General features: G+C 55.6%; 98 protein-coding genes, 8 tRNA genes, 3 rRNA genes and 1 riboswitch (2 of these 110 only partly in view). Of the genes, 79 read left to right on the top strand and 30 right to left on the bottom strand.

Annotated elements, in window-relative coordinates:
- Both ppc and argE read right to left on the bottom strand, forming a co-directional pair.
- Positions 1-1,963: the 5' portion of a phosphoenolpyruvate carboxylase gene (gene ppc, locus ABTW00_RS22815; protein WP_064540318.1), read on the bottom strand. Its footprint begins 689 nt before the window's first position; 1,963 of the gene's 2,652 nt are visible here — the first part of the coding sequence; the start codon lies at positions 1,961-1,963; its stop codon lies off the left edge, out of view.
- 312 nt (positions 1,964-2,275) lie between these two features.
- The gene (gene argE / locus ABTW00_RS22810) at positions 2,276-3,427 is read right to left on the bottom strand and encodes an acetylornithine deacetylase (RefSeq protein ID WP_064540316.1); all 1,152 of its coding nucleotides are present in this window, start codon (positions 3,425-3,427) and stop codon (positions 2,276-2,278) included.
- Between the two features lie 153 nt (positions 3,428-3,580).
- On the opposite strand from argE, the gene argC reads away from it, so the two are divergent.
- From argC to oxyR, 4 genes are all read left to right on the top strand, one after another.
- Entirely contained in the window at positions 3,581-4,585 is a 1,005-nt protein-coding gene (gene argC, locus ABTW00_RS22805; RefSeq protein ID WP_065357269.1) for an N-acetyl-gamma-glutamyl-phosphate reductase, read from the top strand.
- 12 nt (positions 4,586-4,597) lie between these two features.
- Positions 4,598-5,371 carry an acetylglutamate kinase gene (argB, locus tag ABTW00_RS22800; protein WP_035896656.1) on the top strand — a complete coding sequence of 258 codons (774 nt, stop codon included), beginning with the start codon at positions 4,598-4,600 and terminating at the stop codon, positions 5,369-5,371.
- A 117-nt stretch (positions 5,372-5,488) separates the two neighbouring features.
- On the top strand, positions 5,489-6,862 hold the full coding sequence (gene argH / locus ABTW00_RS22795) for an argininosuccinate lyase (RefSeq protein WP_433637789.1): 1,374 nt from the start codon (positions 5,489-5,491) through the stop codon (positions 6,860-6,862).
- A gap of 362 nt (positions 6,863-7,224) precedes the next feature.
- The gene (gene oxyR / locus ABTW00_RS22790) at positions 7,225-8,142 is read left to right on the top strand and encodes a DNA-binding transcriptional regulator OxyR (RefSeq protein ID WP_065357267.1); all 918 of its coding nucleotides are present in this window, start codon (positions 7,225-7,227) and stop codon (positions 8,140-8,142) included.
- Here oxyR and sthA read toward each other — a convergent pair.
- On the bottom strand, positions 8,125-9,525 hold the full coding sequence (sthA, locus tag ABTW00_RS22785; RefSeq protein WP_064540302.1) for a Si-specific NAD(P)(+) transhydrogenase: 1,401 nt from the start codon (positions 9,523-9,525) through the stop codon (positions 8,125-8,127). The genes oxyR and sthA overlap by 18 nt on opposite strands.
- A gap of 197 nt (positions 9,526-9,722) precedes the next feature.
- On the opposite strand from sthA, the gene fabR reads away from it, so the two are divergent.
- A complete protein-coding gene (fabR, locus tag ABTW00_RS22780) occupies positions 9,723-10,358 on the top strand; it encodes an HTH-type transcriptional repressor FabR (protein ID WP_064540299.1) in 636 nt (211 codons plus the stop codon).
- 15 nt (positions 10,359-10,373) lie between these two features.
- Positions 10,374-10,727, top strand: a complete 354-nt coding sequence (locus ABTW00_RS22775) for a YijD family membrane protein (RefSeq protein ID WP_064540296.1) — start codon at positions 10,374-10,376, stop codon at positions 10,725-10,727.
- 93 nt (positions 10,728-10,820) lie between these two features.
- Here ABTW00_RS22775 and trmA read toward each other — a convergent pair whose 3' ends face one another.
- Positions 10,821-11,921: a tRNA (uridine(54)-C5)-methyltransferase TrmA gene (gene trmA, locus ABTW00_RS22770; RefSeq protein ID WP_433637786.1), complete on the bottom strand. Its 1,101-nt coding sequence runs from the start codon at positions 11,919-11,921 to the stop codon at positions 10,821-10,823.
- Between the two features lie 114 nt (positions 11,922-12,035).
- Positions 12,036-12,222, top strand: a riboswitch (cobalamin riboswitch).
- Between the two features lie 66 nt (positions 12,223-12,288).
- Between trmA and btuB the strand changes: the two genes are divergently transcribed.
- The 9 genes from btuB to ABTW00_RS22725 all read left to right on the top strand — a co-directional run bounded on the left by btuB (position 12,289) and on the right by ABTW00_RS22725 (position 20,789).
- A complete protein-coding gene (btuB, locus tag ABTW00_RS22765) occupies positions 12,289-14,172 on the top strand; it encodes a TonB-dependent vitamin B12 receptor BtuB (protein ID WP_065357265.1) in 1,884 nt (627 codons plus the stop codon).
- Entirely contained in the window at positions 14,117-14,974 is an 858-nt protein-coding gene (gene murI / locus ABTW00_RS22760) for a glutamate racemase (RefSeq protein ID WP_065357264.1), read from the top strand. Before btuB ends, murI begins: the two co-directional genes overlap by 56 nt.
- A 370-nt stretch (positions 14,975-15,344) precedes the next feature.
- Positions 15,345-16,884, top strand: a 16S ribosomal RNA gene (locus tag ABTW00_RS22755).
- 70 nt (positions 16,885-16,954) lie between these two features.
- Positions 16,955-17,031: transfer RNA gene (locus tag ABTW00_RS22750), tRNA-Ile, on the top strand.
- A gap of 110 nt (positions 17,032-17,141) precedes the next feature.
- Positions 17,142-17,217 (top strand) — tRNA-Ala (locus tag ABTW00_RS22745).
- 198 nt (positions 17,218-17,415) lie between these two features.
- A 23S ribosomal RNA gene (locus ABTW00_RS22740) occupies positions 17,416-20,323 on the top strand.
- A 90-nt stretch (positions 20,324-20,413) separates the two neighbouring features.
- Positions 20,414-20,529, top strand: a 5S ribosomal RNA gene (rrf, locus tag ABTW00_RS22735).
- Together the 16S, 23S and 5S rRNA genes with 4 tRNA genes alongside form the textbook arrangement of a ribosomal RNA operon.
- Before the next feature lie 55 nt (positions 20,530-20,584).
- Positions 20,585-20,661: transfer RNA gene (locus tag ABTW00_RS22730), tRNA-Asp, on the top strand.
- 52 nt (positions 20,662-20,713) lie between these two features.
- Positions 20,714-20,789, top strand: a tRNA-Trp gene (locus tag ABTW00_RS22725).
- Positions 20,790-20,888: 99 nt separating this feature from the next.
- Here the strand turns inward: ABTW00_RS22725 and hdfR are convergent.
- Positions 20,889-21,737 (bottom strand): HTH-type transcriptional regulator HdfR, encoded by an 849-nt coding sequence (gene hdfR, locus ABTW00_RS22720; protein WP_416374503.1) that lies wholly within the window; start codon positions 21,735-21,737, stop codon positions 20,889-20,891.
- 88 nt (positions 21,738-21,825) lie between these two features.
- On the opposite strand from hdfR, the gene ABTW00_RS22715 reads away from it, so the two are divergent.
- Positions 21,826-22,164, top strand: coding sequence for a DUF413 domain-containing protein (locus tag ABTW00_RS22715; RefSeq protein WP_064549235.1), 339 nt, complete (start codon positions 21,826-21,828; stop codon positions 22,162-22,164).
- A gap of 25 nt (positions 22,165-22,189) precedes the next feature.
- Here ABTW00_RS22715 and ABTW00_RS22710 read toward each other — a convergent pair whose 3' ends face one another.
- Positions 22,190-23,710, bottom strand: coding sequence for a YifB family Mg chelatase-like AAA ATPase (locus tag ABTW00_RS22710; protein ID WP_433637782.1), 1,521 nt, complete (start codon positions 23,708-23,710; stop codon positions 22,190-22,192).
- Positions 23,711-24,064: 354 nt separating this feature from the next.
- On the opposite strand from ABTW00_RS22710, the gene ilvL reads away from it, so the two are divergent.
- The 14 genes from ilvL (at position 24,065) to ABTW00_RS22640 (ending at position 38,000) form a co-directional block, all read left to right on the top strand.
- The gene (gene ilvL, locus ABTW00_RS22705; RefSeq protein WP_001311244.1) at positions 24,065-24,163 is read left to right on the top strand and encodes an ilv operon leader peptide; all 99 of its coding nucleotides are present in this window, start codon (positions 24,065-24,067) and stop codon (positions 24,161-24,163) included.
- A gap of 139 nt (positions 24,164-24,302) precedes the next feature.
- Positions 24,303-25,949, top strand: coding sequence for an acetolactate synthase 2 catalytic subunit (gene ilvG, locus ABTW00_RS22700; RefSeq protein WP_433637779.1), 1,647 nt, complete (start codon positions 24,303-24,305; stop codon positions 25,947-25,949).
- A complete protein-coding gene (ilvM, locus tag ABTW00_RS22695; RefSeq protein WP_040118523.1) occupies positions 25,946-26,212 on the top strand; it encodes an acetolactate synthase 2 small subunit in 267 nt (88 codons plus the stop codon). The genes ilvG and ilvM overlap by 4 nt, the downstream gene beginning before the upstream one ends.
- A gap of 17 nt (positions 26,213-26,229) precedes the next feature.
- On the top strand, positions 26,230-27,159 hold the full coding sequence (locus ABTW00_RS22690) for a branched-chain amino acid transaminase (RefSeq protein ID WP_064546358.1): 930 nt from the start codon (positions 26,230-26,232) through the stop codon (positions 27,157-27,159).
- A gap of 63 nt (positions 27,160-27,222) precedes the next feature.
- Positions 27,223-29,073, top strand: coding sequence for a dihydroxy-acid dehydratase (gene ilvD / locus ABTW00_RS22685; RefSeq protein ID WP_433637775.1), 1,851 nt, complete (start codon positions 27,223-27,225; stop codon positions 29,071-29,073).
- A gap of 2 nt (positions 29,074-29,075) precedes the next feature.
- A complete protein-coding gene (gene ilvA, locus ABTW00_RS22680) occupies positions 29,076-30,620 on the top strand; it encodes a threonine ammonia-lyase, biosynthetic (protein ID WP_064546361.1) in 1,545 nt (514 codons plus the stop codon).
- A gap of 245 nt (positions 30,621-30,865) precedes the next feature.
- Positions 30,866-31,381 (top strand): PTS sugar transporter subunit IIA, encoded by a 516-nt coding sequence (locus tag ABTW00_RS22675; RefSeq protein ID WP_064546363.1) that lies wholly within the window; start codon positions 30,866-30,868, stop codon positions 31,379-31,381.
- Position 31,382: 1 nt separating this feature from the next.
- Positions 31,383-31,661, top strand: coding sequence for a PTS sugar transporter subunit IIB (locus ABTW00_RS22670; RefSeq protein ID WP_064546365.1), 279 nt, complete (start codon positions 31,383-31,385; stop codon positions 31,659-31,661).
- 45 nt (positions 31,662-31,706) lie between these two features.
- Positions 31,707-33,110 carry a PTS galactitol transporter subunit IIC gene (locus ABTW00_RS22665; RefSeq protein ID WP_064546367.1) on the top strand — a complete coding sequence of 468 codons (1,404 nt, stop codon included), beginning with the start codon at positions 31,707-31,709 and terminating at the stop codon, positions 33,108-33,110.
- Positions 33,111-33,178: 68 nt separating this feature from the next.
- The gene (locus ABTW00_RS22660) at positions 33,179-35,242 is read left to right on the top strand and encodes a BglG family transcription antiterminator (protein ID WP_433637770.1); all 2,064 of its coding nucleotides are present in this window, start codon (positions 33,179-33,181) and stop codon (positions 35,240-35,242) included.
- Between the two features lie 102 nt (positions 35,243-35,344).
- Positions 35,345-36,007, top strand: coding sequence for a class II aldolase/adducin family protein (locus ABTW00_RS22655; RefSeq protein WP_064546373.1), 663 nt, complete (start codon positions 35,345-35,347; stop codon positions 36,005-36,007).
- Between the two features lie 46 nt (positions 36,008-36,053).
- Positions 36,054-37,067: a dihydroxyacetone kinase subunit DhaK gene (locus ABTW00_RS22650; protein ID WP_433637768.1), complete on the top strand. Its 1,014-nt coding sequence runs from the start codon at positions 36,054-36,056 to the stop codon at positions 37,065-37,067.
- A gap of 9 nt (positions 37,068-37,076) precedes the next feature.
- The gene (locus tag ABTW00_RS22645) at positions 37,077-37,718 is read left to right on the top strand and encodes a DAK2 domain-containing protein (protein WP_271447561.1); all 642 of its coding nucleotides are present in this window, start codon (positions 37,077-37,079) and stop codon (positions 37,716-37,718) included.
- Between the two features lie 15 nt (positions 37,719-37,733).
- Positions 37,734-38,000, top strand: coding sequence for an HPr family phosphocarrier protein (locus ABTW00_RS22640; RefSeq protein ID WP_064546377.1), 267 nt, complete (start codon positions 37,734-37,736; stop codon positions 37,998-38,000).
- A 132-nt stretch (positions 38,001-38,132) separates the two neighbouring features.
- On the opposite strand, the gene fabV is transcribed toward ABTW00_RS22640, so the two are convergent.
- The 4 genes from fabV to ilvY all read right to left on the bottom strand — a co-directional run bounded on the left by fabV (position 38,133) and on the right by ilvY (position 42,213).
- Positions 38,133-39,326: an enoyl-ACP reductase FabV gene (gene fabV, locus ABTW00_RS22635; RefSeq protein ID WP_064546379.1), complete on the bottom strand. Its 1,194-nt coding sequence runs from the start codon at positions 39,324-39,326 to the stop codon at positions 38,133-38,135.
- A 217-nt stretch (positions 39,327-39,543) separates the two neighbouring features.
- Positions 39,544-40,173: a dihydroxyacetone kinase subunit DhaL gene (gene dhaL, locus ABTW00_RS22630; RefSeq protein ID WP_064546381.1), complete on the bottom strand. Its 630-nt coding sequence runs from the start codon at positions 40,171-40,173 to the stop codon at positions 39,544-39,546.
- A 1-nt stretch (position 40,174) separates the two neighbouring features.
- Positions 40,175-41,179: a dihydroxyacetone kinase subunit DhaK gene (locus tag ABTW00_RS22625; RefSeq protein WP_433637761.1), complete on the bottom strand. Its 1,005-nt coding sequence runs from the start codon at positions 41,177-41,179 to the stop codon at positions 40,175-40,177.
- A 131-nt stretch (positions 41,180-41,310) separates the two neighbouring features.
- The gene (gene ilvY / locus ABTW00_RS22620; RefSeq protein ID WP_064546385.1) at positions 41,311-42,213 is read right to left on the bottom strand and encodes an HTH-type transcriptional activator IlvY; all 903 of its coding nucleotides are present in this window, start codon (positions 42,211-42,213) and stop codon (positions 41,311-41,313) included.
- A 151-nt stretch (positions 42,214-42,364) separates the two neighbouring features.
- Between ilvY and ilvC the strand changes: the two genes are divergently transcribed.
- Complete coding sequence (gene ilvC, locus ABTW00_RS22615; protein ID WP_001726996.1) at positions 42,365-43,840, top strand: ketol-acid reductoisomerase; 1,476 nt, start codon at positions 42,365-42,367, stop codon at positions 43,838-43,840.
- Positions 43,841-43,975: 135 nt separating this feature from the next.
- Here ilvC and ppiC read toward each other — a convergent pair whose 3' ends face one another.
- From ppiC to ABTW00_RS22600, 3 genes are read right to left on the bottom strand one after another with little or no spacing between them, the layout of a single operon-like run.
- On the bottom strand, positions 43,976-44,257 hold the full coding sequence (gene ppiC, locus ABTW00_RS22610; RefSeq protein ID WP_001140251.1) for a peptidylprolyl isomerase PpiC: 282 nt from the start codon (positions 44,255-44,257) through the stop codon (positions 43,976-43,978).
- 57 nt (positions 44,258-44,314) lie between these two features.
- Complete coding sequence (locus ABTW00_RS22605) at positions 44,315-45,808, bottom strand: alpha-N-arabinofuranosidase (RefSeq protein WP_064546386.1); 1,494 nt, start codon at positions 45,806-45,808, stop codon at positions 44,315-44,317.
- Positions 45,809-45,819: 11 nt separating this feature from the next.
- Positions 45,820-47,214, bottom strand: a complete 1,395-nt coding sequence (locus tag ABTW00_RS22600) for a glycoside-pentoside-hexuronide (GPH):cation symporter (protein ID WP_064546387.1) — start codon at positions 47,212-47,214, stop codon at positions 45,820-45,822.
- A 429-nt stretch (positions 47,215-47,643) separates the two neighbouring features.
- Between ABTW00_RS22600 and rep the strand changes: the two genes are divergently transcribed.
- A complete protein-coding gene (rep, locus tag ABTW00_RS22595) occupies positions 47,644-49,665 on the top strand; it encodes a DNA helicase Rep (RefSeq protein WP_065357494.1) in 2,022 nt (673 codons plus the stop codon).
- A 130-nt stretch (positions 49,666-49,795) separates the two neighbouring features.
- Here the strand turns inward: rep and ABTW00_RS22590 are convergent, their stop codons facing one another.
- From ABTW00_RS22590 to rhlB, 4 genes are all read right to left on the bottom strand, one after another.
- On the bottom strand, positions 49,796-50,794 hold the full coding sequence (locus ABTW00_RS22590; protein WP_433637744.1) for an amidohydrolase family protein: 999 nt from the start codon (positions 50,792-50,794) through the stop codon (positions 49,796-49,798).
- 118 nt (positions 50,795-50,912) lie between these two features.
- Positions 50,913-51,821, bottom strand: a complete 909-nt coding sequence (locus ABTW00_RS22585; RefSeq protein ID WP_433637742.1) for a LysR family transcriptional regulator — start codon at positions 51,819-51,821, stop codon at positions 50,913-50,915.
- 22 nt (positions 51,822-51,843) lie between these two features.
- Entirely contained in the window at positions 51,844-53,340 is a 1,497-nt protein-coding gene (gene gppA, locus ABTW00_RS22580) for a guanosine-5'-triphosphate,3'-diphosphate diphosphatase (protein ID WP_065357491.1), read from the bottom strand.
- Positions 53,341-53,346: 6 nt separating this feature from the next.
- Entirely contained in the window at positions 53,347-54,612 is a 1,266-nt protein-coding gene (gene rhlB, locus ABTW00_RS22575; RefSeq protein ID WP_064546396.1) for an ATP-dependent RNA helicase RhlB, read from the bottom strand.
- Positions 54,613-54,755: 143 nt separating this feature from the next.
- On the opposite strand from rhlB, the gene trxA reads away from it, so the two are divergent.
- From trxA to ABTW00_RS22470, 21 genes are all read left to right on the top strand, one after another.
- The gene (trxA, locus tag ABTW00_RS22570) at positions 54,756-55,085 is read left to right on the top strand and encodes a thioredoxin TrxA (RefSeq protein WP_004386384.1); all 330 of its coding nucleotides are present in this window, start codon (positions 54,756-54,758) and stop codon (positions 55,083-55,085) included.
- 161 nt (positions 55,086-55,246) lie between these two features.
- Positions 55,247-55,330: a rho operon leader peptide gene (locus tag ABTW00_RS22565; protein WP_122983157.1), complete on the top strand. Its 84-nt coding sequence runs from the start codon at positions 55,247-55,249 to the stop codon at positions 55,328-55,330.
- An 86-nt stretch (positions 55,331-55,416) separates the two neighbouring features.
- On the top strand, positions 55,417-56,676 hold the full coding sequence (gene rho / locus ABTW00_RS22560; RefSeq protein WP_035895778.1) for a transcription termination factor Rho: 1,260 nt from the start codon (positions 55,417-55,419) through the stop codon (positions 56,674-56,676).
- Positions 56,677-56,916: 240 nt separating this feature from the next.
- Positions 56,917-58,020: a UDP-N-acetylglucosamine--undecaprenyl-phosphate N-acetylglucosaminephosphotransferase gene (wecA, locus tag ABTW00_RS22555; protein WP_064546398.1), complete on the top strand. Its 1,104-nt coding sequence runs from the start codon at positions 56,917-56,919 to the stop codon at positions 58,018-58,020.
- Between the two features lie 13 nt (positions 58,021-58,033).
- A complete protein-coding gene (gene wzzE / locus ABTW00_RS22550; protein WP_065357490.1) occupies positions 58,034-59,080 on the top strand; it encodes an ECA polysaccharide chain length modulation protein in 1,047 nt (348 codons plus the stop codon).
- 56 nt (positions 59,081-59,136) lie between these two features.
- Positions 59,137-60,267, top strand: coding sequence for a non-hydrolyzing UDP-N-acetylglucosamine 2-epimerase (wecB, locus tag ABTW00_RS22545; RefSeq protein WP_074416839.1), 1,131 nt, complete (start codon positions 59,137-59,139; stop codon positions 60,265-60,267).
- Positions 60,264-61,526 (top strand): UDP-N-acetyl-D-mannosamine dehydrogenase, encoded by a 1,263-nt coding sequence (wecC, locus tag ABTW00_RS22540; protein WP_433637736.1) that lies wholly within the window; start codon positions 60,264-60,266, stop codon positions 61,524-61,526. Before wecB ends, wecC begins: the two co-directional genes overlap by 4 nt.
- Complete coding sequence (gene rffG, locus ABTW00_RS22535; protein ID WP_064546406.1) at positions 61,523-62,590, top strand: dTDP-glucose 4,6-dehydratase; 1,068 nt, start codon at positions 61,523-61,525, stop codon at positions 62,588-62,590. The genes wecC and rffG overlap by 4 nt, the downstream gene beginning before the upstream one ends.
- Before the next feature lie 22 nt (positions 62,591-62,612).
- Positions 62,613-63,494: a glucose-1-phosphate thymidylyltransferase RfbA gene (rfbA, locus tag ABTW00_RS22530; protein ID WP_064546408.1), complete on the top strand. Its 882-nt coding sequence runs from the start codon at positions 62,613-62,615 to the stop codon at positions 63,492-63,494.
- Entirely contained in the window at positions 63,472-64,146 is a 675-nt protein-coding gene (rffC, locus tag ABTW00_RS22525) for a dTDP-4-amino-4,6-dideoxy-D-galactose acyltransferase (RefSeq protein WP_433637734.1), read from the top strand. The genes rfbA and rffC overlap by 23 nt, the downstream gene beginning before the upstream one ends.
- Positions 64,147-64,150: 4 nt before the next feature.
- Positions 64,151-65,281, top strand: coding sequence for a dTDP-4-amino-4,6-dideoxygalactose transaminase (gene rffA, locus ABTW00_RS22520; RefSeq protein ID WP_065357486.1), 1,131 nt, complete (start codon positions 64,151-64,153; stop codon positions 65,279-65,281).
- Position 65,282: 1 nt separating this feature from the next.
- Entirely contained in the window at positions 65,283-66,533 is a 1,251-nt protein-coding gene (gene wzxE / locus ABTW00_RS22515; protein ID WP_433637731.1) for a lipid III flippase WzxE, read from the top strand.
- Positions 66,530-67,609 (top strand): TDP-N-acetylfucosamine:lipid II N-acetylfucosaminyltransferase, encoded by a 1,080-nt coding sequence (locus ABTW00_RS22510; RefSeq protein WP_433637729.1) that lies wholly within the window; start codon positions 66,530-66,532, stop codon positions 67,607-67,609. Before wzxE ends, ABTW00_RS22510 begins: the two co-directional genes overlap by 4 nt.
- A complete protein-coding gene (gene wzyE, locus ABTW00_RS22505) occupies positions 67,606-68,955 on the top strand; it encodes an ECA oligosaccharide polymerase (RefSeq protein WP_433637727.1) in 1,350 nt (449 codons plus the stop codon). Before ABTW00_RS22510 ends, wzyE begins: the two co-directional genes overlap by 4 nt.
- A 1-nt stretch (position 68,956) precedes the next feature.
- Positions 68,957-69,697, top strand: a complete 741-nt coding sequence (wecG, locus tag ABTW00_RS22500; RefSeq protein ID WP_064546421.1) for a lipopolysaccharide N-acetylmannosaminouronosyltransferase — start codon at positions 68,957-68,959, stop codon at positions 69,695-69,697.
- 232 nt (positions 69,698-69,929) lie between these two features.
- Positions 69,930-71,315 (top strand): bifunctional threonine/serine APC transporter ThrP, encoded by a 1,386-nt coding sequence (thrP, locus tag ABTW00_RS22495; RefSeq protein WP_064546423.1) that lies wholly within the window; start codon positions 69,930-69,932, stop codon positions 71,313-71,315.
- Positions 71,316-71,417: 102 nt separating this feature from the next.
- A tRNA-Arg gene (locus ABTW00_RS22490) sits at positions 71,418-71,494 on the top strand.
- Positions 71,495-71,552: 58 nt separating this feature from the next.
- Positions 71,553-71,628: transfer RNA gene (locus ABTW00_RS22485), tRNA-His, on the top strand.
- 23 nt (positions 71,629-71,651) lie between these two features.
- Positions 71,652-71,737: transfer RNA gene (locus ABTW00_RS22480), tRNA-Leu, on the top strand.
- A gap of 42 nt (positions 71,738-71,779) precedes the next feature.
- A tRNA-Pro gene (locus ABTW00_RS22475) sits at positions 71,780-71,856 on the top strand.
- 145 nt (positions 71,857-72,001) lie between these two features.
- A complete protein-coding gene (locus ABTW00_RS22470; RefSeq protein ID WP_433637725.1) occupies positions 72,002-73,237 on the top strand; it encodes an anaerobic sulfatase maturase in 1,236 nt (411 codons plus the stop codon).
- 45 nt (positions 73,238-73,282) lie between these two features.
- On the opposite strand, the gene ABTW00_RS22465 is transcribed toward ABTW00_RS22470, so the two are convergent.
- The 5 genes from ABTW00_RS22465 to hemC all read right to left on the bottom strand — a co-directional run bounded on the left by ABTW00_RS22465 (position 73,283) and on the right by hemC (position 79,718).
- Positions 73,283-74,935: an arylsulfatase gene (locus ABTW00_RS22465; RefSeq protein ID WP_064546427.1), complete on the bottom strand. Its 1,653-nt coding sequence runs from the start codon at positions 74,933-74,935 to the stop codon at positions 73,283-73,285.
- A gap of 683 nt (positions 74,936-75,618) precedes the next feature.
- Positions 75,619-76,815, bottom strand: coding sequence for a protoheme IX biogenesis protein HemY (gene hemY / locus ABTW00_RS22460; protein WP_433637723.1), 1,197 nt, complete (start codon positions 76,813-76,815; stop codon positions 75,619-75,621).
- 3 nt (positions 76,816-76,818) lie between these two features.
- The gene (gene hemX / locus ABTW00_RS22455) at positions 76,819-78,018 is read right to left on the bottom strand and encodes a uroporphyrinogen-III C-methyltransferase (protein ID WP_433637721.1); all 1,200 of its coding nucleotides are present in this window, start codon (positions 78,016-78,018) and stop codon (positions 76,819-76,821) included.
- A gap of 21 nt (positions 78,019-78,039) precedes the next feature.
- The gene (gene hemD / locus ABTW00_RS22450; protein WP_433637719.1) at positions 78,040-78,780 is read right to left on the bottom strand and encodes a uroporphyrinogen-III synthase; all 741 of its coding nucleotides are present in this window, start codon (positions 78,778-78,780) and stop codon (positions 78,040-78,042) included.
- Positions 78,777-79,718: a hydroxymethylbilane synthase gene (gene hemC, locus ABTW00_RS22445; protein WP_065357477.1), complete on the bottom strand. Its 942-nt coding sequence runs from the start codon at positions 79,716-79,718 to the stop codon at positions 78,777-78,779. The genes hemD and hemC overlap by 4 nt, the downstream gene beginning before the upstream one ends.
- A gap of 407 nt (positions 79,719-80,125) precedes the next feature.
- Between hemC and cyaA the strand changes: the two genes are divergently transcribed.
- On the top strand, positions 80,126-82,672 hold the full coding sequence (gene cyaA, locus ABTW00_RS22440; RefSeq protein WP_064546437.1) for a class I adenylate cyclase: 2,547 nt from the start codon (positions 80,126-80,128) through the stop codon (positions 82,670-82,672).
- A gap of 98 nt (positions 82,673-82,770) precedes the next feature.
- On the opposite strand, the gene cyaY is transcribed toward cyaA, so the two are convergent.
- Positions 82,771-83,091 (bottom strand): iron donor protein CyaY, encoded by a 321-nt coding sequence (cyaY, locus tag ABTW00_RS22435; RefSeq protein ID WP_064546439.1) that lies wholly within the window; start codon positions 83,089-83,091, stop codon positions 82,771-82,773.
- Positions 83,092-83,230: 139 nt separating this feature from the next.
- On the opposite strand from cyaY, the gene lptM reads away from it, so the two are divergent.
- From lptM to corA, 8 genes are all read left to right on the top strand, one after another.
- Positions 83,231-83,434 carry an LPS translocon maturation chaperone LptM gene (lptM, locus tag ABTW00_RS22430; protein WP_064546440.1) on the top strand — a complete coding sequence of 68 codons (204 nt, stop codon included), beginning with the start codon at positions 83,231-83,233 and terminating at the stop codon, positions 83,432-83,434.
- Between the two features lie 32 nt (positions 83,435-83,466).
- A complete protein-coding gene (dapF, locus tag ABTW00_RS22425; RefSeq protein WP_064546442.1) occupies positions 83,467-84,291 on the top strand; it encodes a diaminopimelate epimerase in 825 nt (274 codons plus the stop codon).
- Complete coding sequence (locus tag ABTW00_RS22420) at positions 84,288-84,995, top strand: DUF484 domain-containing protein (protein WP_064546444.1); 708 nt, start codon at positions 84,288-84,290, stop codon at positions 84,993-84,995. The genes dapF and ABTW00_RS22420 overlap by 4 nt, the downstream gene beginning before the upstream one ends.
- On the top strand, positions 84,992-85,897 hold the full coding sequence (gene xerC, locus ABTW00_RS22415) for a tyrosine recombinase XerC (protein WP_064546446.1): 906 nt from the start codon (positions 84,992-84,994) through the stop codon (positions 85,895-85,897). Before ABTW00_RS22420 ends, xerC begins: the two co-directional genes overlap by 4 nt.
- Positions 85,897-86,613, top strand: coding sequence for a 5-amino-6-(5-phospho-D-ribitylamino)uracil phosphatase YigB (gene yigB, locus ABTW00_RS22410; protein WP_433637714.1), 717 nt, complete (start codon positions 85,897-85,899; stop codon positions 86,611-86,613). The genes xerC and yigB overlap by 1 nt, the downstream gene beginning before the upstream one ends.
- A 99-nt stretch (positions 86,614-86,712) precedes the next feature.
- Complete coding sequence (gene uvrD / locus ABTW00_RS22405; protein WP_271447635.1) at positions 86,713-88,875, top strand: DNA helicase II; 2,163 nt, start codon at positions 86,713-86,715, stop codon at positions 88,873-88,875.
- A 147-nt stretch (positions 88,876-89,022) separates the two neighbouring features.
- Positions 89,023-89,079, top strand: coding sequence for a YsgD/CorL family protein (gene ysgD, locus ABTW00_RS22400; RefSeq protein ID WP_368301982.1), 57 nt, complete (start codon positions 89,023-89,025; stop codon positions 89,077-89,079).
- A gap of 152 nt (positions 89,080-89,231) precedes the next feature.
- Positions 89,232-90,182 (top strand): magnesium/cobalt transporter CorA, encoded by a 951-nt coding sequence (gene corA / locus ABTW00_RS22395; protein WP_433637711.1) that lies wholly within the window; start codon positions 89,232-89,234, stop codon positions 90,180-90,182.
- A gap of 78 nt (positions 90,183-90,260) precedes the next feature.
- On the opposite strand, the gene rarD is transcribed toward corA, so the two are convergent.
- Together rarD and yigI are read right to left on the bottom strand one after the other, a co-directional pair.
- Positions 90,261-91,154, bottom strand: coding sequence for an EamA family transporter RarD (gene rarD, locus ABTW00_RS22390; protein WP_433637709.1), 894 nt, complete (start codon positions 91,152-91,154; stop codon positions 90,261-90,263).
- 50 nt (positions 91,155-91,204) lie between these two features.
- Positions 91,205-91,672: an acyl-CoA thioesterase YigI gene (yigI, locus tag ABTW00_RS22385; protein WP_271447634.1), complete on the bottom strand. Its 468-nt coding sequence runs from the start codon at positions 91,670-91,672 to the stop codon at positions 91,205-91,207.
- Between the two features lie 161 nt (positions 91,673-91,833).
- Between yigI and pldA the strand changes: the two genes are divergently transcribed.
- The 3 genes from pldA (at position 91,834) to rhtC (ending at position 95,353) form a co-directional block, all read left to right on the top strand.
- Complete coding sequence (gene pldA, locus ABTW00_RS22380; protein ID WP_064546457.1) at positions 91,834-92,700, top strand: phospholipase A; 867 nt, start codon at positions 91,834-91,836, stop codon at positions 92,698-92,700.
- 118 nt (positions 92,701-92,818) lie between these two features.
- On the top strand, positions 92,819-94,648 hold the full coding sequence (recQ, locus tag ABTW00_RS22375) for an ATP-dependent DNA helicase RecQ (protein ID WP_163448178.1): 1,830 nt from the start codon (positions 92,819-92,821) through the stop codon (positions 94,646-94,648).
- Positions 94,649-94,729: 81 nt separating this feature from the next.
- Complete coding sequence (rhtC, locus tag ABTW00_RS22370; protein ID WP_433637705.1) at positions 94,730-95,353, top strand: threonine export protein RhtC; 624 nt, start codon at positions 94,730-94,732, stop codon at positions 95,351-95,353.
- Positions 95,354-95,404: 51 nt separating this feature from the next.
- On the opposite strand, the gene rhtB is transcribed toward rhtC, so the two are convergent.
- Complete coding sequence (gene rhtB, locus ABTW00_RS22365; RefSeq protein WP_433637702.1) at positions 95,405-96,025, bottom strand: homoserine/homoserine lactone efflux protein; 621 nt, start codon at positions 96,023-96,025, stop codon at positions 95,405-95,407.
- A 109-nt stretch (positions 96,026-96,134) separates the two neighbouring features.
- Between rhtB and pldB the strand changes: the two genes are divergently transcribed.
- The 3 genes from pldB (at position 96,135) to ABTW00_RS22350 (ending at position 98,955) form a co-directional block, all read left to right on the top strand.
- Positions 96,135-97,127, top strand: coding sequence for a lysophospholipase L2 (gene pldB, locus ABTW00_RS22360; protein ID WP_065357469.1), 993 nt, complete (start codon positions 96,135-96,137; stop codon positions 97,125-97,127).
- 41 nt (positions 97,128-97,168) lie between these two features.
- Positions 97,169-97,969 (top strand): sugar/pyridoxal phosphate phosphatase YigL, encoded by an 801-nt coding sequence (yigL, locus tag ABTW00_RS22355; protein ID WP_064546464.1) that lies wholly within the window; start codon positions 97,169-97,171, stop codon positions 97,967-97,969.
- Positions 97,970-98,055: 86 nt separating this feature from the next.
- Positions 98,056-98,955: a carboxylate/amino acid/amine transporter gene (locus ABTW00_RS22350; protein WP_065357468.1), complete on the top strand. Its 900-nt coding sequence runs from the start codon at positions 98,056-98,058 to the stop codon at positions 98,953-98,955.
- On the opposite strand, the gene metR is transcribed toward ABTW00_RS22350, so the two are convergent.
- Positions 98,843-99,796 carry an HTH-type transcriptional regulator MetR gene (gene metR, locus ABTW00_RS22345; RefSeq protein ID WP_433637698.1) on the bottom strand — a complete coding sequence of 318 codons (954 nt, stop codon included), beginning with the start codon at positions 99,794-99,796 and terminating at the stop codon, positions 98,843-98,845. The two genes, ABTW00_RS22350 and metR, sit on opposite strands and share 113 nt — an antisense overlap.
- Before the next feature lie 117 nt (positions 99,797-99,913).
- On the opposite strand from metR, the gene metE reads away from it, so the two are divergent.
- Entirely contained in the window at positions 99,914-102,175 is a 2,262-nt protein-coding gene (gene metE / locus ABTW00_RS22340; protein WP_433641114.1) for a 5-methyltetrahydropteroyltriglutamate--homocysteine S-methyltransferase, read from the top strand.
- Between the two features lie 117 nt (positions 102,176-102,292).
- On the opposite strand, the gene ABTW00_RS22335 is transcribed toward metE, so the two are convergent.
- Both ABTW00_RS22335 and ABTW00_RS22330 read right to left on the bottom strand, forming a co-directional pair.
- The gene (locus tag ABTW00_RS22335) at positions 102,293-103,756 is read right to left on the bottom strand and encodes a glycoside hydrolase family 1 protein (RefSeq protein WP_433637696.1); all 1,464 of its coding nucleotides are present in this window, start codon (positions 103,754-103,756) and stop codon (positions 102,293-102,295) included.
- A 435-nt stretch (positions 103,757-104,191) separates the two neighbouring features.
- On the bottom strand, positions 104,192-105,004 hold the full coding sequence (locus ABTW00_RS22330; RefSeq protein WP_433637694.1) for a dienelactone hydrolase family protein: 813 nt from the start codon (positions 105,002-105,004) through the stop codon (positions 104,192-104,194).
- Positions 105,005-105,241: 237 nt separating this feature from the next.
- Here ABTW00_RS22330 and udp point away from each other — a divergent pair, with 237 nt between their 5' ends.
- From udp to tatD, 9 genes are all read left to right on the top strand, one after another.
- Complete coding sequence (udp, locus tag ABTW00_RS22325; RefSeq protein ID WP_064546475.1) at positions 105,242-106,003, top strand: uridine phosphorylase; 762 nt, start codon at positions 105,242-105,244, stop codon at positions 106,001-106,003.
- Between the two features lie 139 nt (positions 106,004-106,142).
- A complete protein-coding gene (gene rmuC / locus ABTW00_RS22320; protein ID WP_433637692.1) occupies positions 106,143-107,552 on the top strand; it encodes a DNA recombination protein RmuC in 1,410 nt (469 codons plus the stop codon).
- A gap of 100 nt (positions 107,553-107,652) precedes the next feature.
- Entirely contained in the window at positions 107,653-108,408 is a 756-nt protein-coding gene (ubiE, locus tag ABTW00_RS22315) for a bifunctional demethylmenaquinone methyltransferase/2-methoxy-6-polyprenyl-1,4-benzoquinol methylase UbiE (RefSeq protein ID WP_064546477.1), read from the top strand.
- 16 nt (positions 108,409-108,424) lie between these two features.
- Entirely contained in the window at positions 108,425-109,030 is a 606-nt protein-coding gene (ubiJ, locus tag ABTW00_RS22310) for a ubiquinone biosynthesis protein UbiJ (protein ID WP_433637689.1), read from the top strand.
- On the top strand, positions 109,027-110,667 hold the full coding sequence (ubiB, locus tag ABTW00_RS22305; protein ID WP_433637686.1) for a ubiquinone biosynthesis regulatory protein kinase UbiB: 1,641 nt from the start codon (positions 109,027-109,029) through the stop codon (positions 110,665-110,667). Before ubiJ ends, ubiB begins: the two co-directional genes overlap by 4 nt.
- A 201-nt stretch (positions 110,668-110,868) precedes the next feature.
- Positions 110,869-111,123 (top strand): Sec-independent protein translocase subunit TatA, encoded by a 255-nt coding sequence (tatA, locus tag ABTW00_RS22300; protein ID WP_064546483.1) that lies wholly within the window; start codon positions 110,869-110,871, stop codon positions 111,121-111,123.
- Positions 111,124-111,126: 3 nt separating this feature from the next.
- Positions 111,127-111,654 carry a Sec-independent protein translocase protein TatB gene (gene tatB, locus ABTW00_RS22295; RefSeq protein WP_064546485.1) on the top strand — a complete coding sequence of 176 codons (528 nt, stop codon included), beginning with the start codon at positions 111,127-111,129 and terminating at the stop codon, positions 111,652-111,654.
- 2 nt (positions 111,655-111,656) lie between these two features.
- Positions 111,657-112,421, top strand: coding sequence for a Sec-independent protein translocase subunit TatC (gene tatC / locus ABTW00_RS22290; RefSeq protein WP_064546487.1), 765 nt, complete (start codon positions 111,657-111,659; stop codon positions 112,419-112,421).
- A gap of 27 nt (positions 112,422-112,448) precedes the next feature.
- A complete protein-coding gene (tatD, locus tag ABTW00_RS22285; protein ID WP_167351061.1) occupies positions 112,449-113,243 on the top strand; it encodes a 3'-5' ssDNA/RNA exonuclease TatD in 795 nt (264 codons plus the stop codon).
- 1 nt (position 113,244) lies between these two features.
- Here tatD and rfaH read toward each other — a convergent pair whose 3' ends face one another.
- The gene (rfaH, locus tag ABTW00_RS22280) at positions 113,245-113,733 is read right to left on the bottom strand and encodes a transcription/translation regulatory transformer protein RfaH (RefSeq protein ID WP_064546493.1); all 489 of its coding nucleotides are present in this window, start codon (positions 113,731-113,733) and stop codon (positions 113,245-113,247) included.
- Positions 113,734-113,895: 162 nt separating this feature from the next.
- Between rfaH and ubiD the strand changes: the two genes are divergently transcribed.
- Positions 113,896-115,343 carry the 5' portion of a 4-hydroxy-3-polyprenylbenzoate decarboxylase gene (gene ubiD / locus ABTW00_RS22275; RefSeq protein ID WP_064546496.1) on the top strand. 31 nt of this gene lie beyond the right edge of the window, so only the first 1,448 of its 1,479 coding nucleotides appear in the window; it begins with the start codon at positions 113,896-113,898; its stop codon lies beyond the right edge, outside the window.

The following is a 115,343-nucleotide window of genomic DNA, read 5'->3' as shown; positions in this document are numbered from 1 at the left end:
CGCGCCACTCTTCTTTCGGCTCCGGCGGTGGCAGCAGGTTCGCTTCCAGAATGGCGCTGGTGTACAGCGACAGGCTGCTGACGGTGACTTCCGGCAGACCGTATTTGAAGCGGATCATCTCGCCCTGTTCGGTGACACGCAGGCCGCCCTTCAGGCTTCCCGGAGGCTGAGAGAGCAGCGCCGCGTGCGCCGGCGCGCCGCCGCGACCAATAGAACCACCGCGACCATGGAACAGCGTCAGTTCAATACCGGCTTTTTCACAGGTTTTGATCAACGCATCCTGCGCCTGGTACTGCGCCCAGGATGCAGCCATAACGCCCGCATCTTTCGCGGAGTCGGAATAGCCGATCATGACCATCTGCTTGCCCTGAATAAAGCCGCGATACCAGTCAATGCTGAGCAACTGGGTCATCACGTCGTCGGCGTTGTTCAGGTCGTCCAGGGTTTCGAACAGCGGCGCGACCGGGAGTGCGAAGGTGATGCCCGCTTCTTTCAGCAGCAGGTGAACCGCCAGCACGTCGGACGGCGTTTTGGCCATCGAGATGACGTAAGCGGCAACCGAGCCAATTGGCGCATCGACGATGGCTTTACAGGTATTCAGGACTTCACGGGTGTCGTTGCTTGGCTCCCAGCTACGTGGGAGAAGCGGACGTTTGGAATTCAGTTCGCGGATCAGGAAGGCCTGCTTGTCGGCTTCTGACCAACTTTCGTAGTCGCCGATGCCCAGGTAGCGGGTCAGTTCGCCCAGCGCTTCGGTGTGGCGGGTGCTCTCCTGACGCACGTCAATACGCACCAGCGGTACGCCAAAACATTTCACGCGGCGCAGCGTGTCGAGCAGCTCGCCGTTAGCGATAATGCCCATACCGCAGGCCTGCAGTGATTTATAGCAGGCGTACAGCGGTTCCCACAGCTGCTCGTTCTGGCTAATCAGACCGGCCGGTTTCGGCAGGCGCTGGCCTTTCAGGCGCGCTTCCAGCCAGGCCTGAGTGGCCATCAGCTGGCTGCGCAGGGTTTTCATCAGGTAGCGGTACGGCTCGGTCGCGCCCTCTTCGCCAACCCGCTCGCGAAGTTCGTCGGTGCATTCCACCATCGACAGCTCGGAAATCAGTACCTGAATATCTTTCAGGAACAGATCGGTCGCTTTCCAGCGGCTGAGCAGCAGCACGTGGCGGGTGATTTCCGCGGTGACGTTCGGGTTGCCGTCACGGTCGCCGCCCATCCAGGAGGTGAAGCGTACCGGCACGAAATCGACCGGCAGCTGGTAGCCCAGGTTCTCTTCCAGCTGTTCGTTCAGCTCACGCAGGTAGTTCGGTACGCCCTCCCACAGGCTGTTTTCCACAACAGCGAAGCCCCATTTGGCTTCATCCACCGGGCTTGGGCGATGCTTACGAATTTCATCGGTGTGCCATGACTGAGCAATCAGCTGGCGCAGACGGCGCATTACCTGGTTGCGTTCGTAGTCGGCAATGTCGTTATTATCGAGCTGTTTCAGACAGTTGTTGATTTCGCCCATTTTATGAATCAGCGTACGACGCGTGATTTCAGTCGGGTGTGCGGTGAGTACCAGCTCCAGCGACAGGGATTCAACGGCTTTTTTAATTGTGGTTTCGTCGAGATTGGGTTGGTCTTTGAGTTTACGCAGGGTACGGGCAATCACTTCCGGGTTGCTTGCCGCTTCGCCTTTTGGCGAAATGCTGTGGTACTGCTCGGCGGTATTGGCCAGGTTCAGGAACTGGCTAAACGCGCGGGCAACCGGCAGCAGTTCATCGTTGGACAGGTTCTGCAGCGTGGTGAGCAGCTCCTGACGATTGGCTTCGTTGCCCGCACGTGAAGATTTGGACAACTTACGGATCGTTTCTACACGGTCAAGAATGTTCTCACCAAGCGCATCCTTGATGGTATCGCCTAGCACTTTACCGAGCATACTGACATTACTACGCAACGCGGAATATTGTTCGTTCATTAACCCAGACACCCCATCTCATTTTATTTTGTTATATCCCAGCCTTTGGAACGAAAGGGCGGGATAAAGACACCTCTTTTATAAAGCCACGTAAAAACCCGTACGTCAATTGCTGCGAAATCGCTTCAGCAAACGAATAAATCGCGGCAATTGACGAAAGTTAATTCGCATCGTGCCAGATAAGAAATGCTTATGAAAATGTGAAGAAGATCGCGGGAAAACGGAGGTGGGGATATGCCGGATGGCGCTGCGCTTATCCGGCCTACAGGTGGAGGTATGCCCGGTAAGCGTAGCGCCACCGGGCAGAACACATTAATGCCAGCAGAAGTGATGCACGACCTGGGTAATTAATTCGCGCGTCGGCTTAATAAAGCGCGTTTCCAGGTATTCGTCCGGCTGGTGTGCCTGGTTAATCGAGCCTGGGCCCAGGACGATGGTCGGGCACAGAGTCTGGATAAACGGCGCTTCGGTGCAGTAGTTCACCACTTCGGTCTTGGTGCCGAGCAGTTTTTCCAGCACTTCAACCAGCTGATGATCTGGCGGGCATTCATAGCCCGGAATCGGTGCGTGCAGCTCGCTGACCGTCAGGCGGCCCGGCCATTGCGCGCTGACCGGCTCCAGTGCTTCATCCAGCAGACCGTTGAGGTCGCTCAGCGTCATGCCCGGCAGCGGGCGGATATCCATATGCAGCTCACAGCAGGCGCAGATACGGTTGGAAGCATCGCCGCCGTGCAGGCTACCGAGGTTGAGCGTTGGATACGGTACGGTAAACGCTTCGTAGTGGTAGCGCTCTTTCAGCGAGTCGCGCAGTTGCATCACGCGGCCAATGGCGTCGTGCATGATTTCAATGGCGTTCACGCCGCGCGCCGGGTCGCTGGAGTGGCCGGACTGGCCCATCACGCGGATAGCGTTCGACATATGACCTTTGTGCGCGCGCACCGGCTGCAATGAGGTGGGCTCACCGATGATAGCGCAGTCCGGGCGTAGCTCGGTCGATTCGGAAAAATAGCGCGCCCCCGCCATGCTGGTTTCTTCATCTGCCGTTGCCAGAATGTAGAGCGGCTTTTTCAGCTGCGTCACGTCAACATCACGCAACGCATCAAGAATAAAGGCGAAGAAGCCTTTCATATCGGCAGTGCCCAGACCGTAGAGCTTGTTATCGTGCTCGGTCAGGGTGAACGGATCGCGGGTCCAGCGGCCGTCGTCAAACGGTACGGTATCGGTATGACCGGCAAGCAGCAGGCCGCCTGCGCCGTGTCCGGTACTGGCCAGCAGGTTGAATTTATTGCGCGTGCCGGGAACCGGCTGCACCTCAACATTGAAGCCGAGAGAGGCGAACCAATCGGCCAGCAGAGTGATTAAAGACGCATTGCTCTGATCGAGTGCTTCTTCGGTTGCGCTGATGGACGGTGTGGCGATCAACGCACGGTAAATCTCGATAAATGGTGGTAAATTGTTTTTCATTGTTGACACACCTCGGGTCGTGATAGTATCAATATTCATGCAGTATTTGTGAATAAAAATACATTATCATTAGGCGTAAGAAAACCCACCAACGGTAGGGTGAAGTGACGACGCTTAATCAGGCAAACAGACATAAGAAGGTAAACGGCCCCGATGTTGAATACGCTGATTGTGGGCGCGAGCGGTTACGCTGGCGCTGAGCTTGTGACCTATGTGAATCGCCATCCTCATATGAACATAACCGCTTTGACGGTCTCAGCGCAAAGCAATGATGCGGGAAAGTTAATCTCCGATTTGCATCCACAGCTAAAAGGGATTGTTGATCTCCCTTTGCAGCCGATGTCCGACATCAGTGAATTCAGCGCCGGCGTTGATGTGGTGTTCCTTGCCACCGCTCATGAAGTCAGCCACGACCTTGCGCCGCAGTTCCTCGCGGCGGGCTGCGTGGTGTTCGACCTTTCCGGCGCGTTCCGCGTGAACGACGGCGCCTTCTATGAAAAATACTACGGGTTTACCCATCAGCACCCTGAGCTGCTGGCTCAGGCAGTGTATGGCCTGGCTGAATGGAGCGCCGAAGCGCTGAAAGAAGCGCAACTGATTGCCGTGCCTGGCTGTTATCCCACGGCGGCACAGCTTTCTTTAAAACCGCTGATTGATGGCGATCTGCTGGATCTCAATCAGTGGCCGGTGATCAATGCGACCAGCGGCGTGAGCGGCGCGGGACGTAAGGCGGCGATCTCTAACAGCTTCTGTGAAGTGAGCTTGCAGCCTTACGGCGTGTTTACCCACCGCCATCAGCCGGAAATCGCCAGTCATCTTGGCGCAGAGGTCATTTTCACTCCGCATCTGGGCAACTTCCCGCGCGGGATTCTGGAAACCATCACCTGCCGCCTGAAGCCGGGCGTGACGCATGCGCAGGTGGCGGAAGCCTTACAGCAGGCCTACGGCGATAAGCCGATGGTGCGTTTATACGACAAGGGCGTTCCGGCGTTGAAAAACGTGGTTGGCCTGCCGTTCTGCGATATCGGTTTTGCCGTTCAGGGAGAACACCTGATCGTGGTGGCGACCGAAGATAACCTATTGAAAGGCGCAGCCGCACAGGCCGTGCAGTGCGCCAATATCCGTTTCGGCTTCGCTGAGACGCAGTCTCTTATCTAAGGTGTGATGACGATGAATCCATTAATTATCAAACTGGGCGGCGTGTTGCTGGATAGCGAAGAAGCGCTGGAGCGTCTGTTTACCGCGCTGGTCAACTACCGCGAGTCGCATCAACGCCCGCTGGTGATTGTCCACGGTGGCGGCTGCGTGGTGGATGAGCTGATGAAGCAGCTCAATTTGCCGGTGAAAAAGAAAAATGGCCTGCGCGTGACGCCTGCCGATCAGATCGACATTATCACCGGCGCGCTGGCGGGCACAGCCAACAAAACGCTGCTGGCCTGGGCGAAGAAACATGATATCGCCTCTGTGGGTCTGTTCCTCGGCGATGGTGACAGCGTGCAGGTCACTAAACTGGATGAAGAATTGGGTCACGTCGGTCTGGCGCAGCCCGGTTCGCCTAAACTGATTAATCTGCTGCTGGAAGGCGGCTTCCTGCCTGTGGTGAGCTCAATCGGGGTCACCGCCGAAGGACAACTGATGAACGTTAACGCGGACCAGGCGGCAACCGCGCTGGCGGCAACGCTGGGGGCGGATCTGATTCTGCTCTCCGACGTAAGCGGTATTCTCGATGGCAAAGGTCAGCGCATTGCGGAAATGACCGCGGCGAAGGCAGAGCAGTTGATCGAGCAGGGGATTATTACCGACGGTATGATTGTGAAGGTGAACGCGGCGCTTGATGCGGCGCGTACGCTTGGTCGCCCGGTCGATATCGCCTCATGGCGCCACGCGGAGCAGCTGCCGGCGCTGTTTAACGGCACGCCGATTGGCACGCGTATTCTGGCTTAAGTATTTGTATGCCCGAAGGCCGCTGCGCCTTATCGGGCCTACGTGAACAGAACCTGTAGACCGGATAAGCGCAGCGCCATCCGGCAGTGAAATTAAAAGAATTTAAGGAAGCATGTTATGGCACTTTGGGGTGGGCGTTTTACTCAGGCAGCAGATCAGCGGTTCAAACAGTTCAACGACTCTTTACGCTTTGATTATCGCCTGGCGGAGCAGGATATCGTTGGCTCTGTAGCCTGGTCCAAAGCGCTGGTAACGGTTGGCGTACTGACGGCGGAAGAGCAATCTCAACTGGAAGCGGCGCTGAGCGTGCTGCTGGAAGAAGTTCGCGCTAATCCGCAGCAGATCCTGGAAAGCGACGCCGAAGACATCCATAGCTGGGTGGAAGGTAAGCTGATCGATAAGGTCGGCCAACTGGGTAAAAAGCTGCATACCGGGCGTAGCCGTAACGACCAGGTGGCTACCGACCTCAAGCTGTGGTGCAAAGACACCGTGGCGGAGCTGCTGGACGCGAATCGTCAGCTGCAAAACGCGCTGGTGGAAACCGCGCAGGTGAACCAGGACGCGGTGATGCCGGGCTACACCCACCTGCAACGCGCGCAGCCGGTCACTTTTGCTCACTGGTGCCTGGCCTACGTTGAGATGCTGGCGCGTGACGAAAGCCGTCTGCAGGATACCCTCAAGCGTCTGGACGTCAGCCCGCTGGGCTGCGGCGCGCTGGCGGGTACCGCTTATGAAATTGACCGTGAACAGCTGGCGGGCTGGCTGGGCTTCGCGTCCGCGACCCGCAACAGTCTGGACAGCGTGTCTGACCGTGACCACGTGCTGGAGCTGCTGTCTAACGCTTCCATCGGTATGGTGCACCTGTCGCGTTTCGCGGAAGACCTGATCTTCTTTAATACCGGTGAAGCGGGCTTCGTTGAGCTGTCCGACCGCGTGACGTCAGGCTCTTCCCTGATGCCGCAGAAGAAAAACCCGGATGCGCTGGAGCTGATCCGCGGTAAATGCGGCCGTGTGCAGGGCGCGTTGACCGGTATGATGATGACCCTCAAAGGTCTGCCGTTGGCTTACAACAAAGACATGCAGGAAGATAAAGAAGGCGTATTCGACGCGCTGGATACCTGGCTGGACTGTCTGCATATGGCGGCGCTGGTGCTGGACGGTATCCAGGTGAAACGCCCACGTTGCCAGGAGGCGGCACAGCAGGGTTATGCCAATGCTACCGAACTGGCGGATTATCTGGTTGCTAAAGGCGTGCCGTTCCGTGAAGCGCACCATATCGTGGGTGAAGCGGTGGTGGAAGCCATTGCCCAGGGCAAGCCGCTGGAAGATCTGCCGCTGGCCGATCTGCAGAAATTCAGCGCGGTGATTGGCGATGACGTTTACCCGATTCTGTCCCTGCAATCGTGCCTCGATAAGCGTGCGGCAAAAGGCGGCGTTTCGCCGAAGCAGGTGGCGCAGGCGATTAGCGACGCGAAGGCGCGCCTGAGCTAGCGCTTAATTGCCGGATGGCGGCGTAAACGCCTTATCCGGCCTACGTAGCCTGTAGGCCTGATAAGCGAAGCGCCATCAGGCAACATCGAGGCACATTGTTGGATACAGCCCGGCCGAGCGCAGCGACGCCGGGTTTTTTATGCGCAAAAAAAAGCGGGCCACGGGGCCCGCAAACGTTCATGTTGGCTTTAGTTAGTCGAGTTTTGAGAGAAACTCAGAAATCCACGCGGCGACTTCAAAGGGTTAAACAAGGAACCGCGCTGTTTCTGTGGTCTATTATTAAACAGAATCCTTGATAGGGATAATCATTCATTGCTATTCTATCTATCGCCATGAACTATCGTGGCGATGGAGGATGAATAATGAATATTCGCGATCTTGAATACCTGGTGGCATTAGCTGAACACCGGCATTTCCGCCGGGCGGCAGATTCCTGCCACGTCAGCCAGCCAACCCTGAGCGGGCAGATTCGTAAACTGGAAGATGAACTGGGCGTTATGCTGCTGGAACGCACCAGCCGTAAGGTGCTGTTTACCCAGGCCGGGCTGCTGCTGGTGGACCAGGCGCGTACCGTGCTACGCGAGGTCAAAGTGCTGAAGGAGATGGCTAGCCAGCAGGGGGAGACGATGTCCGGCCCGTTGCATATCGGCCTGATCCCGACCGTTGGCCCGTACCTGCTGCCCCACATTATCCCAATGCTGCACCAGACGTTCCCGAAGCTGGAAATGTACCTGCACGAAGCGCAGACCCATCAGCTGCTGGCGCAGCTGGATAGCGGTAAGCTGGACTGCGCCATTCTGGCATTGGTGAAAGAGAGCGAAGCCTTTATTGAGGTGCCGCTGTTTGATGAACCAATGATGCTGGCTATCTATGAAGATCACCCATGGGCCGAGCGCGATCGCGTGCCGATGTCGGATCTGGCCGGCGAGAAACTGCTGATGCTGGAAGACGGTCACTGCCTGCGCGATCAGGCGATGGGCTTCTGTTTTGAAGCCGGTGCGGATGAAGATACCCACTTCCGCGCAACCAGTCTGGAAACGCTGCGTAATATGGTAGCGGCGGGCAGCGGCATTACCTTACTGCCCGCGCTGGCCGTGCCGCAGGATCGTAAACGTGATGGTGTCGTTTACCTGCCATGCATTAAGCCGGAGCCGCGCCGCACCGTTGGGCTGGTCTATCGACCTGGATCGCCGCTGCGCAGCCGCTATGAGCAGCTGGCAGAGACCGTCCGCGAGAGCATGGACGGTCATTTCGATAAGACGTTAAAACAGGCGATTTAAGCCGTTTAGCGCCGCTACCCGATAGGCTTCTGCCATCGTCGGGTAGTTGAAGGTGGTGTTAACGAAGTACTCAATGGTGTTACCGCCGCCTTTCTGCTCCATGATCGCCTGGCCGATATGAATAATTTCGGCTGCGCGTTCGCCAAAGCAGTGAATGCCGAGGATCTCTTTCGTCTCCCGATGGAACAGGATCTTCAGGCTTCCCACGCTCATTCCGACGATCTGCGCTCGCGCCAGGTGTTTAAACTGGGCACGTCCGACTTCGTACGGCACCTTCATGGCGGTGAGCTGCTGTTCAGTTTTGCCCACGGAGCTGATTTCCGGAATGGTGTAGATGCCGGTCGGAATATCTTCAATCAGATGTGCGGTGGCTTCACCTTTCATCAGCGCCTGAGCAGCAATACGGCCCTGATCGTAAGCAGCAGAGGCCAGGCTCGGATAACCGATCACGTCGCCGACGGCATAAACGTGCGGCAGCGCGGTCTGGTACATGCTGTTCACTTTCAGCTGGCCGCGGCCATCGGCCTGCAGGCCAATATTTTCCAGCGACAGCGAGTCAGTGTTACCCGTACGGCCATTGGCGAACAGCAGGCAGTCTGCCTTCAGCTTCTTGCCGGACTTCAGGTGCATGATCACGCCATCGTCCACGCCTTCAATCTTCTCGTACTCTTCGTTGTGGCGAATGACCACGCCGCTGTTCCAGAAGTGATAAGAAAGCGAGTCTGACATCTCCTGGTCGAGGAAAGCCAGCAGTCGGTCGCGGGTGTTGATTAAGTCAACTTTCACGTCCATACCACGGAAGATAGACGCGTATTCGCAGCCAATAACCCCGGCGCCGTAGATAATGACGTGGCGAGGTTCGTGGTGCAGACTCAGAATCGAATCGCTGTCGTAAATACGTGGGTGGGTGAAATCAACGTCGGCTGGACGATATGGGCGTGAACCGCAGGCGATCACGAATTTGTCGGCGGTGAGCGTTTCAACGGAACCGTCCGGGCATTCCAGCGCGATGGTGTGTTCATCGACGAAACGGGCGTCTCCCTGCAGCATTTCACAGTGATTGCGCTCATAAAAACCCTGACGCATGCGAGTTTGCTGATTGATAACGCTATCGGCATGATTCAGGATGTCGGCAAAAGAAGAGCGGAGAAGTCGGCTGTGGTCGCTGTAGAGAGGGTTCTGGTTGAATTCGATAATACGGCTGACGGCATGGCGAAGAGCTTTGGACGGGATGGTACCCCAGTGGGTACAGCCGCCGCCGACATTATGATAACGCTCAATAACGGCGACACGGGCTCCTTGCTTCACCAGACCCATAGCAGCGCCTTCGCCGCCGGGGCCGGAACCAATTACTATTGCATCATAATCGTAGGAATGTGGCATGGTAGGGCTTACCTGTTCTTATACATAAAAGCAACAGAATCATAACATCATCGAAGGTATAACCCAATTATCGTTGGGCTTTTTTCATACGAAATAGCATAAATAGCATGTAAACAATCATTAACAAAGCGACGTAAGTCGATTCGTTTTAATCTCTGGTATAGTGCCAGCATGTCATGTGGAAGGATTCAGTTATCGTGATGGGTGTTAGAGCGCAACAAAAAGAAAAAACCCGGCGGTCGCTGGTCGAAGCGGCATTCAGTCAACTGAGTGCTGAACGTAGTTTTGCCAGCTTGAGCCTGCGCGAAGTCGCGCGTGAGGCGGGAATTGCGCCAACCTCCTTTTATCGCCATTTCCGTGATGTGGACGAACTGGGGCTGACCATGGTCGACGAAAGCGGCCTGATGCTGCGTCAGCTGATGCGCCAGGCACGTCAGCGTATCGCCAAAGGCGGCAGCGTGATCCGCACTTCCGTCTCAACCTTTATGGAATTTATTGGTAACAACCCGAACGCCTTCCGCCTGCTGCTGCGTGAACGTTCCGGGACGTCTGCCGCCTTCCGTGCCGCGGTGGCGCGTGAAATTCAGCACTTCATTGCGGAACTTGCTGACTATCTGGAAATCGAAAACCATATGCCTCGTGCGTTCACGGAAGCGCAGGCCGAGGCGATGGTGACAATCGTATTTAGCGCGGGAGCGGAGGCTCTGGATGTTAGCCTTGAGCAGCGCCGACAGCTGGAAGAGCGGCTGGTGCTGCAGTTACGGATGATCTCCAAAGGCGCGTACTACTGGTATCGCCGTGAACAAGAGAAGACGACACATCAGTCCGAATAAGGTGGTAAACGAGCAATGAAACAGTCAGGTCAAGAAAAGGGTACGCTGCTGCTGGCGCTGTTAGCTGGCTTATCGATTAACGGCACGTTTGCAGCCCTGTTTAGCTCCATCGTACCTTTCTCCATTTTTCCAATTATCTCGCTGGTGCTGACGGTCTACTGTCTGCATCAGCGCTACCAGAACCGCACGATGCCGGTAGGGCTGCCTGGCCTGGCGGCCGGCTGCTTTATCCTTGGCGTGTTGCTATACAGCACCGTGGTGCGTGCGGAGTACCCGGATATCGGTTCTAACTTCTTCCCGGCGGTACTGTCGGTGGCGATGGTCTTCTGGATTGGCGTGAAGTTGCGTAACCGCAAGCAGGAATCGTAATTATGGCGTAGGCCGGATAAGGCAAAGCCGCCATCCGGCAATCTGCTCAGGACTTGCCGGATGGCGCTACGCTTATCCGGCCTACCTTCAGTCTTACTTCTTCGTTAACAGCACGCCGCATTCCATATGATGGGTATACGGGAACTGGTCGAACAGCGCGAGGCGTGACACCTTGTGCGTCTGGCTCAACGTTTCCAGGTTCTGGCACAGCGTCTCCGGGTTACAGGAGATGTACAGAATGTTCGGGTATGCCTGTACCATTTTCTCCGTTTCGCTATCCAGCCCGCTGCGCGGTGGGTCGACGAAAATCGTTTCACACTGATAGCTTTTCAGATCAATGCCCTGCAAGCGGTTAAATTCCCGCACGCCGTTCATCGCCTGAGTAAACTCCTCTGCTGCCATGCGGATAATCTGCACGTTGTCGATCTGGTTGGCGGCAATGTTGTACTGCGCCGCCGCGACGGACGGCTTGGCGATTTCAGTGGCCAGCACGCGGTTGAAGTTGCGCGCCAGCGCCAGCGAGAAGTTGCCGTTGCCGCAGTACAGTTCCAACAGATCGCCCTGTGAATTGTTCGTGGCGTCCAGCGCCCACTCCAGCATCTGGATGTTCATGGCGGCGTTCGGCTGGGTAAAGCTATTCTCGACCTGGCGGTAGATCATCTCTTTGCCCGCCACCGGCAGGCGCTCATCGATATAATCTTGATCCAGCTCGATTTTAGTTTTCGTTGCGCGGCCAATCAGGTGCACATTCAGCCCCTGCGCACGGAGCGCATCGCGCAGCGCTTCGGCCTGCTTGCGCCATTCGTCGTCGAGCTTTTTATGATACAGCAGCGAGACCACCGCCTGATTGCTCAGCGTGGTGAGGTAGTCAATCTGGAAAAGCTTATGACGCAGGGCGTGGTTATCGCGCACGCCGTCGAGCATCGCGGTCATTAGCGTGTTGATCAGTTCGCTGGCGGCCGGGAAGGTATCAACGCGAATGCGGCTTTTGGTCTGCTGGTCGAACATGATGTGGTACAGATCATCGCCGTCGTGCCAGATGCGGAATTCAGCGCGCATACGGTAGTGGCTGACCGGCGAACGGAACACCTCCGGCGCGGGTGCGCTAAACGGCGCCATCATCGTTTGCAGGCGAGTCACTTTCTCTGCGAGCTGCGCGTCGTACTGTTCGGTTGGGAGGTGTTCGGGGGTCATGATGCATCCTGAATAATAAAAGTACGCGGGGATTGTAGGGCCTGCTCGGGGGATGTCCAGTGTCGATGCAGGTGAAAATCATAAATAGCAGTCTGGACATCCATATGTAACTAAATGTAGCATCCCCGTACCGGTCCTGTGAGTTAAAAGGGAACCCAGTGTAAATCTGGGGCTGACGCGCAGCGGTAAGGACGGTGAGAAACGAGCGCACAAAGTGCAGACACTGCGGCTGGCCGTGGGAAGTCATCGTTTCTTTATATAGCCTCCAAGCCCGAAGACCTGCCGGATGACGTCGCATGAGGTTTTATCGTCGCGAGCAACTGATAAAGCCTGCGGCATCCTTTTTCTGTTTCGGATGCTTTGAAAAATGATTAAAAAAGCTTCGCTGATGACGGCGTTATCCGTCACGGCTTTTTCCGGCTGGGCGCAAGGCAGCAATTCAGACACGCTGGTGGTCACCGCCAACCGCTTCCAGCAACCTGTTAATACCGTGCTGGCGCCAACCGACGTGGTGACGCGTGATGATATTCAGCGCTGGCAGTCGAAAGATCTGAATGATGTGATGCGCCGTTTGCCCGGCGTTGATATCTCGCAGACCGGCGGCATGGGTAACAGCGCTTCTCTTTATGTCCGTGGCACTGAATCGCGCCATGTGCTGGTGTTGATTGACGGCGTACCGATGGCGCGGGCCGGGATAGGCAACGCGATTGATATTAGCCAAATCCCGGTGTCTCTGGTACAGCGCATTGAATACATTCGCGGGCCGCGTTCAGCCGTGTACGGTTCCGGCGCGATAGGCGGTGTGGTCAATATCATTACCATGAGTGACGATGAGCGTGCGCAGATTAACGCCGGAGTGGGTTCGGACGGCTATCAGACCTACGATGGGGCGGTGAATAAACGCTTTGGCGACACGATGATAACGGCAGCAGGCGCCTACCAGACAACGAAGGGATTTAATATCGTCCCAGATTCTCCATACAGTGGCGACAGTGACCGCGATGGCTATCGGAATAAGCTGTTCTGGGGGGCCGTGCAGCACAAGTTTGATGATAGCTTCTCGGGTTTCTTCCGTGGTTATGGATACACGGCCAACAGTGATTACGATCAGAATACGATGTATGGCTCTCCTGAAGGTAATGACGAAGCTCAGAACTACAACCAATCCTGGGATACCGGACTGCGTTATAACTCCGGTATCTATTCTTCTCAACTGATCGCTAACTATCAGCATCTTAAAGACTATAACTACACGAATAACCTTGGTCGCTATGCTGGCCAAGCCACATTGGATGATATGGAACAGCGTTATATCCAGTGGGGGAACAACCTTGAGGTTGGGCACGGGGCGATTAGCGGTGGGGTGGACTGGAAGCAGGAAAAGCTGGTTTCCGGCAGCACGACAAAAACCGATGCCTATAAACGTGATACGACGGGCCTTTACCTGACCGGGCAGCAGCAGATTGATTCCGTTACGTTGGAAGCATCTGGCCGTGAGGATCACGATGAGCAGTTTGGTTGGCACGGAACGTGGCAAACAGCTGCAGGTTGGGAGTTTATTGATGGTTATCGCGCAACGCTTTCTTATGGCACCGGCTTCCTGGCCCCCTCTTTGGGGCAGCAGTATGGTGCAACGCGTTATGCATATGGAAGTAACCGAGGCATCATTGCCAACCCGAATCTGCAACCTGAAGAATCTAAACAGTGGGAAGCAGGAATTGACGGCATTACGGGGTCGTTGGATTGGAGGCTTTCTGCGTACCACTATGAAATTCAAAACCTGATTGATTATAAAAGCTCAAGCCAATACAGCGAGTACGTCAACGTGAAGTCGGCCACCATTAAAGGCGTAGAGTGGACGGGGAACATCACGACTGGCTCGGTAGAACATCACCTGACACTGCAGTATGTTGATCCGCGTGATGACGAAACCGACCAGGTTCTTGCTCGTCGCGCGAAACAGCAGGTGAAGTATGAAGTCACAGGGGAGGTTTACGGTCTTGGCTGGAATATCGCTTACCAATATTTGGGACAGCGCTATGACAACAGCTACGACGAGACAACTGGCTCCTCCAGTCGGGTGAAAATGGGCGGCGTGAGCCTGTGGGATATCGGATTGTCATATCCTGTCACCTCACACCTGACCGTTCGTGGTAAAATAGCTAACCTGTTCGATAAAGATTACGAGACAGCATATGGCTACCAAACTGCAGGACGGGAATACACCTTGTCTGGCAGCTACACCTTCTGAACCACGTCCCACCGTGCTGGTATTTGATTCCGGCGTCGGTGGGCTGTCGGTCTATGATGAGATCCGGCATCTTCTGCCGGACCTCCATTACATCTACGCTTTTGATAATGTCGCTTTCCCTTACGGGGAGAAGAGCGAGGAATTTATCGTGGAGCGCGTCGTGGAAATCGTCACTGCGGTACAGCGGCGCTATCCGTTAGCGCTGGCGGTTATCGCCTGTAACACGGCAAGTACGGTATCGCTGCCCGCGCTGCGCGACAAATTCGCCTTCCCGGTTGTCGGCGTCGTACCCGCGATTAAACCGGCGGCTCGCTTGTCTGCTAACCGTATCGTGGGGCTATTGGCCACGAGGGGAACGGTAAAGCGTCCTTATACTCACGAGCTTATCGCGCGCTTTGCTAATGAATGCCGCATTGAGATGCTGGGTTCTGCCGAGCTGGTGGAACTGGCGGAAGCGAAGCTGCACGGTCAGACAGTTCCTCTGGAAGAATTGCGTCGTATTTTACGTCCGTGGCTACGAATGCAGGAACCGCCGGATACCGTTGTGCTCGGTTGTACCCACTTCCCTCTATTACAAGAGGAGCTTTTACAGGTGCTGCCGGAAGGAACTCGGCTGGTGGATTCTGGTGCGGCGATTGCACGGCGTACGGCCTGGCTGCTGGAACATGAAGCGCCGGATGCAAAATCTAATGACGCGAATGTGGCTTATTGCATGGCCCTGACGGCAGAAACTGAACAACTTTTACCCGTTTTGCAGCGTTATGGCTTTGAAACGCTCGAAAAACTACCTGTTTCAGTCTGATTTGTTCAAAAAAGAGACGGTTGAAAAGTTTTTTTAAAACAGGGCTTGTCAACGTCTCAGAACTCCCTATAATGCGCCTCCACTGACACGGAACAACGGCTTGCAAGTCGCCGGGTCAGCGAGGTTCTCCTGAGAATCTCGACGGAGAAAAGCGAAATAAACGCTTGACTCTGAAGCGGGAAAGCGTAATATGCACATCCCGCGCCGCTGAGAAAAAGCGAAGCGGCACTGCTCTTTAACAATTTATCAGACAATCTGTGTGGGCACTCGAAGATACGGATTCTTAAACGTCGCAAGACGAAAAATGAATACCAAGTCTCTGAGTGAACACGTAATTCATTACGAAGTTTAATTCACGAGCATCAAACTTAAATTGAAGAGTTTGATCATGGCTCAGATTGAACGCTGGCGGCAGGCCTAACACATGCAAGTCGAACGGTAGCACAGAGAGCTTGCTCTCGGGTGACGAGTGGCGGACGGGTGAGTAATGTCTGGGAAACTGCCCGATGGAGGGGGATAACTACTGGAAACGGTAGCTAATACCGCATAACGTCGCAAGACCAAAGTGGGGGACCTTCGGGCCTCACACCATCGGATGTGCCCAGATGGGATTAGCTAGTAGGTGGGGTAACGGCTCACCTAGGCGACGATCCCTAGCTGGTCTGAGAGGATGACCAGCCACACTGGAACTGAGACACGGTCCAGACTCCTACGGGAGGCAGCAGTGGGGAATATTGCACAATGGGCGCAAGCCTGATGCAGCCATGCCGCGTGTATGAAGAAGGCCTTCGGGTTGTAAAGTACTTTCAGCGAGGAGGAAGGCGTTGTGGTTAATAACCACAGCGATTGACGTTACTCGCAGAAGAAGCACCGGCTAACTCCGTGCCAGCAGCCGCGGTAATACGGAGGGTGCAAGCGTTAATCGGAATTACTGGGCGTAAAGCGCACGCAGGCGGTTTGTTAAGTCAGATGTGAAATCCCCGGGCTCAACCTGGGAACTGCATTTGAAACTGGCAAGCTTGAGTCTCGTAGAGGGGGGTAGAATTCCAGGTGTAGCGGTGAAATGCGTAGAGATCTGGAGGAATACCGGTGGCGAAGGCGGCCCCCTGGACGAAGACTGACGCTCAGGTGCGAAAGCGTGGGGAGCAAACAGGATTAGATACCCTGGTAGTCCACGCCGTAAACGATGTCTATTTGGAGGTTGTTCCCTTGAGGAGTGGCTTCCGGAGCTAACGCGTTAAATAGACCGCCTGGGGAGTACGGCCGCAAGGTTAAAACTCAAATGAATTGACGGGGGCCCGCACAAGCGGTGGAGCATGTGGTTTAATTCGATGCAACGCGAAGAACCTTACCTACTCTTGACATCCAGAGAACTTAGCAGAGATGCTTTGGTGCCTTCGGGAACTCTGAGACAGGTGCTGCATGGCTGTCGTCAGCTCGTGTTGTGAAATGTTGGGTTAAGTCCCGCAACGAGCGCAACCCTTATCCTTTGTTGCCAGCGGTTCGGCCGGGAACTCAAAGGAGACTGCCAGTGATAAACTGGAGGAAGGTGGGGATGACGTCAAGTCATCATGGCCCTTACGAGTAGGGCTACACACGTGCTACAATGGCATATACAAAGAGAAGCGACCTCGCGAGAGCAAGCGGACCTCATAAAGTATGTCGTAGTCCGGATTGGAGTCTGCAACTCGACTCCATGAAGTCGGAATCGCTAGTAATCGTAGATCAGAATGCTACGGTGAATACGTTCCCGGGCCTTGTACACACCGCCCGTCACACCATGGGAGTGGGTTGCAAAAGAAGTAGGTAGCTTAACCTTCGGGAGGGCGCTTACCACTTTGTGATTCATGACTGGGGTGAAGTCGTAACAAGGTAACCGTAGGGGAACCTGCGGTTGGATCACCTCCTTACCTTAAAGAAACGTTCTTTGAAGTGCTCACACAGATTGTCTGATGAAAAATAGCAGTAAAGAATCTCTGCAGGCTTGTAGCTCAGGTGGTTAGAGCGCACCCCTGATAAGGGTGAGGTCGGTGGTTCAAGTCCACTCAGGCCTACCAAATTCTTCCTGATACCGCGTTGTGAAACGACTCGCATACTTCAGTATGCTTCGCCGTTCCACGCCTTGTCTCAGAAAGCATTACGGTTTTAAGAGATTCTGTCAAACGATGGGGCTATAGCTCAGCTGGGAGAGCGCCTGCTTTGCACGCAGGAGGTCTGCGGTTCGATCCCGCATAGCTCCACCATCTTTACTGCAACAACCCAAGAAAACTTCAGAGTGTACCTGAAAAGGTTCACTGCGAAGTTTTGCTCTTTAAAAATCTGGATCAAGCTGAAAATTGAAACGACACACTGTGTCTGTTCTCCGTAATAAGAACAGATAAGCGGTGTGTTCGAGTCTCTCAAATTTTCGCAACACGAAGTGAAACATCTTCGGGTTGTGAGGTTAAGCGACTAAGCGTACACGGTGGATGCCCTGGCAGTCAGAGGCGATGAAGGACGTGCTAATCTGCGATAAGCGTCGGTAAGGTGATATGAACCGTTATAACCGGCGATTTCCGAATGGGGAAACCCAGTGTGTTTCGACACACTATCGTTAACTGAATACATAGGTTAACGAAGCGAACCGGGGGAACTGAAACATCTAAGTACCCCGAGGAAAAGAAATCAACCGAGATTCCCCCAGTAGCGGCGAGCGAACGGGGAGCAGCCCAGAGTCTGAATCAGCTTGTGTGTTAGTGGAACGGTCTGGAAAGTCCGACGGTACAGGGTGATAGTCCCGTACACCAAAATGCACAGGTTGTGAACTCGATGAGTAGGGCGGGACACGTGGTATCCTGTCTGAATATGGGGGGACCATCCTCCAAGGCTAAATACTCCTGACTGACCGATAGTGAACCAGTACCGTGAGGGAAAGGCGAAAAGAACCCCGGCGAGGGGAGTGAAAAAGAACCTGAAACCGTGTACGTACAAGCAGTGGGAGCACCCTTTGGGGTGTGACTGCGTACCTTTTGTATAATGGGTCAGCGACTTATATTCTGTAGCAAGGTTAACCGTATAGGGGAGCCGAAGGGAAACCGAGTCTTAACTGGGCGTTAAGTTGCAGGGTATAGACCCGAAACCCGGTGATCTAGCCATGGGCAGGTTGAAGGTTGGGTAACACTAACTGGAGGACCGAACCGACTAATGTTGAAAAATTAGCGGATGACTTGTGGCTGGGGGTGAAAGGCCAATCAAACCGGGAGATAGCTGGTTCTCCCCGAAAGCTATTTAGGTAGCGCCTCGTGAACTCATCTTCGGGGGTAGAGCACTGTTTCGGCTAGGGGGTCATCCCGACTTACCAACCCGATGCAAACTGCGAATACCGAAGAATGTTATCACGGGAGACACACGGCGGGTGCTAACGTCCGTCGTGAAGAGGGAAACAACCCAGACCGCCAGCTAAGGTCCCAAAGTCACAGTTAAGTGGGAAACGATGTGGGAAGGCTCAGACAGCCAGGATGTTGGCTTAGAAGCAGCCATCATTTAAAGAAAGCGTAATAGCTCACTGGTCGAGTCGGCCTGCGCGGAAGATGTAACGGGGCTAAACTGTGCACCGAAGCTGCGGCAGCGACACTATGTGTTGTTGGGTAGGGGAGCGTTCTGTAAGCCTGCGAAGGTGTCTCGTGAGGGATGCTGGAGGTATCAGAAGTGCGAATGCTGACATAAGTAACGATAATGCGGGTGAAAAACCCGCACGCCGGAAGACCAAGGGTTCCTGTCCAACGTTAATCGGGGCAGGGTGAGTCGACCCCTAAGGCGAGGCCGAAAGGCGTAGTCGATGGGAAACAGGTTAATATTCCTGTACTTGGTGTTACTGCGAAGGGGGGACGGAGAAGGCTATGTTAGCCGGGCGACGGTTGTCCCGGTTTAAGCATGTAGGCGGAGCGTTTAGGTAAATCCGGACGCTTACTAACGCTGAGGTGTGATGACGAGGCACTACGGTGCTGAAGTAACAAATGCCCTGCTTCCAGGAAAAGCCTCTAAGCATCAGGTAACATCAAATCGTACCCCAAACCGACACAGGTGGTCAGGTAGAGAATACCAAGGCGCTTGAGAGAACTCGGGTGAAGGAACTAGGCAAAATGGTGCCGTAACTTCGGGAGAAGGCACGCTGATATGTAGGTGAAGTGGTTTACCCATGGAGCTGAAATCAGTCGAAGATACCAGCTGGCTGCAACTGTTTATTAAAAACACAGCACTGTGCAAACACGAAAGTGGACGTATACGGTGTGACGCCTGCCCGGTGCCGGAAGGTTAATTGATGGGGTTAGCTGTAAGGCGAAGCTCTTGATCGAAGCCCCGGTAAACGGCGGCCGTAACTATAACGGTCCTAAGGTAGCGAAATTCCTTGTCGGGTAAGTTCCGACCTGCACGAATGGCGTAATGATGGCCAGGCTGTCTCCACCCGAGACTCAGTGAAATTGAACTCGCTGTGAAGATGCAGTGTACCCGCGGCAAGACGGAAAGACCCCGTGAACCTTTACTATAGCTTGACACTGAACACTGGTCCTTGATGTGTAGGATAGGTGGGAGGCTTTGAAGCGTGGACGCCAGTCTGCGTGGAGCCAACCTTGAAATACCACCCTTTAATGGCTGGTGTTCTAACGTAGACCCGTAATCCGGGTTGCGGACAGTGTCTGGTGGGTAGTTTGACTGGGGCGGTCTCCTCCTAAAGAGTAACGGAGGAGCACGAAGGTTAGCTAATCCTGGTCGGACATCAGGAGGTTAGTGCAAAGGCATAAGCTAGCTTGACTGCGAGAGTGACGGCTCGAGCAGGTGCGAAAGCAGGTCTTAGTGATCCGGTGGTTCTGAATGGAAGGGCCATCGCTCAACGGATAAAAGGTACTCCGGGGATAACAGGCTGATACCGCCCAAGAGTTCATATCGACGGCGGTGTTTGGCACCTCGATGTCGGCTCATCACATCCTGGGGCTGAAGTAGGTCCCAAGGGTATGGCTGTTCGCCATTTAAAGTGGTACGCGAGCTGGGTTTAGAACGTCGTGAGACAGTTCGGTCCCTATCTGCCGTGGGCGCTGGAGAATTGAGGGGGGCTGCTCCTAGTACGAGAGGACCGGAGTGGACGCATCACTGGTGTTCGGGTTGTCATGCCAATGGCATTGCCCGGTAGCTAAATGCGGAAAAGATAAGTGCTGAAAGCATCTAAGCACGAAACTTGCCCCGAGATGAGTTCTCCCTGACCCTTTAAGGGTCCTGAAGGAACGTTGAAGACGACGACGTTGATAGGCTGGGTGTGTAAGCGTAGCGATACGTTGAGCTAACCAGTACTAATGAACCGTGAGGCTTAACCTTACAACGCCGAAGATGTTTTGGCGAAGAGACGATATTCAGCTTGATTACAGATTACATCGACAGGCTAATGCGTGTTGATAACAGAATTTGCCTGGCGGCTGTAGCGCGGTGGTCCCACCTGACCCCATGCCGAACTCAGAAGTGAAACGCCGTAGCGCCGATGGTAGTGTGGGGTCTCCCCATGCGAGAGTAGGGAACTGCCAGGCATCAAATTGCAGTAAACCGGGATGAATAATCCGGGTAGTGACAAAGAAATTCGGTGGAGCGGTAGTTCAGTCGGTTAGAATACCTGCCTGTCACGCAGGGGGTCGCGGGTTCGAGTCCCGTCCGTTCCGCCACTTATTCAATATTAAGCCTGCTAAATTAGCAGGCTTAATGATAAGAAAATTTAGGGGCGTAGCTCAGTTGGTAGAGCACCGGTCTCCAAAACCGGGTGTCGCGAGTTCGAGTCTCTCCGCCCCTGCCATCTATAATCCTTTGCTTCGGCGAAGGATTTTTTTTGCCCAAAATTTACCTTCCTGAAAGGCCCAGCGTTATCCTCCGGGCCAAAAAATGATCGCTTTAATCAAAAAACATTATTTTTCAATATGTCGCGAATTTGTGCTTGTTTGTCGCTATTTTGCAGCCAAATTGCGTACAAAGGCCGCAAAATAGCAGCGCCGTCAGTCACCGGATATAAGCCATCCTGCTCTTGCGCCCATGAAACAGGCAACCAGGTGCAACCTTTTAGCGGCACCAGTTGAAGGCGGGCTAAGCTGGCCGAACTGGTAGTCAGTAGAGGAATATCGTCAGCAGCAATAAGCCCCACTTCATGCTGATGGAAATCGGCCCCCCACTCCAGACGCAGATAGTTCAGATCGGCTTTGGTCGTTTCTGGCGAAGCGCAATACAGCTCAAGCTCAAAATGGCCCAGTAGTTGGCTGCTGAATTCATCCATTTTGGGGGCTTCAGTAGTGAGTAAGAGATCGAGTTGGCGCTCGTGCAGCTGCTTAACCAGCGACTGACGCTGGGCGATCCGCGCCTCAAACTGCAGAGAACTATCTGCCTGATAGAGTCGTGCCAGCCACTTGTTGAGCATGCACTCCCACAGCGAAGCGCTCGCACCGATTGAAAACTCATTGTGCCGCGAGGTGCTCGCCACTTCTTTACGTGCAGCCTGCCACGTACTCATCAGCGTTTCGGCGTAGGGGAGAAGTTTCTCTCCCGCCGCGGTTAAACGGATGTTATTACGATGGCGGGTAAACAGGTTGACGCCAAGCTGATTTTCTAACTGACGGATTCGAAAGCTCACCGCAGATTGTGTCAGATAGAGCGCTTCTGCAGCTCGCCCGAAGTGGCGAGTTCTGCTCACTTCGAGGAAAGTTTTCAGCAATTCGGTATCCACAGCTTTCTCCGCAAAATTTTTTGTCGTAATGATTTAAATCTTTTGTTTTACACTCTGTCAAGCGTATCTAATACTCCGCGCCATAAATAGCTCGGCCAAAGAATTAGGAGCGTGTAGGATGGCGGAAAGCTTTACGACGACTAATCGTTTTTTCGATAATAAAAATTATCCGCGCGGGTTCTCTCGTCATGGTGATTTCACCATCAAAGAGGCGCAGCTGCTTGAGCGTTATGGCTTTGCCTTTAACGAACTCGATCTTGGCAAACGCGAGCCTGCCACCGAAGAGGAACAGCAGTTTGTCTCGGTATGCCGCGGTGAACGTGAGCCAGCGACGGATGCTGAACGCGTATGGACCAAGTATGTCACGCGCATTAAGCGTCCGAAGCGTTTCCACACCCTGTCTGGTGGTAAACCGCAGGTAGAAGGCGCTGAAGACTACACCGATAGCGACGATTAATAAAAAAGGGGCCTTGGCCCCTTTTTTATTGTAGTAAGGTTTGTAGATGGGCGAGCATTCTGTCGATACCGCGATAGCTGAGCGCCTCCTGCAAATGATGTTTGGCAATATCCTCAACCCCCTCCATATCCGCCAGCGTACGCGACACCTTGAGCAGACGTTGCCAGGCGCGAATAGACAGCCCCAGCCGCGTTAACGTCTGTTCGAGCCATAACGCATCCGCCTTCCCCAGAGAACAATACTGCCGGATGTCGCTGCTGCCTAAATGCGCATTAAGCTTTCCCTGGCGTGCATACTGGCGTTGCTGCGCCACGATAACCCGTCGCTGTACCGTCTGACTGTTTTCTCCCGTATGCACAGACTGGCTAAGCAGACCTGGCGGCGGCAGCGGTATCTCTAGCGACAGATCAAAGCGGTCGAGAAATGGACCGGAAAGCCGATTGAGGTAACGCAACGTCTGCTCTGGCGTACAGCGGTTATGCTGTCCCTCGTAGTGCCCGGTCGGGCTCGGATTCATGGCCGCAATGAGCTGAAACCGCGCGGGATAGGTAATTTTTGCTCGCGTACGTGAAATGTGAATCTTGCCGGACTCAATTGGTTCTCGCAGTGCATCCAGAACCCGACGTTCAAATTCCGGTAGCTCATCAAGAAACAGGATGCCGTTATGGGCGAGAGAGATCTCGCCAGGCGCAGGAATTGACCCTCCGCCGACCATCGCTGTCAGGGAAGCGCTATGATGAGGCGCACGAAAAGGACGGCGGCGCCATTCGTTTTGTACGCGATAGGTATTCTCCAGACTCATAATGGCAGCGCTTTCCAGCGCTTCGCGATCGCTAAGCGGCGGAAGCAATCCGCGCATTCGTGTGGCGAGCATCGTTTTTCCTGTACCCGGCGGCCCAATGAGCAAAAGATTATGGCCACCGGATGCCGTTACCTCCAACGCACGTTTACCCTGCTGCTGACCCATCACTTCGTTTAAATCTTCACACGCCACCGCCGTCGGTAGGCTCTCCGGCGGTGGCAGGCGTAAGTTCTGTTTTCCTTCAAGAAAGGCGCAGACTTCAAGAAGATGACCGGCAATGAGGCAGTCGCTACCGCCCAGCAGGCTAACCAGCGGAGCGTCATCGTCGGACAGCACAATCTGGCGACCGGCGTGGGTTGCCTCCATTGCAGCCGATAGCGCCCCAGGAATGCCGCGTAGCGCGCCCGTGAGCGCTAATTCTCCTACAAACTCATACTGCCCCAGTTTTTGGCTATTAAGCTGCTCAGAAGCCGCCAGGAGCGCAATAGCGATAGGTAAATCATATCGCCCGCCTTCCTTGGGGAGATCGGCGGGCGCCAGATTGATGGTTATCTTCTTTGCCGGAAAGGTATAACCGCTGTTGATGATGGCGCTACGCACCCGGTCACGGGCCTCTTTGACGGTGGTTTCCGGTAACCCCACCATGACCAGACCGGGCAACCCCTGGCTGATATGCACTTCGATAGTAATGAGTGGGGCACTGATTCCCAGCGCGGCGCGTGTATAGACGACGGATAGCGACATAGTTCCTCCCTGAATAGTGACATTATGCGTCGCACTATCGTGGCATTAACCCGGTGTTTGTCGTATTTACGCGGCGTATTCCTGAGTTTTTACTGATTTTCAGTGCATTTCATTTTTTCTGGAAGCGCTCTCGAATAAAGTAACCCGCTCCGAGCATGCAGTTTTCCCCCGACCTCTTGTCTGCGCTAAAAGGTGAATTTTTTTCATTTCATAAATTCTCTATATAAAACAAATTGTTTTAATCAAATCATTAGCATGGTAACCATCCGCGTCATAAAAAAAACTTGTGCTTTTTGTGATGTCTGTGGTAACTCTGTAGGTATTCCTTCGAGCAAGATGCAAGAACAGACGAAAATGACAGCCCTTCTACGAGTGATTAGCCTGGTCGTGATTAGTGTGGTGGTGATTATTATCCCACCGTGCGGGGCTGCACTTGGACGAGGAAAGGCTTAGAAATCAAGCCTTAACGAACTAAAACCCCCGCACCGAAAGGTCCGGGGGTTTTTTTATGACCTAAAAACAATAACGGGAGGCAGATGATGACACGCAGCATAAAATTCTGTTTCTCACGATCTACGGCGGGGAACTAACTATGAATGGCGCACAGTGGGTGGTACATGCGTTGCGAGCGCAGGGTGTTGAAACGGTATTCGGTTATCCTGGTGGAGCCATTATGCCGGTTTACGACGCGCTGTATGACGGCGGCGTAGAGCATCTGCTGTGTCGACACGAGCAGGGGGCGGCGATGGCAGCCATCGGTTATGCACGTGCTACCGGTAAAACCGGCGTTTGTATCGCCACTTCCGGCCCTGGTGCAACCAACCTGATCACCGGTCTGGCCGATGCGCTGCTCGATTCTGTTCCAGTGGTTGCGATCACCGGTCAGGTTGCCGCACCGTTAATCGGTACCGATGCTTTCCAGGAAGTGGACGTCCTCGGTTTGTCGCTGGCCTGCACCAAACACAGTTTCCTGGTGCAATCTCTGGAAGAGCTGCCGCGCGTGATGGCAGAAGCGTTCCAGGTGGCAAACTCAGGCCGTCCTGGCCCGGTCCTGGTGGATATTCCTAAAGACGTACAGATCGCACAAGGCGAGCTGGATCCGTTCTTCTCTACCGTTGAAAGCGACGAGGTTTTCCCGCATGCCGAAATGGCACTGGCTCAGCAGATGCTGGCGCAGGCGCACAAACCCATGCTGTACGTAGGCGGCGGCGTAGGGATGGCGCAGGCGGTTCCGGCGCTGCGCGAATTTATGTCTGTGACGCAAATGCCAGCGACTTGCACCCTGAAAGGTCTGGGCGCGGTACCGGCAGATTACCCGTTCTACCTCGGTATGCTGGGGATGCACGGAACCAAAGCCGCTAACCTGGCGGTACAGGAATGTGATCTGCTGATCGCCGTCGGCGCACGCTTTGACGACCGTGTGACCGGTAAGCTGAATACCTTCGCGCCGCACGCGAAAGTTATCCATATGGATATCGACCCGGCGGAAATGAATAAGCTGCGCCAGACGCACGTCGCGTTGCAGGGCGACCTGAATGCGCTGCTGCCCGCGTTGCAGCAGCCGCTGTCCATCGAAGCCTGGCGCCAGTACACCGCCGTGATGCGCGCCGAGCACGCCTGGCGCTATGACCATCCTGGTGACGCTATCTATGCGCCTCTGCTGCTCAAGCAGCTCTCGGATCGTAAACCGGCGGAAAGCGTTGTCACTACCGACGTGGGCCAGCACCAGATGTGGTCCGCTCAGCACATGACCTACACCCGTCCGGAGAACTTCATCACCTCAAGCGGCTTAGGCACCATGGGCTTCGGTCTGCCCGCCGCCGTGGGTGCCCAGGTCGCGCGCCCGAACGATACGGTTATCTGTATCTCCGGTGACGGCTCTTTCATGATGAATGTGCAAGAGCTGGGCACCGTGAAGCGTAAGCAGTTACCGCTGAAGATTGTGTTACTCGACAACCAGCGGTTAGGGATGGTTCGACAATGGCAGCAGCTGTTCTTCCAGGAACGTTATAGCGAAACCACCCTGACCGATAACCCCGATTTCCTCATGTTGGCCAGCGCCTTTGGCATCCCTGGCCAGCACATCACCCGTAAAGACCAGGTTGAAGCGGCACTCGACACCATGCTGGCAAGCGAAGGCCCGTACCTGCTTCATGTCTCAATCGACGAACTTGAGAATGTCTGGCCCCTGGTGCCACCTGGCGCCAGCAACTCACAAATGCTGGAGAAATTATCATGATGCAACATCAGGTCAACGTGCAGGCTCGCTTCAACCCGGAAACCTTAGAACGCGTCTTACGCGTAGTGCGTCATCGCGGCTTTCAGATTTGCTCGATGAATATGGAGACCGCCAGCGACGCGCAGAACATAAATATCGAATTGACCGTTGCCAGCCCACGGTCGGTCGACTTACTGTTTAGCCAATTAAATAAACTGGTGGACGTGGCCTCGGTTGCCGTTCAGCAGTGTACAAGCACATCACAACAACAAATTCGCGCCTGAGCGCAATAGGAAGAGAAATGACGACGAAAAAAGCGGATTACATCTGGTTCAACGGTGAGATGGTACGTTGGGAAGAGGCAAAGGTGCACGTCATGTCCCATGCTCTGCACTACGGTACCTCCGTCTTCGAAGGCATCCGTTGCTACGACTCTCACAAAGGCCCGGTCGTTTTCCGTCACCGCGAGCACATGCAGCGCCTGCGTGACTCCGCCAAAATCTATCGTTTCCCGGTCTCTCAGAGCGTTGATGAACTGATGGAAGCCTGCCGCGCCGTTCTGCGTAAAAATAACCTGACCAGCGCCTATATTCGCCCGCTGGTATTTGTTGGTGATGTTGGTATGGGCGTAAACCCGCCGGACGGTTACAGCACCGACGTGATCATCGCGGCGTTCCCGTGGGGGGCTTATCTGGGCGCAGAAGCGCTGGATCAGGGGATCGATGCGATGGTTTCTTCCTGGAACCGCGCCGCGCCGAACACCATTCCAACCGCTGCGAAGGCGGGCGGTAACTACCTCTCCTCGCTGCTGGTCGGCAGCGAAGCGCGCCGTCACGGCTATCAGGAAGGGATCGCGCTGGACGTCAACGGTTACATCTCCGAAGGCGCGGGTGAAAACCTGTTTGAAGTGAAAGATGGCGTGCTGTTCACCCCGCCGTTTACCTCTTCTGCGCTACCGGGCATTACCCGTGACGCCATCATCAAGCTGGCAAAAGACCTCGGCCTGGAAGTCCGTGAGCAGGTGCTCTCTCGCGAATCCCTGTACCTGGCCGACGAAGTGTTCATGTCCGGTACCGCGGCAGAAATTACCCCGGTACGCAGCGTTGATGGCATTCAGGTGGGCGAAGGCCGCTGTGGCCCGATCACCAAACGTATTCAGCAAGCATTCTTTGGCCTCTTCACCGGTGAAACCGAAGATAAATGGGGCTGGTTGGATCAGGTTAATCAATAAGATAAATAATGGGGCGGCACGCACCGCCCCATTAACGAGACAGAGACTGGGAGTAACTAAAGCATGCCTAAATATCGTTCCGCCACCACCACCCACGGCCGCAATATGGCGGGCGCCCGCGCACTGTGGCGCGCCACCGGGATGACCGATGCCGACTTCGGCAAGCCGATTATCGCCGTCGTGAACTCGTTTACCCAGTTCGTGCCGGGTCACGTCCACCTGCGCGACCTCGGTAAACTGGTTGCCGAGCAGATTGAAGCCGCTGGCGGCGTGGCCAAAGAGTTCAACACCATTGCGGTGGATGACGGTATCGCTATGGGCCACGGGGGCATGCTTTATTCACTGCCGTCCCGCGAGCTGATCGCCGACTCCGTTGAGTACATGGTTAACGCCCACTGTGCCGACGCGATGGTCTGCATCTCCAACTGCGACAAAATCACCCCCGGGATGTTAATGGCCTCTCTGCGCCTGAACATTCCGGTGATCTTCGTTTCCGGTGGTCCGATGGAAGCCGGGAAAACCAAACTCTCTGACAAAATCATCAAGCTCGACCTCGTTGACGCGATGATTCAGGGTGCGGACCCGAAAGTCTCCGACTCGCAGAGCGAGCAGGTAGAGCGTTCCGCCTGCCCAACCTGCGGCTCGTGTTCCGGGATGTTCACCGCCAACTCGATGAACTGTCTGACCGAAGCGCTGGGCCTGTCACAGCCGGGTAACGGCTCGCTGTTGGCGACCCACGCCGACCGTAAAGAGCTGTTCCTCACCGCAGGCCAGCGTATTGTTGAGCTGACCAAACGTTATTACGAGCAGGATGATGCCTCGGCGTTGCCGCGCAACATTGCCAGCAAAGCAGCGTTTGAGAATGCCATGACGTTGGATATCGCCATGGGCGGTTCCACCAACACCGTTCTGCACCTGCTGGCGGCGGCGCAGGAAGCGGAAATCGACTTCACCATGAGCGATATCGACAAGCTGTCCCGCAAGGTTCCGCAGCTGTGTAAAGTGGCGCCAAGTACCCAGAAATACCATATGGAAGACGTGCACCGCGCAGGCGGCGTATTAGGCATTTTAGGCGAGCTGGACCGCGCTAGCCTGCTGAACCGCGACGTGAAAAACGTTCTTGGCCTCTCCCTGCCGCAGACGCTGGAGCAGTACGACATCACCGTGACCCAGGATGAAGCGGTCAAAAAAATGTTCCGCGCCGGTCCGGCGGGCATTCGCACCACCCAGGCGTTCTCGCAGGATTGCCGTTGGGATACGCTGGATGACGACCGTGCCGAAGGCTGTATCCGTTCGCTGGAGCACGCTTACAGCAAAGACGGCGGTCTGGCGGTACTGTACGGCAACTTCGCGGAAAATGGCTGTATCGTAAAAACCGCAGGCGTTGACGACAGCATCCTCAAATTCACCGGCCCGGCGAAAGTCTACGAAAGCCAGGATGAGGCGGTTGAGGCTATCCTCGGCGGTAAAGTGGTCGAAGGCGACGTGGTGGTGATTCGCTACGAAGGGCCGAAAGGCGGGCCGGGCATGCAGGAAATGCTCTACCCAACCACCTTCCTGAAATCAATGGGTCTCGGCAAAGCCTGTGCGCTGATCACCGATGGTCGTTTCTCCGGCGGTACCTCCGGCCTGTCTATCGGCCACGTTTCTCCGGAAGCGGCCAGCGGCGGCAATATCGCGATCATCGAAGATGGCGACATGATTGCTATCGACATCCCGAACCGTGGCATTCAGCTGCAGCTGAGCGATGCAGAAATTGCTGCGCGTCGTGAAGCGCAGGAAGCCCGCGGCGAACAGGCGTGGACGCCGAAGAACCGTGAACGTCAGGTCTCCTTTGCCCTTCGCGCTTACGCCAGCCTGGCAACCAGCGCCGACAAAGGCGCCGTACGCGATAAATCGAAACTGGGTGGCTAATCATGGCAGATTCACAACCCTTATCCGGCTCCCCTGAGGGGGCCGAGTATCTGAGAGCGGTGCTTCGCGCACCGGTCTACGAAGCGGTACAGGTAACGCCGCTGCAGAAAATGGAAAAGATCTCTTCGCGCCTCGATAACGTGATTCTGGTGAAGCGTGAGGACCGTCAGCCGGTGCACAGCTTCAAGCTGCGCGGCGCATACGCGATGATGGCGGGCTTAACGCCTGAGCAGAAAGCGCAGGGTGTGATCACCGCTTCTGCGGGCAACCATGCCCAGGGCGTGGCATTCTCCTCTGCTCGCCTTGGCCTGAAGTCGCTGATTGTGATGCCTGTGGCGACCGCCGACATCAAAGTCGATGCCGTTCGCGGTTTCGGCGGTGAAGTGCTGCTGCACGGCGCCAACTTTGATGAAGCCAAAGCTAAAGCGATTGAGCTGTCCCAGCAGCAGGGCTTTACCTGGGTGCCGCCGTTTGATCACCCGATGGTGATTGCCGGGCAGGGCACGCTGGCGCTGGAATTGTTGCAGCAAGACGCGCACCTCGACCGCGTGTTTGTGCCGGTGGGCGGTGGCGGATTAGCGGCGGGCGTGGCGGTGCTGATTAAACAGCTGATGCCGCAGATCAAAGTGATTGCTGTGGAAGCCGAAGATTCTGCCTGCCTGAAAGCGGCGCTGGATGCCGGTCATCCTGTGGATTTGCCGCGTGTGGGTCTCTTTGCTGAAGGCGTGGCGGTAAAACGTATCGGTGACGAAACCTTCCGCCTGTGCCAGGAATATCTCGACGACATTATTACCGTCGATAGCGATGCTATCTGCGCGGCAATGAAAGACCTGTTTGAGGATGTACGCGCGGTGGCGGAACCTTCCGGGGCGCTGGCGCTGGCAGGGATGAAAAAATACATTGCCCAGCACAATATTCGCGGCGAGCGTCTGGCGCATATTCTTTCTGGCGCCAACGTCAATTTCCACGGTCTGCGCTACGTTTCCGAACGCTGCGAGCTAGGGGAACAGCGTGAAGCGCTGCTGGCGGTGACGATTCCGGAAGAGAAAGGCAGCTTCCTGAAGTTCTGCCAGCTGCTGGGTGGACGCTCGGTGACCGAGTTCAACTACCGCTTCGCCGACGCGAAAAACGCCTGCATTTTTGTTGGCGTGCGTCTGAGCCGAGGCCTCGAAGAGCGTAAGGAGATCCTTAATCTGCTCAATGATGGTGGCTACAGCGTTGTTGACCTCTCCGACGACGAAATGGCTAAGCTGCACGTGCGCTATATGGTCGGCGGCCGTCCGTCGAAGCCGTTGCAAGAGCGTCTCTACAGCTTTGAATTCCCGGAATCGCCGGGCGCGCTGTTGAAGTTCCTCTACACTCTGGGTACGCACTGGAATATTTCGCTATTCCATTACCGTAGCCACGGCACCGACTACGGCCGTGTACTGGCGGCGTTTGAGCTGGGCGAGAATGAACCGGACTTTGAAACCCGGCTCAATGAACTGGGCTATGAGTGCCACGACGAGACCAATAACCCGGCGTTCCGCTTCTTCCTGGCGGGCTAAGCACCGTTTCACGGGGGATAACCATCGCGGTTATCCCTTATTATTTCATTTTCCTGTCTATGCACCTCTCTATTATTCCTGTTAGCGTGTTCTTACTATAAAAATGTGATGCAATTCATAATAAAACGCTCACCGCGTTGCGCCAGGTTCTGGTCATCTTTTGGGGGCAATTCTTCTCGCTCGACCGTAACTCCTGAATTAACATTGTCGGTAGTTAATTTTTAGCGGTTAGAGAGGATATTCGGATGAGAGCGGATATAGTTGATACCCCGAATGAAAATGCGCAAGGAAGTAAATATTTCACGCCTCAGCTTACGTTCCTGGACAAGCATTATAATAATTCCACGGACTTTTTTTCTTCGATATTTTTACTGCTGAAAGAAAAAGGCTACGTTCGGGAGTCTTTTCTCGATGCCATTCTTGCAAGAGAAAAAGCTTATCCAACCGGGTTACCCACGCTGCCGGTGGCTATCGCGCTGCCACATACCGATCCCCAGCACGTCATCCGCCCCTTTATCTCTGTTACGCGACTGTCACAACCTCTCGCCTGGCAGGAAATGGGGAATGACGACAACACGCTCTACGTTCAATTTATTGTTCTCCTTGGTTTTATCGACCACAGCAGCCACCTGACAGCGCTGCAAAACCTGATGGACTGCCTTGCTGATGAGCAGGTCGTCCAGACCCTACGCGAGATAGAAGATGTAGATACCTTTCTCTGTACCCTCACATCAAGACTGCAATTGGATAAGGATTTATAAAATGAAAAAAGTCATTGTTGCCTGTGGAAGCGGCGTTGCGACCTCACAAACAGTTGCCAGTAAAGTGACTCGCTTATTGAATGAACGTAATCAATCACATATTAAAGTTGAAGTAATCGACCTTAAATCTCTCGATAACCATATTAAGGATAGTGCTGCATATATCGCAATTACTAAAGTTGATAAGCAATATCCTATCCCCGTAATTAACGGTATCGCATTTCTGACCGGTATGGGTATGGAACAGGAATTACAAAAGGTCATTGATGCCTGTAAATAAGGCGTAGCTCTTTAATCCGTATAATTATTTTAGTGGAGAAGTGCTATGGACTTTCTTGGTGTAGTCATAAATTATATTCTGAATTTAGGCGCGCCGGTTTTTGTGCCTTTTATTATGTTATTAGCCGGGCTGGTGGTGCGGATGAAATTCCGCGATGCGGCTTCGGCGGCCATTACGCTGGGCGTCGCCTTCGTTGGGATGAGCATGCTGATTGGCTTTATGGTTGATGCTATCGGTGTCGCCGCGCAGACCATGATGAACCGTACCGGCCTTGAGTTAAGTATCGTCGACGGCGGTTGGACGACGATGGCGAATATCTCCTGGGCCTGGCCTTATGCATTCGCCATGTTCCCGCTTCAGGTTGGCGTAAACATTGTGATGTTGATGCTAAACAAGACCAATACCTTCAACGCCGACCTCTGGAACGTGTGGGGGAAAATCTTTACCGCGTTTATCGTGGTGAGCGTCACCACCCCATTGTTTGGCCCAGTCTGGAGTCTGGTACTGGCGTTCCTGGTTGCCGCCTTCCAGATCATCATGGAACTGAATGCGGGGGATATTCACCAGCATCGTATTGAGAAACTCACGGGGATCCCGGGGGTGACCTGTACGCACCGTATGGTCTTCTTCGGTGCCATTTATTACCCATTCGATCTGTTGCTGCGTAAAATTCCGGTCTGCAATAAGCCAATGGACGCCAGTGCACTGCGCGCTAAAGTCGGGGTCTTTGCCGAAAACCACATCATTGGTTTTATTCTGGGGATCCTGTTTGGGGTCATTGCGGGCTACAGCGTTGCGAAAACGCTGATGCTGGGCGTGCAGGCCTCAACGGCGCTGGTGCTGTTCCCGATGATTTCTAAGCTCTTTATGCAGGCGCTGTCGCCCATCTCTGAGGCCATTAGCGACTATATGAACAAGAAATTCTCCGGGCGTAAGCTGTTTGTCGGTATTGACTGGCCGTTTATGGGCGGTGCGAGTGAGATCTGGTTTGCCATTATTGTCGCCATCCCGTTCACCCTGCTGTGGGCACTGATTCTGCCGGGAAATAAGATCCTGCCGTTTGCCGGCATCATCAATATTGCGTTGATTGTTCCGGCCTATCTGGTGACGCGCGGTAATACGCTGCGCATGGTTATCCTGAGCATTATTGGCGTGCCGTTCTTCCTGTTCGTGGGCACGCAGTTCGCGCCAATGATTACCGACCTCGGGTTGGCCACGAAAGCGATCACCATTCCGGCAGGGCAGTTGATTTCGAACAGCTCTATTGATGCCCCGGTCTTTACCTACGCCTTCTCCTTCCTGTTCAAATTCCTGGAAGGCAACTTTATCCCGCTGGTGTTTGCGCTGTGGTGGGGCTGCGGCTACTTCTTCTACTCCCGCGAGCTGCGTCGTGAAAGCAATCTGGCGCAGCAGGAAGCCGAGCAGCAGGAGAAAGCTCAGCAGGCGTAATTCTAGGTTTCATGTGCATGTCTGGCGGCAGGCGTCGCCGCCAGACTTTTGATTGCAGGAGAGTCGACATGGCTATGGATAAACGCGTGGTTGCAGTGCTGGATGCCATTGTGAACGATCCGGGCATCACGGGGACGAAGCTTGAGGAGCAGTTTTGCCTGACGCGCAAACAGCTGAGCTATACGCTGAAAAAGGTGAATGATTATCTGGAATCGAACCACTTCGACCGGATCAACCGCCTGAAAACCGGGAAGCTGCATATTCCGCGCCATGTGATTGAGCATTTTCGCCAGAATCAGACCGCTGAAACCGAGCATCGCTATCTCTACTCGGAAGATGAACGCGGGCAGATGATTATTTTTATGCTGTTAACCCGCAGCGAGCGGCTTTCATTGCTGCATCTCTCCTCTTCGCTGGGCGTCAGTCAGAATACGATTATCAACGACCTGAAAAAGGTGCGAACCGAAGTTATCGAGCACGGGCTGGAGATAAGCTATGACAGGGGCAATGGCTACCATATTCTGGGTGAGGAACTGGAAAAGCGCTACCTGTTGCTAAACTGCCTGCGCCGGGTGCTGGAAATCCCGGTCGCCAAAAACATTATTGCCCAATACAACAATGTGATGAGCGACTATCTGGAAAAGGTGGGTAATGTTTTCAGCGAAATTGAAAAACGCTTTAAAATTCAGTTTACCGACCGCCAGCTTCAGGAGCTTATTTATTTTATCTGCTTTGTCCTGCACCGTATTGACTCAGGAAAAAGTCTGGTCAATATCCCGAGCAGCTACGCCGATATTATTGGCAGCAGAGAATTTACGTTAATGCAGAGCGTTATCAGTAAAATCAATATCAGTAGTGAAAATGAACTGGTTTTCCTGACGGCACTGATCCAAAGTTCAAATATTCAAAGTATTGCCGATAAATATTTCCACCTTGATACGCTTCTGCTCGAAAGCGTGGTCGCGGTAGTCGATAATTTTGAAAAAATAAGCTGCGTCACCATCAAAGAAAAAAATGAGTTGATTGAGAAAATCTATCAGCACTGGAAACCGGCCTATTATCGTATTCGCTACCATCTGACCAACACCAGCAGCGTGTACGATCTGGTGGTGAAAGAATTCAGCCACCTGCACGAGATGGTTCGCCGGGCGGCGGTGCCGTTCGAAACGGTGTTGCACTGTGAAATTCCCGATGAAGAGATGGCATTTTTGACGGTGCTTTTTGGCGGCTGGCTGACCCGCGAAGGGGTTATCCATCAGATTAAACTGCAGAAAACCGCGGTGGTTGTGTGTGAGAATAGCGCCACGATTTCGACTTATCTGTTTCTGACGCTGCAGGTGCTATTCCCGGAATTGCACTTTACCGAGGTAATGTCGCGCCGCGAGTTTGAGCGCTATACCGGGCACTACGATGTAGTCTTCTCAACCACACACCTGAACACCAGCAAGATGGTGTTTGTGGTGAATCCATCTATCAGCAGCATCCATAAGAGCGCATTCCGCAATCATGTTATCAGCGCGCTGCAGGGTGTGGACCCGAACATCATTCAGATAGAGCAACTGCTGCTTATCTTCGAACGCTTCGGCAACATTATCGATCACAAAGGGTTGCAGCGCGCGCTGGCCAGCTATATCTACGATGAGAAAAGCGCCGCGAGCGCGGCGGGCAACATTGAACCGCCGACGCCGTCGCTGACGGACTTACTGCAGCGCGAACACGTTCAGTTTGTCACTTCTCGACCCGGCGACTGGCAGCAGGCCATTACTCAGGCTGCTGCGTCACTGTTGGAAAGCGGCGTGATTGAACCCCGCTATCTGCAAATTATGCTGAATAAAATCGCCGATGAGCAGCCCTATATCATGCTGGCCGATGGCGTGATTATCGCCCACGCGGGCGTCGATGATGGCGCATTGGATACGGGGATGGCGTTATTACGTCTGCCTTCCAGGATTGATTTCGCGGGTTATATGCAGGCCGATATTATTATCGTCCTGGCGACTAATAATCCACAGAAACATCTCAAGGCACTCGCGCAATTAAATGAATTTCTCGAGTTTTATGATGGCGGTAATGTTATTCGCCGTGCACAGGATGAATATGTATTGATAAAAGAATTAGGCCGTCACCTGTAATAAGTCATTAAACACCGTTGTAGCCAAAAACTGCAACGCTATTTCCCGGCAACCATTGTCGCGACATCGCTCGCCCCTATAACCGTATACAGGATAAATATTATGTTAGAAATTCAGAAAAAACACGTTGTCGAAATGGCCAGAACCGCTCAGCAATGGGGACTGTGTAAACATAAAGCGGGTAATTCCAGCGTCAGAGATAAAGACACCGGTCTTATTCTGGTGACGCCGACGACCATTGATAAAATGCATTTAACAACCCGGGATATCGTGGTGATGGACGTTGAGGCAAACGTGATTGAAAGCGAAGCCGGTTTACGTCCGACCAGCGAATGCCTGATGCATATTGAAATCTACAAAGCACGGCCAGACGTGTTCGCTATCTCCCACACTCACTCGCTCTATGCCACTTCGTTTGCCGTACTGAATAAACCGATCCCGGCGGTCGTGTACGAATGCGCGATCCTCAATCTGAAAGATGGGGTGATTCCGGTCGCTCCGTATGGACGCCCCGGTACGCCAGCGCTGTCGAACAGCGTCATCGAGCCAATCAAACGCGCTGATGCCATTCTCATGGAAAAACATGGCGCCATTGGCGTGGATAAAGACCCGTATGAAGCGGTGCTGAAGTCTGCCTATCTTGAGGAGATGGCGCAGATTTACTACCACGCGCTGATGATTAACGGCGGCAAGGAACCTGAGTCCTTTGCGCCAGAGGAGCTGCAGCGCTGGGCCTACCCGTCACAGATTAAATTTGCCCGCTAACTGAGGCGCCCGCCCGTTCAGGGCGGAATATTCATGGAGAGAGCGCATGAAAAAATTTCTGAATCAGGCGGAGAACTTTATCCCGGAGATGCTGGAGGGTATCTATCTGGCGCATCCCGATAAATTCCGCCGTGTTAATGAGGATCTCCACTGTCTTGCCACGGCGCGTCCGGTGCCCGGCAAGGTGGGGATCGTCACCGGTGGTGGTTCTGGGCATCTGCCGCTATTCCTTGGCTATGTCGGTCAGGGCATGCTGGACGGCTGTGCGATCGGCGATGTGTTTCAGTCGCCGTCGCCAGAGCAGATTCTCGCCGTCACGCAGGCGGTCGATAGCGGTGCGGGCGTGTTGTACCTGTACGGTAACTACAACGGCGATATTTTTAATTTTGATATGGCGGCGGAAATGGCCGACATGGAGAGTGATATTCGTACCGCGACGGTAGTGGCGGCTGACGATTCGGCAGGTGCGGTGCCGGACGGTACAGCAGCCACCACCCGTCGTGGGGTCGCGGGGATCTTCTTCGTCTACAAATGCGCCGGGGCGTCTGCGGCCAGAATGGATGACCTTGAAACCGTCCAGCGCATTGCGCAGAAAGCAGGCGATCGCGTGCGTACGCTGGGCGTTGCGTTATCGCCGTGTATCGTGCCGCGAATCGGTAAACCAGGTTTTCATATTGGCGACAATGAAATGGAGATTGGCATGGGGATTCACGGCGAAAGCGGTATCCGCCGGGGTCCGCAGCTGAGCGCCGAACAGATTGCCGAAGAGATGATGTCCTGGCTGCTGGCGGACTCACCTTGCCAGCAGGGCGATGAAGTTGCCGTGTTGATCAATGGGCTTGGCGCTACGCCGCTGGAAGAGTTGTACCTGATGTATCGCCATGTATATCAGATTCTGGCCGAGAGCCAGATGCGCGTTTTCCGCGTCTGGATTGGCGAATTTGCGACGGCAATGGAGATGACCGGTATGTCCATTAGCCTGATGCCGGTGGATGAAGAGCTGAAAACGCTGCTCAACGCTGGGGCCGATACCCCGATGTTCCGCCAGTTTCCGGCTTAAGGAGGGGGGATGACGCTAGATACGCAGAGTCTGCGACCGCTTTTTACCGAGTGGGAGCGCATCATGGAGGCCAACAAATCGGTCCTGACCGAGCTGGATAGCGTGGTTGGCGACGGTGATTTAGGGTTGACCATGAGCGACGGTTTCGCGGCAGCGGCGCGCTACGCGCAGCAGAGCGAAGAACGTGACATGGGGCGATTCTTCTACATGGCTGGCAAGGCGATGGCCTCGGCGGTGCCGTCGACGATGGGGACGCTGATGGCTTCCGGGCTGATGCAGGCGGGTAAGGCGTTTAAAGGCCGGCAAACGCTGGAGCTAACGGAAGCTGGCGTGTTGTTCCAGGCCTGGTACGACGGCGTCCAGCAGCGCGGGAAAGCGCAGCCGGGCGAAAAAACCTTCCTCGATGGTATGGCCCCCGCGCTGGCGGCGCTGCTTGTCGGAGAGGAACCGCTGACCACGGCGAGGAATGCGCTATTGCAAGCGCAACAAGGCGTGCAGCAGACAACCACCATGGTGGCGAAGCACGGGCGTGCGGCCATTCACGGTGAGCGGTCGCGCACGTTTGTCGATCCTGGCGCCATGGTCGCGCAACTGCTGATCCAGGGCTATTTTAACTTCGTGCAGGCTATTTGCCCGAGCGACGGGCGGTAAGGAAGGAACGCAATTATGTTGAAAGAAGTGGTGAAAATCAGCAATCAGCACGGCATTCATGCCCGTCCGGCGGGGGTTCTGGCCAAAGCCTGCGCGCAGTATCAATCGCGGATCGAGATGATCTACGATGGCAAGGTCATCAAAGGGAAAAGCATCATGAGCATTCTGGGGGCGGGGATCAAAGGCCGAGGATCGCTTGAGATCATCTGTAGCGGTAGCGATGAGCAGGAGGCGATGGCGAAGCTGAAGGTGCTGTTCGCGGAAGGCTTTGGTTTCGATTAATCACGCATTGTCAGGCGGAATAAAAAAGGGTTCATGCTTGCGCATGAACCCTTTGCCCGATGGCGCTGCGCTTATCGGGACGACAAATTTCGTTGGCCGGGTTAGGCGTAACCGACACCCGGCTTCAACGCATTACAGCGTGATGACGTCGAATTCGACTTCAGGGTTCACGTCAGCGTCGTAGTCCACGCCGTCGAGGGCAAAACCGAACAGGTTCAGGAATTCCTGCTTGTAACCTGCATAGTCGGTTTCCTGTGCCAGATTTTCGGTGGTGATCAGCGGCCACAGGTCACGGCACGCCTGCTGAATGTCGTCACGCAGCTCCCAGTCATCCATACGGATACGCTGGTTGTCATCAAGCGCGACTTTATCGCCGTACAGGCTGGTGGTCATCAGACGGTTGATCTGCTCGATACAACCTTCGTGAATGCCCTGTTCCTTCATCAGCTTGAAGACCATAGAGATGTACAGCGGCATCACCGGAATAGCAGAAGAAGCCTGGGTGATAACCGATTTCAGTACGGCAACGTTAGCGGAACCGTGCAGCGGAGCCAGCTGGTTACGCAGTTCACCTGCCGCGCGATCGAGGTCTTCTTTCGCTTTGCCCAGCGCGCCGTGCCAGTAGATTGGCCAGGTCAGGTCGGTACCGATGTAGGAGTAGGCCACGGTTTTCACGCCTTCGGCCAGCACGCCCGCTTCGCTCAGCGCGCCCATCCACAGTTCCCAGTCCTCGCCGCCCATGACGGTAACGGTGTTCTGAACTTCTTCTTCGGTGGCCGGCTCAATGCTGGCGGTGATGATCTGATCTTTGTTGGTATCAATCGCTTTAGAGGTGTAAACCTCGCCGATCGGCTTCAGCGCAGAACGAACGACTTCGCCGGTTTTCGGCATTTTACGCACCGGAGAGGCCAGTGAGTAAACGACTAAATCAATCTGACCCAGGTCTTCTTTGATCAGTTTGATCACTGCGTCGCGGCACTCATCGGAGAACGCGTCGCCGTTGATGCTTTTGGAATACAGACCTTCGCGCTTAGCGGCTTCATCGAAGGCGGCAGAGTTATACCAGCCCGCGGAACCCGGTTTGGTTTCCGTGCCCGGTTTTTCGAAAAATACGCCGATAGTGGCGGCACCGCTACCAAACGCGGCGGAAATTCTGGAAGCCAGGCCGTAACCGGTGGAAGCACCGATCACCAGCACGCGGGAAGGGCCGTTAGCGATTTTCCCGTTTTTCTTCACATATTCGATCTGTTTTTCCACGTTGACTTTACAGCCAGTCGGATGGGTCGTTGTACAGATGAATCCACGAATTTTTGGTTTGATTATCATAATGATGGCTAATTAAGTTTGTATTTTCGCTGTCAAGTGCGCAATGACACCGTCTGTTCTGGCTTGTTTAACATCATGGTTAACAAGCCCCCCACATCTATTATGGCACGGGGCATTATACAGAAAAGCGACTGCAATGATGAATTACGTCTGATTTTCGCTATAACGTAAAAGGGCCCATGTACGGACATGAACCCTTTTTAGGCGGGCGGGTGGATTAGCTGGAATGGGTGAATTCGGCCATAAATTGCAGAATTAGCGCCATCGACACCGCGCCGGGGTCACAGTGGCCGATGGCCCGCTCGCCGAGATTTTTCGCGCGCCCGAAGCGGGCCACCATCGTGGATGTCCCTTCCGCACCGGCCATCGCCGCCTGTGCGCAATTTGCCAGCGCTTCAGATAATGGCAGGGCTGTGTCTGAACGTGCGCGCGTTGCCGCTGCTGCGAGTGCATCCATCATCGTTTTATCGCCCGGCTCTGCGCCGCCGCGCTGGTGGATAGCCTGCATACCTATCTCCAGCCATTCAGCCAGCGTCGCGGCATCCAGCTCGCGGCGTCCTGCCAGCCCTTTGCCGCCCGCGCGGAACAGGGTGCCGAAGATCGCGCCGGAAGCGCCGCCCATGCTGGTCATCAGCCGCGTGCCGCTTTGCAGCAGGCAGTCACCGATATCGGCGGGAGAAAATTCAGGCGCGGAAAGTAGCGTCTGCAAAGCGGTAAAGCCGCGCTTAATGCCAATGCCGTGATCGCCATCGCCAATGACCTGGTCGAGTGCGGTCAGGCGCGGTTCGCTGGCGATCATGCCTTGGGCAACGTGCTGTAGACAGGCGGTGAATTGCGTGGTGTTCATCTTATTTTCTCCAGCCGAGGGTATTGATGGGGTGGTCATACAGACGTTGCATTTCATCGTCCAGCCGCAGCAGGCTTAACGAAAATCCGGACATCTCCAGCGAGGTGCAAAAGTGGCCGACCTGCACGTCGTGAGTGTGAATGCCGCGTTCTGCCAGCGCCATGCCGACCTTACGGGTGATGACCATGAGCTCAGTGTTGCTCAGCGCGCCCAGGTTATTGACGCTGACGCAGACGTTATCGCCGTGGCCAAACGGTAGGTCATCGCACAGGCGGGCGATCATCATCTCGACCAGCTCGTCGCTATGCGGCATGGGCATGCGGCATAGCCCTGGCTCACCATGAATACCAATTCCCAGCTCGATTTCGTTGTCTGCCAGCGTGAAGTTAAAGGCGTCGGACTGCGGCAGTGCGCAGCCGCTGAGCGCCACGCCGATGGTACGCGTATTGTGATTGGCCTTTTGCGCCAGCGCTTCCAGCGCGGGCAGGGTGTAGCGCTCAAACTGTGCTGCCGCACCGGCGAGTTTATACAAGAACGCCAGGCCGCCAACGCCGCGACGGTCGGACATTCTTTCCAGTGGCGCAGAAGCAATATCATCCGTGGCGCGTACGGTGCGGCATTCGATCCCTTCTTCCGCCAGTATTTCGGCGGCGATATCAAAGTTCATGCCGTCGCCGGAGTAGTTCCCATAGAGGAACAGAATGCCGTTGCCCTGATGAACGGCCCGGCTGGCTTCGATAATCTGATCGGGAGAAGGCGAGGTGAAAACCTCACCCAGCGCGCAGGCATCGATGCCACCTTCACCGACGAACCCGGCAAACGTCGGCTCATGGCCGCTGCCACCGCCGCTGACGATAACGGTCTGGCCGGTTTGCGTCATCGTGCGATAAACCGCACAGTACTCCGGGAGGGCGTGGATCTTTCCGCGCCCGGCGTACACCAGCCCTTCCATGATTTCGCTGCGGATATTATCGGTGTTGTTGAACAGCTTTTTGGGTTTCTGCATCGTCACTCCCTCTCGTAAGGTTCTGTTTCTTTAGTGACGATTTTACCTGCGCAGCACGTTTAGACCTGGCAACTTTGATACCAATTAATCTCCCAAATCAGGGGCATGACTGGGGGCCAAATGCGCCAGGGCTAGTCGGCGATTTTGCGTTCCAGCACAATCTTCCAGAACGCATCGACCAGCGGTTCGTGCAGCCGTTTTTTCTGCACGCAGACCCCCAGTTCGAACGGGGTCTTCTCATCGCTTCGTTCTAAAATCATCACGCGGTTGCGCACCGGCTCCGGGCTGTTTTCCAGCACGATTTCGGGAATGAGCGCCACGCCGCAGCCCAGCGCCACCATCGACACCATCGCCTCATGGCCGCCTACCGTAGCGTAAATAGATGGATTACTGATTTTGTGACGACGGAACCACAGCTCAATGCGACGGCGAACCGGCCCCTGATCGGCCATGATAAACGGCACTGTCGACCAGTCGGGCTTATCAACCGAAACCTGATTACGCACCGGGCAGGGCAGCGCCGGGGCGATCAGCACCACCGCCAGATTTTCCAGCATCGAAAAGGCGACCGCGCCGGGCAGCGTTTCCGGCTTACCGGCAATCGCCAGATCGGCCTCGCCGGTGACCACTTTGTCCATCGCATCGGCGGCGTCGCCGGTGGTGAGCTTAATTTCCACCGAGGGATGCTCGGCGCGGAAGCGGTCGAGGATTGGCGGCAGATGGCTATAAGCCGCTGTCACTGAACAGAAAATGTGCAGCTCACCAGAAAGTGATGGCCCCTGCTGATCGAGGGTGTGGCGCAACTGCTGATACTGCAACAACGTTTGCTGGGCAAATACCCGCAGTTCTTCCCCCGCTTCGGTCAGCGTGACCGTGCGGTTATCGCGCACAAACAGCGCCTGGCCGAGGTCCTCTTCCAGCCGCTGAATTTGCCGGGAGAGCGTGGAGGGGCTGACGTGCATCGCCCGTGCGCTGCGGCCAAAGTGGCGGCTTTCCGCCAGATGCAGGAAGGTTTTCAGATCGCGTAAATCCACCGATTTCACCTCACGGTTCTATATTGCATAAATTGCAACGTGACGTTGTGAATATATCAATTTCCGCAATAAATTTCCTGTTGTAATGTGAGTCTATTCTCGCAAAAGCGAACCGAACAATAAGACACACAACATCACGGAGTACACCATCATGGCTAACTACTTTAATACACTGAACCTGCGCCAGCAGCTGGCACAGCTGGGTAAATGCCGCTTTATGGGCCGCGACGAATTCGCCGACGGCGCGAGCTACCTTCAGGGTAAAAAAGTGGTCATCGTCGGCTGTGGCGCTCAGGGTCTGAACCAGGGCCTGAACATGCGTGACTCCGGTCTGGATATTTCTTATGCCCTGCGTAAAGAAGCGATCGCTGAGAAGCGTGCTTCCTGGCGTAAAGCGACCGAAAACGGCTTCAAAGTAGGCACCTACGAAGAGCTGATCCCGCAGGCTGACCTGGTAGTTAACCTGACGCCGGACAAACAGCACTCTGACGTGGTGCGTTCCGTACAGCCGCTGATGAAAGACGGCGCGGCGCTGGGCTACTCCCATGGCTTCAACATCGTCGAAGTGGGCGAGCAGATCCGTAAAGACATCACCGTAGTGATGGTGGCGCCGAAATGCCCAGGTACCGAAGTGCGCGAAGAGTACAAGCGTGGTTTCGGCGTACCGACGCTGATCGCCGTTCACCCGGAAAACGACCCGAAAGGCGAAGGTATGGCGATTGCTAAAGCCTGGGCCGCGGCGACCGGCGGTCACCGTGCGGGCGTACTGGAATCTTCCTTCGTGGCGGAAGTGAAATCTGACCTGATGGGCGAGCAGACTATCCTGTGCGGTATGCTGCAGGCCGGTTCTCTGCTGTGCTTCGACAAGCTGGTGGCAGAAGGCACCGACCCGGCATACGCCGAAAAGCTGATTCAGTTCGGCTGGGAAACCATCACCGAAGCGCTGAAGCAGGGCGGCATCACCCTGATGATGGACCGTCTGTCTAACCCGGCGAAACTGCGTGCTTACGCGCTGTCCGAACAGCTGAAAGAGATCATGGCGCCGCTGTTCCAGAAACACATGGATGACATCATCTCCGGCGAATTCTCTTCCGGCATGATGGCAGACTGGGCCAACGACGATAAGAAACTGCTGACCTGGCGTGAAGAGACCGGCAAAACCGCGTTCGAAACCGCACCGCAGTTTGAAGGTAAAATCGGCGAGCAGGAGTACTTCGATAAAGGCGTGCTGATGATTGCGATGGTGAAAGCGGGCGTTGAGCTGGCGTTCGAAACCATGGTCGATTCCGGCATCATCGAAGAATCTGCTTACTACGAATCACTGCACGAGCTGCCGCTGATTGCCAACACCATCGCCCGTAAGCGTCTGTACGAAATGAACGTGGTTATCTCCGATACCGCAGAATACGGTAACTACCTGTTCTCTTACGCTTGCGTACCGCTGCTGAAAGAGTTCATGACCACGCTGCAGACCGGCGATCTGGGCAAAGCGATTGCCGAAGGCGCGGTAGACAACGCGCAGCTGCGCGACGTGAACGACGCAATTCGCGGTCATGCTATCGAGAAAGTGGGCCAGAAGCTGCGTGGCTATATGACTGATATGAAGCGCATTGCAGTAGCTGGATAAGAGGCTGCTGGAATCGCCGGATGGCGGCGTGAACGCCTTATCCGGCCTACAATAAAGTGACCATTACGTAGGCCGGATAAGCGTTGCGCCATCCGGCAAAAAAAAGCCCGGTGTTTAAACACACCGGGCTTTTTATTAGTTACGGTACAGCACTTTGATGATGTGGTAACCGAACTGTGTATGCAGAGGGCCGGTTGGCTCCAGCACCGGGCAGGAGAAGACCACTTTGTCGAACGCCGGCACCATCTGGCCCTGGCGGAATTCACCTAAATCGCCACCGCGTTTGCCCGATGGGCAGATGGAATGCTTCTTCGCCAGTTTGCCGAAGTCGGCGCCGTTTTTAATCTGCTCCAGAAGATCCAGTGCCAGTTTCTCTTCTTTTACAAGGATATGCAGTGCTGCTGCTGTTTTTGCCATGGTTTGCGCCCTGGGTTAAGTGATAAATCAGGGCGCAATATTAGCATGTAAAAGCCGTTACAGGATGTCGAAGGTGATGCGGCTCCATGACAGCGGCGGCAGGGTGAGGTCGGAGACCGTGAGCGTCTCCGGCGCAACGCGATCCGGACGATCAAAGGTATTTTTCGCGTAGAGATCGTCACAGCGGAGGATCTGATGTTCTGCAAGACGCGTCTGGCCAAACGCCGACAGATCCGGATCCAGCGTAAAGCTGTCGTGAAAATCGCTGTTCAGCGCGAATAAATAGAGTTTACCCTCAGCGGCGTTGTGAACCACGGCAGACTGGATGCGTCGTGCATCACCGTATCTGCTGCTGAAGGTGCCCGCAGGAATGAAGTGGCGTAATGCGCTGCCTTTCGCCACGTTAGCCACCATCGCAAAAGGCCAGAAGATGGTCTGACGAATCACGCCGCCGCCCGTTTCGGTAAAGATGGGGGCAATGACGTTCACTAACTGCGCCAGGCTGGCCATTTTCACCCGATCGCAGTGGTTAATGAGGGAGCAGAGGAGGCCGCCAACGACCAGCGCATCGAGAAAAGAGTAACGGTCTTCCAGCAGCGGCGGCGCAACCTTAAAGCGATTCTCTTTGTGCTTCATCGGCGCATCCCATGGGTCACCGCGCAGATACCAGACGTTCCATTCATCGAAGGAGATCATAATGTCCTTCTTACCGCGCTTGTAGGCTTTCACATAGTTGGCGGTGCTGACGATGGTCTCAATAAAGTTGTCCATATTGACGAAGGAGGCCAGGAAGTCGCTCTCTGTGCCTTCGTTTTCATAATACTGGTGGCAGGAGATGTAGTCGACGTAGTCGTACAGTTCCTCGAGCACGACCCGATCCCAGGTGGGGAAGGTATCCATCATCGAGCTTGAACTCCCACACGCGATCAGCTCAACCTCCGGGTCGACGCAGCGCAGAATTTTAGCCGTCTCGCGCGCCTTTTTGGCGTAGTCGTCGGCGCTCATCTGCCCGGTTTGCCATGGGCCGTCCATCTCGTTACCGAGACACCAGAGTTTAAAGTTATAGGGCTCGGCGTCGCCGTGCTGCACGCGCAGATCGCTGAGGGAGGTGCCGCCAGGGTGGTTACAGTATTCAATAAAGTATCCCGCTTCCTGCGGCGTGCCGGTCCCCAGATTGATGGCGATCATCGGCTCGACGTGGGTTTGTTGGCACCAGCGGTTAAACTCGCTGATGCCGAACTGGTTGCTCTCTTTGCTGATCCACGCGTAGTCCAGGCGCACCGGACGCTCTTCTTTTGGGCCAATACCATCGCGCCAGTTGAAGCCGGAGACATAGTTGCCGCCGGGATAGCGCACGGTGGTGACGTTCATCTCTTTCACCAGGTTAATCACGTCCTGGCGGAACCCTTGCGCATCGGCTTCCGGGTGGCCGGGTTCGTAAATACCGGTATATACCGCGCGGCCCAGATGCTCAACGAAAGAGCCAAACAGCCGGGGGTTAATCTCGGCGATGCGATTCTCCGGGGTAATGGCGAAGTGGAGCTTCGACATAACGTTCCTCCTTAAGCGGGGTAGTGGTTAGCTTTTAAATCGGTCTGAATTTCGTTCATCATCCGGGTGTCCAGCTTGTAAAAGAACAGGAACAGCAGTGATGTGATGATGCTGCCCGCTGCGGGAATGACGGTGATCAGCAGCATAATGGCGTTCAACGTCTCCGGCGTTTGCTGAGGCGCGTCCGGAACATAGTGCGTTAAGGACAGAATGGTGGCGGTAATCGTGCCGGCAATCGCCAGACTCACCTTCAGGGCAAACAGGTTGCCGGACGCATAGACGCCGGACATGCGACGCTTGAACTTCCATGCGCCAAAGTCGTCGGCATCGCCAATAAAGGACCAGAATATCGGCACCGTAATCGCGCCAATATAGCCGCGCAGAGTGTTGAGGGCGAAAATAGTCTCTATGTTTCGTGGGTCGATAAAGTAAATAAGGATGGAGATGGCCGCGGTAATAAAACCAACGTAAATATATAGTTTCACCTTGCAAATATATTTCGTTAACGTATTCGTGGTCAGGTTACCTAATATCGCAGCCACGATCCCGATACTGATAAACACTGTCGTCCAGAGGTCGTTAAGGTGCATGAGATATTTGGTGAAATAGATGGTCGCGCCGCCGCAGACAAAAGCGGGAATACAACCGATAAACATCCCGGAGACCACCAGAACCCACTGCTTGTTTTTAAAGGCAAAAAGCAGGCTTTTGAAGATATTTTCCTGCGGCCCTTCTTCCGGCGCGATGCGCTCGCGGGTATTGAAGACACACAGCAGGAACATGCAGAGACCAATAATTGAAAAGAGGGTGTTGGTAATAAAGAACCCTTTTTGCTGATCGCCCGCGCCGAAATAGTGTACGAGCGGCAACAGCGTTAAGGAACACAGCAGCACCGCACAGTTGGCCATGGTAAAACGATAGGACTGACACGAGATGCGATCGACCGGGTTGGCGGTAATCACGCTGCCCAACGAGCAGTAAGGAATATTGACCGTGCTGTACAGTACGGACAGCAACAGGTAGGTGACAAAAGCATACACGCCTTTCCAGCCCGCGGTGATGTCCGGCGTATAGAACGCGAGGATACAGATCAGGCAGAAGGGAACACAGCCGTAAAGAATATAAGGGCGAAAACGTCCATAGCGTGAACGCGTGCGATCGGCAATACCGCCAAGCATGGGGTCGACAAACGCATCGACCAGCCTGACGACTAAAAACATGGTGGCGAGGAGCGCCGCATCAAGGCCAAATATATCGGTATAAAAATAGGTGAGAAACATGGTGACAGGGCCCCAACTCATATTACAGGCCGCATCGCCAAAACCAAATCCTAGCTTCTCCCTAACGCTCAATCTCTCCGTGCTATTGGCCACGGTGACGTCTGGTAATAAAATTTCCTGTGCCATTCTTTATTTCACCATAAAGTAAGTGGTTAATTATTGCTAACAGTGAGAACAACAGGTAAACCCAAACAGATAACGAGAGTCATGACGGTGACAATACTATTGACGGCATTGCTTTCATTTTGTGATGTTTCATTGATATCGCTTGTTACCCTCTTTTTTGTGCAGGGATACAGCTATATTCTCCATATTAATAACGCATTGGTTTTCATTTGAAATTAATTATTCAGAGGATGAATTGTTTTCAAAATATATTATGCAGAATACGGTTTTTCGATTTTCCTCGGGTAAAAGCGTGGTCCTGTGGCATAAACATCAGCCTCCATTCCGTCCGTCGCCGATTTTCTCCGGCGCGTCTCGGTGGGCGATCCCTCCCGCCAGACTTTCTGCTACAATCCACACCCCCGTGTTTACAGATTGAGCAATCCCCCTATGCGTTTGAACCCCGGACAACAACAAGCCGTCGAATTCGTCACCGGACCCTGCCTGGTGCTGGCGGGTGCTGGCTCCGGCAAGACCCGCGTTATCACCAACAAGATTGCCCACCTGATCCACGCCTGTGGCTATCAGGCGCGCCATATTGCCGCCGTGACCTTTACCAACAAGGCCGCGCGTGAGATGAAAGAGCGTGTGGCGCAAACGTTAGGGCGCAAAGAAGCACGCGGGCTGATGATCTCCACTTTCCACACGCTGGGGCTGGATATCATTAAGCGCGAGTACGCCGCGCTGGGCATGAAGTCGAACTTCTCGCTGTTTGACGATACCGACCAGACCGCGCTGCTCAAGGAGCTGACTGAAGGGCTGATTGAAGACGATAAGGTGGTGTTCCAGCAGCTGATCTCGACGATCTCCAACTGGAAAAACGATCTGATGACCCCGGCGCAGGCGGCGGCCAGCGCGAAGGGCGAGCGGGATCGTATTTTTGCCCACTGCTACGGCCTGTATGATGCCCATATGAAGGCCTGTAATGTGCTGGACTTCGACGATCTGATCCTGCTGCCGACGCTGTTGTTGCAACGTAATGAAGAGGTGCGTGAGCGCTGGCAGAACAAAATTCGCTACCTGCTGGTGGATGAATACCAGGATACCAACACCAGCCAGTACGAGCTGGTGAAGCTGCTGGTGGGGCAACGTGCACGCTTTACCGTGGTGGGGGATGACGATCAGTCCATCTACTCATGGCGCGGCGCGCGTCCGCAAAACCTGGTGCTGCTGAGTCAAGATTTCCCCGCGCTGCAGGTCATTAAGCTCGAGCAGAACTATCGTTCCTCCGGGCGTATCCTGAAGGCGGCGAACATTCTGATCGCCAACAACCCGCACGTGTTTGAAAAGCGTCTGTTCTCCGAACTGGGCTACGGGCCAGAGCTGAAAGTGCTGAGCGCCAACCATGAAGAACACGAAGCGGAACGTGTTACCGGCGAGTTAATTGCACACCACTTCGTCAACAAGACGCAGTATAAGGATTACGCGATCCTCTACCGCGGCAACCACCAGTCGCGGGTGTTTGAAAAATTCCTGATGCAGAACCGCATCCCGTACAAAATTTCCGGCGGCACCTCGTTCTTCTCACGCCCGGAGATTAAAGACCTGCTGGCCTACCTGCGCGTGCTGAGCAACCCGGATGATGACAGCGCGTTCCTGCGTATCGTCAACACGCCGAAACGCGAGATTGGCCCCGCGACGCTGCAAAAGCTCGGCGAATGGGCGATGACCCGCAACAAGAGCCTGTTCACCGCCAGCTTCGATATGGGGCTAAGTCAGACGCTCACCGGGCGCGGCTATGAATCGCTGACGCGCTTTACCCAGTGGCTGGGCGAAATTCAGCGCCTGGCGGAACGCGAACCGATTGCCGCCGTGCGCGATCTGATTCACGGTATTGATTACGAATCCTGGCTGTTTGAAACCTCGCCCAGCCCGAAAGCCGCCGAAATGCGCATGAAAAACGTCAACACGCTGTTTAGCTGGATGACGGAGATGCTGGAAGGCAGCGAGCTGGAAGAGCCGATGACTCTGACCCAGGTGGTCACCCGCTTTACGCTGCGCGACATGATGGAACGCGGTGAAAGTGAGGAAGAACTGGATCAGGTGCAGCTGATGACCCTGCACGCATCAAAAGGGCTGGAGTTCCCGTACGTCTTCCTGGTGGGGATGGAAGAGGGGCTGCTACCGCACCAGAGCAGCATCGACGAGGACAATGTCGATGAAGAGCGCCGCCTTGCTTACGTGGGCATTACCCGCGCGCAAAAGGAGCTGATTTTTACCCTGTGCAAAGAGCGCCGTCAGTATGGCGAACTGGTTCGCCCGGAGCCGAGTCGTTTCCTGCTGGAACTGCCGCAGGATGATGTGATCTGGGAACAGGAGCGGAAGGTGATTACCGCGGAAGAACGCATGCACAAAGGGCAGGCGAACGTCGCCAACATCCGTGAAATGCTGGCCAAAGCGAAAAAAGGTTAACAAGCAGCTCGACCGAGTAAAGCAACGCCGGAAATGTGCACAGCGCTTCCCCGGCGTCGACGTTGCCTCGGCCGGGCCACAGGTCATAGTAGGCCGGATAAGGCGAGGCCGCCATCCGGCACTACCCGCATTACTTGATACCAAACACCCGGCTGGCGTTCCCCCAGGCAATCTTGTTTTTCAGCGCCATATCCATCTCCAGCGGATCGAACCAGTCGCAGGCCTGGTGAATATCTTCATAAGGATAGTCGACGGAGAACATCACCCGATCTTCCCCCATAATCTCCAGCGCATTGTGCAGCGAGTGGGTATTAAAGTGCCCGCTGGTGGTGACAATGAAATTATTCTGCAGGTAGTGCATCAGCGGTTTCTCTGCCTTGCCTAAACCGATGCCAAAACGCTGGCGGTACAGGCGATGTTGAGTACGTGGCAGCATGTGCACCAGCCCTTCTCCCAGGTGCCCCAGCACAATGTTCAGATTTGGATAACGGTCAAACAGGCCGCTCATCATCAGGCGAATGGCGTGGACGGCGGTCTCTTGCGCAAAGCCCCAGGCGGAGCCGATCAGGCTTTCGTAGCCGGTATAAATTCCGCGGGCCGGGCCTTCTAAAGGTTCGCGCGGGTGCAGATACACCGGCACGTTTAAGGCATTCACTTTATCCCAGAACACCAGCATGGACTCATCATCCAGATACAGCCCGTGCTCGCTGTCCTTGACGTTGGTATAGCCGTTAATCAACGCCCCTTTCATACCCAGAGTTTTCACTGCGCGTTCTAGCTCATCGGCGGCGGCCTCCGGGTTTTGCAAAGCCAGGGTGGCGAAAGCGCTGAACTTATCCGGGTGCGGCTTCACGCAGTGCTCAACGAGGTAGTCGTTGGTGTTACGGGCAAAAGAGACGGCGCTGGCTTGATCCAGAATCGACTGCGCGCCCGGCGAGGTGAGAGACAAAATGACATGGTCGATATTGCGCTGTGCCATCTCATCAAGCTGGATGCTGCGATCCATTAAGCGGCGTTCAACGTCTTTCATGTATTCACTGCCGTTACGCGCCGCTTCGCCGCTGGCGTCCCAAAGGCGGTTATTTTCTGGGGTAGAGACATGTTCTTCGAGGGCGATTTTTCCACGCATGATGCATTCCTTATTCGGCTAGAGGGCTAACGTTTGTCTGCCCGCAGAATAGGTTTTTGCGCGTAGTGGCGGCAATGCGTGAAACGCAATAGAGGTTATTACAAAATCGAATAGGGCATCAGGCGAGGTGTCGCTCGGCAATGGCGGCAATCAGCCCACGCAGCCAGACGTGGCCGGGGTCGCGGTGGTGACGCTGGTGCCAGAGCTGCCGGATGGCGATACCGGGCAGAGAGAATGGCAGCGGCCAGATACGGCACGGGTAGTGTTTCATCAGATGACGTGCAGGTTGTTCCGGCACCACGGCGATAAGATTGCTATCGGCTACCAGTTCGCCTGCGCCTAAGAAGCTGGGCAGCGTAAGCGCCACGCGGCGGGACTGCCCGATTTCTTCAAGCAGGTTATCAATATCACCATGTCCGGTACCATTGATGCGAATAGCCAGATGCCTTTCCCGATGCCAGTCTGTCAGCGTAAAGGCCTCACGGATGCGGGGATGGTTGGCGGCGCACAGGCAGACGTAGGACTGATTAAACAGGCGCTGCTGATAGATGCTGTCGGGTACCTGACGCAGATAGCCAATCGCTAAATCACATTTGCCTGACTCGAGATCTCCCGGCGTGCTCTCGTCGATATTCAGCACCGAGAAGGCGATGCCTTCCGCTCCGAGTTCGTGAAGCTGGGTTTGCAGGTGTGGAAGCAGGGTCATCTGGCTGATATCAGTCATGCTGAGAGTAAAGTTTCGCGTACTGGTTTGCGGCGAAAAGTCCGGGATTTTCATCAGCGCGTTATCGGCGAGGTCGAGAATGGTAAAGACCGTCTGGGCGATAAAGTCCGCGCGCGGCGTGGGCTCCATACGCTGGCCTACGCGAATAAACAGCGGGTCATCAAAGTGGTCGCGTAGCCGTTTTAGCAGAATGCTGCCGGTCGGCTGGCTGATGCTAAGGGCATCGGCGGCGGGAGAGACGTTACCTAAGCGGTAGAGAGCAGAGAAAAAACGCAGTGACTTGATATCCAGTTCATCGCGCATCGTCTGCCCCTTGATGGTTGGCTTACTGCGCGGTGCCGCCAGCAACCTGCAGCGGCCAGTGGATGTAGCTTTGCCACTGGCACTCTTGATCGATCATTTCACGCCCCAGCGGATGCTGTTCCAGCCAGCTCTCCGGCAGCGTGAGGGTCAGATTTTCCCCATCGACGGTGAGCGTAATGGCTGGCAGAAGGTCATCCCGGCGGCGGCCAGCAAACAGAATCGCCAGTCGTAGCAAACGGCAGAGATGCTCCGCCACGCGCGGCGGTACGGCGTTCTGCTGGTGGAGCGTGGGCAGATTAACGGTGTTGGTCTGATTCAGTAGCAGGGTAGCGAGCAGCTTTTTCTGCGCAGGAGTAAAGCCCGGCAGGTCAAGATTACGTACCAGATAGGCCGCATGCTGCGGAGCTTGTTTAAAATCGACGCTGAGTCCAATCTCATGCAGCGCGCAGGCACTTAACAGTAGTTCGCTGCTTAACGGCTCCAGATCCCAACTCTCTTTCACCTGTTCGACAAAATTTGCCGCCAATTGGGACACGCGATTTGCCTGCTCGATATCAACCATAAAACGGCGCTGAATATTACGCAGCGTGCGGCTGCGAATATCTTCGTCGACCGCCAGATGCAGCATGCCGTAGACCAGCCCTTCGCGTAGCGCGCCGCCGGCCAGGGTCATACACTGGATATCCAGTTCGGTGAAAATGGCGATAAGGATGGCGAGCCCGCTCGGGAACACCAGCGCGCGCTCCAGCGTCAGCCCTTCAATTTCCAGCTCTTCCAGACGACCACACTGAATGGCGCGCTGTTTAAGCTGCTGAAGTTTGGCAAGGGTAATGCGCTCATCCATCCCCTGCGCCATCATGATTTCCTGCAACGCCTGAACCGTACCGGATGCGCCGACACAGACTTTCCAGCCGTGGTGACGCAGTTCATCCGCAACCGGCTTTAACACTTCACGGGCGGCACGTTCCGCTTCGTCGAAATGTTCCTGCGCCAGGTTACGGTCGGTAAAGTAGCGTTCAAGCCAGGTCACGCAACCCATCGACAGGCTGAACAGCGAGGTGGTTTGCGCACCGGTGCCGGTCACCAGTTCAGTACTGGCGCCGCCGATATCGACCACTAAGCGACGATCGTCGCCGCCGGTGGTGTGCGCCACGCCCTGATAAATCAGGCGCGCTTCTTCTTCGCCGCGGATAACCTGAACCGGACAGCCAAGGATTTCCTGTGCTTTGGCGATAAAAACATCGGCGTTAACGGCAAGACGCAGCGTTGCCGTCGCCACGATGCGGATTTGCGTGGGGGGAATATCTTGTAGACGTTCGGCAAACAGGCGCAGACACTGCCAGCCACGCTCCATGGCTTCCGTCGACAGGATGTTGTCCTGGCTCAGCCCGGCGGCCAGGCGCACTTTGCGCTTGATGCGGGTGAGGGTCTGGATGCTACCCGCCACCTCGCGCACGATCAGCATATGAAAACTATTGGAACCGAGATCAATGGCTGCGTACAGCGAGGTAGTGAGCATACTCTTTTAACCTGAACGACGACGATTACGTGGCGCGCCCGAACGACGCGGACCGTTACCCTGGCGAACGCGCGTCAGACGCAGCGGCTTCGGCAGGTCGGTTAACAAGGCATCCGGGTTGTATTTGCTGACCGGAATAGAGTGACCGGTGTAGGTCTCAATCGCCGGCAAGTTCAGGGCATACTCTTCACAGGCCAGGCTGATAGAGTGACCGCTGGCGCCAGCACGGCCGGTACGACCGATACGGTGTACGTAGTCTTCGCAGTCATCCGGAAGGTCATAGTTAAAGACGTGCGTGACGGCAGGAATGTGCAGGCCGCGCGCCGCAACGTCGGTCGCGACAAGAATGTCGAGATCGCCACGGGTGAAATCTTCCAGAATACGCAGACGTTTTTTCTGTGCCACATCACCGGTCAACAGGCCGACGCGATGACCATCGGCAGCCAGGTGGCCCCAGATGTCTTCACAGCGGTGCTTGGTGTTGGCGAAGATAATCGCGCGGTCAGGCCACTCTTCTTCCAGCAGCGTTTGCAGTAAACGCATTTTTTCTTCATTGGAAGGATAGAACAGCTCTTCTTTAATACGGTGTCCCGTTTTCTGCTCCGGCTCAACTTCGACGTACTCGGCGTTGTTCATTTGTTCGAACGCCAGTTCGCGTACGCGGTAAGAAAGGGTGGCAGAGAACAGCATGTTCAGACGCTGGTTGGCCGGCGGCATGCGGCGGAACAGCCAACGAATATCTTTAATAAAGCCGAGATCGTACATACGGTCGGCTTCGTCCAGCACCACCACCTGAATCGCGCCCAGGTTGATGTGATTCTGTTTCGCGTAATCAATCAGACGGCCAGTGGTGCCGATCAAAATGTCGACGCCGCTTTCCAGCACTTTCAGCTGTTTGTCATAGCCGTCACCGCCGTAGGCCAGGCCCAGCTTCAGCCCGGTTGCCTGAGCCAGCGGCTCGGCGTCGGCGTGAATCTGTACCGCCAGCTCACGGGTCGGCGCCATAATTAAGGCGCGCGGTTGGTTCACCTGGCGGTCAGCAACTGCCGGGTGAGAAAGAAGATAATGAAACGTTGACGTCAGGAACGCCATCGTTTTCCCGGTACCGGTTTGCGCCTGTCCAGCCACATCACGACCAGCAAGCGTCAGCGGCAAAGCCAGCGCCTGAATGGGCGTGCAATTATAAAACCCTTTAGTTTCAAGGGCTTCAACCACTTTAGGGTGCAGGGCGAAGTCGGAAAACTTCTGTTCTGTTAAATGTGTTTTGCTCATAGTGTGGTAGAATATCAGCTTACTATTGCATTAAGAAAGCGTATCCGGTGAAATAACGTCAACCTTTGTTGGCGAAGTCAACATCAACACCTCGTTGGTTAATGCTACACCAACACACCAGGCTTATTCCTGTGGAGTTAAATATGAGCGATAAAATTATTCACCTGACTGACGACAGTTTTGACACGGACGTACTCAAAGCTGACGGGCTGACACTCGTCGATTTCTGGGCAGAGTGGTGTGGTCCGTGCAAAATGATCGCCCCGATTCTGGATGAAATCGCCGATGAGTATCAGGGTAAACTGACCGTTGCGAAACTGAACATCGATCAGAACCCGGGCACTGCACCGAAGTATGGTATCCGCGGTATCCCGACGCTGCTGCTGTTCAAAAACGGCGAAGTAGCCGCAACTAAAGTTGGCGCGCTGTCTAAAGGCCAGCTGAAAGAGTTCCTCGACGCCAACCTGGCGTAAGCAATTCGACTCGGGCGTCCTGTGTTCTTAAATTGACCGGAACTCTGGACGCCCGGCTTCAGTCGTGCTAAGTTAAGTTTGACTTCGTTTTAAACATACCTTGTTTGAATCTTGTTTGACCCAAACCTCCCGTCGCATTTAGCCACGTCAGAGGTTGAAAAATTCCAGGCTTGTCACTCTTTCCGTCTTGTCGTTTCAGTTCTGCGTTCTTTCCTGTGACCAGGCAGCGAACAGACATGAGTTGATGGCCGTAAACAGGCACGGATGACCCTGCCATACCATTCACAAATTAAGTTCGAGATTTACCCCGAGTTTAAGAACCCACACCATTATGAATCTTACCGAATTAAAGAATACGCCGGTTTCTGAGCTGATCACTCTCGGCGAAAATATGGGACTGGAAAACCAGGCCCGTATGCGCAAGCAGGACATTATTTTTGCCATCCTGAAGCAGCACGCGAAGAGTGGCGAAGATATCTTTGGCGACGGTGTGCTGGAGATACTGCAGGATGGATTTGGTTTCCTCCGCTCCGCAGACAGCTCCTACCTCGCCGGCCCTGATGATATCTACGTTTCCCCCAGCCAAATCCGCCGTTTCAACCTCCGCACTGGTGACACCATTTCAGGTAAGATTCGTCCGCCGAAAGAAGGTGAGCGTTACTTTGCGCTGTTGAAAGTTAACGAAGTTAACTACGATAAGCCGGAAAACTCGCGCAACAAGATCCTCTTTGAGAACTTAACCCCGCTGCACGCAAACTCTCGTCTGCGTATGGAACGTGGTAACGGTTCTACCGAAGACTTAACCGCTCGTGTCCTGGATCTGGCATCGCCGATCGGTCGCGGCCAGCGTGGTCTGATTGTTGCTCCGCCGAAAGCCGGTAAAACCATGCTGCTGCAGAACATCGCGCAGAGCATCGCCTACAATCACCCGGACTGCGTGCTGATGGTGCTGCTGATTGACGAACGTCCGGAAGAAGTGACCGAGATGCAGCGTCTGGTTAAAGGTGAAGTGGTTGCTTCTACCTTTGACGAACCGGCATCTCGCCACGTTCAGGTAGCCGAAATGGTTATCGAGAAGGCGAAGCGTCTGGTTGAACACAAGAAAGACGTTATCATTCTGCTTGACTCCATTACCCGTCTGGCACGTGCCTACAACACCGTGGTTCCGGCTTCCGGTAAAGTACTGACCGGTGGTGTGGACGCTAACGCCCTGCACCGTCCGAAGCGTTTCTTCGGTGCCGCGCGTAACGTGGAAGAGGGCGGCAGCCTGACCATCATCGCGACTGCGCTTATCGATACCGGCTCTAAAATGGATGAAGTTATCTATGAAGAGTTTAAAGGTACCGGCAACATGGAACTGCACCTCTCTCGTAAGATTGCTGAAAAACGCGTCTTCCCGGCTATCGACTACAACCGTTCCGGTACCCGTAAAGAAGAGCTGCTCACCACGCCTGAAGAGCTGCAGAAAATGTGGATCCTGCGTAAAATCATCCATCCAATGGGTGAAATCGACGCGATGGAATTCCTCATTAACAAACTGGCCATGACCAAAACCAACGACGATTTCTTCGACATGATGAAACGCTCGTAAAACGCGGTTTTCGCCGACAAACGCCACACAATTGTGTGGCGTTTTTGTTTTTAGGAGTTTCGCCGATGGGGTTCCGCTTTTTTTTCGCGGACAATTGCGGTTTCCGGCTACAATAATAGCTAGTTTGCAAAATCGGTTATAAATCAGGCGAGTTTCCCCAATATTCATCAGGCTTCCTCTTCTGATGCGTTGCTATCGTGGGTATACTTTCGCTATTAATATTCGCAGCGAGTATAAATTGTGAGTTTACTGACCGTCGGTACTGACTTGATCAGTATTTTTTTGTTCACCACCGTATTTCTTTTTTTCGCCCGCCGGGTGGCAAAAAAGATCGGTTTGGTGGATAGACCAAATTTTCGTAAACGTCACCAGGGGCTTATCCCGCTTGTGGGCGGCATCTCTGTGTATGCCGGGATCTGCTTAACCTTTGCGATCGCCAATTACTACATCCCTCACGCTTCCCTGTACCTGGCCTGTGCTGGCGTTCTTGTGCTGGTTGGTGCGCTGGATGACCGTTATGACATCAGCGTTAAAATCCGCGCCACCATTCAGGCGCTGATTGGTATCGTGATGATGGCGGTGGGGGGGCTCTATCTGCGCAGCCTTGGCTATATTTTCGGGTCGTGGGAGCTGGTGCTCGGCCCGTTTGGCTTCTTCCTGACCCTGTTTGCCGTCTGGGCAATCATAAACGCTTTCAATATGGTGGACGGCATCGATGGCCTGCTTGGCGGCCTGTCGAGCGTCAGCTTTGGCGCTATTGGCCTCATTCTGTGGTTTGACGGGCAGACCAGCCTCGCCATGTGGTGCTTTGCGATGATTGCCGCCATTTTACCTTACATCATGCTCAACCTTGGTGTGCTGGGACGTCGCTATAAAGTCTTTATGGGGGATGCCGGCAGCACGCTGATTGGTTTCACGGTCATCTGGATCCTGCTGGAAACCACTCAGGGGACGCACCATCCGATTAGCCCGGTTACCGCGCTGTGGATCGTCGCCATTCCGCTCATGGACATGGTGGCGATTATGTATCGCCGTCTGCGTAAGGGCATGAGCCCGTTCTCCGCTGACCGTCAGCATATTCACCATCTCATCATGCGTGCGGGGTTCACCTCTCGTCAGGCGCTGGTGCTGATTACGCTTGCCGCCGCGCTGCTGGCCGGCATTGGCGTGGCCGCCGAATACACTCGTGTTGTGCCTGAATGGGCCATGCTGATTTTGTTCCTGATGGCCTTTGGCCTCTATGGTTACTGCATCAAGCGGGCCTGGAAAGTGGCGCGTTTTATTAAACGCATGAAGCGCAGAATGCGTCGGAACAGTGAAAAGAATCCAAAATTAACCAAGTAAAACTGGGGTAGTAATGACACAACCATTACCGGAAGCACAGTTATCAAGTGCGGAGAATGAACTGGATATTCGTGGCCTGTTTCGCGCGTTGTGGTCGGGGAAACACTGGATTATCGGCCTTGCGGTGCTGTTTGCCGTTGTGGTGCTGATTTATACCTTTTTTGCCCGGCAGGAATGGAGCACCACGGCGATCACCGACCGGCCAACGGTCAACATGCTGGGCGGCTACTACTCGCAGCAGCAGTTCCTGCGTAATCTGGACGTTAAGGTTAACCCAACCACCACCACGCCGCCGTCGGTGATGGATGAAGTTTACAAAGAGTTCGTCATGCAGCTCGCCTCCTGGGACACCCGTCGTGATTTCTGGTCGCAGACGGACTACTACAAGCAGCGGATGGTGGGGAACTCTCGTGCCGATGCGGCGCTGCTCGATGAGCTGATTAACGACATTCAGTATATCCCTGGCGACGCGCAGAAGAGCGTTAGCGACAGCGTCAAGCTGACGGCGGAAACCGCGCCGGATGCCAATAACCTGCTGCGCCAGTACGTGGCGTTTGCCAGCGAACGTGCCGCGGGGCATCTGAATGATGAGCTGAAAGGCGCGTGGGCCGCGCGAACCATCCAGGTGAAAGCGCAGGTGAAGCGTCAGGAAGAGGTTGCTCAGGCGATTTTCAACCGCCGTCTGCACAGCATTGAAGCCGCGCTGAAAATTGCGCAGCAGAACAATATTACCCGTAGCGTCACGGATGTACCGGCCGATGAACTGCCGGATTCCGAGCTTTCTTTACTGGGGCGTCCGATGCTGCAGGCTCGACTGGAAAACCTGCAGGCCGTTGGCCCGACCTTCGATCTGGATTACGACCAGGCGCGTGCGATGCTGACGACCCTCAACGTGGGGCCGACGTTGGCGAAGAGTTTTCAGACTTATCGGTATTTGCGTACACCGGAGGAACCGGTAAAACGCACAAGCCCGCGCCGCGTATTCCTGATGGTGATGTGGGGCATTGTCGGCGCATTGGTTGGTGCTGGGGTGGCACTGGCGCGTCGTCGCACGCAGTAAATACCCATCAATGATGAAGGGCGATGGGCCTGGTTCATCTATAGAAGAGAATCGATGTGAAAGTTCTGACTGTATTTGGCACACGTCCGGAGGCGATCAAAATGGCGCCTCTGGTCCATGCGCTAGCAAAGGATCCTCATTTTGAGGCAAAAGTATGCGTCACCGCACAGCATAGGGAAATGCTTGATCAGGTGCTACACCTCTTCTCCATCGTTCCGGACTATGACCTCAACATCATGAGTCCAGGACAGGGTTTAACCGAAATAACCTGTCGTATTCTGCAGGGGTTAAAGCCTGTTCTGGAGTCGTTTAAACCGGACGTCGTGTTGGTGCATGGCGACACGACAACCACCGCCGCGGCAAGCCTGGCGGCCTTTTATCAGCGCATTCCCGTTGGCCATGTGGAAGCGGGGCTGCGCACCGGCGATCTCTATTCGCCGTGGCCGGAAGAAGCGAACCGCACGCTCACCGGGCATCTGGCAATGTATCACTTCGCCCCGACCGAAAACTCGCGGCAGAACCTGCTGCGTGAGAATCTGCCGGATAAGCGCATTTTCGTTACCGGCAATACGGTGATTGACGCGCTGTTCTGGGTTCGCGATCGGGTGCTGAATAATACCGCGCTGCGTAGCGATATGACGCAGCGTTACCCGTTCCTCAACAACGGCAAAAAGACGATTCTGGTTACGGGGCACCGTCGCGAGAGTTTTGGCCAGGGTTTTGAACATATTTGTCACGCGCTGGCGAAAATTGCCGCGGACAACCCGGATGTGCAGATTGTGTATCCGGTACACCTTAATCCGAATGTCAGCGAGCCGGTGAATCGTATTCTTGGACACATCGATAGCGTCATATTGATCGAACCGCAGGACTACTTACCGTTTGTCTGGTTGATGAATCACGCGTGGTTGATTCTCACCGATTCTGGCGGCATTCAGGAAGAGGCGCCGTCGCTGGGTAAACCCGTACTGGTGATGCGTGAAACCACCGAGCGTCCGGAAGCCATTGATGCGGGGACGGTCCGCCTGGTGGGCACAGATAGCCAACGTATTGTGGACGAAGTCACGCGCCTGCTGCGCGATGACGAAGAATATCAAAGGATGAGTCGGGCCCATAACCCCTACGGGGATGGCCGGGCATGTGAACGTATTTTGGCAGCATTAAAAAATAATCAGGTAACGTTATGAGTTTCTCAACCCTCTCGGTGATCGGTCTGGGCTATATCGGCCTTCCTACGGCGGCGGCGTTTGCCTCCCGGCAAAAGCTGGTTGTGGGCGTCGATATCAATCAACACGCGGTGGATACTATCAACCGCGGTGAAATTCATATTGTCGAACCCGATCTCGACAGGGTAGTGAAAACGGCAGTGGCGGACGGCTATCTGCGCGCGACCACCACGCCGGAAGCGGCGGATGCCTATCTGATTGCCGTGCCGACGCCGTTCAAAGGCGATCATGAACCGGATATGGTTTATGTCGAAGCGGCGGCGCGCTCCATCGCGCCGGTGCTGAAGAAAGGGACGCTGGTGATCCTGGAGTCCACCTCGCCGGTCGGCGCGACCGAGCAGATGGCCGGTTGGTTGGCCGAGATGCGCCCGGATCTGACTTTCCCGCAGCAGGTGGGCGAGCAGGCAGATATCAACATCGCCTACTGTCCAGAGCGCGTACTGCCGGGGCAGGTGATGGTTGAGCTGATTAAAAATGACCGCGTGATCGGTGGAATGACGCCGGTTTGCTCCACGCGTGCTAGCGAACTGTACAACATTTTCCTCGAAGGTGAATGCGTGGTGACCAATGCCCGCACCGCCGAGATGTGCAAGCTGACGGAAAACAGCTTCCGCGACGTTAACATCGCGTTCGCTAACGAATTGTCACTGATTTGCGCCGATCAAGGGATTAACGTCTGGGAACTGATTCGCCTGGCGAACCGCCATCCGCGCGTGAATATTCTTCAGCCGGGCCCGGGCGTAGGTGGCCACTGTATCGCCGTCGACCCATGGTTTATCGTGGCGCAGAACCCGGAGCAGGCGCGTCTGATCCGTACCGCGCGTGAAGTGAACGACCACAAACCGTTCTGGGTGATCGACAAGGTGAAGGCGAATGTGGCCGACTGTCTGGCTGCCAGCGACAAACGCGCCAGCGAGCTGAAAATTGCCTGCTTTGGTCTGGCATTTAAACCAAATATTGATGATCTGCGCGAAAGCCCGGCCATGGAGATCGCCGAGCTTATTGCCCAGTGGCACAGTGGCGAAACGCTGGTGGTGGAGCCGAATATTCATCAACTGCCGAAAAAACTCGATGGACTGTGCTCGTTAGTCTCGGTAGAGACGGCGTTAGCAACTGCGGATGTGCTGGTGATGCTGGTCGATCATGCCCAGTTTAAAGCCATCAGCGGCGACGCGATTGCCCAGCAGTTTATTGTCGATACTAAAGGAGTCTGGCGTTGAAACGTATCTTAGTTACCGGTGGCGCAGGCTTTATTGGTTCTGCTGTCGTGCGTCACATTATTAACCACACTGCAGATAGCGTGGTGGTGGTCGATAAGCTTACCTACGCCGGTAACCTGGCGTCTTTAGCGCCGGTCGCGGACGATGAACGCTTTGCTTTCGAGCAGGTGGATATCTGCGATCGTCCGGCGCTGGACCGCGTGTTTGCCCAGTACCGCCCGGACGTCGTGATGCACCTGGCGGCGGAAAGCCACGTCGATCGTTCTATCGATGGCCCGGCGGCGTTTATCGAAACCAACATTGTCGGTACCTACACGCTGCTGGAAGCCGCGCGCGCCTGGTGGTCTACGCTGGATGATGCGGGTAAAGCGGCGTTCCGCTTCCACCATATTTCTACCGACGAGGTGTACGGCGATCTGCATTCGACGGACGATTTCTTTACCGAAACCACGCCGTATGCGCCAAGCAGCCCGTATTCTGCGTCGAAAGCCAGCAGCGACCATCTGGTTCGCGCCTGGCTGCGTACCTATGGTCTGCCGACGCTTATCACCAACTGTTCAAACAACTACGGCCCGTACCACTTCCCGGAAAAACTGATCCCGTTGACTATTCTCAACGCCCTGGCGGGTAAGCCGCTGCCGGTATACGGCAACGGTCAGCAGATCCGCGACTGGCTGTTCGTCGATGACCACGCCCGCGCGCTCTATCTTGTCGCCACCACCGGCGGCATTGGCGAAACCTACAATATTGGCGGTCACAACGAGCGTAAAAATATCGAGGTGGTCGAGACGATTTGCGCGCTACTGGAAGAGCTGGTGCCGCAGAAGCCGCAGGGTCTTGCGCGTTACCATGACCTGATTACCTTTGTCGCCGATCGTCCGGGCCATGATTTACGTTACGCAATCGATGCAGCGAAAATCGCCCGCGAGCTGGGCTGGACGCCGGAAGAGACGTTTGAAAGCGGGATGCGTAAAACGGTGCAGTGGTACCTCGCCAACGAAAGCTGGTGGAAGCAGGTACAGGACGGTAGCTATCAGGGTGAACGCCTGGGTCTGAAAGGCTAAAACGCCCGGAGGAGGAAAAGCAATGAAAGGCATTATTCTGGCGGGTGGCTCGGGTACGCGTCTGCATCCGATCACTCGCGGCGTGTCGAAACAGCTGCTGCCGATTTACGATAAACCGATGATCTACTACCCGCTGTCGGTGCTGATGCTGGCGGGGATACGTGACATATTGATCATCACCACGCCGGAAGACAAAAGTTACTTCCAGCGACTGTTGGGCGACGGCAGCGAGTTCGGTATTTCGCTACAGTACGCTGAACAACCCAGCCCTGACGGGCTGGCGCAGGCGTTTATCATCGGCGAAACCTTCCTCAACGGCGAGCCGTCGTGCCTGGTACTGGGCGACAACATCTTCTTCGGCCAGGGCTTCAGCCCAAAACTGCGTCATGTGGCGGCGCGTAGCGAAGGGGCGACGGTCTTTGGTTATCAGGTGATGGACCCGGAACGTTTTGGTGTGGTGGAGTTTGATGACCATTTCCAGGCGCTGTCGCTGGAGGAAAAACCGAAACAGCCGAAATCGAACTGGGCGGTCACCGGGCTGTATTTCTACGACAGCAAGGTTGTGGAATATGCGAAGCGGGTGAAGCCATCCGAACGCGGCGAGCTGGAGATCACCTCTATCAACCAGATGTATCTGGACGACGGTAAGCTAACCGTCGAGCTGCTGGGACGCGGTTTTGCCTGGTTGGATACCGGTACTCACGACAGTCTGATTGAAGCGAGTATGTTTGTGCAGACGGTCGAAAAACGTCAGGGCTTTAAAATTGCCTGTCTGGAAGAGATTGCCTGGCGCAACGGTTGGCTCGACGATGAAGGCGTGAAGCGCGCTGCCGCCGGGCTGGCGAAAACCGGCTACGGTCAATATCTGCTGGAGCTGCTCCGTGCCCGTCCGCGCCAGTATTGAGCCACTGACGTGGGAGAATCAGTTTTTCGGTATCAATAGCGCCATTGTCCGCTTTGCCGACGATGCGCCGCTGCTGACTACCGAACGGCTGCAGGGTTGGTCGCGGCTGCAGGCGAAAATTGCCGCGCATCAGGTTGAGCAGCTTGATGCGCTGCAGTCGCTCGGCTTTCAGCTGGTAGAAGGCGAGGTCGATCTGGCGCTGCCCGTTACGCCGGTGAGCCGCTCGCAGGCGCAGGTGGCCAGCGAGTCGGATATCCCGGAATTACGGGCGCTGGCGGCGCAGGCGTTTGCCTTAAGCCGTTTTCGTGCGCCGTGGTATGCCTCCGACGCCAGCGCCCGCTTCTATGCTCAGTGGATAGAAAATGCGGTCAAAGGCACTTTCGATAACCAGTGCCTGGTGCTTCGCAACGAGAACGGTACTATCCGCGCGTTTGTTTCCCTACGAGAATTGAGCGCCTCCGATGCGCGTATCGGCCTGCTGGCCGGGCGTGGCGCAGGCGCAGAACTGATGCAGGCTGCGGTACGCTGGGCGTATACTCGCGGCCTATCGACGCTACGGGTGGCGACGCAAGCCGGCAACACCGCAGCACTTCAACGCTATATTCACAGCGGCGCTAATGTCGTCAGCACCGCGTACTGGCTATACAGGTGACACCATGATCCCATTTAACGCCCCACCAGTCGTGGGTACTGAACTCGATTACATGCAATCCGCGATGGGCAGCGGCAAGCTGTGCGGCGATGGCGGTTTTACCCGTCGCTGCCAGCAGTGGATGGAACAGCGCTTCGGTAGCGCCAAAGTTCTGTTGACGCCATCCTGTACCGCATCGCTGGAGATGGCGGCCATCCTGCTGGATATCCAGCCGGGCGACGAAGTGATCATGCCGAGCTACACCTTTGTCTCCACCGCCAATGCCTTCGTGCTGCGCGGTGCGAAAATTGTGTTTGTTGATGTGCATAAAGAGACCATGAACATTGACGAAACGCGGATTGAAGCGGCGATCACTGACAAAACCCGCGCCATCGTGCCGGTGCACTATGCGGGCGTGGCCTGCGAGATGGACACCATCATGGCGCTGGCGAAAAAATACAATCTGTTCGTGGTGGAAGATGCCGCGCAGGGTGTGATGTCAACCTACAAAGGCCGCGCGCTGGGTTCCATCGGTCATATCGGTTGCTTCAGCTTCCACGAAACCAAAAACTACACCGCGGGTGGTGAAGGTGGCGCAACGTTAATTAACGATCGCGCGCTGGTTGAGCGGGCGGAAATCATTCGTGAAAAAGGGACCAACCGCAGCCAGTTCTTCCGGGGTTTGGTGGATAAGTACACCTGGCGCGATATCGGCTCGAGCTACCTGATGTCCGATCTGCAGGCTGCCTATCTGTGGGCGCAGCTCGAAGCCGCCGATCGCATCAATCAGCAGCGCCTTGCGCTGTGGCAGAACTATTATGACGCGCTGCTGCCACTGGCCAACACCGGACGCATTGACCTGCCGGTGATTCCGCAAGACTGCGGCCATAATGCACACATGTTTTACATCAAGCTGCGCGACGTTGAAGACCGTAGCGCGCTGATTAACTGGCTGAAAGAGGCCGAAATTCTGGCGGTATTCCACTATATTCCGCTGCACTCCTGCCCGGCGGGCGAGAAGTTTGGCGAGTTCCACGGTGACGATCGCTTCACGACCAAAGAAAGTGAGCGCCTACTTCGTTTACCGCTGTTCTACAACCTGTCGCCGGTCGATCAGCGAACGGTGATCAATACGCTGCTGAGCTACTTCGCCTGATATGTCGCTGGCAAAAGCTTCGGTGTGGACCGCCGCGTCCACGCTGGTAAAAATTGGCGTTGGTCTGCTGGTGGTGAAGCTGCTGGCAGTGTCGTTTGGCCCCTCAGGCGTCGGCCAGGCGGGTAACTTCCGCCAGCTGGTGACCGTGCTCGGCGTGCTCGCCGGGGCCGGTATTTTCAACGGGGTGACAAAATTTGTTGCCCAGCATCACGACGATCCGGCGCGTTTACGGCAGGTCGTCGGCACGTCCTCAGCGATGGTGTTGGGGTTCTCGACGCTACTGGCAGCGATCTTCCTGCTGGCGGCGGCGCCGATAAGTCAGGGCCTGTTTGGCCATACCCACTATCAGGGTCTGGTACGGCTGGTCGCCCTGGTGCAGATGGGCATTGCCTGGGCGAACCTGCTATTGGCGTTGATGAAAGGGTTCCGCGATGCCTCGGGCAACGCGCTGTCGTTGATAGCCGGGAGCCTGATCGGCGTTGTGGCCTATTACGTCTGCTATCGGTTAGGCGGTTATGAGGGCGCGCTGCTGGGGTTGGCGCTGGTGCCGGCGCTGATTGTCATTCCCGCCGCGGTGATGTTGACCCGGCGCGGCCAAATTCCATGGGGGTATCTCAAACCGCAGTGGGATAATGCGCTGGCGGGTCAGTTGGGGAAATTTACCCTGATGGCGCTGATTACCTCGGTCACCATGCCAGTGGCCTACGTGATGATGCGAAACCTGATGGCGGCGCACTACAGCTGGGATGAAGTGGGGATCTGGCAGGGCGTCAGCAGTATCTCCGACGCTTATCTGCAGTTTATTACCGCTTCGTTTAGCGTCTATCTGCTACCAACGTTATCGCGCCTGGTCACGAAGCAGGATATTTCTCGCGAAATTGGCCGCTCGCTGAAGTTTGTCTTACCCGCCGTGGCGGCCGCGAGCCTGACCGTCTGGCTGCTGCGCGACTTTGCTATCTGGCTGCTGTTTTCGTCGAAGTTTATCGCCATGCGCGACCTGTTCGCATGGCAGCTGGTAGGCGATGTATTGAAAGTGGGCGCTTACGTTTTTGGTTATTTAGTCATCGCGAAGGCGTCGCTGCGTTTTTACATTCTGGCGGAACTGAGCCAGTTCACGCTGCTGACGGCGTTCTCGCACTGGCTGATCCCGGCGCACGGCGCGCTGGGGGCGGCGCAGGCCTATATGGCGACCTATATTGTTTATTTCACGCTCTGTAGCGGCGTATTTTTAATTTGGCGTAAACGGCAATGACCGAACTGATACACATCCTGGGATCGGATATCCCCCATCATAACCAGACGGTGCTACGGTTTTTTACCGATGAGCTGGCCGCAGAGCCTGCGCACGCCCGTCAGTTTATGGTGGTCAGCAAAGATGACGGTCTGGAGGCCGCGTTTCCCTCGCTGATGATTGCACGCTACGCCGATAAATCGGCGTTGGCGAAAGCCGTGGTGGCGAAGGCGAAAGCCAATCGCCAGCAGCGATTCTTCTTCCACGGCCAGTTTAATACCGGTATCTGGCTGGCGCTGCTGAGCGGCGGCCTGAAGCCGTCGCAAGTCAGCTGGCATATCTGGGGGGCCGATCTGTATGAAGTCTCGCGTGGCTTGAAGTTCCGCCTGTTCTATCCGCTGCGCCGGATGGCACAAGGCCGCGTAGGACGGGTGTTCGCCACCTGCGGCGATCTGAGCTATTTCGGTAATATTCACCCGCAGGTCCCCGGCGAACTGCTCTATTTCCCGACGCGGATGGATCCGGCGCTGAATTCGCTGGCGGATCCCACGCCGCGAGAAGGTAAGCTGACTATTCTGGTGGGCAATTCAGGCGATCGCAGCAACGAACATATTGCCGCGCTGAAAGCGGTACATCAGCAGTTTGGCGACACGGTGAACGTGATCGTACCGATGGGCTACCCGGCCAATAATGAGGCTTATATTGCTGAGGTAGACAGCGCTGCGCAGGCGTTGTTTAGCAAAGAAAATGTGCAGATTCTGCGCGAAAAGATGGAATTTGACGCCTATCTTGCCCTGTTGCGCCGCTGCGATTTGGGCTATTTTATTTTTGCGCGCCAGCAGGGTATTGGCACGCTGTGCCTGCTCATTCAGGCGGGGATCCCCTGCGTGTTGAACCGCCAGAACCCGTTCTGGCTGGATATGGCCGAGCAGAATATTCCGGTGTTGTTTACCGACGACGCGCTCACCGAGCTGGTGGTGCGTGAAGCCCAGCGTCAGCTGGCGCTGGTGGACAAAAACGCCATCGCCTTTTTCAAACCTAACTATCTGGCGCCGTGGCATCGGGCGCTGCAACTGGCGGCAGGGGAGGCGGTATGAGCGAAATGCAGTTTACTGGATTGTTCGTCGTCTGGCTGCTGTCGGCGCTGTTTATCGGCACCCTGACGTGGTTTGAGTTTCGCCGCGTGCGCTTTAACTTCAACGTTTTCTTCTCGTTGCTGTTCCTGCTGACTTTCTTCTTCGGTTTCCCGCTGACCTGCACCCTGGTGTTTCGCTTCGGGGTCGGCGTTTCGCCGCCCGACGTATTGCTGCAAACGTTGCTGATTTCGGTTTGTTTCTATGCGGTGTACTACGTCACTTACAAAACCCGGCTGCGCTCGACCAATGCGGCGGTGAAACGCCGTCCGCTGTTTACCATGAACCGGGTTGAGACGCATATAACCTGGGTGTTGCTGATGGGGCTTGCGCTGTTGACGGTTGGCACGTTCTTTCTGCATAACGGTTTTCTGCTGTTTAAGCTGCACTCCTATAGCCAGATTTTCTCCAGTGAGGTTTCCGGGGTCGCGCTTAAACGCTTCTTCTACTTCTTTATTCCGGCGATGCTGGTGGTCTATTTCCTTAAGCCGAGCTTTAAAGCGTGGATTGGCTTCCTGATTGCTACCGTGGCCTTCGGCCTACTGACCTACGCCATCGTTGGCGGCACGCGGGCAAATATCATTATCGCTTTCGCTATCTTCTTGTTTATCGGCATTATTCGCGGCTGGATTTCGCTGTGGATGCTGGTGGCGGCGGGCGTGCTGGGCATCGTTGGTATGTTCTGGCTGGCGCTCAAACGCTATGGTATGAACGTAAGCGGCGATGAAGCGTTTTACACCTTCCTCTATCTTACGCGCGACACCTTCTCGCCGTGGGAGAACCTGGCGCTGCTGCTGCAAAACTACGATAAGATCGACTTTCAGGGCCTGGCGCCGATGGTGCGCGATTTTTACGTCTTTATCCCCAGCTGGCTGTGGCCATCGCGCCCGAGCATCGTGCTGAATACCGCCAACTACTTTACCTGGGAAGTGCTCAACAACCACTCAGGCCTGGCGATTTCACCGACGTTGATTGGTTCGCTGGTGGTGATGGGCGGCATGTGGTTTGTGCCGCTGGGCGCTGTCGCGGTGGGGCTGATTATCAAATGGTTTGACTGGCTGTATATGCTGGGTAACCAGGAGCCCAACCGCTATAAGTCGGCCATCCTGCATAGTTTCTGTTTTGGCGCAATCTTCAACATGATCGTGCTGGCGCGCGAAGGGCTGGATTCTTTCGGCTCTCGCGTCGTTTTCTTTATGGTTATCTTTGGCTTCTGTTTGCTGATGGCGAAATTGCTGTACTGGTTGTTTGAGAGCGCGGGGCTTATCCATCAGCGGTTAAGACGCCTTTCGCACGTTGGAGAAGGATAAAATGGCTGACTTACAGACCGCGCCGACTTACACCTTACGCGGGATTAACCTTATCGGCTGGCGCAATATGCAACACGCGCTGGACTATCTGTATGCGGATGGCAATCTGAAGCAGGGCACGCTGGTGGCGATTAATGCTGAGAAGATGCTGACGCTGGAAGATAATGCGGAAGTGCGGGCGCTGATTAATGACGCTGAGTTTAAATATGCCGATGGTATCTCGGTGGTGCGATCCGTTCGTAAGAAATACCCGCAGGCCGATGTGTCGCGCGTGGCGGGGGCTGACCTGTGGGAGGCGCTGATGGCGCGTGCGGGCGCAGAAGGGACGCCGGTGTTTCTGATTGGCGGTAAGCCGGAGGTGATGGCTGAAACCGCACAAAAACTGCGTCAGCAGTGGAATGTTAATCTGGTGGGGACCCAGGATGGCTACTTCACCGCCGAGCAGCGTCCCGCGTTGTTTGCACGTATCCGCGACAGCGGAGCGAAGATTGTGACCGTGGCAATGGGCTCCCCTAAGCAGGAAATCCTGATGCGCGACTGCCGTCAAGTCTATCCTGGCGCGCTCTATATGGGCGTGGGCGGCACCTATGATGTCTTTACCGGCCAGGTCAAGCGCGCGCCGAAGGTGTGGCAAAACCTGGGGCTGGAGTGGCTTTATCGCCTGCTCTCTCAGCCGAGTCGCATCACGCGCCAGCTGCGCCTGCTGCGCTATTTACGCTGGCATTACACCAATAACCTCTGAATATTCCGCGTATTATCGGCAATGAATCACGCATTTCCTGCGTGATTCATTCACAACCTCGATACGTTATCCCTCATTTATATTTGCCATTTGTGTGAATTTGTTAAACCATTCGCATGCCCTGATGACATATCCGTATTCCTACGGATATGTCCACATCCGAAAGACATCTTTTTTCTATAAAAAATAAAACCGGCATCGACCGGATAGATATGCAAACACAAGAGGATCTATGGCAGAGAATAAACCGGAGCTCCAGCGCGGTCTGGAAGCCCGTCATATTGAATTGATTGCCCTTGGCGGCACCATTGGCGTCGGCCTGTTCATGGGCGCGGCAAGCACCCTGAAGTGGGCCGGACCGTCGGTGCTGCTGGCCTACATTCTGGCCGGGGTCTTTGTTTTCTTCATCATGCGCTCGATGGGCGAAATGCTGTTTATCGAACCGGTCACCGGCTCGTTCGCCGTTTACGCGCACCGTTATATGAGCCCGTTCTTCGGCTACCTCACCGCCTGGTCATACTGGTTTATGTGGATGGCGGTCGGGATTTCAGAAATCACCGCGATAGGCGTGTACGTGCAATTCTGGTTTCCGGAAATGGCGCAGTGGATCCCCGCGCTGATTGCCGTGGGGCTGGTGGCGCTGGCTAACCTGGCGGCGGTGCGCCTGTACGGGGAAATTGAATTCTGGTTCGCGATGATTAAGGTCACCACCATTATCGTGATGATTGTCATTGGTCTAGGCGTGATTTTCTTTGGCTTTGGCAACGGCGGCACCTCCATCGGTTTTAGCAACCTGACTGAACACGGCGGCTTCTTCGCGGGCGGCTGGAAGGGCTTCCTGACGGCGCTGTGTATCGTTGTGGCCTCCTATCAGGGCGTAGAGCTTATCGGTATGACGGCCGGTGAAGCCAGGAACCCGCAGGTGACCCTGCGCAGCGCGGTAGGCAAGGTGCTGTGGCGCATCCTGATTTTCTACGTGGGCGCGATTTTCGTTATCGTCACTATCTTCCCGTGGAATGAAATTGGCACCAACGGCAGCCCGTTTGTGTTGACCTTCGCCAAAATTGGTATCACCGCGGCAGCGGGCATTATCAACTTCGTGGTACTGACTGCAGCGCTGTCTGGCTGTAACAGCGGAATGTACAGCTGCGGGCGCATGCTCTACGCGCTGGCGAAAAACCGTCAGCTGCCTGCGGCGATGGCTAAAGTGAGCAAAAGCGGCGTACCGGCGGCTGGGGTGAGCGTGTCGATTGTTATCCTGCTGATTGGCTCCTGCCTGAACTACATCATTCCTAACCCGCAGCGCGTGTTCGTCTATGTCTACAGCGCCAGCGTGCTACCGGGGATGGTGCCGTGGTTCGTTATCCTGATTAGCCAGCTGCGTTTTCGGCGCGCACATAAAGCGGCGATTGCCAGCCATCCGTTCCGGTCAATTATGTTCCCGTGGGCCAACTATTTGACCATGGCGTTCCTGATTTGCGTGCTGATCGGTATGGGCTTCAATGACGATACCCGTATGTCGCTGTTTGTGGGCGCCCTGTTTTTGGCCATCGTGACCGTGGTTTATAAGGTTTTTGGTATGGGCAAGGGCGTTGAAGTGCAAAAAGTGCAGAAATAAGCAACAAAACGCACAAACCATGAGCAAACGATAATTTTCTTTAAAAAGGCACTAGACAGCGGGGTAGGAAGTCCGTATTATCCGACCCCGCAACGGCGCTAAGCGCCCGTAGCTCAGCTGGATAGAGCGCTGCCCTCCGGAGGCAGAGGTCTCAGGTTCGAATCCTGTCGGGCGCACCATTTACCCGGTGCTGGAGCTGCGGTGGTTTTTTTAAGACCGCGTAAAAGATTTGCAGTGGTGGCTATAGCTCAGTTGGTAGAGCCCTGGATTGTGATTCCAGTTGTCGTGGGTTCGAATCCCATTAGCCACCCCATTATTTGATAGAGTTGTGAATTTGCGAAGGTGGCGGAATTGGTAGACGCGCTAGCTTCAGGTGTTAGTGTCCTTAGGATGTGGGGGTTCGAGTCCCCCCCCTCGCACCACGACTTTAACGAATTGAACTAAAAATTCAAAAAGCAGTATTTCGGCGAGTAGCGCAGCTTGGTAGCGCAACTGGTTTGGGACCAGTGGGTCGGAGGTTCGAATCCTCTCTCGCCGACCAATTTTGAACCCCGCTTCGGCGGGGTTTTTTGTTTTCTCCGTTCCGCGCACATTTCTGAATTTCTCACCATGCGCAAAAAACGCCCCTTTCGCTGAGTGACGCTTCACTATGATGAAGCCTTCCCGTGCATAAGGAAGGCGAGATAATGCCCCAACAGATTCCAATCCGCGCGTTTCACGCGATGGCCAAGCCCAGCGGCTCTGACTGCAACCTCAACTGTACCTACTGTTTTTATCTTGAGAAACAAGCGCTCTATCCCGACGCAGGTTTACGTATGAGTGATGAGACGCTGGAGGCATATATTAAAAACTATATTGCCGCCGTTGAAGCGCAGGCAGAAGTGGCTTTTACCTGGCAGGGTGGCGAACCGACGCTGCTGGGGCTCGACTTTTATCGTCGCGCGGTGGCGTTACAGGCAAAATATGGCGCGGGTCGACGTATCAGCAACAGTTTTCAGACCAACGGCGTGTTGCTGGATGACGAGTGGTGCCTATTTTTCCGCGAACAGCATTTTTTAATCGGCCTGTCGCTGGATGGCCCGGCGGAGATTCACAACGCGTATCGTCTGACAAAAGGCGGCAAGCCCACGCACAAGCTGGTGATGCGCGCGCTGGCGCTACTGCAAAAGCATGGTGTTGATTACAATATTCTGGCCTGCGTGAACCGGCAAAGCGCACAGCAACCGCTTAACGTGTATGATTTTCTGTGTGAATCCGGAGCGGAATTCATCCAGTTTATCCCGGTCGTCGAGCGGCTGGCCGCCTCGCGGGAAGCCAGCGCGGGTCTATCCCTGCATGGGCCAGGCACTGCACAGGCTGCCGAAGGCATCACGGCCTGGTCCGTTCGCCCGAAAGCCTACGGCGAGTTTCTTACCGCAATTTTTGACCGTTGGATTCAGCGCGACGTCGGTAAAGTTTTCGTGATGAATATTGAATGGGCCTTCGCCAACTTTGTCGGCGTGCCCGGTGCGGTGTGTCACCATCAGCCCACCTGCGGGCGCTCAATCGTCGTTGAGCACAATGGTGATGTTTATGCCTGCGATCACTATGTCTACCCTGAATTCCATCTCGGCAATATCCATCAGCACAGCTTTGCGCAGATGATTGATACCCCTGAGCAGGAACAGTTCGGTCGGGATAAATTTACCCGCCTGTCGGAGGCCTGTAAGCAGTGTGAAGTGCTGAGAGCGTGCTGGGGCGGCTGCCCTAAGCATCGCTTTATACCCACGGAGGGCGGCGAGCAGAACTACCTGTGTGAAGGTTTCCGCCACTACTTCCGCCATTTGCCTCCCTATCTGAAAGCGATGCGTGACCTTCTTGCCAGCGGTCGTCCGGCCAGCGATATCATGAAGGCGCAGCTGGTATTCCCGTCGCACAAATAAAAAACCCGCCGGAAATTGCTCCGGCGGGCTGAATCAGTGCGGCTCTCAGAGCTTGATTTGGACTTTTGGCGGATATTTTTTCAGGATAGCCATGTAGTCATGGACTTCAGTCTGTAGCGGCACGCCCATCGGGATATGGCGGACGCCGACGGATTCGCGTTCTTGTGGGTCGGTATAGAGATTAAAGATCATGGTTCCTGCCGTCTGCATCACCGCGCCAGTGAAGCCGCCCTGATAGCCGGTTTGGGTAAAGGCATACGGTTGTTGAATGAGCAGATGATACTTGAACTCATCGATACGCACGGCGGAGAGCTGGCCGTTCAGGAAGTAGTGTTCCGCCTTGCGGTTTGACTGGCCGTTAGTGCCGAGAAAGAATGAGGACTGATCGACTCCGTCGATGAAGGTGGTTGTGGGTACCAGTTTAGAGACTTCCGCTCCCGGTTTACCGGCCAGCGCCAGCGCCGTTGGGAACAGATCCGCCAGATCGACGATACCGTCGGACTTACGCGGCTGGATCATCCCTTTCCAGTAAACGAAGGTCGGTACGCGAACGCCGCCTTCCCAGGTGGATCCTTTTGCCCCGCGGAACGGCGTGCGACCATGCGGTGGGACTTCCGCTTCCGGACCGTTATCGGAGGTGAAGACGATCAGCGTATTATCCAACTGACCGTTTTTCTCCAGCGTTTTATACAGGTTGGCGAACACATCGTTCATTTCAACCATGCAATCGCCATAGGAGGTTCGCGCCGGTGAACTCCCCGCATATTTGGCGTTAGGGTAGTTGTCGAAGTGGCAGCCGCGCGTACCGTAGTACAGGAAAAAGGGCTTATCGCTTTTCGCCATTTTGTTGAGGAAGTCTACGCCGTACTGCATCCAGCGCTGGTCGAGATCCTCCATATATTTCGGCGTAATATCGGCAATGGCTTCCTGTTTACCGCCTCGTACCGCGTGAACGTCATCTTTGCTGAACGGCAGATTTTTAATGTACTCGGTGCGCGATGGGCTGAGCGCCACCTCTGGATTCACGTTGACGTCACGCCACTCGGTATACATATCGGAGACCGAGTTAAACCCGCGGAAATCATCAAAGCCGACGTTTTGCGGCTGCGAGCCCTCATTTTCGCCCATGTGCCATTTACCGATGGCTTGGGTGACATAGCCCCGATCGTGCAGCAATTGCGGTAGGGTGGTTAACCCTTCCAGCCCACCTGGCATGCCATACATCGGGGGCATCAGGATCCCGTGATGTACTGAGTATTGACCGGTCATGATGGTGGCGCGTGTGGGAGACGAGCTCGGCTGTGAGTAAGCCGAAGTCAGAATCAACCCCTGGCTGGCAACGGCATCAATATCCGGAGTCGGGTTACCAACCGCGACGCCGCCGCCGTTAAAACCCACATCCATCCAACCTACGTCATCGAGAATGAAGATGATCACGTTAGGTTTTTTGCCGGTTTTTTTCTCGATGTCGGCCAGCTTTTGCTGCGCCTCTTTATTCTGCTCGGGGTGCATCATCACCGGCATCATATTGTCGGCAATGGTCGTGGCTTTTTTTACCAGATATTGGTTGGGATGATCGTAACCGGAAAAACCTTCCCGTGCCGTCGCAATAGCAGGGGAATCTGTTGCGCTAGCGAGCGCGGGAAGTGCTGCCATAACGGCGATGGCAAGCAGCTTGGGAGAAAAAGATAAATCCATTATATAATCTCCATGAAGTATATATTTCTATTAAATAAAATTGAGCATTCTGGTGCATTGTTCAGGTGAATAGATGTGGGTAATAATAAAATATATAAATATTAATGAGATAGTTGAAGCGAGAGGGGAATTCACCTGGCAAGGATCTTATATCTGATATTTTGATGATGTAAATGCTGCCAGGCAGGATATGTGAAATGAACGTGAGGGTTAAATGTTACTGAATCTTCGGAGATAAATATTGTGAATAATGTTTAATGAGCCATTTTTATTTATTATTTTGTTTTGAGTTTATTTATCTCACTCGGTACAAAGCTGAATCTCTGGTTTTTCCCGCAGTGTCGTATTCCAGACGTTGAAAAAGAACGATATTTTTTTGTTACGGAAGGTTTTTTCCCCTGGGATCCTGTGACATAATGCGCCGCGTAGATGCTCATTCCATCTCTTATGTTCGCCTTGTGCCTCATAAACTCAGGAATGATGCAGAGCCATTGACGGTGCTTATCGTCCACTGACAGATGTCGCTTTTGCCTCATCAGACACCATGGACATAACGTTGAGTGAAGCACCCATTAGTTGTCGAATTAAACCTGTATTAGCGCCTGCTCCCACAAAGAGCAGGCGTTTTTTTATGGGTAAAAAAAGAAAAGGGGCCATTCGGCCCCTTTTTGCTAGCGCGTAGATTATGCTGGCGGGTTATTCTGCAGCGTCAGCATCAGTCCATCCCGGCGCATAGCCGCGGCTTCTTCCGGCTGCTTCAGACGGTCGAGCGTATCCGCGAGCCAGGCATAATCGAAGGCATCCGGACGCTGTTTAAGCGCGGCGCGAAACGCCAGGCTCGCTTCCTGCCACTCGCCGTGCTTCATCAGCGACTGGCCCAGCGTGCTCCACAACAGCGGGCGATCGCCCACGGTTTTTATCTGCTGGCGCAGCAGTTTTTCCATCTGCTCCGGGTTATTGGTGTGCAGACGCGGAATGAGCATCACCAGGCGATCGTCATATTGACGCTTCAGGCCGTCGATGATGATCTGCTGTGCGGTGTCATGATCGTCGCACTCAATCAGGTGATCCGCCATGGCGACCTGCAGGGCCACCTGATGACGCGTTTTACGGCTTTGATTCTTCCACCAGTCACGCAGCCCTTCGCTACCCTGGTCGGCGCGCACCTGGTCCATCAGCCCAATCCACGCCTGCTGCTCCAGCGCTGCGCGATGGGCGTCATCGCCGACGTTGGCTTTCGCCATTGATGGGATGATATCCAGCAGCGAACTCCAGGCCCCGGTTTGAATATAGGCCTGCTCGGCCAGACGCAGGACTTCCGGATGGCGCGGGGCGACTTCCAGCAGCTTATCAATACTGTGGCGCGCCGCGTGGGTTTCATGACGCGCCAGCTGTAGACGGACGCGTGTAATCTCAACCGGGATCAGATCGTTACCGGCATTTTCCGCTGCACGCTGTAGGTGCTGATTAGCGCGCGCTTCGTCACCGCGCTGCTGCGCAGCTTCGGCCGCCAGCAGGTAGTTGACCACCGGCTGTTCCGCGTGATCGGCATTTTTCGACATCAGCTTTTCAACCTGCTGATAGTCGCCTTCCGCCAGTTTCAACAGCGCCTGCTCGGTCTGCTTGCGTGCGCGACGACGTTTGCGACCCACAAACCAGCCGCGGGTATGGGCGCTGGTACGGAAAATGCGGCGCAGAATCCATTCCAGCGCGAACAGGACCACCATGATCATAATCATGATGATGACAAACCAGGTGACGCTGGTTTCAATGTTGTATGTATCGGTCTGAATCAGCACGTAGCCCTGATGGCCGGCCATCATCGGGCCAAGCACCACGCCGGCAATCAGCACTGCAAAGAGTAATAAGACTTTAAGCATCGATTACTCTCCTTGTGCTGGCACTGGCACTGGCGCTGGCTCTGCGGCGGCCGGTTGCTCCGCCGTAGGCTGAGCGACAGCGGGCTGCGCCATCAGGTTACGCACGCGGGTCTGCATCAGCTTCTCCAGAATCGGCTGGCTTTGCAGGGTGTCCGGAACGTCCATGGCGATACTCTGCTGGCTGAGTTGATCGATGTCACTCAGGAACGTTTTCGTGGCGGCGTCATCGGTATCATAGTAGGCGCGTACCCAGGTCGAGACGTTATCCAGCGCCTGCTTGTAGGTTTCCTGCTGATGACGCGGCACGGCCTGCGAGGCGGCCAGCAGCTGAGCGCGGAGGTTCTCGCGCAGGTAGATCTCCTGGTTCGGCGCCAGCAGCGGCACGGCGGTCTCGTCGCGGCGGCGAATGGTAATAAAGCTGTCCATAAAGTTCTGCCAGCTTTTTTGCAAATTGACGCGCCACTCGCTGAGCGAAGCCGACAGTTCACCATCGTCGCTGTCCATCGGCGAATCGTCGGTATTGTTGTCCGCCAGACGCAGGTTATCCACCTGATTGGCCAGTTGGTTCACCTTCAGAATGATGCCGTCGAAATCAACCTGCGACACGGCGGAGAGGCTGGCGATATCTTCGGTAATCGCCCGGCGCGCGGTAATCAGACTGGGGTCGTTCATGTCCGCGAGGCTGGCATCCGCGCTTTTCAACAGAGCCGCGGCAGTGGTCACGTCCTGGTCGCTCCACAGCTTGCGCCCGGCCAGCTTCACCAGGAAATCGGCCTGGGCCAGCAGCCAGGTTTTTGAATCGGTGCCGGAGATGGCGGCCACTTTCTGCTGCACTTCATCCAACTGTTTGGCCATTTCGCTCTGCTGGGCTTTCGCCGCCTCAAGCTGCTCGGCCTGCTGTTTAATGGTGGTTTCCAGCGCCTCTTTCTGCGCATCCTGCGCTTTTTGCAGCGCGATGAGCTGGTTGGCGAGGGTATCGCTGGTGGTGGATTGGTTGACGGCCTGCTGTTTGCCCCAGCCGTACAGGCCGACGCCCGCCGCCAGTGCGATCGCGATAGCAACGGCGCTCAGCACCAGACTGGTTTTCCCGCCGGTATTTTTCTTCTCAGCATTTTCTGGCTTACGGACCTCGGGTTGCGGCGTGGTATTCACGACATCCCCGGATTCTTCAACCACGGCGGAGTTTTCTTTTTGTTCCGTCATTATGGCTTCCAATTTTGAGAGTTATTGTAATGCGCGCAGCAGCGCATCGTTGTCTGCGCTATCGGCAACCTGAATTTCCTGCCAGCCCATTTCCCGGGCCAGTTTTGCAATGCGCTCGCTCACCACCAGTAACCGGCATTTGAGCAACCAGCTCTCCCGGTACCAGAGGGGAATCAGCGCCCAAAGCTGTTGCAGCATTTCGCCGCTGGTGACCACAATCGTTGAGACGCCTCGCGACTGCCAGCGCATGGCTTCTTCCGCGCCGTCGTAGTGAATGGCGCTGCGCTGATAGCATTCACACAGCGTCACGTCGGCGCCGCGCGAGATTAACGTTTCGGCGAGCAGTTCGCGGCCACCGTTACCGCGCAGGATAAGCGCCTTCTTTCCCGCAATATTTTGTAATTCAGGTAATTGTAGCAATACTTCGCTGATTTCCCGATCTAAAGGGTAGCGTACGTCAGCCCCGCTGACCTGATGCAGCGCGAGCGCTGTGGTGCGGCCAATCGCAAAATAGCGGGGAGAGGTAGGCCAGCGAAGACGCTGTTGTTGTAACTGGGCCTGGGCAAAGCTCACCGCATGTTGCGACAACGCGAAGGCTAAATCCCCGTCGTCCAGCGCGCCAAGCGCCTGACCGAGCGTATTAAGTTCGCGACCGGGGGCGAATTCAATCAGCGGGAAACTCCAGGCTACTCGCCCCAGCGCGCGCAAACGGCTCACGAGCGCTTCACTTTGCGGGGCGGGGCGGGTAACCAGAATGGTCATACTGAGGCGTCTCCGTCGTAGACAGCGGCAAGAATTTCTCGCGCGCCGTTATCGAGCAGCTCTTCGGCCAGCGCAATGCCCATTTTCTCGGCCTCTTCCGGCTGGCCGCGACGCTCGCCGCAAACCATTTGACTGCCGTCGGGCGCGCCAACCAGCGCGCGCAGCCACAGTTCGCCATCAATGAGTTCAGCATAGCTGCCGATAGGCACCTGACAGCCGCCTTCCAGCCGCGTGTTCATCGCCCGCTCGGCGCGCACGCGGACAGCGGTGTCGTCATGATTCAACGGCGCCAGCAGCGCACGCGTTTTTTCGTCGTCGAGGCGGCACTCAATGCCGACTGCGCCCTGGCCTACGGCCGGGAGCGACTCTTCCGGCGACATCGGCTGGCGGATGCGGGCATCCAGCTCCAGACGTTTAAGACCGGCTACGGCCAGGATAATCGCATCGTAGTCGCCGTTGTCGAGTTTGCTCAGGCGCGTGCCGACGTTGCCGCGCAGCGAGCGGATCACCAGATCCGGGCGACGTTTGGCCAACTGGCACTGGCGGCGCAGGCTGGAAGTGCCGACGACGCTGCCAGCAGGGAGATCGTCCATACAGGCATAATGGTTCGAGACGAAGGCGTCACGCGGGTCGTCGCGCTCGCAGATGGTCACCAGCCCCAGCCCTTCGGGGAACTCAACCGGCACATCTTTCATCGAATGCACGGCGATATCGGCGCGGTTTTCAAGCAGTGCCAGCTCCAGCTCTTTGACAAAGAGCCCCTTGCCGCCCACTTTTGCCAGCGGCGTATCAAGGATCACATCGCCGCGCGTGACCATCGGGACAAGCGTCACCGTCAGCCCGGGATGGCAGGCCTCCAGGCGTTCTTTTACATAGTGCGCTTGCCAGAGCGCGAGCGGGCTCTGACGTGTGGCAATTCTCAAAACTTTGTCTAACATGCTTGTTACCGTCATCTATCGTCCGTTGTCCATCCTAACATTGTTGCCTTAATGATGTTAGTTTTCAGGGATTCATACCCTGAACAATTCGCGATGCAGGAAACGTGCCTTCAGCTTAAACGGAGACAAGCATAAACGGGGTTGTGTTTACCGTTCATTACTGGCACTGTCTTGATCGTATGCCGGGGTTTACAGCAGCATTCAATGCTACACTTGTTGTAGTGCAACATTCTTTACGGTCAACCGGCAAGGTGTTAAATTGATCACGTTTTAAACCATTTTTTGTCCAGAATTCGATAATGACAACGGCGGACGAAAAACGGTAACGGTTCTTCTTGTTGAAATATTAAAACCTCCGTACCGCTTTAACAGGATACGTCGAGGTTTTGAACATCAGGCGATATGTCTTGTACCTCTATATTGAGACGCTAAAACAGAGACTGGATGCCATCAACCAACTGCGCGTGGATCGCGCGCTTGCAGCCATGGGCCCTGCTTTCCAGCAGGTATACAGTCTACTGCCGACATTATTACATTATCATCATCCGCTGATGCCGGGTTACCTTGACGGTAACGTTCCCAAGGGCATCTGCCTTTACACGCCTGATGAAACCCAACGCCATTACCTCGACGAACTCGAGCTGCATCGCGGCATGCCGCCGCAGAGCACGGCCAAGGGCGAACTGCCGATTACCGGCGTTTACACCATGGGCAGCACCTCGTCCGTTGGCCAGAGCTGTTCGTCCGATCTGGATATCTGGGTCTGTCACCAGTCGTGGCTCGATAATGATGAACGCCAATTGTTACAGCGCAAATGCAGCCTGCTGGAAAGCTGGGCGGCATCGCTGGGGGTTGAAGTCAGCTTCTTCCTGATCGACGAGAACCGTTTCCGTCATAACGAAAGCGGCAGCCTCGGTGGGGAAGACTGTGGTTCAACGCAGCACATTTTACTGCTCGACGAATTTTACCGTACGGCGGTGCGCCTGGCGGGCAAACGTATTCTGTGGAATATGGTGCCGTGCGAAGAAGAAGATCATTACGATGACTACGTGATGACGCTCTACGCCCAGGGCGTTCTGACGCCAAACGAATGGCTCGACCTCGGTGGATTGAGCTCGCTCTCCGCCGAAGAGTACTTTGGCGCCAGCCTGTGGCAGCTGTATAAGAGTATCGACTCACCGTACAAAGCGGTGTTGAAAACCCTGCTGCTGGAAGCCTACTCGTGGGAGTATCCCAACACGCGCCTGCTGGCGAAGGATATTAAACAGCGTCTGCATGACGGCGAGATCGTCTCCTTCGGTCTTGATGCTTACTGCATGATGCTGGAACGCGTGACCGAATACCTGAAGGCCATTGACGACGAAACCCGTCTCGACCTTGTCCGCCGCTGCTTCTATCTGAAAGTGTGCGAAAAGCTTAGCCGTGAACGCGCTTGCGTTGGCTGGCGTCGCGAAGTGGTGGGCCAACTGGTGAAAGAGTGGGGCTGGAGTGAAGAGCGTCTGGCGATGCTCGACAACCGCGCCAACTGGAAAATCGACCAGGTCCGCGAAGCGCACAACGAACTGCTCGACGCGATGATGCAGAGCTACCGTAACCTGATTCGCTTCGCTCGTCGTAACAACCTGAGCGTTTCCGCCAGTCCGCAGGATATCGGCGTGCTGACGCGTAAGCTGTACGCCGCGTTTGAAGCGCTGCCGGGCAAAGTGACGCTGGTGAACCCGCAGATCTCCCCGGACCTGTCCGAACCGAATCTAACCTTTATCTACGTTCCGCCGGGACGCGCCAACCGTACGGGTTGGTACCTTTACAACCGCGCGCCGAACATGGAATCCATCATCAGCCATCAGCCGCTGGAATATAACCGCTATCTCAACAAGCTGGTGGCCTGGGCCTGGTTTAACGGCCTGCTGACTTCACGCACGCGCCTGTTTATTAAGGGCAACGGCATTGTTGATCTGGCGAAACTGCAGGAGATGGTTGCTGACGTATCGCACCACTTCCCGCTGCGTCTGCCTGCGCCAACGCCGAAAGCGCTGTACAGCCCGTGTGAAATTCGCCATCTGGCGATTATCGTCAACCTCGAATACGACCCGACGGCGGCCTTCCGCAATCAGGTGGTGCACTTCGATTTCCGCAAGCTGGATACTTTCAGCTTTGGCGAAGATCAGAAGTGCCTGGTCGGCAGCGTCGACCTGCTGTATCGCAACTCGTGGAACGAAGTGCGTACGCTGCACTTCAACGGCGAGCAGGCGATGATCGAAGCGCTGAAAACCATCCTCGGTAAAATGCACCAGGATGCCGCGCCGCCGGACAGCGTCGAAGTGTTCTGCTACAGCCAGCATCTGCGCGGCTTGATTCGTACCCGCGTGCAGCAGCTGGTCTCCGAGTGTATTGAACTGCGCCTTTCCAGTACGCGTCAGGAAACCGGCCGCTTCAAAGCGCTGCGTGTCTCCGGGCAAACCTGGGGCCTGTTCTTTGAGCGTCTGAACGTGTCGGTACAGAAGCTGGAAAACGCCATCGAGTTTTACGGCGCGATTTCGCATAACAAGCTGCACGGTCTGTCGGTGCAGGTTGAGACCAACCATGTGGAGTTGCCGCCGGTGGTGGATGGTTTTGCCAGCGAAGGGATTATCCAGTTCTTCTTCGAGGAATCGGGCGAAGATCAGGGCTTTAATATCTACATTCTCGACGAGAGTAACCGCGCAGAGGTGTATCACCACTGTGAAGGCAGCAAAGAGGAGCTGGTGCGCGACGTTAGCCGCTTCTATTCCTCGTCGCACGATCGCTTCACCTACGGCTCAAGCTTTATCAACTTCAACCTGCCGCAGTTCTATCAGATTGTGAAGGTTGACGGTCGCGCGCAGGTGATTCCGTTCCGCAGCCAGGCCATCGTGCCGCCGCCGTCAAACCACGACAACAATAACGCGCCGCTGTTACAGCAGTACTTCTCTTAATCATGATGCCGGATGGCGGCTTCGCCTTATCCGGCCGACTCGTTTCGTGTTTTTTGTAGGCCGGATAAGGTGTTTACACCGCCATCCGGCGATCAGCCTTAGCGGAAACTCACTTCCTCACCCGCCTGCTGCGTGGCTGCCTGCTCCAGCAGATTCCAGAACGTTTCGCCGCTGCGATCGCACACCCACTCGTCACCTTTCAGGTCAAAATGATAGCCGCCCTGTTTGGTCGCCAGCCACACCTGGTGCAGCGGTTCCTGACGGTTAATAATAATTTTGCTGCCGTTTTCAAAGCTGATGGTTAACACGCCGCCGTTAATTTCACAGTCGATATCGCTGTCGCCGTCCCAGTCGTCCAGACGTTCTTCGATGGTCAGCCACAGGGTATCGGCCAATTGATGAAATTCACTGTCGTTCATTGTTTTATCCCGCTATTTAGTGATAGCGGCAGTATAGCGTGAAACAAATCACGTTGCAGTCAGGCGCTTAACGCTTGCTTTTGCGCCTTCTCCTGCGATGATAGAAAATAGAAAGCATTGAACTACAGGCATCTTAATAATGAATAAGATTTTTCGACCGCTGGCTTTGTTACTTGCACTGTTTAGCCTTGCAGGCTGCGGCCTGAAGGGCCCGCTCTATTTCCCTCCGGCTGATAAGACGGCGGCACCGCCGACCAAACCCGTGACGCCGCCTGTGCAGAGCGCAACGCCGGATCGTAACGATCGTGGCGACGACGGCGGCCCGACGCAGGTTAACTACTGATTCCGTTCTGTACCGCGCAACTGGAGTAGATGATGCAGTTCTCTAAAATGCATGGCCTCGGCAACGATTTTATGGTCGTCGACGCGGTAACGCAGAATGTGTTTTTTTCGCCTGAGCTGATCCGCCGACTGGCGGACCGCCATCTTGGCGTGGGTTTTGATCAGCTGCTGGTTGTCGAACCGCCTTACGATCCGGACCTGGATTTTCACTACCGCATTTTCAACGCCGACGGCAGTGAAGTCTCTCAGTGCGGCAACGGCGCGCGCTGTTTTGCCCGCTTTGTGCGTCTGAAAGGGCTGACCAATAAACGTGATATCCGCGTCAGCACGGCCAACGGGCGTATGGTATTAAGCGTCACGGAAGATGACCTGGTACGCGTCAATATGGGCGAGCCGAACTTTGAGCCCTCGCAGGTTCCGTTCCGCGCCAATAAAGCGGAAAAGACCTATATTATGCGTGCGGCCGAGCAGACAGTATTGTGCGGCGTGGTTTCCATGGGGAACCCGCACTGCGTGATTCAGGTCGACGACGTCGATACGGCGGCCGTTGAAACGCTGGGCCCGGTGATGGAAAGCCATGAACGTTTTCCAGAACGCGCTAACATTGGTTTTATGCAGGTCGTGAAACGCGATCACATCCGCCTGCGCGTGTACGAACGCGGTGCGGGTGAGACTCAGGCCTGTGGAAGCGGTGCGTGTGCGGCGGTTGCCGTCGGTATTCAGCAGGGCTTGCTGGCGGAAGAAGTGCGCGTGGAATTGCCGGGCGGGCGTCTTGATATCGCCTGGAAAGGCCCGGGCCAACCGTTGTTTATGACTGGCCCGGCGGCACATGTCTATGACGGATTTATTCATCTATGAAACAGGTTGGGGAAGAACAGCAGGACGCCATCACCGTGCTGAATGACGGCGCGGTGGTAGACTATCTGTTGCAACATCCTGAATTCTTTATTCGTAATGCCGCTGCCGTCGAGCAGATGCGCGTCCCGCACCCGGTGCGGGGCATGGTTTCGCTGGTCGAGTGGCATATGGCGCGCTCGCGCAACTATATCGCGATGCTCGAAGAGAATATGAGCCAACTGATGGAGCAGGCGACGGCCAACGAAGGGTTGTTCTATCGCTTGTTGCATCTGCAAAACCGGCTGGCGTGCGCCGAAAGCCTGGACGATTTGCTGCTGCGCTTTCACCGTTGGGCGCGCGAGCTGGGGCTGGCGGGGGCGTCGATAAGACTGTTCTCCGACCGCTGGCGGCTTGGCGCTCCCTCTAAACACACCGATCTGGTGCTCTCTCGTCAGGCGTTCGAGCCGCTGCGCATCCAACGCTTAGGTCAGTCAAACCACTATCTGGGCACCCTCAACGGTCCGGAACTGCTGCTGGTGCTGCCAGAAGCCAAAGCGGTAGGTTCGGTAGCCATGTCGATGATGGGCAGCGATGGCGACCTCGGGGTGATTCTCTTCAGCAGCCGTGATCCGCACCACTATCAGCCTGGGCAGGGAACGCAGCTGTTGCAGGAAATCGCCTTAATGCTGCCTGGCCTGCTGGAACGATGGATTGAACGCGAATGACCAGCGATACCGCATTGGGGCAAGACGTTACCCGTTTCCTGCGCTATCTCGGCGTTGAGCGGCAGCTCAGCCCCATCACCCTCCTGAATTATCAGCGTCAGCTTGATGCCATTATTGAACTGGCCGAAGGTATGGGCCTGCGGAATTGGCAACAATGTGATGCTGCGATGGTACGCAGCTTCGCCACCCGCAGCCGCCGTAAGGGGCTGGGAGCGGCAAGCCTGGCGCTGCGCCTGTCGGCCCTACGCAGCTTCTTTGACTGGATGGTCAGCCAGGGCGTGCTGCCCGCTAACCCGGCGAAAGGGATTGCCGCGCCAAAAGCGCCGCGCCACCTGCCGAAAAATATCGACGTCGACGACGTTAACCGCCTGCTGGATATTGACCTTAACGACCCGCTGGCGGTGCGCGACCGCGCGATGCTGGAAGTGATGTACGGCGCGGGCCTGCGTCTGTCCGAGCTGGTCAATCTGGATATCAAACATCTGGATCTCGATACCGGTGAAGTATGGGTGATGGGCAAGGGCAGCAAAGAACGCAGGTTGCCGATTGGCCGTAACGCCGTGGCGTGGATTGAACACTGGCTCGACCTGCGCGGGCTGTTTGGGAGCGACGAAGATGCGTTGTTCCTCTCAAAGCTCGGCAAGCGTATTTCGGCCCGTAACGTGCAAAAACGTTTTGCCGAATGGGGCGTGAAGCAGGGTCTGAACAGCCACGTGCATCCACACAAGCTGCGCCACTCGTTTGCGACCCATATGCTTGAGTCAAGCGGCGATCTGCGCGGCGTGCAGGAGCTACTGGGCCATGCCAACCTTTCGACCACCCAAATCTATACCCATCTTGATTTCCAACACCTTGCTTCGGTGTACGATGCGGCGCATCCGCGCGCCAAACGGGAGAAATAATGCGTTTTTATCGACCGCTGGGCGCGATTGCCGCGTTGACGTTTGACCTTGACGATACCCTTTACGATAACCGCCCGGTGATTGACCGCACGATGCAGGAGTCGCTGAACTTTGTGCGCGGTTACCACCCGGCGCTGGCGAACTTTGATGCCCGCACGCTTCAACAGTGGCGCGATGCGCTGCTGAAGACCGAGCCGGAAATTTATCACGACGTCACCGAATGGCGCTGGCGTGCGCTGGAGTCAGGGATGCGACAGCTGGGGTTAACGGCCCAGGAAGCGAAAGCCGGTGCCGATGCGGCGATGGATAACTTCGCCCACTGGCGTAGCCGGGTTGACGTACCACAGGAAACCCACGATACCCTGCAAAAGCTGGGCAAAAAGTGGCCGCTGGTGGCGATTACCAACGGTAACGCACAGCCGGAGCTATTTGGTCTGAGCGGCTATTTTGAGTTTGTGCTCCGCGCCGGGCCGGACGGGCGCTCGAAGCCGTTTGCCGATATGTATCACCTGGCGGCAGAAAAGCTCAACGTACCGCTCGGCGAGATTTTGCACGTGGGCGATGACCTGACCACCGATGTCGCGGGCGCCGTGCGCTGTGGGATGCAGGCCTGCTGGATCAAGCCGGAAAATGCCGATCTGATGCAGACCGCCGACAGCCGTTTGTTGCCGCACATTGAGATTTCCCGGTTGGCATCTCTGACCTCGCTGATATAATTCTGTATAAATTCCCAGTGTTCGCTACGCTAAGTCCTTCGACGCGGTACGAATGATTTAGCGTAGTGGTTCTCTTTTTATTGACCGACGGTGCCATCAATGGACGTTTCTTACCTGCTCGACAGCCTCAACGATAAACAACGCGAAGCCGTCGCGGCGGAGCGAACCAACATGCTGGTGCTCGCCGGGGCAGGCAGCGGCAAGACGCGCGTGCTGGTGCACCGCATCGCCTGGCTGCAAAGCGTCGAAAACTGCTCGCCGTACTCCATTATGGCCGTCACCTTTACCAACAAAGCGGCGGCGGAAATGCGCCACCGTATTGGTGAGCTGATGGGCACCTCGCAGGGCGGCATGTGGGTTGGCACCTTCCACGGTCTGGCGCACCGACTGCTGCGTGCGCATCACCTGGACGCCGGCTTGCCGCAGGATTTCCAGATTCTCGATAGCGAAGATCAGCTACGCCTGCTCAAACGCCTGATTAAAGCGATGAACCTCGACGAAAAGCAGTGGCCGCCGCGCCAGGCGATGTGGTTTATCAACAGCCAGAAAGATGAAGGGCTGCGCCCGCACCATCTGCAAAGCTACGGCAACCCGGTCGAACAGACCTGGCAGAAGGTCTATCAGGCCTATCAGGAGGCGTGCGATCGCGCGGGGTTGGTGGATTTCGCCGAACTGCTGCTGCGCGCCCATGAACTGTGGCTCAACAAGCCGCACATTCTGCAGCACTACCGCGAACGCTTTACCAATATTCTGGTGGACGAATTCCAGGATACCAACAACATTCAGTACGCCTGGATCCGTCTGCTGGCGGGCGACACCGGCAAGGTGATGATCGTGGGCGATGATGACCAGTCGATCTACGGCTGGCGTGGGGCGCAGGTGGAGAACATCCAGCGCTTCCTCAACGATTTCCCCGGTGCCGAAACCATCCGTCTGGAGCAGAACTACCGTTCAACCAGCAATATCCTGAGCGCGGCGAACGCCCTGATTGAAAACAACAACGGACGTCTGGGCAAAAAACTGTGGACCGACGGCGCCGACGGCGAGCCGATTTCGCTCTACTGCGCGTTTAACGAGCTCGACGAAGCCCGCTTTGTGGTGAACCGAATTAAAACCTGGCAAGACAACGGCGGCGCGCTGGACCAGTGTGCCATTCTCTATCGCAGCAACGCCCAATCGCGTGTGCTGGAAGAGGCCTTGCTGCAAGCCAGCATGCCGTACCGCATTTATGGCGGGATGCGCTTCTTCGAACGTCAGGAAATCAAAGATGCGCTCTCGTACCTGCGCCTGATTGCCAACCGTAACGACGATGCGGCATTTGAGCGTGTGGTGAATACGCCAACCCGCGGCATTGGCGACCGTACGCTGGACGTGGTACGTCAGACGTCGCGCGATCGCCAGCTGACGCTGTGGCAGTCCTGCCGCGAGCTGCTGCAAGAGAAAGCGCTGGCTGGCCGCGCCGCGAGCGCTTTACAGCGCTTTATGGAGCTGATTGACGCGCTGGCGCAGGAAACGGCCGATATGCCGCTGCACGTGCAGACCGATCGGGTGGTCAAAGATTCCGGCCTGCGCATGATGTACGAGCAGGAAAAAGGCGAAAAGGGCCAGACGCGTATCGAAAACTTAGATGAACTGGTGACGGCAACGCGCCAGTTCAGCTACAACGAAGAAGACGAAGATTTAATGCCGCTGCAGGCGTTCCTGTCCCATGCGGCGCTGGAGGCCGGGGAAGGTCAGGCCGATACCTGGCAGGATGCGGTACAGCTGATGACCCTGCACTCGGCCAAAGGTCTGGAGTTCCCGCAGGTGTTTATCGTCGGGATGGAAGAGGGGATGTTCCCAAGCCAGATGTCGCTGGATGAAGGCGGCCGTCTGGAAGAAGAGCGCCGTCTGGCCTACGTCGGCGTCACCCGCGCGATGCAGAAGCTGACGCTAACCTATGCCGAAACCCGCCGTCTGTATGGTAAAGAGGTTTATCATCGCCCGTCGCGTTTCATCGGTGAACTGCCGGAAGCCTGCGTAGAAGAGGTGCGTCTGCGCGCGACCGTCAGCCGTCCGGTGAGCCATCAGCGAATGGGGACGCCGATGGCGGAGAATGATACCGGCTACAAACTCGGCCAGCGCGTGCGCCACGCTAAGTTTGGCGAGGGCACCATCGTCAACCTGGAAGGCAGCGGTGAACACAGCCGTTTGCAGGTCGCGTTCCAGGGTCAGGGAATTAAATGGCTGGTGGCGGCCTACGCCAGGCTGGAAACGGTATAACTTTCAGAAAAATATCATTATTTTGTAACGATCTGCTAGCCTTACGGAACAGAAGGTAATTAATCCCGGTTAGCGTTTCGTTGCGTGTTGACGCCGTTTTTTTGCTGGCGTAACATGCGCGCACGATTACGCTAAGAGGACAAAGCCTTGGACACACCCAGTAGATGCTGGCTCACCTTCCTGTCATTCAGGAACAACTCCTAAGGCTATCCTCAAATGCTGATAGCCTTAGCGGTTGTCAGCGACCCGTATTTTATCCCGTCGCATTGAGTCAGGCTGTTTAATGGTCTGAAACCCCTGTAGTTTCTGTGTGCCCACCGGCTGTCCGATAATTTTTTGCATTGGGAGTCCCGGTCATGCTGAGCGCATTTCAACTGGAAAATAATCGTTTAACGCGTCTGGAAGCGGACGAAATCGAACACCTCGCCAGCTCGGTGTGGGTCGATTTAGTCGAGCCGGATGACGATGAACGTAACCGTGTGCAAAAGGATTTGGGCCAGAACCTGGCCACGCGCCCCGAACTGGAAGACATCGAAGCATCCGCGCGTTTTTTTGAAGACGAAGACGGCCTGCATATTCACTCCTTCTTCTTCTACGAAGATGCGGACGATCACGCCGGTAACTCCACCGTCGCATTCACCATCCGTGAAGGGCGACTGTTTACCCTGCGCGAGCGCGAGCTGCCGGCGTTCCGCCTGTATCGTATGCGTGCACGTAACCAGTCGATGGTCGATGGCAACGCCTACGAGCTGCTGCTGGACCTGTTCGAAACCAAAATCGAACAGCTGGCGGATGAAATTGAAAACATCTACAGCGACCTGGAAAAGCTCAGCCGCGTGATTATGGAAGGGCACCAGGGCGATGAGTACGACGAAGCGCTGTCCACGCTGGCCGAGCTGGAAGATATCGGCTGGAAGGTTCGCCTGTGTCTGATGGATACCCAGCGCGCGCTGAACTTCCTCGTGCGCAAAGCACGTTTACCGGCCAGTCAGCTGGAGCAAGCGCGCGAAATCCTGCGCGATATCGAATCCCTGCTGCCACATAACGAATCGCTGTTCCAGAAGGTTAACTTCCTGATGCAAGCGGCGATGGGCTTTATCAACATCGAGCAGAACCGCATCATCAAGATCTTCTCGGTGGTGTCCGTGGTGTTCCTGCCGCCGACGCTGGTGGCTTCAAGCTATGGGATGAACTTCGAGTTTATGCCGGAGTTGAAGTGGAGCTTTGGTTATCCGGGCGCGATTATCTTTATGATTCTGGCGGGGCTTGCGCCGTACCTGTACTTCAAGCGCAAGAACTGGCTGTAATGGTTGTGCCGGATAGCGGCTTCGCCGATCCGGCAATACCGTAGGCCGGGTAAGGCGTCGCCGCCATCCGGCACTGCTTTAGCCCTGACGCCCCCGTCTTTGCGTATAGATCGCATCCATCACGAAAATCGCCAGCGCTACCCAGATAAACGCGAACGTGACCATCTTATCCGCCCCCGGTACCTCACCGTAGAACGTCACCGCCAGCAGGAACATCAGCGTTGGGCCGATATACTGGAAAAAGCCCAGCGTGGAAAGGCGCAGACGCGTTGCCGCGCCGGTAAAGCACAGCAGCGGAATGGTGGTCACGACGCCTGCGGCGATCAGCAGCAGATTCAACGACCACGAGTTGTTGCCCATGTGGCTGGTGGCGCTGTCGGCGATGCCGAAAAGATAAATCGCCGCCACCGGCAGCAGCCAGAGCGTTTCGAACAGCATCCCGGTTTGTGCATCGACGGCAATTTTCTTACGAACCAGGCCGTAGAAGGCGAAACTGAACGCCAGACCCAACGCGATGATCGGCAGTGAGCCGAAGGTCCACAGCTGTACCAGCACGCCACAGATAGCCAGAATCACCGCCAGCCACTGCATGCGGCGGAAGCGCTCGCCGAGGAAAATCATGCCCAGCAAAATATTCACCAGCGGGTTAATGAAATAACCGAGGCTGGCCTCCAGCATGTGGTGGTTGTTAACCGACCAGATAAACAGCAGCCAGTTACCGCCGATCAGCACCGCCGACAGCGCCAGCAGAAAGACCTTTTTCGGGGTTTTCAGCAGCGTTCGCACCTGCGGCCATTGGCGGCTGATGCTAATCAAGGCCACCATAAAGAAAAACGACCAGATGACGCGGTGGGTCAGGATCTCATCGGCAGGGACGTAGTAAATCAGCTTGAAGTAGGCTGGAGCGATGCCCCAGATAAAATAGGCGGCAAGGGCGAGAAGTACGCCCTGACGCGTTTGTTTGGGATCCATGTGAAACATCCATTACGAAAAAGTCATGTAATGTTACGCGATTCTGGCGGTTATCCCACCATATAAGTCGCCGTCGCGCTGGCAATATGCGTATTCTCTTCGTTATGTAGCTCAACGCGCGCCACGGCAACCTTGTTCCCGGCTCGCAGCAGCGTGCTGCTGGCGGTAAAGCGCGTACCGCGGCCCGGACGCAGATAGTCCACGCGCAGATCGATGGTGCCCATTTTCGACAGCCGCTGGCGCAGCTCGTCTTCATTAATGGTGTCGTGGCGCGTCAGCGTGCTGCCTACGCACACCAGCCCGGCGGCCACGTCCAGCGCTGAGGCGATCACACCGCCGTGCAGAATGCTTTGCGCCCAGTTTCCCACCATCATCGGCTGATTGTTAAAGCTCAGCTGCGCAAAGGCTTTTTCGTAGACTTCCAGCTCCAGATTCAGAGCGCGGTTAAACGGCATATGGTAGACAAAGATTTCCCCAACCAGCTTGAGCGCTTCGGCGGCGGTGAGTTCGGCAGACATAATGACCTTATTTTTGTATGTTAATAAAATGTTGATTTTATGCCGATTGAATGTTGATTTCTACTTTCGGAAAGGTTTGATGAGCAAGAACAACGTAAAAAGGTAGAATGAGTGTCATTTTGTTATTCATTGTTTTTATATATCTCAGGGGAAAGTGACTGATGCGATTCTCAAGGAGTGGGTTATTGGCGTTGCTGCTGCCTGCCTCGGCGCTGGCGCAGGAAGCGACGATTAAGGAGGTACATGATGTACCGGCGGTGCGTGGCAGTATTATTGCGAACCTGCTGCAGGAGCATGACAATCCGTTCACGCTCTACCCTTATGAAAGCAACTACCTGCTGTATACCTGGACCAGCGATCTCAATAAAGAGGCGATTCGCTCCTACGACTGGGCTGAGAACGCGCGTAAGGACGAGGTGAAGTTTCAGCTGAGCCTGGCTTTCCCGCTGTGGCGCGGCATTCTGGGAGATAACTCGGTGCTGGCGGCTTCCTACACGCAGCGCTCCTGGTGGCAGCTTTCTAACAGCGGTGAATCCGCGCCGTTTCGCGAAACCAACTACGAGCCGCAGATGTTCCTGGGCTTCGCCACCGACTATCGCTTTGCCGGCTGGACGCTGCGCGATGTTGAAGTGGGCTTTAACCATGACTCAAATGGCCGATCTGACCCGACCTCGCGCAGCTGGAACCGCCTGTATACGCGGCTGATGGCGCAAAACGGCAACTGGCTGGTGGAAGTCAAACCCTGGTATGTGATCGGCGATACCGACGATAACCCGGATATCACCAAATATATGGGATACTACCGGTTGAAAATCGGCTATCAGCTGGGTGATGCGGTGCTGAGCGCGCAGGGGCAGTACAACTGGAACACCGGCTACGGCGGCGCAGAGCTGGGCGTCAGCTATCCGATCAGCAAACATGTGCGCGTCTATACTCAGGTCTACAGCGGCTACGGTGAATCGCTTATTGATTACAACTTCAATCAAACCCGCGTTGGGGTGGGTGTGATGCTTAACGACCTGTTTTAACAGGGTATCCGACGGTTTGTTGCGAGCATGGCCGAAGGATTTCGTCTAAAACATTGCAGTTTGGCACGCAGGCGCTGAAAATAGCGCCTGTTTTTATTTTCAGGTAAATGGGGTCAACGTGGCACAGGCGGAAGTTATCAATCAGGAATCGCTGGCTAAACAGGTTTTGCAGGAGACCTTTGGCTATCAGCAATTCCGCCCGGGCCAGGAAACCATCATCGATACCGTGCTCAGCGGCCGCGACTGTCTGGTCGTGATGCCTACCGGAGGCGGTAAATCCCTTTGTTATCAGATTCCTGCACTGGTAATGGACGGCCTGACGGTGGTGGTTTCACCGCTGATCTCGTTGATGAAGGACCAGGTCGATCAGCTGCTGGCAAACGGCGTGGCGGCGGCGTGCATCAACTCCACTCAGACCCGTGAACAGCAGCAAGAGGTGATGGCTGGCTGCCGCACCGGGCAGATTCGCCTGCTCTACATTGCCCCTGAACGTCTGATGCTGGATAACTTCCTTGAGCATCTGGCGCACTGGAACCCGGTGATGCTGGCGGTCGATGAGGCGCACTGTATTTCGCAGTGGGGCCACGATTTCCGCCCGGAATATGCCGCGCTGGGACACCTGCGCCAGCGCTTCCCGGCGCTGCCATTTATGGCGCTGACCGCCACCGCCGACGACACCACCCGCAGCGATATTGTGCGCCTTCTGGGGCTGAACGATCCCCTGATTCAAATCAGCAGCTTTGACCGGCCTAACATTCGCTACATGCTGATGGAGAAGTTTAAGCCGCTCGACCAGCTGATGCGTTACGTGCAGGAGCAGCGCGGTAAATCCGGCATTATCTACTGCAATAGCCGCTCGAAGGTGGAGGACACCGCCGCGCGTCTGCAAAGCCGGGGAATTAGCGCCGGAGCCTATCATGCCGGGCTGGAAAATGACGTGCGCGCTGATGTGCAGGAGAAATTCCAGCGCGATGACCTGCAAATCGTGGTTGCGACCGTCGCGTTTGGTATGGGCATCAACAAACCTAACGTGCGCTTTGTGGTGCACTTTGATATTCCTCGCAACATCGAATCCTACTATCAGGAGACTGGCCGCGCCGGGCGTGATGGCCTGCCTGCGGAGGCGATGCTGTTTTACGATCCGGCGGATATGGCATGGCTGCGCCGCTGTCTGGAAGAAAAGCCAGAAGGCATGCTGCAGGATATCGAGCGGCATAAGCTCAATGCGATGGGGGCCTTTGCTGAAGCGCAAACCTGCCGTCGTCTGGTGCTGCTGAACTACTTCGGCGAAGGGCGTCAGGAGCCGTGCGGCAACTGCGATATCTGCCTCGACCCGCCAAAACAGTACGACGGCGTGCAGGATGCGCAGATTGCGCTGTCGACCATTGGCCGGGTGAACCAGCGCTTTGGCATGGGCTACGTGGTGGAGGTGATTCGCGGCGCGAACAGTCAGCGTATCCGCGAGTTCGGCCACGATAAGCTGAAGGTCTACGGGATGGGGCGTGATAAAAGTCATGAGCATTGGGTTAGCGTCATTCGCCAGCTGATCCACTTAGGCTTTGTCACGCAAAACATCGCCCAACATTCAGCTCTCCAGCTCACGGATGCCGCGCGCCCGGTGCTGCGCGGTGAAGCGCCGCTGCAGCTTGCCGTACCGCGTATCGTGGCGCTGAAGCCACGTGTGATGCAGAAAGCGGCGGTCGGCAACTACGACAAACAGCTGTTTGCCAAGCTGCGTAAGCTGCGTAAAGCCATCGCCGATGAAGAAAATATCCCGCCGTACGTTGTCTTTAACGATGCGACCTTGATTGAAATGGCCGAGCAGATGCCTGTTTCGCCGAGCGATATGCTTAGCGTCAACGGCGTGGGAACGCGTAAGCTTGAGCGTTTTGGCCGCGAGTTCCTGGCGCTGATTCGCGCTCACGTTGATGGTGACGATGAAGAGTAGTCAGTTGACGGAAAAAGTGTCAGGATAGTCACTCACTGTACTATTTTCCGCGAATTTATTGTCCCGTTGGGTAGGTCTATCATGATAACGCTATTTCTTACCGTGGCGCTGGTGCACATCATTGCGTTGATGAGCCCTGGTCCAGACTTCTTTTTTGTCTCGCAGACTGCCGTCAGCCGCTCGCGTAAAGAGGCGATGATGGGTGTGCTGGGGATTACCTGCGGCGTTATGGTCTGGGCGGGCGTGGCGCTGCTTGGCCTGCATCTGATTATCGAGAAAATGGCGTGGCTGCATACCATTATCATGGTCGGCGGCGGTCTGTATCTGTGCTGGATGGGCTACCAGATGCTGCGCGGGGCGTTGAAGAAAGAGAAAGCATCGACGGAATCCGAACCGCAGGTTGAACTGGCGCAGGGTGGACGCAGCTTTATGAAGGGGCTACTGACCAACCTGGCGAATCCGAAAGCGATTATCTATTTTGGCTCGGTGTTCTCACTGTTCGTTGGCGACAGCGTTGGCGCGGGCGCGCGCTGGGGCATTTTCCTGTTGATTATCCTGGAAACGCTGACGTGGTTCACCGTGGTGGCCAGCCTGTTTGCGCTGCCGGCGATGCGTCGTGGCTATCAGCGTGCGGCGAAGTGGATTGATGGCGTAGCGGGGACATTGTTTGCCGGTTTCGGTATTCACCTGATTATTTCGCGCTAACCGCGTAGGCCCACTCGTCATGAGTGGGCCCGATTCGTCCTTTTCTCTGCGTCAGGCATGCCTTGCCGATGCCAGCAGCGCGCCAACCAGCATAAACAGCGAACCGAACACCTTATTCAGCGCCTTCATTTGTTTCGGCCCTTTAATCCACGCCGAAATACGCTGCGCCAGCGTGGCGTAGCCAATCATCACGATGATATCGACCACGATAGTGGTGACCCCAAGGACCAGGTACTGCATCACCTGCGGCTGGTGTGGCACGATAAACTGGGGGAACAGCGCGGCAAGAAACACAATGCTCTTTGGGTTAGTCAGGTTAACGAACACCGCGCGCTGGAACAGCTTGCCGCGTGATTGCGTTTTGGCCAGCGTTTTCAGGTCAATAGAGCCTGCCGCGCGCCACTGCTGGATACCCAGCCAGATAAGATATGCCGCGCCTGCCCATTTCAGCACTTCAAAGGCAATCACTGAACGGGAGAAGAGGGTACCCAGACCGATGCCTACCAACACGATATGGATAGCCAGCCCGGCCTGCAACCCGGCAATCGACGCCGCCGCGCCGCGGTAGCCGTGGTTGATGGAGGTGGTCATCGTATTGATCGCCCCTGAGCCCGGAGAGAGGCTTAGAATTATGGATGTTAGTAAGTAGGCGAACCACCATTCGAAGGTCATGAGAAACTCCCTGATTGTCTGTTTTTATGCCACAATACGCTATTGTCCAGACGTTGTGTGAGACGTCACAAAAAAACAATTTTCAGCGGTTAACAGGGGTGGAAGCCCGATGTTTCAACAGCAAAAGGATTGGAATACAAGAGAAAACGCGTTTGCTGCGTTTACCACCGGCCCGTTGATGGATTTCTGGCGTGGACGGGAAGAGGCGGAGTTTGTCGGCGTCGATCGCGTTCCGGTACGATTCGTACGTTTCAGCCAGCCCGCGCACGACCGGGTTATTGTGGTCTGCCCGGGGCGAATTGAAAGCTACGTCAAGTACGCTGAACTGGCATACGATCTTTTCCACAGCGGTTTTGATGTCCTGATTATCGACCACCGCGGTCAGGGGCGTTCCGGGCGTATGTTGTCCGACACCCATCGTGGCCACGTGGCGAAATTCAGCGACTACGTCGACGATCTTGCCGCCTTCTGGCAGCAAGAAGTTCTGCAGGGACGCTGGCGTCAGCGGTTTATTCTCGCCCATTCCATGGGGGGAGCAATTGCGACGCAGTTTTTACAGCGTAATCCCCAGGGCTGTGATGCCATCGCGCTTTGTGCGCCGATGTTCGGTATTATCATGCGTCTGCCAGAATGGGTTGTGCGGCCGCTTCTCGATTGGGCTGAGGGCCATCAGCGTCTTCGTGAAGGGTATGCAATGGGAACAGGCCGATGGCACGCGCTGCCGTTTAGCCTTAACGTATTGACCCATAGCCGCGAACGTTATCGGCGCAACGTGCGTTTTTACGCCGATGAACCCCGGTTGCGCGTGGGCGGGCCAACGTACCACTGGGTCAGAGAAGGCATTCTGGCAGGAGAACAGATTCTTGCCGACGCCGCAAACGACGCGTTTCCGCTGCTGCTGATTCAGGCAGAAGAAGAACGCGTGGTGGATAACCGCATGCACGATCGTTACTGCGCCCTTCGCGCGGAAGCGGGCCACCCTTGTGAGGGCGGTAAACCGCTGGTCATCGAAGGCGCCTATCATGAGATCCTTTTTGAAAAGGACGCTATGCGCTCAGTAGCACTCAATGCCATCGTCGATTTTTTCGGTCGACACCCTTAATTCGGCGCTAGCGCCGCACTTTTTAGAGGTTAAATTCGAATATGTACCAGGTAGTCGCATCTGATTTAGATGGCACCTTACTCTCCCCTGACCACCACTTAACGCCGTATGCCAAAGAGACGCTACAGCTGCTGACCGAGCGCGGCCTGCACTTTGTGTTCGCCACCGGTCGTCATTATATTGATGTTGGTCAGATTCGCGATAATCTGGGGATCAAATCCTACATGATCACCTCCAACGGTGCGCGCGTGCACGATGCTGACGGCAAACAGGTCTTCGCCCACAACCTCGATCGCGATATTGCCGCCGATCTCTTCGGCATCGTCAATGCCAACCCGGATATCGTGACCAACGTCTATCGTGACGACGAATGGTTTATGAACCGCCATCGTCCGGAAGAGATGCGTTTCTTCAAAGAAGCGGTGTTCAACTACACCCTGTATGAGCCGGGTTTGCTGGAACCGGAAGGCGTCAGCAAGGTGTTCTTCACCTGCAACGACCACGAAACGCTGCTGCCGCTGGAGCAGGCGATCAACGCCCGTTGGGGCGATCGCGTGAACGTGAGCTTCTCGACGCTGACCTGTCTGGAAGTGATGGCGGGTGGCGTGTCGAAAGGCCACGCGCTGGAAGCGGTGGCAAAAGCAATGGGCTATACGCTAAAAGACTGTATTGCCTTTGGCGACGGCATGAACGATGCCGAAATGCTGTCGATGGCGGGTAAAGGTTGCATCATGGCCGGCGCGCACCAGCGTCTGAAGGATCTGCATCCGGACCTCGAAGTGATCGGGTCAAACGCCGATGACGCGGTACCTCACTACCTGCGCGATATGTACTTGCGATAAAAAATTGACGACTGGCTATTTAGTGGTCAGTTGTCAGCCTTCAACTCCGCTACAATGCGTGTTCATTTTCCAATCGGACATTCATTGTGGCGCTCCTGATTATTACCACGATTCTGTGGGCCTTTTCGTTCAGCTTCTACGGCGAATACCTTGCCGGGCATGTAGACAGCTATTTTGCGGTGCTGGTGCGCGTGGGCCTGGCGGCGCTGGTGTTCCTGCCATTTCTGCGTACGCGCGGACACAGCCTGAAAACCGTCGGGCTGTATATGCTGGTGGGGGCGATGCAGCTGGGCATCATGTACATGCTGAGCTTCCATGCCTATCTCTATCTGACGGTCTCCGAGCTGCTGCTCTTTACCGTGCTGACGCCGCTCTATATCACGCTGATTTATGACCTGATGAGCGGGCGCCGCCTGCGCTGGAGCTACGCTTTTAGCGCACTGCTGGCGGTGATCGGCGCGGGCATTATTCGTTACGACCACATCACCAGCCACTTCTGGACCGGTCTGATTCTGGTGCAGTTATCGAACATCGTCTTTGCCATCGGTATGGTTGGCTATAAACGTCTGATGGAAACCCGGCCGATGCCGCAGCATAACGCTTTTGCCTGGTTTTATCTCGGGGCGTTTCTGGTTGCGGCGGTGGCCTGGATGCTGCTCGGCAACGCGCAAAAAATGCCGCAAACCTTGCCGCAGTGGGGAATTCTGGTGTTTCTGGGCGTCGTCGCGTCGGGGATGGGGTACTTTATGTGGAACTACGGCGCCACGCAGGTGGATGCGGGCACCTTAGGCATCATGAACAATATGCATGTGCCTGCGGGGCTGCTGGTTAACCTGGCAATCTGGCACCAACAGCCGCATTGGCCGAGCTTCCTTACAGGCGCGGCTGTGATCCTGGCCTCGCTGTGGGTGCATCGGCACTGGGTCGCTCCGCGTTCTTCACAAACGGCAGATGATCGCAAGCGTGGTTCCGCGCTGAACGAATAAACGCGTCCATCACCGGCTGACGCTGCTCACCATCGCGCACGGCGGCGTACAGCCGGCTCCACAGACCTTCGCCCAGGGTTTTGGTCACCACCAGACCCTGGCGCTCAAAACTCTCCACCACCCAGTGCGGCAGGGCGGCAATGCCCATCCGCGCGGCCACCATCTGAATCAGCAGCAACGTGTTATCCACGCTTTTCAGCTGCGGGCTAATGCCTGCTGGCTGAAGGAAATGACGCCAGATATCCAGACGCTGACGCTGTACCGGATAAATCAACAGCGTTTCTGCCGCCAGATCTTCCGGGGTAATTCGCGCTTTGGTCGCCAGCGGATGGTCCGGCGCCAGAATCAGGCGCACTTCGTAATCAAACATTGGCGAATAGTGCAGACCGCTACGCGGCAGGATGTCGGAGGTCAGCACGATATCCAGCTCGCTTTGCTGTAGCGCCGGCTGTGGGTCGAAGGTGACGCCGGACTTAAAGTCCATCTCTACCTGCGGCCACTGCTTATGGAAGTTTTCCAGCGCGGGCGTCAGCCACTGAATACAGCTATGGCACTCAATGGCGATGCGCAGCGTCGCCTGCTGCGGTTCATGACAGGCCTGAAGCGCCTGGGTTATTTGCGGCAACACCTGATTGGCCAACTGCAGCAGGATTTCGCCCTGCGGCGTAAAGCGCAGCGGCTGGCTCTTGCGGACAAAAAGTCGAAAGCCGAGGCGCTGCTCCAGATCGCTGAACTGGTGGGAGAGGGCGGATTGCGTCTGATGCAGCGTCGCCGCTGCCGCTGCGAGCGACCCGCAGCTCCGCAACGCCTGGAGCGTTTTCAGATGTTTAATTTCAATCATGAAAGTCCTTCACTTCGGCATGAACAATTTGCGCTTGAGGATTATACAGTACCTTCACATTATGGATGTGTAAACATCTGGACGGCTAAAACACAAAAAATCCATGAGAGGCATATGATGACTATTCTGAACCACACCCTCGGTTTTCCTCGCGTTGGCCTGCGTCGCGAGCTAAAAAAAGCGCAAGAAAGCTACTGGGCGGGTCACGCCTCACGTGAAGAACTGCTGGCTGTAGGCCGCGAGCTGCGCGCCCGCCACTGGGATCAGCAGAAGCAGGCGGGCGTTGACCTGCTGCCGGTGGGCGATTTTGCCTGGTACGATCACGTGCTAACCACCAGCCTGCTGCTCGGCAACGTTCCGGCGCGCCATCAAAATAAAGACGGCTCGGTTGATATCGATACCTTATTCCGCATTGGTCGTGGTCGCGCCCCGACGGGTGAGCCAGCGGCGGCGGCAGAAATGACCAAATGGTTTAATACCAACTATCACTACATGGTGCCGGAGTTCACCAAAGGTCAGCAGTTCAAACTGACCTGGACCCAACTGCTGGATGAAGTGGACGAAGCGCTGGCGCTCGGCCACAAGGTAAAGCCCGTGCTGCTGGGGCCGGTCACTTACCTGTGGCTGGGGAAAGTGAAGGGCGAACAGTTTGACCGCCTGACCCTGCTCAGCGACATTCTGCCGGTTTACCAGCAGGTGCTGGCCGAGCTGGCGAAACGCGGTATTGAGTGGGTACAGATTGATGAACCCGCGCTGGTACTGGAGCTGCCGCAGGTTTGGCTGAACGCCTTCAAACCCGCGTATGACGCGCTGGCAGGGCAGGTAAAATTACTGCTGACCACTTATTTTGAAGGCGTAACGCCGAACCTGGATACCATTACCGCGCTGCCGGTGCAGGGTCTGCACGTTGATTTCGTTCATGGCAAAGATGACGTTGCCGAGATGCACCAACGCCTGCCTGCCGACTGGCTGCTGTCAGCCGGTTTGGTAAATGGTCGTAACGTCTGGCGCGCCGATCTCAGCGAAAAATATGCACAAATTAAAGACATCGTCGGGAAACGTGCTCTGTGGGTGGCTTCTTCCTGCTCTCTGCTGCACAGCCCAATCGATCTCAGTGTGGAAACCCGCCTTGATGCCGAAGTGAAGAGCTGGTTTGCCTTCGCGCTGCAAAAGTGCGGCGAGCTGGCGCTGCTGCGCGATGCCCTGAACAGCGGCGATACGGCGGCAATTGTGGAATGGAGCGCACCGATCCAGGCGCGTCGTCACTCTACCCGCGTACACAACGCCGCAGTGGGAAAACGTCTGGCGGCCATCACCGCGCAAGACAGCCAGCGCGCCAACGCTTACCCGGTTCGCGCTGAGGCACAGCGTGCCCGCTTTAATCTGCCGGCATGGCCGACCACGACGATCGGTTCATTCCCGCAAACCACCGAAATTCGCGGCCTGCGTCTGGACTTCAAAAAGGGCAACCTGGATGCTGCGCACTATCGCACCGGTATTGCAGAGCATATCAAACAGGCGATCGTCGAGCAGGAACGTCTGGGGCTCGACGTGCTGGTGCACGGTGAAGCCGAGCGTAACGACATGGTGGAATACTTTGGCGAGCATCTGGACGGTTTCGTCTTTACCCAGAACGGTTGGGTGCAGAGCTATGGTTCTCGCTGCGTGAAGCCGCCGGTGGTGATTGGTGACGTCAGCCGCCCGGAAGCGATCACCGTGGAGTGGGCGAAGTACGCGCAGTCGCTGACCGACAAGCCGGTAAAAGGTATGTTGACCGGTCCGGTGACCATTCTCTGCTGGTCGTTCCCGCGTGAAGACGTGACGCGTGAAACCATCGCCAAGCAGATTGCGCTGGCGCTGCGTGATGAAGTGGCGGATCTGGAAGCGGCGGGCATTGGCATCATTCAGATCGACGAACCGGCGCTGCGCGAAGGTCTGCCGCTGCGGCGCAGCGACTGGGCCGCGTATCTGGCGTGGGGGGTAGAAGCCTTCCGTATTAACGCGGCGGTGGCGAAGGATGAAACCCAGATCCACACCCATATGTGTTACTGCGAGTTCAACGACATCATGGATTCCATTGCGGCGCTGGACGCGGATGTCATCACCCTTGAGACCTCACGCTCCGACATGGAGTTGCTGGAATCGTTTGAAGAGTTCGACTATCCCAACGAAATTGGGCCGGGCGTCTACGATATTCACTCGCCGAACGTCCCGAGCGTGGAGTGGATTGAGGCCCTGCTGAAGAAGGCGGAGCAGCGTATTCCGGCTGAGCGACTGTGGGTGAACCCGGACTGTGGCCTGAAAACCCGCGGCTGGCCGGAAACCCGCGCCGCGCTGGCGAACATGGTCAAAGCCGCGCAAAATCTGCGTCAGGCGTAAGTAACGGCGGGCAGGCGTTATGCCTGCCCGCCCATCAACCGGCTGAGGTGGGGGCTCAACCACGTCAGTTCATCTTTGTGCCGCACCGGCCAAACAGAATCATCTCTCGCGGGTCGCTTAATTCATGTCAGCGCCATTGCTGGCAATCACTCTCTGGTACCACCAGAAAGAATCTTTGCGCAGACGCTGGAGAGAGCCATTGCCTTCGTCGTCCTGGTCAACATAGATAAAACCGTAGCGTTTTGACATCTGCGACGTGCCGGCGCTGATGATATCGATGCAGCCCCAGGTGGTGAATCCCATCACCTCCACCCCTTCATGAATGGCGGCCAACGTTTGCTCAAAGTGGGCGCGGAAGTAGTCGATGCGGTAATCATCGTGAATTTTACCGTCCACCACCACGTCTTTCGCGCCCAGGCCATTTTCAACGATAAATAGCGGCTTCTGGTAACGGTCATACAGTTCAAGCAGCGAAATTTTCAGGCCAAGGGGGTCAATCTGCCAGCCCCATTCCGATGCGGGTAAATAGGGATTTTTCACGCCCAGCACCGTGTTGCCGGGAATGCGCTCGGCATCGGGCTGCGTCGACTCGGTCATCGACATGTAGTAACTAAAAGAGACGAAATCGACAGTATGCTGTTTTAATATGTGGCGATCTTCATCATGCATGGCGATCTCAATACCGCGACGTTCAAGATCGCGCAGGATCAGCGGCGGATATTCGCCAAACACCTGTACGTCGGCATAGAAGTAATTTTCGAGATTCTTCTTCAGCGTCGCCTCGACATCCTCCGGGCGGCAGCTGTGCGGATAGGTGGTGAGCTTGGTCAGCATGCAGCCCACCTGGCTGCCGGGTATGATGGCGTGGCAGTCGCGGGTGACTAACGCGGAAGCGACAAACTGATGATGTAGCGCCTGGTAGATATCCTGTTTTGCCTTGCCCGGCGCGCTTTTCTCTTCGCGGATCCCGGCGGTGGTAAACGGGTGGCGATGAATGCTGTCGATTTCGTTAAACGTCAGCCAGTAGCGCACCAGATCTTTATAGCGCTCGAAGCACACCTTGCTGAAGCGTACGAAGGCATCCACGACGTTTCGGTGTACCCAACCGTTATATTTTTCACTGAGCGCCAGCGGCATTTCATAGTGTGAGAGGGTAACCAGCGGCTCGATGTGATGGCGGCGCAGCTCACGGAACAGGTCTTCATAAAACTGTAGGCCCGCTTCGTTCGGCTCGGCATCTTCGCCGGTGGGGAAGATGCGCGACCAGGCGATGGAGACGCGCAGAACCTTAAAGCCCATTTCGGCGAACAGCGCGATATCCTCTTTATAGCGATGGTAAAAATCAATGCCGCGGCGTTTTGGATACAACGCATCGTTTCGGCCCAGCAGCGCATCCTGCACGTTTTCATCCGTCAGCGCGGCGTGCCCCGCGTAATCCTTCAGCGACAGATTGGGTTTCCAGGAGATTGCATCGGCGACCGATGGCCCTTTACCCGCCACGTTCCATGCCCCTTCGGCCTGATTTGCAGCGATCGCGCCGCCCCATAAAAACCCCTGCGGAAACGAGAGAGATTTTGCCATTACACGGACTCCTTAAGCGTCATAATAATCTGCGGGTTGGAATGTTTTTCATCGTGGTCGTTATGCGACAGTGTGAAGCGTTTGCCGTTGGTTACCACCATCACAAACATGTGGGCCACCGTCCCGTTCGTAGGCCCACTGTGAAGGAGATGACTTTGCGAGAGAAAACATCGTCGTTAACTTTTCCAGGGGAATAATTTGCCCTTCAACGGGGCGAATAAACGTGAGCGGAGCCGCTTTTTCGGCAGCCTTGTCGTGCCGCCCGCCAGGGGGATGATATCCAGTGCCGTCTGCAAAGGGGGCATGCCGGGTCCCTGTCAGTAGAGCAAAAAAAGACCTGAAGCCGAAGGTCTCTCGAAAGAGAAGATCGGCTTCAGGCCTTGCTTACGGATCGTCGTGATACACCTGTGCTTACTACGCTGAACGGCGAGCGGCTTAACCCTTTTTACCGTTGTACTGCGCGAACCACGCTAGCATGCGCTGCCAGCCGTCTTTGGCTGACTCTGCATGATAGCTGGGACGATAATCAGCGTTAAATGCGTGCCCGGCATCGGGATAAACCACAATATCCGCTTTCGCGTTCGCTGCGCGTAACGCGTGGCGCATGGTTTCCACGGTATCAAGCGGAATACCGCTATCTTTACCGCCGTACAGGCCGAGCACCGGTGCGCTGAGATCGACCGCCACGTCGACCGGGTGTTTAGGACTGTTCAGCGATTTATCGCCCACCAGTCGGCCATACCAGGCGACGGCGGCCTTAAGCTGCGGGTTATGCGCGGCGTACAGCCACGCAATGCGCCCGCCCCAGCAGAAGCCGGTAATGGCCAGGCGGTTGGCGTCGCCGCCGTTGCGGGCGGCCCAGCTAGCGACATGATCGAGGTCGGCCAGCACCTGCGCGTCGGGCACTTTGCTGACCAGCCCGCTGAACAGCGACGGAATGTCGTCATAATCGTTCGGATCGCCCTGGCGGAAATAGAGCTCCGGCGCAACGGCCAGATACCCCTCGAGCGCCAGGCGTCGGCAGATATCACGGATGTGTTCGTGGACGCCAAAAATCTCCTGCACTACGATGATTACCGGAAGCGGCGCATCGCTGTGTTTGGGGCGAGCGTGATAGGCGGGCAGCAGATCGCCCTGTGACGGAATGGAGGTTTCTCCCGCCGTAATCGCCTCTTCGGGCGTATGAACGATGGTCGAGGCATGAGGTGAAGCCGCAGGGGCAAATCCAGGTTGTTTGTTGGTTGTCATGGCATTCTCCGTACCCTTTTAATGAACGCATAGCCGAATTACAGTGCCTTAATGCGGCGTATTTTTGTGCAGCAGGAATTAACAATAACTTGTTAATGTGATGTGAATCACTAATTGTGTGGAATTTAATGTAATATTTTTAATTCTTAGTGATGGTAATCACGAAAAAGAGTTGTGGTCTTCTATAAAGTACATTTTTGCTTCTTCTGACAAAACTGAACCACAGAGGAGTTCTTTATGTCCAAGTCTGATGTTTTTCATCTCGGTCTCACTAAAAATGATCTACAAGGGGCCACGTTAGCGATTGTCCCTGGTGACCCGGAGCGTGTGGAAAAGATCGCCGCGCTGATGGAAAAGCCGGTCAAACTGGCATCTCATCGTGAATTTACCTCCTGGCGTGCCGAACTCGACGGCAAGCCGGTCATCGTGTGCTCAACCGGTATCGGTGGCCCATCTACCTCTATCGCCGTGGAAGAGCTGGCGCAGTTGGGTATCCGTACCTTCCTGCGTGTGGGCACCACCGGGGCGATTCAGCCGAACATCAACGTCGGTGACGTGCTGGTGACGACCGCTTCCGTCCGTCTGGACGGTGCGAGCCTGCACTTTGCGCCGATGGAATACCCGGCTGTTGCTGATTTCGCGTGTACCACCGCGTTGGTTGAAGCAGCGAAATCTGTGGGGGCAACTACCCACGTGGGCGTAACCGCCTCTTCCGACACCTTCTACCCGGGTCAGGAACGTTACGACACCTTCTCTGGCCGCGTGGTGAAAGCCTTCAAAGGCTCCATGGAAGAGTGGCAATCCATGGGCGTGATGAACTACGAAATGGAATCGGCCACGCTGCTGACCATGTGTTCCAGCCAGGGCCTGCGTGCGGGGATGGTTGCCGGCGTTATCGTTAACCGTACCCAGCAGGAAATTCCAAACGCAGAGACCATGAAGCAGACCGAAAGCCATGCGGTGAAAATCGTGGTGGAAGCGGCGCGCCGCCTGCTGTAATTTCCCCTCCCTTTGCGAAAGGCCGACTTGTTCGGCCTTTTTCTTTTTGCGTAGACGCTCGCAGGAAACTGCTTTAAAACTGGACGTTTATACAGCACAATCCTATTTTTGCAGATAATCGGTTTATGCAGGGGGCATTGTGGATATTGCCGTGGTGATTTATGCGCTGGTGGCGCTGGCGGGGATCGCGATTGGCTGGCTGGCGGCGAGCTATCGCGTGGCGCAGCAGCGCGCCGAGCAGTTAGCGGAAGAGCGTGATGTGTATGGTGAGCTGAGCGCGGCGAAACAGCAGATTGCCCAGAATGCCCACTGGCGTGAAGAGTGTGAGTTGCTCAATAACGAACTGCGTAACCTGCGGGAAATCAACTCGTCGCTGGAGGTCGATCTCCGTGAAGTGACCACGCTGCTGGAAACCACTCGCCAGCATGGTGATGAAAAATATCGCCTGATGCTCAACAGCGAACAGCGCCTGAGCGAACAGTTTGAAAACCTCGCCAACCGCATCTTTGAACAGAGCAACCGCCGCGTTGATGAACAGAACCGGCAGAGCCTGCACGGCCTGCTTACGCCGCTGCGCGAGCAGCTCGACGGTTTTCGCCGCCAGGTGCAGGAGAGCTTTGGTCAGGAGGCGCGTGAGCGCCATACTCTGGCGCATGAAATTCGTAACCTCCAGCAGTTAAACGCTCAGATGGCGCAGGAAGCGGTCAACCTGACCCGGGCGCTGAAGGGCGACAACAAAACCCAGGGCAACTGGGGGGAAGTGGTGCTGACCCGCGTGCTGGAGGCTTCCGGCCTGCGGGAAGGGCACGAATACGAAACCCAGGTGAGCATCAATACCGATGGCAATTCGCGTATGCAGCCCGATGTGATAGTCCGCCTGCCGCACCGCAAAGACGTGGTGGTCGACGCCAAAATGACGCTGGTGGCCTACGAGCGCTACTTTAACGCGGAAGATGATTACACCCGCGAAGCGGCGCTGCAGGAGCACATTGCGGCGGTGCGTAACCATATTCGCCTGCTGGGACGCAAAGACTACCAGCAGTTGCCGGGCCTGCGTTCGCTGGACTACGTGCTGATGTTTATCCCCGTCGAGCCGGCTTTCCTGCTGGCGCTTGACCGCCAGCCAGAGTTAATCAGCGAAGCGCTGAAAAACAATATTATGCTGGTAAGCCCCACCACGCTGCTGGTGGCGCTGCGTACCATCGCTAACCTGTGGCGCTATGAACATCAAAGCCGCAATGCGCAACATATTGCTGAACGAGCCAGCCGCTTATATGACAAAATGCGCCTTTTCGTGGACGATATGTCGGCCATCGGCCAGAGCCTCGATAAAGCCCAGGATAACTACCGCCAGGCGATGAAAAAGCTGACCAGCGGGCGTGGCAATCTGCTGACGCAGGCAGAAGCCTTCCGCCACCTTGGGGTAGAGGTGAAGCGCGAGATTAATCCGGATTTGGTTGAACAGGCGACGGCGCAGGACGATGATTTTCGTCTGCGCGATGATACCGACGCGAATGATGACAATCCGTTAGCCGCAGAACGCCGCTAATCCGGCGTCGGGACGGATTTCGTAACGGGGTGGAATCGTAGGGCAATTGCGTCCAATCTGTTACACTCCATGAACATTTTCTTGATAAGCAGGCATAGAGATGGTTGAGGATTCACAAGAAACGACGCACTTTGGCTTTCAGACAATCGCCAAATCACAGAAAGAAGACATGGTGGCGCATGTATTCCATTCTGTCGCCGCAAAATACGATGTAATGAACGATCTGATGTCGTTCGGGATTCATCGTCTATGGAAGCGTTTTACCATTGATTGCAGCGGCGTGCGCCGTGGACAGACGGTTCTCGACCTGGCGGGCGGCACCGGCGACCTGACGGCGAAATTCTCGCGCATGGTGGGCGAAACCGGCCGCGTGGTGCTGGCGGACATCAACGACTCCATGCTGAAAATGGGGCGTGAGAAGCTGCGCAATATCGGCGTGGTCGGCAACGTGGAATACGTGCAGGCCAACGCGGAAGCGCTGCCGTTCCCGGATAACACCTTTGATCTGATCACCATCTCTTTCGGTCTGCGTAACGTCACCGACAAAGACAAAGCGCTGCGCTCTATGTACCGCGTGCTGAAGCCGGGCGGACGCCTGCTGGTGCTTGAGTTTTCCAAGCCGGTTTTCGACCCGCTGAGCAAAGCCTACGACGCCTATTCGTTCCACATTCTGCCGCGTATTGGCGAAGCGGTGGCTAATGATGCAGACAGCTATCGCTATCTGGCGGAATCTATCCGTATGCACCCGGATCAGGACACGCTGAAAGAGATGATGCAGAACGCCGGGCTGGAAAATGTTGATTACTACAACCTGACGGCAGGGATTGTCGCGCTGCACCGCGGCTATAAATTCTGATAAGTGGGGGGCCGCTATGCCTTTAAAACCCTTAGTGACCGGCAGTATTGAAACCGCCATAAACGCGCTGCTCTGGCGTGAAAAAGCGTTAAAGCCTGCTCGTCAGCGCCTTATTGGAAAAGTACTGCGTATCGTGTTGAAAGAGTTCTCCTCCCCGCTGGTGCTGGTCTTCAGCGAACGTCAGGTTGACGTGCTGGGCGCGTGGGAAGGCGAAGCGGATTGCACCGTCATCACGCGGGTTAGCGTGTTACCGCAGTTGCGCAACCGGCAGCAGCTCACCGCGCTTATCCGCAATAACGATCTGGAAGTGCAGGGCGATCTCCAGGTGGTACAAAACCTGGTGTCGCTGGCCGATCTCGCTGAGTTTGACCCGGCAGAGCTGCTGGCGCCGTATACAGGCGATATTGCCGCCGAAGGCGTCAGTAAACTGCTGCGCGGCGGGGCGAAGCTCTTACAGCATGGCCTGGCGCGCCAGCAGCGCTACGTGGCTGAAACCCTGACGGAAGAGTGGCGTCTGGCACCGGGCGCGCTGGAAGTCGCCTGGTTTGCGGAAGAGACGGCGGCGGTGGAGCGTGAGCTTGCGGCGCTGACCAAACGGTTGGAAAAACTGGAGGGGAAATGACGCCAGGAGAATTACGGCGCCTGTATTTTATCATCCGCACCTTTTTGAGTTACGGGCTTGATGAGCTCATTCCCAAAATGCGTATCACGCTGCCGCTGCGCTTTGGGCGTCGGCTGTTGTTCTGGATGCCGAATCGCCACAAGGATAAGCCGCTGGGTGAACGTCTGCGGCTGGCGCTACAGGAGCTTGGCCCGGTATGGATTAAGTTCGGGCAGATGCTGTCTACCCGTCGCGACCTTTTCCCCCCGCAGATTGCCGATCAATTAATCCTGTTGCAGGATCGCGTTGCGCCGTTTGACGGCAGGCTGGCGAAGCAGCAGATCGAAAAATCGATGGGTGATATTCCCGTCGAGAGCTGGTTTGACGATTTTGATATTGAACCGCTGGCTTCAGCCTCTATTGCACAGGTGCACACCGCGCGGCTGAAAGAGAACGGCAAAGAGGTGGTTATCAAGGTGATCCGCCCGGATATTCTGCCGATCATCAAAGCCGATATGAATCTGATTTACCGCCTGGCGCGCTGGGTTCCCCGCCTGCTGCCGGACGGCCGTCGTTTGCGCCCGGTAGAAGTGGTGCGCGACTATGAAAAAACGCTGATCGACGAGCTCAACCTGCTGCGCGAAGCGGCAAACGCCATCCAGCTGCGCCGCAACTTTGAAGACAGCCCGATGCTGTACGTGCCAGAGGTGTATTCCGACTACTGTCGCGTCGATATGCTGGTGATGGAGCGCATCTACGGCATTCCAGTGTCCGACATTGAGACGCTCGAGAAGCAGAATACCAACATGAAATTGCTGGCCGAGCGTGGCGTACAGGTGTTCTTTACTCAGGTGTTCCGCGACAGCTTCTTCCACGCCGATATGCATCCTGGCAACATCTTTGTCAGCTATGAGCATCCGGAAGATCCCCAGTATATTGGCATCGACTGCGGTATCGTCGGTTCGCTGAATAAAGAAGACAAGCGCTACCTGGCCGAGAACTTTATCGCCTTCTTTAACCGCGACTACCGCAAGGTGGCCGAACTGCACGTTGACTCCGGCTGGGTGCCGCCGGACACCAACGTCGAAGAGTTTGAATTTGCGATTCGTACCGTTTGCGAACCTATTTTCGAAAAGCCGCTGGCGGAGATCTCCTTTGGTCACGTGCTGCTGAACCTGTTTAATACCGCTCGGCGCTTCAACATGGAAGTGCAGCCACAACTCGTGTTACTGCAAAAGACATTACTTTACGTAGAAGGGGTAGGACGCCAGCTCTATCCTCAGTTAGATTTATGGAAGACGGCAAAACCGTTCCTCGAATCGTGGATTAAGGATCAGGTCGGTATTCCGGCGTTGTTCCGCGCGCTGAAGGATAAAGCCCCGTTCTGGATTGAAAAAATGCCGGAATTGCCTGAGCTGGTGTACGACAGCCTACGTCAGAGCAAACAGGTCCAGGCCAGCCTGGAGAAGCTTTCTCAGGAGATGGCGACGCACCGCACCCGTCAGGGGCAATCGCGCTATCTCTTTGGTATAGGCGCGGTTTTACTCCTGAGCGGTACCGTATTACTGATTCAACGGCCTGAATGGGGGCTGATGCCCGCGTGGCTTATGGCCGGAGGGCTGGTGGTATGGCTCGCGGGATGGCGGAAGACGCGCTGAATTATGCGTCGCTAACAGGGCGCCGCATAACGTATAATGCGCGCTGATTAATTCATCATCTATGCACAAAATCATTCAGGCTGCGTCAAGGCGGCAAGTGAGTGAATCCCCAGGAGCGTACATAAGTACGTGACTGGGGTGAACGAACGCAGCCAACGCAGAGGCGGCTTGAAGGATGAAGTGCATATCAGAGGGATATGTATGGGTGGTATTAGTATTTGGCAGTTGCTGATTATCGTCGTTATCGTAGTTCTGCTTTTCGGGACTAAAAAGCTGAGCTCGCTGGGTTCCGATTTAGGCTCGTCCATCAAAGGCTTCAAGAAGGCCATGAGTGATGAAGACGACACCAAACCTAAAGCGGACCAGGATGCAGATTTCACTGCGAAATCCATTGCTGATAAGCAGGAAAGTGCAAAGAAAGACGAAGCGAAACGCCACGACAACGAGCAGGTGTAATTCGTGTTTGATATTGGTTTCAGTGAACTGCTGCTGGTGTTTGTTATTGGCCTCATTGTATTGGGGCCAAAACGTCTGCCGGTAGCGGTGAAAACGGTGGTGGGCTGGATTCGGGCGCTGCGCTCGCTGGCGACCACCGTACAAAACGAGCTGACGCAGGAGCTTAAACTCCAGGAGTTTCAGGACAGCCTGAAGAAAGTGGAGAAAGCGAGTCTGGATAGCCTGACGCCTGAACTTAAGGCTTCCATGGATGAACTGCGTGAAGCGGCAGAGTCGATGAAACGGTCCTATTCGATGCATGACCCTGAAAAGGCGAGCGACGAGGCCAATACCATCCATAACCCGGTGGCGAAGGATAAGGACGTTGAGCCGTCTCAAGCGGCTGAACCGCAGGCGACGCACGCTGAAGAGCCAGTGGTGGCTAAGTCTGCCGAAGTGCCGGAAGCCGAGGTGGTGAAACCGGCAGAGAAAGAGAAAGTCTCTGCGGCCGCTGTTCCTGAATCCTCCCCCGCATCGAGTGATAAATCGTAAACATGAGCGTAGAAGATACTCAACCGCTGATCGCTCATTTGATTGAGCTGCGCAAGCGCCTGCTCAACTGCATCATCGCGGTTCTCGTCATTTTCCTGGCGTTGGTTTACTTCGCCAACGATATCTATCAGCTGGTCTCCGCGCCGCTGATTAAACAGATGCCGGTTGGCGCGACGATGATCGCCACCGACGTGGCGTCGCCTTTTTTCACGCCGATCAAGCTGACCTTTATGGTTTCGCTGATCCTCTCCGCGCCGGTTATTCTGTACCAGGTATGGGCGTTTGTGGCGCCAGCGCTGTATAAGCATGAACGTCGTCTGGTGGTGCCGCTGCTGGTGTCCAGCACCCTGCTGTTTTATATCGGCATGGCGTTTGCCTACTTTGTGGTGTTCCCGCTGGCCTTTGGCTTCCTGACGCATACCGCGCCGGAAGGGGTGCTGGTCTCAACGGATATCAAGAGCTACCTCGATTTCGTCATGTCGCTGTTTATTGCTTTCGGCGTGTCGTTTGAGGTGCCGGTTGCTATCGTGCTGCTGTGCTGGGTCGGCGTGACCACACCGGACGATCTGCGCAAGAAGCGCCCGTACGTGCTGGTCGGCGCGTTTGTGGTCGGCATGCTGCTGACGCCGCCGGACGTGTTCTCGCAGACGCTGCTGGCCATCCCGATGTACTGTCTGTTTGAAGTGGGGGTCTTCTTCTCTCGCTTCTACGCGGGCAAGCGACTCACGCGTGATGAAGACGCGGAAGCGGAACAAACTGAAGAATAACCAACCGCCCGTAAGGGCGGTTGTCATATGGGGGCAAGGATGTTTGATATCGGTGTTAACCTGACCAGTTCACAGTTCGCGCGCGACCGTGATGAGGTGGTCGCGCGGGCACGTGCCGCGGGCGTGCACGGCATGCTGCTGACCGGAACCAACCGTCATGAGAGCGAAGAAGCGCAGCGGCTAGCGGAACGCTTTGAAGGCTGCTGGTCAACGGCAGGCGTGCATCCACATGACAGCAGCAGCTGGTCGCCGGAGGTGGCGGACGCTATCTATGCGCTGGTGAACAAGCCCGAAGTGGTGGCAGTGGGCGAGTGCGGCCTGGACTTCAACCGCAACTTCTCCACGCCGGCCGAGCAGGAAGTTGCGTTTAGCGGTCAGCTGGCGATGGCTGCCGAGCTGGGCATGCCGGTCTTTTTGCACTGTCGCGATGCTCACGAGCGCTTCCTCGCGCTGCTGGAGCCGTGGCTCGACCATTTGCCTGGCGCGGTGCTGCACTGCTTTACCGGCACGCGTGAAGAAGCGCAGCAGTGCCTGGACCGGGGCCTGATGATCGGTATTACCGGCTGGGTCTGCGACGAGCGTCGCGGGCTGGAACTGCGGGAACTGCTGCCGACGATCCCGGCGGACCGCCTGCTGCTGGAGACCGATGCGCCGTATCTGTTGCCGCGCGACATGACGCCGAAACCGGCATCGCGTCGTAACGAGCCGGCGTATGTACGGCACATTCTGTCACGCGTGGCCGAATGGCGTGGGGAAGATGTTCAGTGGCTGGAAGCCGTCACCGACAGTAACGCCAAACGGCTATTGAAGATAGACTTTTAGTTCAGGCCTTGCGGAAGTCGGTGTTTTTGACGCTCTGCTTAATTTGTTTGTTGAGCAGGTTAAGCAGCAGCATAGAGCGTGCTTCGCCATCAGGCTCGGCAAAGATGGCCTTCAGCCCCTCGAACGCGCCTTCGGTAATGACCACGCTGTCGCCGGGATAGGGCGTTTCCGGGTCGGTGATATCATCAGGTTGATAAATTGAGAGCTGATGGATGACCGACGATGGCACGGTTGCCGGGCGCATGCCAAAACGGACAAAATGGCTGACGCCGCGGGTGGCGTTAATGGTGGTGGTGTGAATCACCTCCGGGTCAAACTCCACGAACAGATAGTTCGGGAACAGCGGCTCACTGACCGATGTACGCTTGCCGCGCACTATTTTTTCCAGGGTGATCATCGGCGTCAGGCAGTTGACCGCCTGTCTCTCAAGATGTTCCTGGGCACGCTGAAGTTGCCCGCGTTTGCAGTACAGTAAATACCAGGCTTGCATAATGACTCTTTCCACTCGTTAACGCGGAAGCATAGCAAAAGTGCAGCCAGATCGCGATGTTGATTATGATGGCTTTAATTCACGCTAATTTAACAAAAATACAGCATCAAAGGACCATTCGCCGTATACTAGGGCGCTTACCAGGAGGCCAAGAATTACCCCATGAAATACCATGACCTACGCGACTTTCTGACCATACTCGAACAGCAGGGTGAACTAAAACGTATTAGCCTCCCGGTGGATCCCCATCTGGAAATTACCGAAATTGCCGATCGCACCCTGCGTGCCGGTGGGCCAGCGCTGCTGTTTGAAAATCCTAAAGGTTATGATATGCCGGTGCTGTGCAACTTGTTCGGCACACCTAAGCGCGTGGCGCTGGGAATGGGACAAGAGGACGTCAGCGCGCTGCGTGAAGTGGGTAAACTCTTAGCTTTCCTGAAAGAACCGGAGCCGCCAAAAGGCTTCCGCGATCTGTTCGATAAACTGCCGCAGTTCAAACAGGTGTTGAACATGCCGACCAAGCGCCTGCGCGGTGCGCCTTGCCAGCAAAAAGTCGTCTCCGGCGACGATGTCGATCTCTCACGCATTCCGGTGATGACCTGCTGGCCAGAAGATGCGGCACCGCTCATTACCTGGGGCCTGACGGTAACCCGTGGTCCGCATAAAGAGCGGCAGAATCTGGGTATCTATCGCCAGCAGGTGATTGGCAAAAACAAACTGATTATGCGCTGGCTGTCGCATCGCGGCGGCGCGCTCGATTTCCAGGAGTGGTGTGCTGCGCATCCGGGCGAACGTTTCCCGGTATCGGTCGCGCTGGGTGCTGACCCGGCAACCATTCTGGGCGCGGTGACGCCGGTGCCGGACACGCTTTCTGAGTATGCGTTCGCCGGTCTGCTACGCGGGACGAAAACGGAAGTGGTGAAGTGTCTTTCCAACGATCTGGAAGTGCCTGCCAGCGCCGAGATTGTCCTCGAAGGCTACATTGAGCCGGGCGAAATGGCGCCGGAAGGACCCTATGGCGATCACACCGGTTACTACAACGAAGTGGATAGCTTCCCGGTGTTTACCGTCACCCACATTACCCAGCGTGAAGACGCGATTTATCACTCCACCTATACCGGGCGTCCACCGGATGAACCGGCGGTGCTGGGCGTGGCGCTGAATGAAGTCTTCGTGCCTATTTTGCAAAAGCAGTTCCCGGAAATCGTCGATTTCTATCTGCCGCCGGAAGGGTGTTCATATCGCCTTGCCGTCGTGACGATGAAAAAACAGTATGCTGGGCACGCAAAACGCGTAATGATGGGCGTATGGTCGTTTTTACGCCAGTTTATGTACACAAAATTCGTGATTGTCTGCGATGATGACGTTAACGCACGTGACTGGAACGATGTGATATGGGCGATCACTACCCGTATGGACCCCGCGCGGGATACCGTGCTGGTAGAGAATACGCCGATTGATTATCTGGATTTCGCCTCGCCGGTTTCCGGTCTGGGGTCGAAAATGGGGCTGGACGCCACCAACAAATGGCCTGGGGAAACCCAGCGCGAATGGGGCCGTCCAATTAAGAAGGATCCCGCCGTTACGGCGCGTATTGATGAGATCTGGGA

Source organism: Kluyvera georgiana, assembly GCF_050990895.1.
In the GTDB taxonomy this organism is placed as follows: domain Bacteria; phylum Pseudomonadota; class Gammaproteobacteria; order Enterobacterales; family Enterobacteriaceae; genus Kluyvera; species Kluyvera georgiana.
This window is presented reverse-complemented; position numbering and strand designations above follow the sequence as displayed.

Coding starts and splice junctions, on each gene's coding strand:
- argE (WP_064540316.1), bottom strand. CDS start 3,427: ATGAAAAACAATTTACCACCATTTATCGAGATTTACCGTGCGTTGATC.
- argC (WP_065357269.1), top strand. CDS start 3,581: ATGTTGAATACGCTGATTGTGGGCGCGAGCGGTTACGCTGGCGCTGAG.
- argB (WP_035896656.1), top strand. CDS start 4,598: ATGAATCCATTAATTATCAAACTGGGCGGCGTGTTGCTGGATAGCGAA.
- argH (WP_433637789.1), top strand. CDS start 5,489: ATGGCACTTTGGGGTGGGCGTTTTACTCAGGCAGCAGATCAGCGGTTC.
- oxyR (WP_065357267.1), top strand. CDS start 7,225: ATGAATATTCGCGATCTTGAATACCTGGTGGCATTAGCTGAACACCGG.
- sthA (WP_064540302.1), bottom strand. CDS start 9,525: ATGCCACATTCCTACGATTATGATGCAATAGTAATTGGTTCCGGCCCC.
- ABTW00_RS22775 (WP_064540296.1), top strand. CDS start 10,374: ATGAAACAGTCAGGTCAAGAAAAGGGTACGCTGCTGCTGGCGCTGTTA.
- trmA (WP_433637786.1), bottom strand. CDS start 11,921: ATGACCCCCGAACACCTCCCAACCGAACAGTACGACGCGCAGCTCGCA.
- btuB (WP_065357265.1), top strand. CDS start 12,289: ATGATTAAAAAAGCTTCGCTGATGACGGCGTTATCCGTCACGGCTTTT.
- murI (WP_065357264.1), top strand. CDS start 14,117: ATGGCTACCAAACTGCAGGACGGGAATACACCTTGTCTGGCAGCTACA.
- ABTW00_RS22715 (WP_064549235.1), top strand. CDS start 21,826: ATGGCGGAAAGCTTTACGACGACTAATCGTTTTTTCGATAATAAAAAT.
- ABTW00_RS22710 (WP_433637782.1), bottom strand. CDS start 23,710: ATGTCGCTATCCGTCGTCTATACACGCGCCGCGCTGGGAATCAGTGCC.
- ilvL (WP_001311244.1), top strand. CDS start 24,065: ATGACAGCCCTTCTACGAGTGATTAGCCTGGTCGTGATTAGTGTGGTG.
- ilvG (WP_433637779.1), top strand. CDS start 24,303: ATGAATGGCGCACAGTGGGTGGTACATGCGTTGCGAGCGCAGGGTGTT.
- ilvM (WP_040118523.1), top strand. CDS start 25,946: ATGATGCAACATCAGGTCAACGTGCAGGCTCGCTTCAACCCGGAAACC.
- ABTW00_RS22690 (WP_064546358.1), top strand. CDS start 26,230: ATGACGACGAAAAAAGCGGATTACATCTGGTTCAACGGTGAGATGGTA.
- ilvD (WP_433637775.1), top strand. CDS start 27,223: ATGCCTAAATATCGTTCCGCCACCACCACCCACGGCCGCAATATGGCG.
- ilvA (WP_064546361.1), top strand. CDS start 29,076: ATGGCAGATTCACAACCCTTATCCGGCTCCCCTGAGGGGGCCGAGTAT.
- ABTW00_RS22675 (WP_064546363.1), top strand. CDS start 30,866: ATGAGAGCGGATATAGTTGATACCCCGAATGAAAATGCGCAAGGAAGT.
- ABTW00_RS22670 (WP_064546365.1), top strand. CDS start 31,383: ATGAAAAAAGTCATTGTTGCCTGTGGAAGCGGCGTTGCGACCTCACAA.
- ABTW00_RS22665 (WP_064546367.1), top strand. CDS start 31,707: ATGGACTTTCTTGGTGTAGTCATAAATTATATTCTGAATTTAGGCGCG.
- ABTW00_RS22660 (WP_433637770.1), top strand. CDS start 33,179: ATGGCTATGGATAAACGCGTGGTTGCAGTGCTGGATGCCATTGTGAAC.
- ABTW00_RS22655 (WP_064546373.1), top strand. CDS start 35,345: ATGTTAGAAATTCAGAAAAAACACGTTGTCGAAATGGCCAGAACCGCT.
- ABTW00_RS22650 (WP_433637768.1), top strand. CDS start 36,054: ATGAAAAAATTTCTGAATCAGGCGGAGAACTTTATCCCGGAGATGCTG.
- ABTW00_RS22645 (WP_271447561.1), top strand. CDS start 37,077: ATGACGCTAGATACGCAGAGTCTGCGACCGCTTTTTACCGAGTGGGAG.
- ABTW00_RS22640 (WP_064546377.1), top strand. CDS start 37,734: ATGTTGAAAGAAGTGGTGAAAATCAGCAATCAGCACGGCATTCATGCC.
- fabV (WP_064546379.1), bottom strand. CDS start 39,326: ATGATAATCAAACCAAAAATTCGTGGATTCATCTGTACAACGACCCAT.
- dhaL (WP_064546381.1), bottom strand. CDS start 40,173: ATGAACACCACGCAATTCACCGCCTGTCTACAGCACGTTGCCCAAGGC.
- ABTW00_RS22625 (WP_433637761.1), bottom strand. CDS start 41,179: ATGCAGAAACCCAAAAAGCTGTTCAACAACACCGATAATATCCGCAGC.
- ilvC (WP_001726996.1), top strand. CDS start 42,365: ATGGCTAACTACTTTAATACACTGAACCTGCGCCAGCAGCTGGCACAG.
- ppiC (WP_001140251.1), bottom strand. CDS start 44,257: ATGGCAAAAACAGCAGCAGCACTGCATATCCTTGTAAAAGAAGAGAAA.
- ABTW00_RS22605 (WP_064546386.1), bottom strand. CDS start 45,808: ATGTCGAAGCTCCACTTCGCCATTACCCCGGAGAATCGCATCGCCGAG.
- ABTW00_RS22600 (WP_064546387.1), bottom strand. CDS start 47,214: ATGGCACAGGAAATTTTATTACCAGACGTCACCGTGGCCAATAGCACG.
- rep (WP_065357494.1), top strand. CDS start 47,644: ATGCGTTTGAACCCCGGACAACAACAAGCCGTCGAATTCGTCACCGGA.
- ABTW00_RS22590 (WP_433637744.1), bottom strand. CDS start 50,794: ATGCGTGGAAAAATCGCCCTCGAAGAACATGTCTCTACCCCAGAAAAT.
- ABTW00_RS22585 (WP_433637742.1), bottom strand. CDS start 51,821: ATGCGCGATGAACTGGATATCAAGTCACTGCGTTTTTTCTCTGCTCTC.
- gppA (WP_065357491.1), bottom strand. CDS start 53,340: ATGCTCACTACCTCGCTGTACGCAGCCATTGATCTCGGTTCCAATAGT.
- rhlB (WP_064546396.1), bottom strand. CDS start 54,612: ATGAGCAAAACACATTTAACAGAACAGAAGTTTTCCGACTTCGCCCTG.
- trxA (WP_004386384.1), top strand. CDS start 54,756: ATGAGCGATAAAATTATTCACCTGACTGACGACAGTTTTGACACGGAC.
- rho (WP_035895778.1), top strand. CDS start 55,417: ATGAATCTTACCGAATTAAAGAATACGCCGGTTTCTGAGCTGATCACT.
- wzzE (WP_065357490.1), top strand. CDS start 58,034: ATGACACAACCATTACCGGAAGCACAGTTATCAAGTGCGGAGAATGAA.
- wecC (WP_433637736.1), top strand. CDS start 60,264: ATGAGTTTCTCAACCCTCTCGGTGATCGGTCTGGGCTATATCGGCCTT.
- rfbA (WP_064546408.1), top strand. CDS start 62,613: ATGAAAGGCATTATTCTGGCGGGTGGCTCGGGTACGCGTCTGCATCCG.
- rffA (WP_065357486.1), top strand. CDS start 64,151: ATGATCCCATTTAACGCCCCACCAGTCGTGGGTACTGAACTCGATTAC.
- wzxE (WP_433637731.1), top strand. CDS start 65,283: ATGTCGCTGGCAAAAGCTTCGGTGTGGACCGCCGCGTCCACGCTGGTA.
- ABTW00_RS22510 (WP_433637729.1), top strand. CDS start 66,530: ATGACCGAACTGATACACATCCTGGGATCGGATATCCCCCATCATAAC.
- wzyE (WP_433637727.1), top strand. CDS start 67,606: ATGAGCGAAATGCAGTTTACTGGATTGTTCGTCGTCTGGCTGCTGTCG.
- wecG (WP_064546421.1), top strand. CDS start 68,957: ATGGCTGACTTACAGACCGCGCCGACTTACACCTTACGCGGGATTAAC.
- thrP (WP_064546423.1), top strand. CDS start 69,930: ATGGCAGAGAATAAACCGGAGCTCCAGCGCGGTCTGGAAGCCCGTCAT.
- ABTW00_RS22470 (WP_433637725.1), top strand. CDS start 72,002: ATGCCCCAACAGATTCCAATCCGCGCGTTTCACGCGATGGCCAAGCCC.
- ABTW00_RS22465 (WP_064546427.1), bottom strand. CDS start 74,935: ATGGATTTATCTTTTTCTCCCAAGCTGCTTGCCATCGCCGTTATGGCA.
- hemY (WP_433637723.1), bottom strand. CDS start 76,815: ATGCTTAAAGTCTTATTACTCTTTGCAGTGCTGATTGCCGGCGTGGTG.
- hemX (WP_433637721.1), bottom strand. CDS start 78,018: ATGACGGAACAAAAAGAAAACTCCGCCGTGGTTGAAGAATCCGGGGAT.
- hemD (WP_433637719.1), bottom strand. CDS start 78,780: ATGACCATTCTGGTTACCCGCCCCGCCCCGCAAAGTGAAGCGCTCGTG.
- hemC (WP_065357477.1), bottom strand. CDS start 79,718: ATGTTAGACAAAGTTTTGAGAATTGCCACACGTCAGAGCCCGCTCGCG.
- cyaY (WP_064546439.1), bottom strand. CDS start 83,091: ATGAACGACAGTGAATTTCATCAATTGGCCGATACCCTGTGGCTGACC.
- lptM (WP_064546440.1), top strand. CDS start 83,231: ATGAATAAGATTTTTCGACCGCTGGCTTTGTTACTTGCACTGTTTAGC.
- dapF (WP_064546442.1), top strand. CDS start 83,467: ATGCAGTTCTCTAAAATGCATGGCCTCGGCAACGATTTTATGGTCGTC.
- ABTW00_RS22420 (WP_064546444.1), top strand. CDS start 84,288: ATGAAACAGGTTGGGGAAGAACAGCAGGACGCCATCACCGTGCTGAAT.
- xerC (WP_064546446.1), top strand. CDS start 84,992: ATGACCAGCGATACCGCATTGGGGCAAGACGTTACCCGTTTCCTGCGC.
- yigB (WP_433637714.1), top strand. CDS start 85,897: ATGCGTTTTTATCGACCGCTGGGCGCGATTGCCGCGTTGACGTTTGAC.
- uvrD (WP_271447635.1), top strand. CDS start 86,713: ATGGACGTTTCTTACCTGCTCGACAGCCTCAACGATAAACAACGCGAA.
- corA (WP_433637711.1), top strand. CDS start 89,232: ATGCTGAGCGCATTTCAACTGGAAAATAATCGTTTAACGCGTCTGGAA.
- rarD (WP_433637709.1), bottom strand. CDS start 91,154: ATGGATCCCAAACAAACGCGTCAGGGCGTACTTCTCGCCCTTGCCGCC.
- yigI (WP_271447634.1), bottom strand. CDS start 91,672: ATGTCTGCCGAACTCACCGCCGCCGAAGCGCTCAAGCTGGTTGGGGAA.
- pldA (WP_064546457.1), top strand. CDS start 91,834: ATGCGATTCTCAAGGAGTGGGTTATTGGCGTTGCTGCTGCCTGCCTCG.
- rhtC (WP_433637705.1), top strand. CDS start 94,730: ATGATAACGCTATTTCTTACCGTGGCGCTGGTGCACATCATTGCGTTG.
- rhtB (WP_433637702.1), bottom strand. CDS start 96,025: ATGACCTTCGAATGGTGGTTCGCCTACTTACTAACATCCATAATTCTA.
- pldB (WP_065357469.1), top strand. CDS start 96,135: ATGTTTCAACAGCAAAAGGATTGGAATACAAGAGAAAACGCGTTTGCT.
- yigL (WP_064546464.1), top strand. CDS start 97,169: ATGTACCAGGTAGTCGCATCTGATTTAGATGGCACCTTACTCTCCCCT.
- metR (WP_433637698.1), bottom strand. CDS start 99,796: ATGATTGAAATTAAACATCTGAAAACGCTCCAGGCGTTGCGGAGCTGC.
- metE (WP_433641114.1), top strand. CDS start 99,914: ATGACTATTCTGAACCACACCCTCGGTTTTCCTCGCGTTGGCCTGCGT.
- ABTW00_RS22335 (WP_433637696.1), bottom strand. CDS start 103,756: ATGGCAAAATCTCTCTCGTTTCCGCAGGGGTTTTTATGGGGCGGCGCG.
- ABTW00_RS22330 (WP_433637694.1), bottom strand. CDS start 105,004: ATGACAACCAACAAACAACCTGGATTTGCCCCTGCGGCTTCACCTCAT.
- udp (WP_064546475.1), top strand. CDS start 105,242: ATGTCCAAGTCTGATGTTTTTCATCTCGGTCTCACTAAAAATGATCTA.
- ubiE (WP_064546477.1), top strand. CDS start 107,653: ATGGTTGAGGATTCACAAGAAACGACGCACTTTGGCTTTCAGACAATC.
- ubiJ (WP_433637689.1), top strand. CDS start 108,425: ATGCCTTTAAAACCCTTAGTGACCGGCAGTATTGAAACCGCCATAAAC.
- ubiB (WP_433637686.1), top strand. CDS start 109,027: ATGACGCCAGGAGAATTACGGCGCCTGTATTTTATCATCCGCACCTTT.
- tatA (WP_064546483.1), top strand. CDS start 110,869: ATGGGTGGTATTAGTATTTGGCAGTTGCTGATTATCGTCGTTATCGTA.
- tatC (WP_064546487.1), top strand. CDS start 111,657: ATGAGCGTAGAAGATACTCAACCGCTGATCGCTCATTTGATTGAGCTG.
- tatD (WP_167351061.1), top strand. CDS start 112,449: ATGGGGGCAAGGATGTTTGATATCGGTGTTAACCTGACCAGTTCACAG.
- rfaH (WP_064546493.1), bottom strand. CDS start 113,733: ATGCAAGCCTGGTATTTACTGTACTGCAAACGCGGGCAACTTCAGCGT.